Origin of the sequence: Methylobacter sp., from assembly GCF_030680395.1 — a bacterium.
Lineage (GTDB): Bacteria > Pseudomonadota > Gammaproteobacteria > Methylococcales > Methylomonadaceae > Methylobacter_A.
On record NZ_JAUXVR010000041.1, the window covers coordinates 1 to 114,801 of the forward strand.

A 114,801-nucleotide genomic window follows, 5' to 3' on the forward strand; every position below is an offset into this window, starting at 1 on the left:
CATGTTCAATAATGAAGGCATAGACATAAGCCGCCTTCATGTCATCCCCAGCAGTTATGAAATTCATGATTTGGTTGACGGCAAGGCAGATGCCTTTAATTCCTATCTGAGCAACGAACCTTATTTTCTAAAGCAACAAGGAGTTGAATTCACCGTACTCAATCCGCGCAACTACGGTGTCGATTTTTACAGCGATATTCTGTTTACAACGGAAGATGAGCTTAAACAGCATCCCGAACGCGTCAAGGCCTTTCGCCAAGCCAGCCTTGAAGGCTGGTATTACGCAATGGATCATCCGCAGGAAATTATCGATCTATTGCTCAACAAATATCACGTCAACAAATCCAGGGATCATCTTAACTTTGAAGCCGACGCAATACGTTCGTTGATCATGCCGGATGTCATCGATCTGGGACACATGAATCCCTGGCGCTGGCGGCACATGGCGGAAACTTTCATCAAAGCGGGCATGGTTGAAAATGACAAGTTTTTGCAAGGTTTCAGCTACGACCCTGATCCCAAAGCCGACAAAGAAAAACTGCTCCAATATGTCAAGATTGCCGTAATCATCAGCCTATTAACCGGTGTTATTACCTTAACGCTATTGGCTTCCTATCGAACGCTAAGGCAAAAAAATAAAACAGCCGCCCGTAACGAAAAACTCTTACGCTTGGCGCATGAGACGGCTGAAATAGGTTATTACATAACCGATCTGACGACCGGTCGCTGGAAAAGTTCCCCTTTGCTCGATCGGATTTTCGGCATTGACGCGCACTTTGAACGAGATATTCCCAATTGGGTAACATTGATTCACCCTGAATACCGTCAGCATGCGCTTGATCATTATCAAAAAACAATTCGTAATCGCGAACGGTTTTCGATGGAATATGAAATCACCCGCCCAAACGATAACGAAACACGCTGGGTAAGCGCTCATGGCGACATCGAATACGACAAAGCCGGCAATCCCGTGCAACTGGTGGGTACCATCCAGGATATTACCGAGCGCAAGCAAGCGGAACAGCAACTAACCCGCCGACTTCGTCATCTGAAGATAATGGAGCGCATATCCCGAATAAGCTCTACGGCCGACAGCCTTGAAACCATGCTTGATGGAGTACTCAAAGAAATCCAGTTGATTTTTGATGCTGACCGTGCCTGGTTTTTGTACCCCTGCGATCCCCAGGCAAGCTTTTGGTCCGTACCGATAGAGCAAGCCCGTCCCGAATGGCCCGGCGCTTTTGTTCGCGACAGAAAAATCCCGGTCACCGAAGAATTTGCAGAACTGTTTCAAGCGGCGCTTGAAACAGGCGAAACCTTGCAATACGGCCCCACTTTAGCCCTTGCCGTTCCAACGCTAGCCGCCGATGAATTCTCGGTAAAATCTCAATTACTTATTGCACTTCGGCCGCAGATCGGCAGCCCCTGGTTACTTGGCATTCACCATTGTTCTAAAGCGCATATCCACGATTCGGACGATCTATGGATATTCACCCAGATTGCACAAAGAGTTACCGAAGCTTTGAGCAGCCTGATTTCGATCAAAAGCCTGCGGGAGAGCGAGGAACATTTCCGCCTGCTTATTCAAGAATCACCTGTTGCTATAGGTATAGCCAATAAACAGGGCGGAATCGATTTATTGAATGACCGGTTTACCCAGACTTTCGGTTACACACTGGACGATACTCCAAACTTGGATGCGTGGTGGCCGCTTGCTTATCCTGACGAATATTATCGGAATCAGGCAAAAGAAATATGGCTAGGCTCAATGGAAAAAGCCATCCTTGACGGGAAAGAGTTTGAACCTATGGAGTTTAGGGTAACCTGCAAGAACGGAATGATGCGCGATATAATTTTTTATAATGCAATCGTCGGCGAACGGATTCTGGTATTTTTTGATGACATCACCGAACGCAAGGCTGTCGAAAATAAATTACGTACCCGCACCGACGAACTGGCTTTACAGAACCAAATTCTTCAACTTATTAATCAAGGGGGAGATCTATCCACGGTATTGGATGAATTAGCTCGTCAAATTGAGGCACTGCATCCCGATATGCTGTGCTCTATCTTACTGCTGGATGAAAACAACAAACATCTGCGCCATGGCGCAGCGCCCAGTTTACCCGACTTTTATAATCAAGCCGTTGATGGCCTGCCGATTGGAGATGGCGTAGGATCTTGCGGCACGGCGGCGTATCGCGGCGAGAGCGTCATCGTTGAAGATGTGCAACATCACCCCTACTGGGAACCGTTTCGCGATCTTGCCAACCTAGCCGATCTGCAAGCCTGCTGGTCGTACCCGATTAAAAATAATCAGGGACGCGTACTCGGAACTTTCGCCATCTACCATCGACTGCCGACACAACCAACGGATAAGGACATCAGCCTGATTAGCCACTATGCCGGACTGGCGCAATTGGCGATTGAGCGAGGTCAGTCAACGATACAAATAGCGGAATCCCTCTCAGTATTAAAGGCTACCTTGGAATCCACCGGCGAAGCTATTCTGGCTGTAGACCTGAACAATAATTGGCTGCTACATAACCAAAAATTCATTGATTTGTGGCAAATTCCGGATGAAGTCATTGCCGCTAAAACAGGAGCTAAAGACGGTAATGCGGAGCTGTTGTACGGACCCAATCAAATCAAAAACGCAGAGGCTTTCTCAAATAAAGTAACCGAACTATATGCTACGCCCGAAGCCCATTCCTTCGATGTTATTGAATTCAATGATGGAAAAATCGTCGAGCGATACTCTATCCCCAAGATAATTAACAACAAAGTAGTCGGCAGGGTATGGAGTTTTCGCGACGTTACCGAGCAAAAACAGGCCGAGGCAGAACTTCGCATCGCCGCGACCGCCTTTGAATCGCAAGAAGGCATGTCCATTACCGATACCAATCAGATTATCCTGAAAGTCAACAAGGCGTTTACCCGCATTACCGGCTACGGCCCGACAGAAGTCGTTGGAAAAACCCACGCGTTACTTAACTCAGGGCGTCAGGATACTCATTTCTATAGGGTACTGCAACATACCCTGAAACAGGATGGCTACTGGGAGGGGGAAATATGGAACCGACGCAAAAACGGGGAAATCTACCCTCAATGGCTCAGCATTACCACGGTTAGCGACGCGAACAACCGGATCACCAATTACGTTGCCGCTTTCACCGACATCACCAAAGACAAAGAGGCTGAAGAAACTATTCACAACCTGGCTTATTACGACCCGCTCACGGCACTGCCTAATCGTCGTCTGCTATGGGAGCGACTAAAGCATGGTATAGAAATGGAGCGACGTGACGGCAAACAATTGGCATTGCTGATGCTTGATCTGGATCGTTTCAAAGTAGTTAATGACAGCATGGGACACTTGGCAGGCGATGAATTACTGCAACAAGTCGCTACCCGCATCAAAGCAAGGTTACGCGATGTCGATATGGTGGCGCGTTTGGGCGGCGATGAATTTATCGTGCTATTGGAAGACATTACTCATCCGGAAGATGCGGCACGGGTCGCAGAAAATATCGTTGCCGACTTAAGCATGCCGTTTCAATTGCTTAAAAATAACAGCACCTGCCCTGATCCTGAGCTACACCGAAAGGTAAGAATCGGAGCCAGCATAGGCATTAGCTTGTTCCCACAGCACGGCGACAGTCCTGAAACATTGATGGATAACGCTGACATCGCTCTCTATAGAGCTAAAGATGAAGGACGCGGCTGTTTTGCCTATTTTTCCGAAGAGTTTACCATTATCGCTCGCGAGCGTATTGCACTGGAAGCGCGTCTGCGCCGCGCTACTGAACAGCGAGAATTATGCGTCTATTACCAGGCACAAATAGATATCGACAGTGGCCTGATCATCGGCGCAGAAGCGTTGGTACGCTGGCATGATCCCACCGCGGGACTGATTCCACCAGCCAACTTTATTCCCATTGCCGAAGAAACCGGTCTGATTGTAGAGATTGGCGCCTGGGTGCTGCGCGAAACCTGTCGACAAGGCCGACGCTGGATAGACGCGGGTTTACCCTCATTAACTTTAGCGGTCAATGTCTCCCCTCATCAGTTCCGCCGTAGCGATATTAACGCCCTGGTGGCAGAAGTATTGAACGAGACCGGCTTCCCGGCCGAGCTATTAGAATTGGAATTAACTGAAAGCGGCTTAATGGAAAACGAAGAAAAAGCCGTCGAAGTGCTTAATAATTTGCGTGCTCAGGGCGTTCGACTTGCTATTGACGACTTCGGCACCGGTTATTCATCACTGGCCTACCTCAAACGCTTTCCTCTGGATGTACTGAAAATCGACAAAAGCTTTATAGATGATATTCCTTCGGTGCAAGACGACATGGAAATTACCGCGACGATTGTTGCGATGGGCCATATTTTAGGGTTCAAGGTACTGGCCGAAGGCGTAGAAACGCTTGAGCAACTGGCATTCCTGCGCGAAAAAGGCTGTGACACTTATCAAGGTTATATCAAAAGCAAACCCCTGCCACCGGAAGATTTTGCCCGGTTATTGCGTGATCAAATCTAAATGGCAGCAGATGATCTAAACAAGTACGTAATCAGAAAAAGCAAAGCAGCGAAAGATTAGCTCCTGCATTTCAAAATCAAGTTAAAATAGTCTCAAGATTATTAAATCGGGAACAAAGAAAATCCAGCTTTAAAATCAGTTTTTTGCGTTGACCAATATATAAATCATGCAGTGATCATTGTTTAAATATTAATGTGTACTAAATTTCATTTAGTTATTTCAATATAAACCAACCACAAAAAGAGAACACATGCTAGTTATCGTTGGATATATAATCCTCTCTGTATCAATCATGGGTGGATTTATGGGCGGCGGCGGACACCCCGGCGTTCTTTTTCAACCCTTTGAATTTATTATTATCATTGGCGCTGCCGTAGGTGCTTTCATCTGCGGAAACTCGATGTCCGTTATAAAAGCCTCTATCAGTCAGGCCACTGCTACCTTAAAAGGTACCAAGTATAATAAAGACTATTACCTTGATCTGCTGTTGTGCTTTTATGCAATTACCACTAAAACACGCAAGGAAGGCTTGTTATCGCTGGAAAGTATTATCGACGACCCGAAAAGCAGTCCGGTCTTTACGCCCAGAATTCTCGGCGATCATCATTTAATGGAGTTTATTTGCGACAACCTTCGTTTGATCGTTACCGGAGTTGAGGTCTACGCGCTGGAAGAACTGATGGATCAGGAACTGGAAACTCATCATGAAGAAGCCCATGCGCCCATTAAAGCCGTCCAGAATATCGCTGACGGTTTACCCGCCTTTGGGATTGTCGCGGCGGTAATGGGCGTCGTACATACCATGGAGTCGGTCGGTATTCCGCCTTCAGAACTGGGCAAACTGATTGCGGCGGCCCTGGTCGGAACATTTCTCGGTATTTTACTGGCCTATGGTTTTATCGGTCCCGTCGCAGCGGTGATGTCAGAACGCTTTGAAGCATCGGGCAACGTCTATAAGTGCGCCCAAAAAGGATTGCTGTGCTGCGCCAAAGGCGTATCGCCTGCTATGACTGCCGAGTATATGCGCACCATGATTGCCTCCTCCATGCGTCCTGGCTTTTTGGAATTGGAAGAACAGTTGAGAGCCAATAAAGGTTAATTTGAACAATGGCTGACCAACAACCGATCATCATAAAAAAAATAAAAAAAGGCGGCCATGCTCATCATGGAGGCGCCTGGAAATTGGCTTACGCCGATTTCGTTACCGCCATGATGGCTTTTTTTTTACTGATGTGGCTATTGGGGACAACCACTGAACCTGAACGCAAAGGAATTGCCGAATACTTTCAAGATCCTTTTAAGGCATCGACGCAAGAAAAAGGAGCCGATGTCGGTGATCGAACCAGCATTATTGAAGCGGGGGGTGCAGATATTACCTCGCAAGACCAGGGCCAGATCGACAAAGGCATGACAACAGAAATTAAAGACATTTCTCCTGAAGAAATTGAACGGAAAGCCGAAGAAATTGAGCAGGAAAAACTTGAAAATTTAAAGGAAAAAATCCAGGAAAAAATAGACTCGACTTCTGAATTAACCGAGTTCAAAGATCAAATCAAACTGGAAATAACATCAGAAGGCTTACGCGTTCTAATCGTCGATGACCAGAACAGACCCATGTATAAACTGGCCAGCGCAGAACCTGAGCCGCAAATCAAATTGATTTTGAGGGCGTTGGCGCCGGTTATCAACGAGATACCCAATAGAGTCAGTCTCAATGGACACACTGATGCACGGCCTTTTCCGCCCAATCAAAAAAAATATACCAATTGGGAGCTTTCCAGTGACCGAGCCAACGCTGCTCGATACGAACTGACCCAAGCAGGGCTTGCCGAAGGCAAAATTTTAAGAGTGATCGGATTATCGTCCAGTGTTCCCTACAATCCCACTACCGAACCACTCAATCCGATTAACAGGCGAATTTCCATTATTGTTATGAACAAAAAAACCGAACAAGAAATTTTGGAAAGTGTAGGCGATAAAGCGAGTACGGAGACCGCACCACCTCAGGGAACAGAACAAAAACAGCATTAATATTTTTTACTTATCCTATCGTGCTTCTTGAGATAAATGTTTGTTAATGACAGAGGGTAGATTCTTGGGCGCTTTAATGCGTAGTTGTTTGTTGACATTGAACCTGCCAAAAACCACTTCAATATCATTGGCTGCCACCCCAAATTCCTTTGTCAGAAACCGAACCATATGATCGGTTGCTCTGCCACCCACTGGCGCGGCAGTGACACTGATTTTGAGTTGCTTGCCTTTAACCTTGCCGATAGCATCCTGTTTTGCACTGGGTTGGCCGAGAATATTAAGCACAAACGTTTCACCATCCCAAGCACAGAAAGAATTAATTACCAACCCTTTGTTTTTCATAAATTCATGTAGTTGATTGTTTTATGGACATTATCGCGCAGAATCCCGGTTAACCTCAGTATTGGACATAATTGCAGAAAACCGTCCGATGCGGGCAAGATGAGTGAAGCCAAACCTACTATTTACACCCAACGGTTATCACGGGTTTCGCGCAATAAGTATACGGCAAGCAGGCTGATAGCTGCAGCCAAAGAGACATAGCCGCCGACCCAAGCCAGCCCTCCTTCGGCGACCAGCCGTTGCGCGATATAGGGTGCAAACGAAGCGCCCAGTATGCCGCCCAAGTTGTAAGCCGTTCCCGCTCCGGTATAGCGCACCTTGGAAGGAAATAGCTCCGGCAGCAGGGCTCCCATCGGCGCGAAGGTGGCTCCCATCAGGAACAGCTCCAAAGACAGGAAAGCGGTAATCATCAACGGCGAGCCGCTTTCCAGCATCGGCTTTAACAGGAAACCGGACAGGAATGCGGCGCTTCCGGCAATCAGCAATACTGGGCGTCGTCCGAAACGATCGCCTGCCCAGGCCGATAATGGCGTGGCGGCGGCCATAAATAGTACGGCCACACACAACATGCCGAGAAATTGCTGGCGCGGGATTTGCAGCGTGGTGGTGCCGTAGCTCAGCGAAAACACGGTTGAAATATAGAACAGCGCATAACAGACGACCATCGCCATCGCTCCCAGCGCCAGCGGGGCAGCATGAGATTTAAGTATTTCTTTGAGCGGCAAGCCGACCTGTTGGTGCTGCTGCAAAACTTTGGCAAATACCGGGGTTTCGGCCAAAGCCAGCCGCACATACAAACCGACCATGACCAGTACCGAACTGGCAAGAAACGGGAGTCGCCAGCCCCAGTCTTTAAACTCTTGATCACTTAGAAAATGGGCCAACAGCAAAAAACTGCCTGTAGCTAATAAAAATCCCACCGGCGGCCCCAACTGAGGAAACATGCCGTACCAGCCGCGTTTTCCGGCCGGCGCGTTCTCGGTTGCCAGCAGTGCCGCCCCGCCCCACTCTCCGCCCAAGCCGATACCCTGACCGAAACGCAACAGGCACAACAACGCCGGAGCCCATGCGCCGATAGCGTCATAGCCCGGCAACACGCCTATCAAGGTAGTGGAGACGCCCATCACCAGCAGCGATGCGACCAAGGTTGTTTTGCGCCCGATGCGGTCGCCGAAATGTCCGAAAAGCGTCGCGCCCAGAGGCCGGGTCAGAAAAGCGACGGCAAAGGTGAGGAAGGCGCTGAGGGCTTGCGTTGTCGGGTTGTCGCCGGGGAAAAACACCGGGCCGATAACCAATGCCGCCGCCATGCCGTAGATATAAAAATCGTAGAATTCAATAGCGGTGCCGATGAAGCTGGCTAAGGCGATACGGGTAACGGAGGGAGAGGTGGTTTTGCTCATGAATGCCTTGGAGGTCCGATGCGGAATGAAACCACAGCAATTTATTTTAGAAATCGATATAACGAATGCACCCGCTCAAGTTTTGAATCGGCGCGACGGAGCTTCATGTAGGGCGCGCCGTGCGCGCCAATGGCTAACAAGATTATTCGGGTATCCGAAAAGGCGCGCACGGCGCGCCCTACATGCATCAGTCCAATTTAATCCAATCTTCCAGCGCTTCGATAATAGCTTTCGCCTGATCCTTACTGGAAATATTAAACTTCGATTTTTGCTTGTACTCGCCGTTTTGTTTTTGATAGCGGCGAATGGTGTATTTATCGGGACCGTATTCTTCTTTGGCACGATTCCAGTCCTGATAACGGTACATAACCGTAGCCCATGCACCTTTGGTCAGCACTTTTTTGTCCAGTTCCTTGACTGTTTCAATGCCGCCGTCTTCGTACGTTACAGTCAATTCGTCTACAGTTTCAGCCATGTTAACTCCGGGTAATTTATGCGACAGCCATTCAAGCGAACGGGTGCTCAAGGATAATTGTTTCGTCCCTATCGGGACCGGTAGACAAGATAGCAATCTTGACACCTATCAGCTCTTCAATTCTTTTGATATAGGCTTTGGCGTTGTCAGGCAGCGCGTCGAAATCGGTTACACCGGCGGTCGTTCCCGTCCAGCCCGGCATGTATTCAATAATCGCATGACATCCTTCATATTGATCAGCACCTAAAGGAGCCGTTTCAGTAACGACACCGTTAAGTCGATAGGCGGTACAAATGCCGACCTTTTCCAGACCGTCAAGCACATCCAGTTTGGTTAAACAAATACCGCTGAGGCTGTTCATTTTTGCAGACTTGCGCATTGCGACCGCGTCAAACCAGCCGGTGCGGCGCTTGCGCCCGGTAGTGGCGCCAAACTCATGCCCTACTGTACCTAAGTGTTCGCCGTTCGCATCATGCAACTCAGTCGGGAAAGGGCCATTGCCTACGCGTGTCGAGTAAGCTTTGGTGATTCCCAGTACGTAGTCAAGATCAAGAGGGCCGATGCCGGTGCCGGTAGCCGCGCCGCCAGCCGTGGTGCTGGACGAAGTCACATAAGGAAAAGTACCGTGATCTATATCCAGCAGAGCGCCTTGAGCGCCTTCGAATAACAGGTTTTTGCCTTCATCCTGAAGCTTGTACAATTTCTCACTCACGTCAGTCAACATGGGCTTGATTTGCTCGCCCAGACTGAGCGCTTCATCAAGGGTCTCTTGATAATCAACCGCGTCAGTGTGATAGTAATTGGTCAGCATGAAGTTGTGGTATTCGACCAGTTCCTTAAATCTTTCGGCGAAAAGCGTGGGATTTAAAAAGTCTCCGGCCCGCAGGCCTCGTCTGGCCGCCTTATCTTCATACGCAGGTCCTATACCGCGCCCCGTTGTACCAATCGCTTTGCTGCCTCGTGCTATTTCACGGGCCTTGTCAATCGCCACATGAACCGGCAATATCAGTGTGCAGGCTTCACTGATCAGCAACCTGTTTCTAACAGGAATACCGGCTTTTTCCAGAAATTCAATTTCTTCAAGCAAGGCGTTAGGCGATAAAACTACGCCGTTGCCAATCATGCATTGGACACTTTCCCTGAGTATACCGGAGGGAATAAGATGCAAAACGGTCTTTTCTCCCTGTATAACCAACGTGTGTCCCGCATTATGCCCGCCCTGAAATCGGATGACAGCTTCCGCTTGTTCCGTTAACAGATCAACCAGTTTACCTTTTCCTTCGTCACCCCATTGGGTACCGATAACAACAACATTTTTTCCCATAATTATTCCAAGCTTGCTAATGGCCTAACGACCCAATTTTGATGATCTTGTTCCAAGACGGATGTGCATTTAAGTTCCTGTGCAGTCCCGGTTTGCCCCGGTAGTTGCTGAACAACCGCCTGTCCTTCTGCGCGTAAATCCCTGATTTTTTCGTTTAACGCTGCATCGTCCCCATAGGGCGCAAAAATTAAGGCTTGCCGTTCTTTTTGGCAGAATGTTTTGCCTAATGCCGATAATAGCTTCAAGTCTGCACTAAAGCCTGTCGCAGCACGCTCGCGTCCAAAAATAGCGCCGATATTGTCGTAGCGACCGCCTCTGGCAATCTCCCTGCCTACCGATGGCACGAAAGCTGCGAAAACCACACCGGTGTGATAATGGTAACCGCGCAACTCGGCCAAATCGAAACTGACCGGTAATGACGGGAAATTGCTCGTTAATTTATCAGCAATCGCTTCCAAATCCGCTAAAGCCTGTTTGACTTCACCATTAGCCGTCGATAAAACCGCTTGGGCTTTGGCAATGGTGTCCTTGCCGCCATTTAGCTGGGGTAATTTCAGGAACATCGCCTTAAGCTCACTATCGATGCTGTAGCAAGCCATCAACTCATGAAGCTCCGGTCTGGCCTTACGCTGTAACACATCAAACAACTCGGCTTCCTGTGCGTCAGTTAACCCAGCCTGCCTTGACAGCGCCCGATAGATACCGACATGACCCAAATCAAGGTGAACATTTTGCAATCCGGATATTGCCAACATTTCCAGCATTAAGCGTATGACTTCTACATCGCTTTCCTTACTGGCGTGTCCGTAAAGCTCGGCGCCTATCTGCATCGGGCTTCTGGTTTTTTCGAGCGGATCGCCTTTGGTGTGCAAAATAGTACCTGCATAGCAAAGACGTGTCGGCCATTCGGCGTTAAGGTTATGCGCATCGATTCTGGCGACTTGCGGGGTCATATCCGCCCTCACCCCAAGCATTTCACCGCTGATCTGATCGGTCAGTTTGAAGGTTTGCAATTCCAGATCATGTCCTGACCCGGTCAATAAGGAATCCAGATAATCTATGAACGGAGGAATAACTAATTCATATCCCCAGCAGGCAAATGTGTCTAATATCTTACGGCGCAAGCTTTCAAGATGCTTAGCCTCTTCCGGCAAAATCTCTTCTATGCCGTCGGGCAAAAGCCAAGAGTCTTTTTGTTGCATGTTTTGTATGTCCCACTCAAACAAAACGCCCCGCATGCGGAGCGTTGGTTACTGGTTCCCAGGCTAAAACTTGGGAATCGTGTTTAACTATTTCTGCTGTTTAAAGTATCTAAAGAAGTCCGAATCAGGATCAAGCACCATCATGCTTGAACTTGTAAATGTCTTCTTATAGGCATTCAAGCTGCGATAGAAAGTGAAGAACTCCGCGTCAGCGCCATAGGCTTTAGCATAGATTTCAGCAGATTTTGCGTCGCCCTCACCACGAAGCATTTCCGCATCCCGGAACGCGTTGGCCATAGTAACGACCCGTTGTCTGTCGGCATCGGCGCGAATTCTTTCTGCCGCCTCAGCACCTTGCGAACGGAACTCGCGGGCGACACGCTCACGTTCAGCTTCCATTCTACGGAACACGGAACTGCTAACTTCGTCCGGCAAATCGATGCGCATGACTTGAACATCAACAATTTCCATACCCAAATCAGCTGCAAGAGGCTTGGCGTTTTTAATCAATACTTCACGAATGACCTGACGGTCGGTTGACAGCAATTGCTTGATATTCCGCTTGCCGAATTCGCCACGAAAAGCGTCTTTAACAATTTGATCCAGACGTAAATTAGCCTGATCTATATCACCGGCAACAACCGTATAAAACGTAGTTACGTCACCGATGCGCCATTTAACGAAAGAATCAACAATGACGTTCTTCTTTTCAGCCGTTAAAAAACGTTCAGGCTTCGCATCCATAGTTTGAATGCGTTTATCAAACTTTTTTACATTGTTGATAAGCGGCCATTTAAAATGCAATCCAGGCTCGTAATCATTCTTTACAATCTCACCTAAACGAAACTTAATGGCTTTTTCTGTTTCACTGACGGTAAACAAACACATCATGCTGATAAACAACAATGCACCCAGACTTACCAAAATTTTATTCTGTGTCATTAGCGTCCCCTTGCGTCACGACCGCGAGTTGAAGTTCGCACAGCGGGCTGCGCCGCTTCAACCGCTGAATGAGGTGGTTGATCTGCTGTGCTTTGAGGAACATTGGGTTGCTGAATCGAAGGCTGATGCTGGATCATTTTATCTAATGGCAGGTAAAGCATATTATTACTGCCTTTAACATCAACCATCACGGTATTGGTTTCACTCAATACGGATTCCATAGCTTCGATATAAAGACGTTTTCGGGTCACATCCGGCGCTTTAGTATATTCAGCAAGCAATTTTGAAAAACGGTTGGATTCACCTTCTGCCTGAGCAATAACCTGTTCTTTATAGCCCTCGGCTTCCTGCATTTTTCTGGCTGCGGCACCGCGTGCTTTAGGAACAACGTCATTGGAATAGGCTTCCGCCTCATTAATCAAGCGCTGCTCATCTTCACGCGCCTTAATAGCGTCTTCAAATGCGTTTTGTACCTGTTCAGGCGGCTGTGCATCCTGAAGGTTGACACTGGTGATCTGAATACCGGATTTGTAGCTATCCATAACCTCTTGAATTTCCTTTTTAATCTGAGCCACGACTTCACTACGGCCTTCGGTTAAAACAAAGTCCATTTCGCTGCTGCCGATGACTCCGCGCTGCGCACTTTCAGTAACTTGTTTCAAGGTAGCTGCAGGATTGACTATGTTAAAAACAAATTCTTTTGCGTTTTTAACTTGATACTGTACAGCTAGGCGGATATCGACAATATTCTCATCTTTGGTCAGCATTAATGCTTCTTTCGGCACCGAGCCAAGAGTCTGTTCATTGCCTCCGCTACGATAACCTACTTCGATATAACGCTGCTGTTTAACATCAACGATATCAACTCGCTCAATAGGCGCCGGTAAATGCCAGTTCAAACCTGATTGAGTTGTGGCAACATATTTACCGAACCGGGTTTCAACACCATGCGTACCTTCATTAATAATATAAAAGCCGCTTAATCCCCATAACGCTACTGCGCCAGCTGCGAGAAAACCAAGACTTTTCCATGGAGGAGTGCCGGAAGAGCTACCATCGCCTTCTTGTCCGCCGCGAAAAAAACCACTTAACTTTTCTTGCAATGAACGTATTGCTTCGTCTAGATCAGGTGGACCTTTTTGGTCACCACGACCGCTCCAGGGGTCTTTCTTATCGCCGCCAGGCTCATTCCAGGACATAACTTTGCTCCATATAGGTTACTTAAACTTACCAATTCATGTTCGACATTCTATCGTAAATATCGGCGAAAGGCTAAAAACCGACCACTTTCACCTTTCGCCTTTAGCCTTTTTTCAAAATACTTCCTCAATCTCAACCGTTTTCAGCAAACCCAAATATTTTGTATCAATTTCAACAACTAATTCACAGGCACCAAAATCATCAGTTTTCTCACTGATTATCCTTGCGCATGCAAATAACTTAGCCCTTATATCCCCTTGATCAGGCTGCAAATAACACGTTCTTTTGACTTTGGTATTTGAAAATATTTCGGCCAACGCCTGATAAAGCAGATCAACACCGACTCCTGTTTCGGCTGACAACCATACCCGAACAGGATTACCGACATCATCCCGCTCAATCCGCGGTTGGATGTCAGTCAATAAATCTATTTTATTAAAAACTTCAAGTTGCCTGACTTCATTAGCCTTAATATCTTCAAGCACCTGATTGACCTGATAGATCGTCTCAGCCCTGTCATCACTGCTGGCATCAATTACATGCAATAATAAATCCGCTTCGCTGGCTTCCTGCAACGTGGATTTAAACGCCGCCACCAGTTCATGCGGTAAATGTCGTATAAAGCCCACCGTGTCGGCCAAAACAATTTCGCTGCTATTGGGTAGCTTGCAGTTGCGCAAGGTCGGATCGAGGGTGGCAAACAACTGATCTGCCACGTAAATATCGGCACCCGTCAGTTTATTAAACAAGGTTGATTTACCGGCATTGGTATACCCCACCAGAGAAACCGATGGCACTTCGGCTTTTTTTCTTTTGCTGCGTCCCTGATGTCTTTGTTTATCGACTTTATCCAAACGCTGTTGAATTTGTTTAATGCGTAAACCCAATAACCGCCTGTCGGTTTCGAGCTGCGTTTCACCCGGTCCGCGAAGTCCGATACCGCCTTTTTGACGCTCCAAATGCGTCCAACCGCGAACCAGTCGGGTCGATAAATGCTGCAATTGCGCCAACTCAACCTGTAGTTTACCTTCAAAGGTTTGCGCACGCTGGGCAAAAATATCAAGAATCAGCCCATTTCTATCGACTACCCGAACGCCCAAAAAGCCTTCAAGATTTCTTTCCTGACTGGGTGAAAGCGGGTGATTAAATAAAACAATGTCAGCTTCATAGGTTTCGATAATATCTTTAAGCTCTTCAAGCTTACCTTTGCCGACAAAATATTTTGGATCAGGTTTTTTGCGGCTGCCTGTTAATACATAGACAGGATCGGTTCCTGCTGACTTAGCCAGCTCTTTTAATTCTAAAAGATCTTCCTGCATGGAGCGAAGTGTCAGATGAACAAGGACTGCTCGTTCGCCTGATTCGGGACGATCAAACAATTAAATACCCCATAGGCGTGATTATAAAAAAGCTTTTGTTTTCCAGGCACATGTAATCGTGCTGCAGATTTATCGGCAGTAGGGAACGCTCATACAAAGGGTTAATCATTCGTCATTGGGCTCGTTGTCATGCGTCAGCTTTACTGCTTTACTGGGCACAATGGTAGATATAGCATGTTTGTAAACCATCTGACTTGACGTATTTTTCAGCATAACCACGTACTGATCAAATGAGTCTACCTTCCCCTGTAACTTTATCCCGTTAACAAGGAAAATAGAAACAGGTGTATGCTCTTTTCTAAGCGCATTTAAGAAATTATCCTGTAAATTTTGACCTTTTGACATCCGATTTCTCCTTATTATTTTAAAACTATTGATTAAGATAACTGCAATTACAAATCAATACAAATCAATACTCCAGTTTCAGAATATTTTTAGCTAAAACTGCGCATATTTTGAGTTTTCCTGATTTCACCTTGTAATCACAAAATACAATGGGGTACATTTTTATAAATTCAAGCAGGTTTACCTTTAGCCATCGACATAATCTTTGCACTCATTTTTATCTAACGTTTGATGACATCACCGACTGTTGAATCTGCTAGACCGATAAAAAACCGGATTTAATTTTCCTCAATAACTGGAATCCTGCCAATTCTGACTTGCCAGACCTTTGGCGCGATTTGATGTACCGAAACGCCCTCAGTATTTACAGCCACCGTAACCGGCATATCCTCAACAACAAACTCGTGAATGGCTTCCATGCCAAGATCTTCAAAAGCGACAATACGTGATTTACGGATGGCTTTTGACACCAGGTAAGCCGCACCGCCAACCGCCATTAAATAAACGGCTTTATGCTTTTTAATGGCGGCAATTCCCTCCGGCCCCCGCTCGGATTTACCGATCATGCCGAGCAAGCCGGTTTTGTCCAGCATGACTTCGGTGAATTTATCCATGCGTGTTGCCGTAGTGGGACCTGCAGGCCCGACTACCTCATCGCGAACCGGATCGACCGGCCCTACGTAATAAATGAATTTGTTAGTAAAATCGACGCTGTCAGGCAATGCTTCGCCTCGTTCAAAAAGCTCGGCCATGCGCTTGTGCGCCGCATCCCTTCCGGTCAGCAGGGTGCCGCTAAGCAATAAGGTTTCTCCCGGCTTCCAGCTCTCCAGATCCTGCTGAGTCACGGTATCCAAATTAACTCTGCGGGCAGTAGCGCCTGCGTCCCAGGTAATTTCAGGCCAATCTTCGAGACGCGGCGGCTTGAATTCGGCAGCGCCACTACCATCCAGAACAAAATGCACATGCCGGGTGGCGGCGCAATTAGGAATGATCGCAACCGGTTTGTTGGCCGCATGGGTTGGATAATCGTTGATTTTAATATCCAGCACTGTGGTAAGACCGCCCAAACCTTGAGCACCGATACCCAACGCATTGACTTTGTCATACAGCTCCAGACGCAGCTCTTCAAGCGAATTGCAAGGGCCGCGCGCGATTAACTCGTGAATGTCTATCGATCCCATGCATGCCTGCTTTGCCAACAGCATGGCTTTTTCAGCCGTACCGCCTATGCCTATGCCCAAAATGCCGGGCGGACACCAGCCCGCGCCCATGGTAGGAACGACTTTCAACACCCAGTCAACAATACTGTCGGAAGGATTGAGCATCGCAAACTTTGCTTTAGCCTCAGAACCTCCGCCTTTGGCGGCTATTTCGATGTCGAGCGTATCGCCGGGCACGACTTCCATGTGAATCACCGCCGGAGTATTATCTTTGGTGTTGATGCGCTTACCTGCCGGATCGGCCAGTATCGAAGCGCGCAAAACGTTATCAGGATGCCGATAAGCACGTCGAACACCCTCATTAATCATATCGGCGACACTCATATCGGCATCCCATCGAACATCCATGCCGATTTTTAAAAATACTGTAACAATGCCGGTATCCTGACAAATCGGGCGATGGCCTTCCGCACACATCCGGGAGTTGATTAGAATTTGCGCCATCGCATCCCTGGCCGCCGGATTCTCTTCTTTTTGGTAGGCCTCATGCATGGCTTGGATGAAGTCCAGCGGATGATAATACGAAATATACTGCAAAGAATCGGCAATGCTTTGAATAAGATCGTCTTGACGAATGATGCTCATCGGAGGTTCCCTTGCTATATAGTTGCTAATAATTCAGTTGACATATTATATATTATGGATTCAGGGCTACCTGACATTATTCAATGCTGATTGATGCAAATCAATCCAAGGTTCACCCGCACGGGCACTAGAAAAACGGGTTGCTATCCAAGGCAAAGCCCGCGGCATTCCTGTGCCCTCCTCCACCAAAACTTAAGGCCAGATGACCTACGTCGTAATCACCGATTGAGCGAAGCGAGAACGTCCATTGTTGTTTTCTGCCGTCATATTGATACGTCATCCCAAACGTGCCTGACTTTTCGGCCAGCACATGCCCAAGATCGCTTGAAAATAATGACGGAGCATTAACGGCAAGCCCAACCTGACCAGCCACCGAAACGCTATGTGCAGATTTGGCGAGCCTTTGCACCATTCCGGAAAATTGCTCAACCTGTATCCGCCCTACTGCCAACAGTTCCGCCAGGTCAAGCGCACCTATTTCGGCAAAAGCGATCGGCATTCTTTCATACAGTGCCGTTGTTATCTCTCGGGTTCCGTCCAGCTTGAAGCGCCAAAGATCACGGTCTTCGATATGCAACAGAATCTTGGGTGGCTTCAGATCGTGGAAAAAATACTGCCAGGTTAAAACGCAACCACTCCGGGACATATCGAAATTGATCGACAGGTTTTCAGGAGGTGGCTGTACCTTAAAAAAGGCATCGCATTGTTCCATTGCGGTCATATGGTGATCGATCAGTATGACCTGGCCTGCTTTTTCGCTGAAGCATCGATCAATAGCTGTGGCGAGTAGGAATAATCTAATATATAGAGTATCGCTCCCGGTTCAAAATCGGGAATATCGTCGCCATAGCGAGCCGGAATGTAACGAACTTGATTGCCTAACTTGCAAAATGCACTCCATGCTGCGCCTAAACCATCCAAGCAATCGGCATGATAAATAACTAAGATTTCATTGGTTTCTAACATGCTCTTAAAATCCCTGTGTACTTGTATGGGTCAAGGGCTATTGCCCAGCAATTCGATCCTACATTTTACACGACCCGAGCCCTAATCATAAGCGTACACTCTGATTTTCAGGTATTAATGCCAAAAAACCGCTTTACAGCCTAGCCATACTGACAATGAGAAACGAATATACAATCAGTAAGCTGCGCTGAATATTAAGTATCAAGCCATTTGGTTTGACCAGCCCGACGGGCTGAATATTGAATTTTTGCTTGCCTTGCAATGTAACCTGCGGTCCCTTGAACTCTGCCATTCCGGCTATGACGCTTAAGCTTGTTCGATGCGAGGCACAGAGGTTATTTAACTTGATTTTTTCAGCGTATAAGATTAACCGCGCTTGCTTGTTTTACCGCTGTTACTTAGTGGTTATAATGCTTCGTTACGACTTAGCGGTGTAATTTCTACAGACCCTAATCCCCGGATACCCAGTTCTTTTGCAGCTGCATAGGATAAATCCATATCCCTTTTTCCGTAAAAAGAACCTCGGTCATTGATGCGAACAACAACGCTACGATGATTTTTCAGGTTGGTCACTTTAGCGTAAGACAAAAGAGGTAGTGTTTTGTGTGCGGCAGTCATGGCATACATATCATATTTTTGGCCGCTGGCCGTCTTTTTGCCGTGAAACTTAGAGCCATACCAGGAGACTGTACTTCGATGATTATCTGACTGATGTCTGGCTTTATGAGTTGCTGCCGAAGAGTGTTTGGAAGCCTTATGACCGGAGCGATGTTCGGACGCTTCGGCTGTTGATATTGGGTTAACAAAATAACTGCACATAAAAAAAACAGGAACTGCTAGCATGATTTTATTCATAGGGTAGAGCCTTTTTTATTTAAATCTGGCTCGATTTTAACTTAGCGAGTCTTAAGCTTGGCTTAAGCGCGCAAAATCAATGCCTTGTAAAAAAAGCTCTCTGGGCAGCATTCACATTAAAAATTCTTTTGTTAATTAATTTCACAAGTATTGTATTATTCCGGCTTTTTTAAGATTTCAGGAATCCATTATGAACAGCTATGAACAGGGAAAAAAGGCCAGACGCATCGCTTCGGTAGTTTATATCTTAATAATGGCCGTAGTTATGGGCGGAACCTACCTGTCGCAACAGCAAAAAGAAGCTGCTGATAAAACATCGCAAAACTCACCCCGTGATTAGACAATATCGATTTTAAAATACAAGACCGCATCAACCGAACTGACAGCATTAGTTTAAAGAACTGCTTACTATTTCCACTGACAATCGATTGAAAAAAGACCTGCTCTTGACCTATTAATATAGGTTTCGGATGCCGACTTACAGCCAGAAGTTATCATTCGCAAAAGAGTATGGGCTAAAAAATTTAGCCTTAATACAGCCTGAATTGCACCAGCCAGGTGCCTCTGCACCATTTCAACACAAATCAATCCTTTATCTGCCCTGCAATGGTCTGCTCTATAGGCGTTCCGCCTTTCGGTATGAATATTGCTTATTGCCTAATACACAAACTAGCCATTAGTCAATTTTTCATTTCCTGATATTGGAAGGCAGATGTCTTCATCCTTAATCACTAAAAATTTTAGCCCCAACCTGAGAAAATTATTGCAGGACAGAGAGCGTATGCTGAGCACTCTCATGAGCAATCTTAAAGGGATGGTGTATTGCTGCCTGCTGGATGAAAACTGGACCATGGTATTTGTCAGCGATGGCTGTAATAGACTGACCGGCTATGATGCCGAGGATCTGCTTTTTAACCACCGGATCACTTATGAGGTGCTGACGCTGGAAGATGACCGTGCTTGGGTGCGCGATAGAATTGACAGTGCGGTGAAGTCCGGCAAACATTTCGATCTGGAATACCGCATTACGCATGCCAATGGCAGTATCCGCTGGGTGCATGAGAGCGGGGGACCGCTGTTCAACGAAATGGGAGAACTGGAGGCGCTGGAGGGATTCATTCAGGACATCACCCGCCGCAAACAGAGCGAGCAACAGGCGCACGAAGCGGAAGAGCGCTACCGCTCCATTTTTGAAAATGCCATGGAAGGCATCTATCAGACCAGTCCCTCCGGGCAGTATCTCAACTTTAATCCTGCGTTGGCTCGTATCTATGGTTACGATTCGGCAATCGACCTGATGCATGGCATTCGCGATATCCAAAAGCAGCTTTATGTCGATCCCGGCAAGCGCGCCGAATTTATCGCATTGATGAAAGCGCATGGACATGTACATAACTTCGAAGCACAGGCTTACCGTAAAAATGGCGATATTATCTGGATCACCGAGAACGCACGCGAAATCCGCGACGCTGCAGGAGAGCTGCTGTTCTATGAGGGCTCAGTGGAAGATATTTCCGAGCGCAAGGACTACGAGCGCCAGATCGAATACCAAGCGACGCATGACAGCTTGACCGGGTTGCTGAATCGCACCTTGCTGGCAGACAGGCTTCAGCAGTGCATGAGCTTTGCAGACCGAAACGGCACCAAGCTGGCTGTAGCTTTCGTCGATCTTGATCAATTCAAACTAATCAACGACAGCATGGGTCACCACGTCGGGGATGAACTGCTGGTGACTATGGCCAGGCGGTTATCGAACTGCGTACGCGAATCCGATACGGTGGTGCGGCTAGGCGGGGATGAATTCGTGCTACTGCTAACCAGCCTACAAAAAGTCGAGGACATCGCACAGAGCATGCAGCGCATTCTTGCCGCAGTAACAACCCCTTGGCTGATTGAGGGGCGCGACTTCGTCGTTTCCTGCAGTATCGGCATCGGCATATATCCTGACGACGGACCTGACCCCAACACACTGCTCAAGAATGCCGACTCTGCAATGTACAAAGCCAAGCAATCGGGTCGCAACAATTTCCAGTTTTATACCAGCGAGCTCAACAAAGTATTGACGGAGCGGATGGAGATTGAATATCGCCTGCGCCACGCGATGGAAAATGAAGAGTTCTTGCTGTACTACCAGCCCAAGGTCGACTTCGCAACCGGCAAGATATGCGGAGCCGAAGCGCTGATCCGCTGGCAGCCGCCGGGCGAAGCCATGATACCGCCCTTGAATTTCATTCCGATAGCCGAAGAGACCGGACAAATCGAAGAAATTGGCCATTGGGTACTGGTCAACGCCTGTCGCAAGGCCGGCGAGCTAAAAAAGCTTATGGGACGTCCCATCCCTGTCGCCGTCAACGTGTCGCCGAGACAGTTCCGGCAACTTGATCTGGTCAATATGGTGGAGTCTGCGCTCAAAAATACAGAACTCGATCCGCAATGTCTGGAGCTGGAGATTACCGAAAGCAGTCTGGCCCAAGACCCTGTTAATTTCATCAAAACTCTACATGACCTCAAGACACTGGGCGTCAAGCTGTCGATTGACGATTTCGGCACCGGCTATTCCAGCATGGCTTATCTCAAGGACTTTCCGGTTGACCGGCTTAAGATCGACAAGACCTTTGTCGGCGATTTGGAAACCGCGTCGGCCAATATCGCCATCCTTAAAGCCATCGTCGCGCTTGGACACAGCTTGGGCCTGAAGGTGGTGGCGGAAGGCGTGGAAACGGCCTATCAGCAAGCATTTCTGCACGGGATCGGCTGTGATGAATTACAGGGCTACTACTTCAGCAAACCCCTGCCGGCCGAGGCGTTCGTGGAATTGCTGACTAACAATGCTTGACTCGACTTCAGGTTCCGGTCAAAGCTGATCAACGGATTAACTGTTACAAATCATCTCTATCAGCGTAACAGGATGCGGTTCCCGGTGGGAACTGCATCCGGTACACCACTCGAAAAATTCTCGTTATGTTGAGAAGCCCAAAACTATAAATCCCGGTCGAATTCGACGGTAGTTACTTGTTATTTTGAACCTTTAACGCCAATTTACTCAGCGCAGGAAGAATAATAAACGTACAAACCATAATCCAGAATATACCTATGGTAATAATCAGCCCCATGCTGGCAATGCCCTGATGCGTCGAGAATGCCAATCCGGCAAAGCTGGAGGCGGTGGTCAATGCGCCGTAAAACATGGCTCTGGCGGTGCTGGATTGATAGATATTCTGCTCTTCGGAAAGCGAATGGTGCAGCTTTTCAACCATGTGGATGCCGTTATCAACGCCGAGTCCGAGCAACAGCGGCAAAGCGATGATGTTGGCAAAATTAATGGGCGTGTTGGTGATAACCGCACTCGCCATAGTAAACAATCCGGCCAATATCAGCGGTGTCATGACCAGCGCGGTATCGAAAATATTGCGCCTGATAGCAAACAGCAGCAATGCGATAGTGATCAGGGCGATCATAATGGCTTGCTGAAAAGCGGATATGACTTCTTTCATAGATTCCCAGTACATGATCGGCAAATCGGTTGTTTCTGGCGCAACGGACTGTACCTCGGTAATAAATTCCTCCAGGCTGGCCAGGTCGTTCAGGTCTTTTTTAGGAAATATCTGGATGCGGTAGGAACCGTTCTTGCTCAGCCATTTGTCCTTGATGTCGGCAGGCAGGTCGGCCAGAGTAACTTCTCTGGCATTGAAGCTGGCGGATAATTCGTTCATGATGCTCGGTAATGTGCCGAGTAACGTCGTCTGGATCTTTTCAATAAACATGCGCCGACCGGGCTCTTGCCGCGTATCAAGCTCGATCAAAATATCCTGTAATTCTTTTTTAAAATTTGTTAACGCGGTACGCTCATGGGCATCGGTTTTTTGAGGCAGGATAGTGTCGATAGTTTTTATCAACCGATCAATGCCGGGAACCGGGTCGGTATCGGGTTGTAACGCCGGGAAATTCTCGATCTGCGCGCCAAGCATCAGCCCTGTTTCTTCAATCAAAGCCAGTTTTTCGCCCTGGTCGGTAGGCTGAAAATCAAAAAGACTGACGGTTTTATCAACCGAAGCTAACCCCGAAAGCTTTTGCTCCAAGGCTTTGGCGCTGTTTTCATCCTTGGCCAGGACGGTCAAGGTCATCGGCGTGGTTTCCTTGTCTTTCATCAAATTTTTAAACGCAATAACCGATTCGGTATTAGGGTCGCGAAGATTGATCGGATTGAAATCGGTCTTCACGTTAAAAGTCAGCACAATGGAGACAACTGCGAGAATAAAGGTTGCTACGGCAATCGGTTTGGCGTAATGGAGCGGCAAGAATGCCAGTTTTTCCGACAATTTCGTAAGTCCATTATGACTTTCCCCGGTCTGGAACTTTGATGGAACCGGAATAATCCTTAACAACGCCGGTAAGGCGATCAGTGTAATCAACAGACAGATAAACAGACTGGTGCCTGCCAGCAGACCGAGCTCGGATACACCTTTGTAATCGGTCGGGATAAACGCATAAAGCCCAATGGATGTGGTGCCGGCGCACAATAATAACGAGGGCGCTGTGCTTGTCAATGTATTGCGTAGCGCCAGATCTTTATGAATATGATGGGTCAGATTATCCCGGTAACGTAAACAAAAATGGATCGCATATTCCACGCCCAAACCGATATTGGATACCGCAAAAGCCACTGAAATCAGATTTAATTCTTTTACGGAAAAAGCCGCGAACGCCCCGCAAAAAAGCATCCCCAAGGCCAGCGTCATCAATGTCGCTACCGTCAGCAATATGGAGCGGTAGGCAATTAATAAAATAAACAACACCAGCACAATGGAAAAAATACTGGCGGTAAAAGTGCCGGTGCTCATGCCTGATAGTTCGTCATCTTCAAGACCGACTTCGCCGGTGACCCAAACTTTAACCGCAGGCAGATTGGGATCCTGAACTTCGGCAACAGCTTTGCGGATAGACTCAATCGCATTTTCCGCCGGACGGATTTGCGAGAAATCAAACTTGGGCGAGACAATAATAAAACTGTTGCGCTCATGCATTTTCTTATCGCTAATCAACGACTCCCAGGACAGCAAAGTGTTTTCGCCATTGAGCGTTTTATGCAAGGCCGACGCAACCTTGTCAATCAGCGAGGTCAGATCGATAGGCACAATCTGAGTCTTGTCTTCGGACGCCAGCGCATCTTCAAAAATTGAAAAAAAGCCGGTGAGATTAGGTTGCTGGGCAATTCTGCCGATAAACGGCTGGGCCAGCGACAGGTTGTTTGATAAGGTCTGCAACTCGTCGGTATCAAGGTAAAGCAGGCCGTTCTGACGGAAAAATTCGTTATCATTGGGAATATAGGCCGAATTAAAATGATCTTTGTCGGCGGTTATCAGGCGCAGCAATCTTTTAGCGGCCGATTTAGTCAGTTCCGGCGAGTCCGATTCAACCACCAGCAACAGCGTGTGCAAGTCCTGAGAAAAGGCTTTTTCATAATTGCGGCGGTTTTGCTGAAAAGGCGCATCGGGCGCTACCAGTTCGGCGGTGTCGGTATTGATGCTTAAGTGCTCGACTGTGTATTGCAAGGCAAAAACGCTGAGTAGAACCACTATTGACAACACCACAAGCGGCTTGCCTAGAGTGAAGTTTCCCCAACGTAAAAAAAAAGTATAACTACGGGTTTTTAACGACATAACTTAGGACTCAGGCATCAATGTATGGTGAGAGTGGTCAACGTGTTCAGCGCATCACTTCGGGATTCGATCAGTTCAGCACCTTGCAGTTCAATGAACAGTGCGGGGATTTTTGCAGCATTTGCCGCTGTCATGCCGTCTTTTTGGCCCAGACACAGCAGCGCAGTAGACCAGGCATCGGCAATTGACGGATCACCAAGCAAAACGGTGACGGAAACCAGGTTATGAATAACCGGCCTCCCGTTACGGGCATCAAGGATGTGGCTATAACGCTGGCCATGGTCATCGAAATAATGCCGGTAAGTGCCGGAAGTCATCACTGCCATCGGCGCATCCTTGGGCATGGTAACAATTTTATGCATTGTGCGTTCTTCGGGTAACGGCCTTTCCACGGCAATGCGCCAAGGCTGAAGGCCCGGTTTATAGCCGTTGGTTTTCAGTTCGCCGCCGATCTCGACCAGATAATGGGTTATGCCTTTTTGGGTCAGCACCTTGCCGATCCGTTCCACGCTATAGCCTTGAGCAATGGAGGATAAATCGACTTTCAGATCGGCCTGTTTTTTACGCAGATGCGTTTCATCCACGACTTCCAGTTTTTCCATGCCGATTTTTTTCAGTGTATTCAGAAGGGTCGAATCAGTAGGAATCGTCGGGGTATCGCCGCGAAAGCCCCATAAATCGAACAACGGTTTGATGGTTAAATCGTAACAACCCTGGCTGGCCCGATTTACGATTTGTGCGATTTTAACCAGGGATACTATTTCACCGCCGACTTCCTGGCTGCCGGTGTTCTCGACGCTATTGAAAATTTCTATGGTCGAATCGGTGCGATAATTGGACAGCAGTTTATCGATGACCGCAAATTCGTTTTCGATACCGGATTTGATATCTTTAGTATCTACAGGGGATTCCGACCAGTAACTGATATGATAGGTCGTGCCCTGAACCGGGCCTTCAAGCTTTTGAATGGTCGGTTCCGAACAGCCTGTCAGCATGATTAGGGTCATACAGGCGGTGAAACAATGCCGGGGAGTGCTACGCGAAAAAACAGATAATGTCGTTTTTATAGTTCTTGGGTTAGTCATCCATGTCTGCCGTTTCTTTGTCATCACAAGTCATTAATAATAAACTTCATAAAACGCGCTGTGCATCCGAACAAACGTTGGTTTGAAACGATGATTCACTGCGCCATAACTGCGCTCGTTAAATATCGTATTTAAAGCGCCGTTTATTATAATCTGAAAGGCACTAAAGCTTTTTAAAAAATGAGCTATCCCTAACCCGAAACCATGCGTGTAGAGAAGATCCACAAGCCGTTTCAAAATTTATGCAATTTCACGTGCCGGATATCGCCCAATGGCAGTTGAGTACCCTTCTCGTTCCCATGCGCTGCGCGGGAACGCAATATGGGGACGCGCTGCGTCCTAGCGTTGAGATACCTTGCATTTAGGCGCGTTGCCCGCAACTCGCGGCGCAACGCGTGGGAATGAGACCAATCCCGGTCAAACAAACCACTTCATATTTCCGTTAACCAATAAAACTGATAACCCTGCAAAACAATCCGGCGATCATACTGGGCCGGACTTCTGCCGCTGTATAAATCGACGAACTGGCCGTAAAGATTAATGCCCCGGCCGCTGATGACATCCAGATCAAGATACTGGGGGTTGGCGTCGAAATTGGCAATCACCAGGACTCTTTCCGATGGCCGCAAATAATTGAAGCGGGTAAAACACAGTAAGTGCTCATTATCGACGTCAAGTAATTCGCGGTTGTTGAAATCGGCAAATGCAGACGTTTCCTTGCGGATAGCGATCATCTTTTTCAATGCACTGAACAGACTGTATTCCACCGTGCCTTGTTTTTTGCGCAATTCGGCTCGTTCCCAATTGATTTTGGGGCGGTGAATCCAGCGGTTGTCACTGTTTTTACTGTCGTCATCGCGATAACTGTAATCGTTCACGACGCCAAGTGCGTCGCCATTGTAAAGCAGAGGAATGCCGCCGAAAGACAGGATCACACTATGCAGTAACAGGATTTTATTGACTGCGGCAGAAATCAGGTCCGGATCGCCGCTTTCTGCTGCGGCTTCCAAACCCGCCAGGGACGCAAGCGAACCGCAAATGCGCGCGTCTCCGGTTGCATCGTTAAGCATAAACACCATGCCCCTGGCCGGCGAACCTTCGAATTGGCCGCTGAAATAATCGACCAGATACTTCCGGTGTGTGTAGGGCTCGTAACCTGCCGCCAGGACATCGTTATCATCGAAACCGAAGCCAATGTCATCATGACAACGCACATAATTGAGCCAGGTCGCCCGTTCCAGTTTGTCGGGCAGATTTTTCAGCCCTTGGTAGAGCAGTTTGGCGTTTTTGGTGGCAATGCCGTCCCACAGCAACGCCATTAACGTGGCGTTGTAAGCGATTTCGCATTCCTTGGCGATAATGGCGTCTTCGCCAAAATATTTGATGACCTCAACCGGCGCGACGATCGCTTCGGCAATAAACAACACACCGGGAGCGCTCACCTGGCAACAATCTTTCATCAACTGAAGAATCAGGTGCGCATTGCGCTCGTTCTGACAAGAGCTGCCGATTTTCTTCCACAGGAAGGCAACAGCGTCAAGGCGCAGCACATCAACCCCCTGATTTGCCCAAAACAGAATAATATCGATCATTTCAATAAACACTTCGGGATTGCTGTAGTTCAAATCCCACTGGTAGTTATGAAAAACGGTCATTACCCATTTTTGCATGTCCGCATTCCAGGTGAAATTACCCGGTGCGCTTTCGGGAAAAATGTCAGGCATGCTTTGTTCGAACATGTCGGGAATTTCCCGGTTATCGAACATGAAGTAATAATCCTGATAGCGCCGCTCCCCCATGACCGCCTTTTTGGCCCATTCATGCTCGTCCGAGGTATGGTTGAGCACTATGTCCAAGACTAGCAGAATATCGCGTTTCCTGAATTCCTCGGCAACCCGGCGTAAATCATTCAGGTCGCCGAGCCTGTCGTCGATTTTCCGAAAATCGCTGATCGCATAACCGCCGTCGCTTTTGCCGGCGGGACACATCAAAATCGGCATGATATGCACCATGTTAATGCCCAGCTCCTGAAAATAAGGCGTTTTATCGGCCAAATCGTCCAAATTTTCCGCAAAACCGTTGGTGTAAAGCGCCATGCCGACCCATTTTTGCGACAAGAACCAGTTATGATCCAGTTCGCGCTCGATATCGACGCGTTCCAGCTCTGCAGGCCGGTTGATATAGCCTTTAGCCATGGTTTCCACCAAACGCTGCATTTGCGGCTTGAAGTCCTTGCGCTGTCCGTAGAGGTTAAAAAACAGCGAATAAATCGCATAAAAATTAGCGCCTAGCCGGGTATAAAAATGCCGCAAATCCTGTCGGCTGATTTCCGGTTTTAAATCGTCCAGAATGGCATTCAACAGCGAGTGGGAAACTTGTTCGTACATAGCGTTATCCTGATGGTGTAAGTGAGTCCATGTGACTTTTAGGGGAAAAAGCACGAAAAGCACAATATAAATCAGTATGCTTTATTACAAAACCATCCATCTTCCGAGGCGGGATGAGGCTTGGTAGCTCTTTGGCTATTTTCGTGCTTTTCGTGTCTTTCGTGGACGAAAATCTCTAAATCACTCGCCCCATTGTTCGCTGAACGCACGATAAAACGCCCTATCGGCGACGGTTGCGCCGCGTCTGCCGACCAATGCGCAGGCAAACGTTTGTGCCCGTTCCAGGGTCGTTTTTAAAGGCCATTGCCGGCTTAAGCCCATTAGCAACAGCGCGGCGAAAGCGTCGCCCGCGCCCACCGTATCAACCACAGCGGTGCTTTCCGGTGGCTGCACGGTTACAAAGTGCTGTCTGTCGTAAGCGACAGCGCCTTGTTCGCCGCGTGTTACCACCAGCGTTTCCAAATCGAACTTAACGCAAAATGCCTGCATGGCTGTTTCCAGTTCGGATGCTTCGGGGCATAACGCAGCCAGTTCGGCTTCATTGAGCTTGACCCAATCTGCATCATGAAGTAACGACAGCAGCGTTTCCAGATCCCACCAGGGCGGCCGCAAATTGACATCGACAAAAACTTTGCCTTGATGTCGGGCTTTGGCGGCTTGCAGCGCCGTGCGCGAAACCGGGTTCCTGATTGCCAATGAGCCGTGATACAAAATGCCCTGCGTCTGTTGTTCCTCAAGCAATTTGCTGTCGATAAAATCGTAGGCGCAATCGGCGACGATTTCATAATGCGGTTCGCCGTCCCGGATGAGTACCCGGACGCTGCCGGTAGGGTGTTCGTTGTCGGTTTGCACCGCTTCACGGCTCATGTCCCAGTCATCCATTAACGCAGTAATTTCGTATCCGGACGGATCGTTGCCGATCCGGCTGATGAAACGGGGCGATTGTCCGAACGCCTGTAAATGCCAGGCGACGTTAAACGGCGCGCCGCCCAGCACGCGGCTGCCATCGGGAAAATGATCGAACAGCACTTCGCCGAAAATATGAAAAAGGGGATTATTGTTCATGGTTTTGTTCCATCCAAACCTGTGTGTCGGGGTGATAATGAGCGACGCCCTCAAGAATCCCGGCGCTGTAATTGCCGTTCATGCCTAAAAAACTGCCTTGCGCCACATAAAATGCCGCTATCGTTCCCTGTTGTCGCGCTTGAGTTCTGGCTTGCTCGACAACATCAAGGTCGGCGTTGGCAACCAGTACGGACTGAATCGCACTGGCGAGCACCGGCAAATCGTTACCGCTGTCACCGGCGAAAACCGTGTTGGCATAATCGAAGCCCTGATGCTGCATTAAAAATTCCACGGCATGAAGTTTCGTGGCGTGGGCGGGTAATACATCCAACAGGCCCGTCGATGTCGCTTCATCGACACTGTAGATTAAGCCGGCCGCTACCTGCAGGGCTTCAAGCCGCCGCAGCATTTCTTGTTGCAGCGCGTCGACATCCGTTAACAAGGGCAGATAATAGCTGAGCTTATAGCGGTTTTGCTTGGCTTCTTCCTGTAGGCGCAAAGACGATAAATCGGCAAACAAGGGCCGTAAATCATGTGCCGTCAACCCCCGCCAATCGGCGGCGATGTTCTGCTCCCATTCAGACCAATGCCGCCATTCCCCGGTACGCACCTGGTAAATAGTCGTGCCGACATCGCCGACGACCCAATCGGGCAGCGGCAGCCGGTATTCCCGGATAGCCTCTTCAACCAACTCGCGGTGCCGACCGCTGACATAAGCCAGGGTCACCTCCGGGCGCGAAACCAGTAGGCTAAAAGCCGCCCGCGCACCGGGCGATTCGGGTTGTCTGCCGTTCGGCAGCAGGGTGCGGTCGAGATCGGTACAAATCAGAATGCGCTTGATCATGGACTGTGTACTGTATTAGCGATTGAAAAAGTTGTAATGTTCGATAGCCTCCAATATGCCCCAGGCATGCGAGGCCTCGGCGAAATAGACGTACTCGGTATCGCCAAGAATAGACAATTCCTCGCAATGGCGATTGGCAATTACGACGCCAAGCGTGTTACCGCGCAACATATCTTCATCGCCACCGGAACCGCCGGTAGCCAGAATACGCTCTAGCGGAATATGCCATTGCTGGGCAATATAGCGTAACGCCTGTCCTTTGGAGGCTCTGGCCGGGACAAAATCCAAAAACTGTCCGAACGAGAGCGTCGGATTGGCCGACAATTCCTGTTGCCGCAGTAGACTGAGGATTTCTACCATCGGCGGCGCGGTATTGCTGTCGTAATGATATGACAGTTTAAACCGGCTCTGTTCATTTTTAGCTTGCGGGGTCAGACCGGGCAACCCGCCGATCACGCGTCGCAATACCTGCGGTGTCCACAAATGATCGATATGGTACGCCCAAGCGATATCGGCGATCAGTTGCGGGGCATAATAGATTTCAGTGCCGAGGCTGGTAATTAAAATATCCGGCATCGGGATACGGTACTTTTTTAAAACCGCCAGTGCCGAATCCAGTCGCCGTCCGGTAGCGATGCCAAATAGAAGTTCCTTACGTTTTTCGCGGATAAGTTTTACAAATTGCGCCAAGCCTTCGACATCGCCCAACAGGGTATTATCGATAGTGGTGAAAATGGCTTGCTTCCGGTAGCGGCCGGTTTTAGCGAGCGGCGGAGTTTTAGGGAGCCGCTCCCCTTGCTGCGACAGCATCTGAATTTTTCGCAGATAGGCTTGTGCGTGGGCATCCCAGGAATAATACCGGGCGACGTTTTGTAAGCCGTTTGCAGAAAACTCCCGCCAAATTTTCGGATTTTCGATAATGGTCAACAACGCCTCGGCAATCGCCGACTTATCCAAGGGGTCAACCAACAAGCCGTTACAGCAATTGCCAATGATATCCACCGGACCGCCGTTTTCGGTGGCGACCAGCGGCAAACCGCTGGCGGCCGCTTCCAGCAGAGTCAAACCGAACGGCTCGGTTAAGGCAGGATTGATGAAAACACCTCCGGACGCCGCCGCAAGACGATAAATATCGGCGACGTCGTCAGCCGTGTGGTGCTTCGGCAAGGCGACCCGGCCGTATAGATCGTAATAATCGGCAACCAGCAACAACTCCGTCAAAACCCCTTGCGAACCCTCGCTCAATTCCCTGATATCGTCACGATTGCCGGCAACGATCACCAGATTAGCCAATTGCTGCAAACGTGGCGATTCCCCGTAAGCTTCCAAAAGCCCAACGATATTTTTGCGTTCGTCGGGCCGGGATAGCGCCAATATCATCGGTTTATCCGGCTCATGCAGCGACATTTTAAGGTTTTTTGCAAAGGCGATATCTTCGCCGGCAGAAGCGGGCGGATGAAACATGTCGAGATCGGTTCCCGGCGGAATGACCGTCATCTTGTCCGGCGTGTAGAAATCATAGAGTTCGTATTGCTCTTCGATTTCATTGCGGGTGCTGGTAATCACCAAATCGGCGTTGGTCAGCGTATCCTCTTCGGCGTCGATGCGGCGTGACATATGATAACGCTGCTCGATAGCCTCCATCGGCAAGCCCATAGCGAGCAGCCTGCGACATTTGTCGCGTCCCAGAGAATGGCCGGTATGAATCAACGGCAAACCGGTCCAATGCGCAAGGCGCACGCCTACATAGCCGGCGTCGGCATAATGGCTGTGCAGAATATCCGGCCAGCGCGGCTGACGGTGCAGCCAGGTCAGCAAATTATCGGCAAAACTATCCAGATGGTCCCATAGCTCTTCTTTATGGATATACGCGTCGGGACCCGCTTCAATGCGGACTATTTGTGCATTTTCCGACAGCGGTTCGATGAGTTCGGCGTAATCGGGGCCGACTTCGCTGTCGATGATCCTCCGCGTTACCAAATCCACACGCCCGACATTCGGCTGTTTTGCCAGCGCTTTAGCCAGCTCAACGACATATTTGGTTTGGCCGCCAGTATCGGCGTCGCGTCCCAATTCCAGATCGCGACCTCTAATTAAGCCGTGGACGCTGATTAACAGGATATACAGTGGCTCAGTAGTAGTGTTTTCAGTCATGGTAGATATGCTCCCAATTACCGGTGCATTTAAAACGCGCGTCAACGATTATCCAAATAGAAACCGTTAGTACACAGCGGTACTCTGACTCCCGCAACCTGATTGTGCCGATTATAAACTCCAGATTTTTAGCTTGGGTAAGCCCGAGCCATATTCTCCTATCGCTAATCGTCTACAAACCGGTTGCTGTTGCAGAAGATTAGTTCCAGTGGAAACCTGTTGATTATAAAACCAAACACATTAATTCTTTCTTAAAGCACACTGCTCAGCGGTTGTCGAAGCGGGTCGACTCTACCGAGGTCCATAGTTCGTCCACGATCATTACTTTGCAGTGGAACATCGTCGGCCGGTATTCGTAGATTTCGATGCGCCGCCCGCAACAATGCGCCCCATTCGACGCGCGGCGCATGTCGAAGCACTTCAAATTACGGTTATAACGAGTGTGCTAATAATGATTGTCATATATGTAAGCTGTTAAAAACTTTACGGACATAAAAGATAGCCTTATTCAGGCCTACGCCATTGCTCCAATGAGCCTGCTTGTAATATCCACGCCTCAACTTTGTCAGCTTTACTACAAACCCACATCCCATAAACCCTAGTAATTTCAATGCAATACAAAATGGCACAATGGTTGCTTTAGCTTAGATAAACAAAGCTATTGGTTAAGCCGATGAAATCAACTAAAGACATTGCCGCGCTGCTGGACGAACCTGCCTGTGAGCATAACAAGAAGGAAAAGTCCGGTTGCGCCAAACCCAAACCCGGCGCTTCGGCGGGCGGCTGCGCTTTTGACGGCGCGCAGATCGCGCTGCTGCCGATTGCCGATGTCGCGCATATCGTCCACGGACCGATTGCCTGTGCGGGCAGTTCCTGGGACAACCGGGGCACACGCTCTTCCGGGGCGGATTTATACCGCATCGGCATGACGACCGACCTGACCGAGCAGGACATTGTGATGGGGCGCTCGGAAAAACGCTTGTTCCATGCCATCAAACAGGCGATTGATACCTATCATCCGCCCGCCGTGTTTATTTACAACACCTGCGTTCCGGCCTTGGTCGGCGATGATATTAACGCCATCTGTAAATCAGCTCAGGAACGCTGGGGCGTTCCTGTCGTACCGATCGATAGCGCCGGATTTTACGGCACCAAAAATCTGGGCAATCGCATTGCCGGTGATGCGATGGTTAATCATGTGATCGGTACCCGCGATCCCGATCCCTTGCCTTTAACCGTTCAACGCGCGGAAATCAAGATCCATGACGTTAACCTGATCGGCGAATACAACATTGCCGGTGAATTCTGGCATGTGTTGCCGCTGTTCGATGAACTGGGTCTGCGCATCTTGTGCACGCTGTCCGGCGATGCGCGCTTTCGCGAAGTGCAAACCATGCACAAAGCCGAAGTCAATATGATGGTTTGCTCCAAAGCGATGGTCAATGTCGCCCGCAAGTTACAGCAACAATACGGCACGCCTTGGTTTGAAGGCAGTTATTACGGCATAACCGACACCAGCCAATCGTTACGGGATTTTGCCAAAGTACTTAACGATCCGGACTTAACCGAACGCACCGAAGCACTGATATTACGCGAAGAAACCCGGATTCAAAAAGCATTGGAACCGTGGAAAGTGCGCCTGAAAGGCAAGCGGGTATTGCTGTTTACCGGCGGCGTAAAAAGCTGGTCGGTGATTTCCGCGTTGCAGGATTTGGGCATGGTGGTCGTTGCGACCGGCACCAAAAAATCCACCGAAGAAGACAAAGCCAGAATCCGCGAACTGATGGGCGAAGATACGGTAATGATCGACGACGGCAGCCCCAAGGCGTTACTGAAAATCGTCCATGACTACAAGGCCGACATCCTGATTGCCGGCGGCCGCAACATGTATACCGCATTAAAAGCCAAGGTTCCGTTTTTGGATATTAACCAGGAACGCGAATTCGGTTATGAAGGTTATCAGGGCATGCTGGAGCTGGTGCGCCAACTGGCATTGACGATTGAAAGCCCGGTATGGGAGGCGGTTAGAGCGCCCGCACCGTGGAAAAACAGGAAGGTGAACAATGGCTGACATCCTGAAAAGAAACAAAGCGCTATCGGTCAATCCTCTGAAAGCCAGCCAGCCGATAGGCGGTTCCCTGGCTACGCTGGGTTTTAACCGCGCTATGCCGATGTTGCACGGCTCGCAAGGCTGCACCGCATTCGCCAAGGTGTTTTTTGTGCGCCACTTCCGGGAACCCATTCCGTTGCAAAGCACGGCGATGGATCAGGGCAGTTCGGTGATGGGTGCGGACGAAAATGTACGAGAAGGCATTCTTACCATTGCCGAAAAATCCCGCCCTGCCCTGATTACCATTTTGACTACCGGCCTGGCTGAAACGCAAGGCGCCGATGTGCATCGAAATGTCAGGGAATTCAGGGAAGCTAACCCGGAATTTGCCGATGTCGCCGTCGTCGCAGTCAATACCCCCGATTTTACCGGCAGTGTCGAAACGGGCTTTGCACTGACTCTCACCGAAATTATTCGCGCATTGGTACCGGATGCCAAGGAAGCGGGAACCTACCCCGGCAAACGCAAGCGTCAGGTCAATGTATTGGTCAATTACATGCTGACTCCAGGCGACCTGGAAGCGCTTCGGGATATTTTCGAGCAATTCCAACTCAGGCCGGTTTTCGTACCCGACATCTCCGATTCGCTGGATGGCTGTTTGACCGATGAGGATTTCAGCCCTGTCACTATCGGCGGCACCTTGGTATCTGAAATGGCGACGCTCGGCGATGCGCTGGCGACGGTGGTTATCGGCCCGTCGCTGACCAAAGCGGCGGAATTGCTGAAACAAAAAACCGGTGTGCCGACTTATGCTCTCGATCATCTTTACGGCTTAAAAGCCAATGATGCGCTAATGTCAGCATTAGCCGAAATCAGCGGCCATGACGTACCTGAGCGCATTGAGCGGCAGCGTGCGCAGTTACAGGATGCGATGCTGGATACGCATTTCATGCTCGGCCAATTGCGTATCGCCATTGCCGCCGATGCGGATTTACTGAATGCGTTTGTCGATCAGGTTCAGGAAATGGGCGCGGAAGTCGTTGCCGCCGTCACCTCCTGCAACGTGCCGTTGCTGGCGCGAATCCCTGTCGACAGCATCAAAATCGGCGACCTTGAGGATATGGAAATCATCGGCAAGGCCAACAAGGTGCAACTGGTGATCGGCAACTCCCATGCGGTCGATACCGCAGAACGGCTGGGTACGCCCATTTTGAGAGCCGGATTTCCGTTATACGACATTATCGGCGGCTACCAGAAAACCTGGATCGGCTATCGCGGCTCCCGGCAAACGCTGTTCGATCTGGCCAATCTGGTCATCAATTATTCGCATGAAGAGATTCCGGTCTACCGCTCCATTTACAGCCAAAAACCCGCTAGCGAAATAACAGACTACCCGCTGTCATGTCATTAACAAGACGCATGCACATAGTGCAAAGCACTGATGAGAGGAAACTTATGGAAACCGCATTAAAGATAGCGTTTGCCACGACCGACATGGAGACGGTAAACCAACATTTCGGCTCGGCCAAGTCTTTCGCGATTTATGCGGTGGACATGGACGACGCGCAATTGCTGGAAGCCGCCCAGTTTGGCGAGCTCAGCCAGGACGGCAATGAAGATAAGCTGTCGGTCAAGATCGAATTACTGGACGGTTGTGCGGCGGTATATTGCCAGGCCATTGGCGGTTCGGCCATCAACCAGCTGATCGCCAAAAACATACAGCCGGTCAAGGTGCATGAAGGCGGCAAGATTAAAGACCTGATCGTTGACTTGCAAAATGAGATGAAAGCCGGGCCGTCCAGTTGGCTGGCAAAGGCGATTAATCAGCATAAGTCGCCCGATCCTCAGCGTTTTAACAAGATGGAAGATGAGGGTTGGGATGAATAATATATCCGCTCGTTCCCAAGCTCCAGCTTGGGAACGCAGTCTACGAAGCTCCGGCTTCGTGAGACGGGAAGCTAGAGCTTCCTGCACCGGGTTCCCAAGCTGGAGCTTGGGAACCAGAACTACCAAAATTACCACTTAACGGAGAAAAAACATGGCCATTGCTGCATTAGTCGTACAAGAAGACGACACCAATCTAGGTTCCGATATTGTCAAAGACATGATCAAACAATTACGCGCGATTGATACTTACGATACCTATGAAGGTTGGTCGGAAGCAAAAATCATCGACCCTATCGTGCTGACCAAAGAACGCAAAAAGAACATCCCGGTCATCGGCGATCCCGATGAAATCACCATTGCCCGCTTAAAAGCCTATTACAACTCACTGGCGACGCTGATTGAGAAAAAAACCGGCCTGATGGCTGCACCGATGGTTCATATCAGCCACGAAGGCTTCGGTCGCGCGTTAATCATGGTCGGCAAGCTGATTGTGGTCGATAAAATCTTGCGCGATACCCATCGTTTCGGCTTCTCAAGCCTGGAAGACCTGCGCGAAAAAAGCGATCAAACCATCGAAAAAGCGCTGGGCTTAATCGAAAAATACAATGCGGCTGCAACTGATTAAGGAGGCGCGCATGTCTGAAGAATTGAAAAAACTGGAAAAAGAAGTCAAAAAAAACAAACGCTTGGCTAATGAGCAAGCGATGGTATTGCATGACCTCATTGAAGACAGCTTACCCGAAGGATACGGTGATCTGCTGGGTATCGCCCAAGCGACTTACGATGCCTGTAAAGCCTGGGATGAAGCCAACCAAAAATTGACTGCCGCTCAAAGCGATGCGGCCTGAGCAGGAGAATAGCCATGTCTGATTTTGTAACCGGCGTTACCTTTGGCGGCACGGAGTGGACGCCCGCTTACGTCACCGACATCAATCAAAAGACCTGCATCGGTTGCGGCCGCTGCTTTAAAGTCTGCCCGCGCGATGTTTTCGATTTAATAGAAAAATCCGAAGCGCTTGATCCGGATGACTTTGATGATGATTACGGCGATTTTGAAGACGACGATGATAACAGCATGGTCATGAGTTTAAAAAACAAACTCGATTGTATCGGCTGCGAAGCGTGCTCCAAAGTATGCCCGAAAAGCTGTTTTACCCACGAACATAAACAAGCGGCGTAACAAGAAAGACACGAAATAGAATAATTATTCACCACGAAGACACGAAGAACACGAAGATTTTTCTCGTCCCCACGCGCCGCGTGGGGACGCCGTGCAGGACGCGCTCCGTCCCAGACGCTGGTGACTCACCGTGCAGCGCGCCTTACCTGCATTCCCATGTAGCACGTGGGAACGACAGTAGATACGAAATTTTATTTTCTTCGTGTCCTTCGTGTCGCCTAGAGGCGCCTACTTTTGGCTTCGTGGTGAGCATTTCTACGATTTACAATTAAGGAACAAAACCATGCCCAGACCTGAAAAACACGTATTCGTATGCACCCAAAACCGTCCGCAAGGACACCCTAGAGGTTCCTGCGCCAGCAGCGGTTGCGCCGAAATCATGAATGAATTCATGAATGAAATTCAAGCCCGCAACCTGTTCGAAAAAATCGCCCTGACCAACACCGGCTGCATGGGCCCTTGCATGATGGGTCCCAGCGTTCTGGTTTATCCTGAAGGGATTATGTACGGCAAGCTGAAAAAAGATGACGTAAAAACCATCATCGAGCAACATCTGCTCGGCGGCGAGCCGGTTGCCAATTTGATGGTTCCTGCCGAGATCTGGTAATGAGTTCAGTTGCGTTTGTAGAAGAACGGGTGATGTTCAGCCCGAATATGCCCGCCGAAGTTAATAGTCTTCTGCAAGCGGCTGTGGCCGCAAGCTCGGTTGATCAAAGCCGCGCAGAAAATCTGTTTTTACAGGCGCAATCGCTGGATAGCCATTGTTTGCAAACCTATTTTGCGCTGTATAAGTTTTATTTCTTCCAAAAACGTCTCGTTGATGCGGAACGGATTGTTTTGGCAGGTCTGGAGGAGTCGGCAAAACAAGGCGGCTTTCCCAATGATTATCGTAGACTGGTTCAAAGCCGGCCAAAATGGAACTTGTATGCCAATGACAGCACCTTGTTTTATTTGTATACACTGAAAGCCTTAGCATTTATCAAGCTCAGGCAAGGTTTCACCACTGACGCGCAGCTTGTTTTGTCGCACCTGCAACAACTGGACCCCAAAGACCTTTCGGGCGCGTCAGTCATTATGGATTTAGCCGCGGGGATTACCGAGTCATGAATTTATCCGAACACATCGCACTAAACCGTCCGCTGGCTGAATGCGTCTGCCAGCGGCTGACTGAAGAAATCAACGAACTGGGCTTTACTGAAGCGGACATTCGACACTATCCACGCTACGATGACGCCGATTTTGTACTCATCAAAGACCCTTATGCCGGAGCGGATAACCTAGCCTGCTATTGGTACGATGAGCCTAAAAAACAGCGCATCGGCAGGCTCCAGTTTAATAGCGACGGCACCTTTTACGCAGAGTACGATGTTGTCAAGCCGCATCCGACCAAGACCCGACGCTTTGTTGAAGGTGTCACTGCCTGGGGCAAAGCCGAACAGATTAAATCCGAACCCAAGTTGCTGGAAATGCCCGAATAACCGCTATGGAAAATCCGGCGCGAATTTATGAGCTGCTGCTGGATTATGCCGGTAGCGATACGCAAGTCTCTCAATTAAACATCGGCCTGGTTTGGACGGTTTGTGAAGCTCGGCATATCGGCATGGCGATGAGTCCCGGCATCCCGACCCGTACCTTATCGTGGCCGGGTACCTTGGCCGGTAAAACATTGTCGGAATTGGCCGGATGGATTACCGACTGGGAGCCTTACAAGGCGACGGTTGCCATGGCGGCTATTAATTGCAGCTTAAACCGTTATGAACTGCCGTCAGGCATAACCCTGCTGCCTGCGCCCGACAGCGCCAATCTGGCTGTTTTCGATCATTTCCTACCCCGGCTGCAAGGCAAAAAAGTCGTTGTTATCGGCCGTTATCCGGGCATTGAACGCTATGCCGACCAGGTCAATCTCAGCATCATCGAACGGCAGCCCATGCCGGGCGATTATCCCGATCCCGCCTGCGAATTTTTATTGCCCGATGCCGACTGGGTATTTTTAACGGCCAGTTCCATTACCAATAAAACCTTCCCGCGTCTGGCCGAGCTTGCTCAGCACGCCACTACCGTATTGATGGGCCCGACCGTGCCGTGGTTGCCCGAACTGCACGAATTCGCTATCGATTATCTGGCAGGCGTTGAAGTTGTCGATCCGGTAAAACTGTATCAAACTGCGGCGGAAGGCGGCGGCGTACGCATTTTTGACGACGCGGTACGTTACCGGATTGTCGATTTAACGCCCGGTAACAGCATGATGTGGCTGAAGGGCCAGATAGCTCAGGACTATACAGACAGGCAGCTACTAACCCTGGCGATGGAGCGATGGTACAGTACCGGCAACAAAGGACGGTTTCCTGAATTTAACCGGCTCAATCGGATAACAACCAAGCTTTCGCGTATGGATAGCAGTTATAAGCGGCTGTGGGATGTCCATAGCAACGCGCTTCCAAATCAAATTAACGCAAGCTGAAAAAATTTTCACCACGGCTTCGCGGCGCAGCGCGCTCGTCGTTATACACAAGTTTCTACGAGACACCGTCGTTCCGGCAGGGATGCCGGAACCCAGGCACAAGGAGGTGAAACGTCGTATTACTCAAGTATCTGTAGAGCCGCCAAGTACCGTCCATGGTGCTGGATACCGGCATCCATGCCGGTATGACGACTCAGAAACACACTTGTGTATAAAGACGAGCGCAGCGCGCGGGAACGAGGTAACGATTTTAGTGGGCGCTAGTTCCCAAGCTCCGGCTTGGGAATTCGGGGTGGGAAGCTCCAGCTTCCCGTCTCGCGAAGCCAGAGCTGCGCCTTCCGGGTTCCCAATCTGGAGTTTGGGAACCAGCGCAACTCCGCACATTTAATCATCCCGCTAAATGTAAGGTTCCCGACAATTTCTTACAAAATCAATTTGCGTTGTTGAATTAAATATCAATAACCACCCCGATCAAACGGCTAAAAAACGCCCATCCATCTGTTTTAAAAGAAAAACAAAGCAACACTCCAACATGGCATAAACCCTGCTTTATCAAGGTTAATACTAAAATTTACACCTTACCCATCCGGAGAAAAAACAATGCTACTAGAAACCTATCAAGATAAAGGCTTATTAACTGTCACTTTGGTCAACGGTCAAACCGGCACTGCGGGTGTTTATGCTTATCGCGGCGACCTGGTTTTAAAAGAAGGATCTCTGCGCGAAGGCTCAACAACCGACCGCAGACCGCCCGAGGCTCTGTTGATTCATTCAGCCTTTATCGTTGAAAACGACAAGATCAAATTTATCAACGGCCTGTTGCCTACGCTCGATTTACTGCCCGTTCTTGTCGAAAAATATAAAGCCGATCTTGCCGAAGACTGCATCGCTTTAATCTACGTGGAAAATATCGGTAAAGGCTTGCAGGTTGAACTGGAAGGCCTTACCTATAAATTAATGCCTTTCAAACAAGGCCTGGTATGGAATGAATTGCTCGAAGAACTGTATATTGAGAAAAGCGAGCTGAAAGGTCAATCCGCTGAAGATAAGGTCGCCATCGCTTATGCAGCCGCCAAATCGTATAACCCGAAAACGCCGCTCGTTTCATTTGCCGAAGCCGAAGACAACACTATCGAAGTAATTAAAGACGCGGCGGTAGGCGCAATTTAAGATTGTGATTACTGCCCTTCTGAACCCCCTGCTTAAAAGATAATTTTCCGCTTTTCACTGATGCTGACAACACTGCCGGGTTTAAATGCCTGTCAGTGTTGTATAGCTACCCGCTTCATTATTCAACGCATTGATAGAGAGATCCTATGAAACTTCAGATTGAGCGCAAGTATGTCGAAGCCATGGTGAGTGAGTTTCCGGGGCTGGCGGCATTGAATGATCAATTGCGTTTCGGCAATAAAGCCGAGGTGTCATTCAAGCAACTGTCCAACACCGAGCTAAGTTTTTTACAGACGCTTTACAAAAATGCCGGGACTGAAATGCAAGGCCATGTCGCGTTGCTTTCAACGCTGCAAAAAGCGATCAACGACGATACCGTCAAGTTTGAAGAACACGACCTGGAACTGCTGCTACCCGCAATTGCCCGTTATCTTATCAATGACGCGATACGCGGTTGGTTATTCCAGACCAACGTTGCCGGAAAACCGATGGCCTATGTGGTCACCCGGCTGGACTTTACGCCTTCGGGCGAAGAGGAAACCGGACGGGTCACGCTTGAACTCAAAGCCAACGCCAAAGGCAAAGTGGCGACCTCAACCGTTACCATCCGTGCCAGGGACATTGCCGACAAAACGATTACAGAAATTTTCGTCGCCAAAGGCTTTCTTAAAGAAACGCCCGAGCTTATCGCCACTTACGACGATGCCGCCGGACGTTATTTCGAATGGTGCGGCCAGTCCGGCACACAGTTTTTAGGCAAAGGCACTGGATTTTATGCGGAAGACCCGACCGCTTCGCACCGCAGCACCGATTGGGCGCGCAAGGATGTTGTGGTTTTGTCTACCGAAGGCGGAACTGCGCGTCTGGTGAATGATGAAAGCATCCTCAGCGAACGCGCCTTATCGGTAGATGCCAAAGGCGACATTCTTGCCAAGTATTTACGCAAAGCCGCCAAAAGCAACCGCTACGACCTGAAGATCGAAAATGAAGTTGAAGCGTCGGAAAAAGAAATTCCCAAAGGTTTATTTACCGAACTACCGGTACATTGCTACCTGCTGATGTTTCATCTGGAGCTGCATCATCATTTATGGGTGCATGTGAATGACATCAAGCCTTATCGCTATCAACCGGAATTAAAACAAAAACTGATTCTGCGCGAAGAACAGATCGACCTGATCGACATCCTTACCGCCGAAATGGATGTCCTGATGGATGACATTATCGAAGGCAAGTCGGGCGGCACCACGGTGCTGTGCGCCGGGCCTGCCGGAGTGGGTAAAACTTTAACTGCCGAAGTTTATTCCGAAATTATCAAGCGCCCGCTGTACCGGGTGCATTCCGGGCAATTGGGACTCAATGTCGGCGAGATGGAAAAAGCCTTGAAAGACGTGTTAACCCGCGCTCAGCGCTGGGGCGCGGTGATGCTGATCGACGAGGCCGATGTTTACATCAAGCGGCGCGACAATAACATCGCGATGAATGCGGTCGTCGGGGTATTTCTCAGGCTGCTTGAATATTTCAACGGCTTGCTGTTTTTGACCACCAATCGTGTCGATGACATTGACGAAGCCATTGTTTCCCGTTGTATCGCGCTGATTAAGTATTATCCGCCGGACAGCGATGCGCGCCGCCAAATCTGGCAGGTCATGATCGATCAATTCGAGCTGGACGTTGATGCTGCTTTAATTAATCAATTAGTCGACAGTTTCCCGGAAGCGACAGGACGCGACATTAAAGGGCTTTCCAAACTGGTCGCAAAGTTTTGTCAGCACAAAAAAGCAACGCCGACTTTGGATGTATTCAAACGTTGTTCAATATTCCGGGGCATGGATCTGGAAAAATCCGCAGAAAGCGCACTAAATCAGGGCAGTTAAACAACATAAATAGCTGCGTTTGGTGCAAATATTACATTGCTTATTATTTAAATCGAGGCTGTAAATAGTAACCCATTGAAATATAAAATAATTAAATATTGGCACTATTACTGCATAATAATTTACATAGTTAGTTTCGTTTGCATGGCCTTTCCTGAGCGTTGTACCTTCAGCGTCCTATTTTCTCGACTAGGGCGCTTTTTTTTGCCTGAAATATCTCATCACCCTCAGAAATTTCACGCTGTTCAAGATTATGGCAACTAATTTGCTAGAGTAATTTATAGAATATCTATATAGCCCTTAACGCCAGCAAACAGAGCCGCTAACGACATTGAATAGCAACAAAATCTATTTTATTGTTAGTTTTACTACAACCTTCGCATCCCCTGGAGGAATGACTTTCTTAAGTCATTAACACTACCATGAAATACAAAACAATCTCCATTGCCGATTCCGAACAACTGATTAAAGAATCCAAGCCTATGATTCTGGACTGTAGAGACATGAAAGATTACAGGGCCGGACATCTGGAAGACGCTCTGCATGTTCATGAAGGCTTAAAAGAGTCCTTGGTTAAACGCGGCGATAAGCAGCGCAGCCTGTTTATTTATTGCTATTACGGCCATGCCAGCGAGCATTTGGCCGAATTTTTCAGCGATTTCGGCTTTAAGGATGTTTACAGCCTGGAAGGCGGTTATTCCGGCTGGAAAGATAAGCGTCAGGAAGCCGTTAATGAAGCCTGAAATACGGGATTGGTTGCAAAATAACTATTTCTCCGTAGCCCAACCGGTTTTAAAGAACAGTGCCGACATTTACCCTTTGATTTTGGCAAGTCAGCAAGGTCGTAGCGATGTGGTTCGCTTTTTGATCGAACAGAATGCAGTGCTGGATGTAAAGGATCAATACGGCAATAACGCATTGTGGGCAGCTTGTTATGCTGAAAACGGCGACTGTATCGATGCCCTGATTCATGCAGGCATCGACATTAATTACCAAAACGCCGCCTCCGGCGCTACCGCCTTGGTTTTTGCGGCATCCAGCGGCAGGGAAAAGGTTGTTGAACAACTACTGGCGGCCGGCGCTGATCCGGGCCTTAAAACGCACGACGATTTCACCGCGTTGGATTTAGCCTCCACCCGAAAAACACTCAAATTATTATCCAAGCTTGTTAAATCAGGAGATTAAAATGGAAGCATTGCCCCGTGAACTGGCCTTACGCATTGCCTTGGCATCGCGCATCCTGCCCGGTATAGACGTACCCAGGCTACTGGAAATATTACACGAGCGCGTCGGCTCGCCGCTGGATGACGAGAAATTAAAATCCATCACCGTCACCAATCTTAAAACCGGTTTAGGCAGTCTGGACGGCGAAGAGGACGGCGAGGATATCGGCATCGGTCTTGCCAACATCAAACTGGCGGTGCGTTACCTGTGGGGCGACGAAGCCGAAGATGAAGACCTGCCGGAAATAATGTCTTATAAAGACGGCGACATGCCCGATTCCATCCGCGTCGCCATCGGTTCAAACAGCGGCGCGTTAATTAACGGGCATTTCGGCTCCTGCATCCGTTTTCTGGTTTATCAGTTGTCACGACATGATTACCGGCTGGTTGATATACGCTCCACTATCGAAGCCGACAGCAGCGATGACAGAAACCTGTTTCGAGCCAACTTGATTAAAGATTGCCATGTCATGTTCGTGCAATCTATCGGCGGCCCGGCTGCGGCTAAGGTGATACGCGCCGATATTTACCCGATCAAGATTCCCGATGTCACCGAAGCGGTCGATCAGTTAAAGGAGTTTCAAAAAGTATTCGATGCGCCGCCGCCCTGGTTTGCCAAAGCCTTGGGACGTTCGGCTGAAGAACGGGTCAGGTTTACGCATGATGAGGTTTGTTAAGACGCACTGAACTCAAGTAGGGCGGACAAAAAACCGTCCTACCCGCTCCCCTATCCCTCCAATCCATCATAGAGGGCCGCTATGTAATTCGCTTAGGCCCTTAACATGACAGATTGGACTTTAGACCGGGAGGCGCAACTTGCCTATTCCTATGAACGTTTCGCGCAAGCCAAGATCTTTGTGTTTCGTAAATGGTGCGAGCAAGCTGCCGAGCGGCGCGTACTGCCCCCATCCGATCTTTCCGGCTCATGCAAATATGGAAGCCTGTTCATGAATCAGGTTTTCGGCGGGGCGATCTGCGGCCATTATGAACATCAATACAACATCATCGGCGGGCGAATTGTCGATCTCAGCCACGATGCCATCGATGTCGGCAGAATCGCAAATCCCTATCTTCATGAACCCGATTTCTTCGCTATCCCCGAAAAGCAGGCCTCGCTGAATAGCTGCCTGCCGCGCGTAGAACGCTGGGTCGCCCAATTCCTCAAGGAGATCGAAGGCGCTGAAGCCCTATCTTCATCTGGAGTTTTGTAGGTCAGGCAACAGCATTATTCTCGTCTAACTTTACGGTATTAGATGAAGGAGCGAGGCTATGAAAATATTTTTCACCACGAAGACACGAAGAGCACTAAGTTTTATTCTTCGTGCTCTCGGCAATTGCTAAGTTACATGGATGTAATGAATGCAGAAAATGCAGGAGCATTTTTCTGCCCTGCATCGCCTAAAGCGCCTACTGTTGGTGCTCTACCTCCTGCGTAATCCACATGGATGTGGTGAATGCAGATATTGCAGGAGCAAATATCTGTCCATACAGTCGTTCGTGTCTTCGTGGTTATTCTTTAATTTGATCTAAAAATGAATACTGTCACAGCCTCGCACTCTTGTATATCCGGTTTAAATATTACTATTGACCCAGCGCACAATATCCGCAGCGCTCATCGCGCCTGACATACGGGCGGTTTCCCGGCCGGATTTGAATATGACCAGCGTAGGAATGCTGCGAATATTAAATTGCGCGGCAATATCCTGTTCCTGCTCGGTATTAAGTTTGGCTAAGCGTACCTTGGGTTCAAGTGTAGCCGCCGCTTGGGCATAAGCTGGAGCCATCATCTTGCACGGCCCACACCAGGACGCCCAGAAATCGACAACCACAGGAATGTCATTACGGGCAATATGCTGTTGAAAATTTCGGCCGGTTAATTCCAAAGGATGCCCGGTAAACAAAGCTTCTTTACATTGACCGCAACGGGGATGTTGGCTCAAGCGCTCGGAGGCTATACGATTTACCGCATGGCAATGGGGACAAACGATGTGCAATGTAGTCATGGGATGGCCTTGTTGTTGAGTTTGGTTATTGACGATATGAGGCCATCAGCTCTAAAACTCAACTTTTAAATCAATTCGATAATCCCTAAAAGAAGTTGAGCATTCCAAAATTCCGTTCGCCCTTCGACAAGCTCAGGGCGAACGGCTTTCACACTTTTCAACTGGAGTTTTGAGGATAATCACCCGCCAAACCCAGCCAAAAACCGGCTGAATTCATCAGCCAACTGAGGCATTACGCTCAGCATCCGGTGATCGGTATCGTATACATTCAAACGGACGCGATACTTTTGGCAAAACCGCCAGGCATTTTCCGGCGCAACAATATCATCATTCCAGCCATGGAATACCCGAATATCCTCAGCCGTTGGCTTAAACTCCGTTTGCCGGTAGCCGGGCAAATAAAACGCAGGCGCCAGCAGGAAAAGCCCCTTGGGCTTAATCGATTCCGAGGCCACGGTTGCAACATAAGCGCCCATGCTGGAACCGATTAATACGACTTCATCGTAGTCGGATAAATCTATCGCCAGTAATTGTTCGACCCGCTTATCAGGGTCCGGATGTTCCCGGTAATCCGGACTTTCAAACAAATAACCGTAACGCTTGGCAACCTCGGCAAATTGAATGGTCTTTTCGCCCCAAGGAATGCTGTCTTTTCCGTGATTGTAAATAACCATTTTTTTCATAGCGGTAACCTCGGACATTGATTAATTGCTCTCGAATGGTATTACAATCAGCCATTATTGTTACAAAAATCTATCGCCCATGCAGACCAAAACAACATTTAAAGCCGCTTGGTGGTTAAGAAACAGCCACTTGCAGACTATTTATCCGGCCTTATTCAGACATGCGCCCAATCCGCCTGATTATCGCCGCGAACGATTAACCACTCCCGACCATGATTTTATCGATGTCGATTATTGCGGAACCGGCAACCAGCCGTTGATTATCCTGATACATGGCTTAACCGGCAGCTCGCAATCGGATTATATCAAAGGCTTGCAAAGCGTCTTGCTCAAACAAGGCTTTCGCAGTGCGGCGCTTAATTTCCGCGGCTGTAGCGGCCAATCCAATAACAGGGCGCGCAGTTATCATTCAGGCGAAACAGAAGACATTCATTTTCTCTATCAAACCTTGCGCCAACGCGAACCCGAAACGCCTTTAGGCGTCGTCGGTTTTTCATTAGGCGGCAATGTGGTTTTAAAGTGGTTGGGCGAACAAGGCGATCAATTAGATTTGTTTGCCGCTGTCGCGGTTTCGGTGCCGTTGCTGTTGGACATTTGCGCGACAAAACTGGATAACGGCTTTGCCAAGTGCTATCGCGGCAACCTGCTGAAAGAGTTAAAAGTCTATATGCACGTTAAATTACGGCATCTGGAAAATATAGGCCCGTCTCAAGAAGCAGAAAAAATCAAGGAATTGGGCGACTTATCGGCCATCGATTCGTTCTGGCAATATGACGATCGGGTCGTAGCCAAATTGCATGGCTTTAACGATGTACACGACTATTACCGGCGTTCCAGTTCCAGACAGTATCTCAAATCGATCTCGGTGCCGACGCTATTGATTCAGGCGGTTGACGATCCGTTTATGACCAAAGAAGTGCTACCCGAACTGAACGAAATATCGTCCTGTGTACATTTGGAGTTGACCCAACACGGCGGTCATGTCGGCTTCATCTCAGGATTAATCCCTTTTAGACCGGAGTATTGGCTGGAGCAACGGATACCGGAGTTTTTGATGGGATGCATTGTTAAGTTATAAATTTTTATTACGAACGATTGCATCAACAGATATTTGACTTTAATAGTAGGGTACGCATCGCGTACCTTTATTGCTTGATGTGGTGATTGCAAAATGGTATCCGATGCGCACCCTGCTGTACTTTCGTCTATACAGCGCAACACCTGATCAGTGTTGCGCTGCCACAGATACGAGTTTAAGCCTTGTCTACCACCGATATACAAAGATTGGTCACTTTCTTGTTGGGGTCCAGTATCGGTTTCAGCGTGAATGATACAACCGATTCCACGCCCGCATCGCCCAGGTCGGAGACAGGGACTTTTTCGACGGAAATTTTGGTATCGTCGATTTTCCACTTGTAGTTGGCGTCGAAAGCGGTATTCTTGCCGGAATTTTCCAGGTCCACTTCAAAATTGGCCCCCGGGCAGGCTTCAGTCGGCGTTTTCAAGTCCAGAACATGGGTATGAAATCCGGAAGGGGTGGCTTCATGGGAGCTGTCATCGATAGGCAGGTGCGTCGTCAAGACCAGCACGTTATTGCCGCCGTCAGTCAATACCCCATAGCCAAAAGCGCCGGACTTTCCGTCAACCGGTATGTCCTGATTGGTTTTGATTTCCACTTCCAGCATTTTTTTATCGGCTTTTCCCTCCCATTCCACTTCCACTTCCTTGAGCGATAAGTAGCCGGCAGTTTCGGCCACAACTATGCCGCAGGCGAATGTCAAGCCAATGGCTGATGCAAGTAAGGATGTTTTGCTAGTAAATATCATGACTGATCTCCATTAAATTAAGTATTGATTCGATACTATTTATAACCTATACCGATAAACCAAGGCAAGTGCATATTTCATAGTGACACTACTTTATTAGTTCACGGCAAAGGCCATTGCGTTCCACCATCCATAAACTCCAGCGACTGCACTGCTCAGGCGAAACAGCGGCAATGGCCCGCGTAAACTGGCTAAGCAGTACAAAATAAATTCAACAGTAAGGTAGGTAAAGGCGGGACGACTGCAAACGGGTTCGCCCCTGAGGTATCCCCATAAAATAAGTTTATAAAACAACAGGTTTTTGATATTTTGCGCATTCAATATATACAACATAGCCGAAAAGTCGTCATGCTGGCAGGGATGCCAGTATCCAGCCACAAGGATGTGAAACTTTAAAATACCACTCGCTTTTATTAAGCACCTGGAAAGTCACCAAAGTTACCATCCATGGCACTGGATTCCGGCATCCCTGCCGGAACGACGAGCTTGGGAAATTCGTGGGATACCTCAGGGTTCGCCCCGCCCTGCTTTCAGATCCAAAAAGACAGGCGTATCAGCTGTCGATAGTTTCCAGGCAGGCGGTCATCGCATGACGGACTATGAAAAAAGTCATCGCTATCGGGTAAAGCGCGTAATGACGGGTAATCAGCAGGCTAACCAGCACAAACACCACAATCGTACTGATATTAAAATGGCTGTTTTTTTCCAGATAACGCAGGTGCTCGATAGATTCCTGATCGAAATATGGACTCTTGTTGATCAAGGTTAACGTCACGATCGAAGTTAACAACGCGTAATACAGCGGGAAGAAAAAAAACATCGGCGCATCGTCGTTAAACTGCGGCACCCAGTAGGCATACCAGATCAACAGGCAACTTGACGCAAAGCCATCGTGCCAAATGACGGTGGGAACTTTTCTCAAATAGCCCGCCAGCAGGCTGATAGCCATGACTGTCAGGCCGACACCCAGAGCCACAGGAGTGGTTAGGAACGGTAGAAATTCGTTTTGGTTCTGTACCAGAACCGCCAACAAAAAGCTGCAAAGAACAAATCCGATCATGGTCAAATATCGTATGAATTTTCCCAGACTATAACATTGCAGACGAGAGAACAGAAGCCCCAAGAAAGCGTTGGAAAGGTCTGCGGTTAGTTGGCTCCGATGAGGGCGAATTGTTAAAGCAAGTCCTGTTACCGCTACAGTTTTAACCTCCGAGTATCTGATCCTGGTTTTTAAACCAGCCGAGTGCGTGCTCAAAATGCTGCGGGCCAAAATCCGGCCAATATTCATTCCTGACATAAAAGTCAGCATAAACCGGCAGTCATGCCAACTAACTTGAGCATGAAGCAATTAACGGACATATGAGATATTGATATTTTTCACTACGCTCCTTGATAAAATAAAAAGAGTGTCCTGAAACCGCTTCAAATCAAGTTAGTTGGCCCAACTGCGGGGCATCAGGAGATTCGGCCCGATTTATCCGGCTGTCCTGGGTGCCTCATTTCCAATGCTGCAGGCGACACGAAACCGAAATAAGCCGCTGCTAATGATGTCAGTAAATGTAACCAGACGTCATGGCTGAAAAGCGGGACCAGTCCAAAGAGTGTACTTAATCCGGGAATAAGCCCAAACACGGCAAGTGCGCCATAGAGAACGGCGATACTGCGGGTGTAAGTACGGGCGTCGTCAATATCTCTATAAGCCAACATACCCCACACGCCAATACCCAGATGCACGATATTGTGCAGCGTATTTACCGGAAACATGCCGAACAGCAAGCCGTAGGGAGTAGACATGACCGGAGCATCTTGAGGTGGAGCTGTCATTAAGGCGGGCAAAAAACCCAGTATGCCAACAATAAAATAAATAATACCTATAGATAAAGTGAATGTACGTATATTCATCGCTTCCTCCAGTTAATTTAAAATCCGGGATTTAGATATAAATTGGAAAAGCTATTCGACCCTTTCCACCGTGTCCATGTCCATCTCCGCAGCAAGATCATCCTTATGCTTGCTTATCCTTTTGTCCAATACGGCTGTATCCATGTTAGCCCTTTTTTCCTTAACGAAAATCTTGTCTTGTTTATTTTGCACATCAATAATCAGTGCTTGTATTGCGACAACAAGTTCCGATAATCACCCTATCCGAAACGGCGATAACGGACCGCAATTCATCCGATTGACGAAAATAATACGATTACCCGGCTGCAACGTCTGTACGTTGACCCACATAAATCAGCGTTCGTTTGGTTTTATCCAAAGTTTGTAAAATGACAATTTGCCGGATCGACGCCGATTAACACAACAAGAACCGAACGGGCAGATGGTTTTCTACTGTTGTTAGCGCAACTGGAAAAATGAAAATAGCCGACTATTGGACAAGTAATTTTCGGCGTACGGAACGGGTATGGACTGAGTTGAAGCCGGACAGCAGCCATACGGTCGGCGTGTATTCTGAGCGAAGATGCCGCTGTATCCTGTTACTTAATCACTCTTTCGGTTTTCAGCTACCTTCACCCAGACACGAAGTATCTCTGCTACGCTCCATGCCTGAGCGATACAACCTCGCGGGGTGAATAAGCCTTCGGCATCAAAAATTTCGCTGACGGAGCCGATACAGGCTTCATGCAGGTGTCTTTCCAATAATCGATTAAGAAAATCGTGTGCCTCTTCGCGTTGTTCGGGATAAACGCGCAGCCAGGCATCCAGGTAGGGTCCTATCAGCCAGGGCCAAACCGTGCCTTGATGGTAAGCGGCATCGCGGGTACGAAGATCGCCGTGGTAATCGGCTTTATAGTCGGGATGGTCCGGAGACAGTGTGCGCAGGCCCACGGGAGTCAACAGCCGCTCCTTGATGTTCTGAAATACCGATTGCCAATGCTCTTTATCCAGTACCGGATGGGGTAGCGATAGCGCAAGCAATTGATTGGGCCGACACGCCGGGTCGTCTTTGCCGTTTTCGCCGTCAACCAAATCATACAGGTAGCCTGTCCGGGCATTCCAAAACCGTTGATTAAAGCTAAGCCGGGCGGCATCGGCAAGCTCTGCAATCTCGCTCACGCGTGAGCTCTGGTTTTCCTTTATCATCCACTTTTCCATAACGCGCAGTGCGTTGTACCACAACGCATTGATTTCAACCGCTTTGCCTCGACGCGGCGTCACCACCCAATCATCCAGTTTGGCATCCATCCAGGTCAACGCAAAACGCGGATCACCCTGAATAAGCAGACCGTCGCCGGGATCGCAGTGAATGCCGAAACGAGTGCCCTGAAGGTGATGATCAATGATGTCCAACAGCTTGGGCAGCAAATCATTGAATATGTCCCTGTCTCCGGTAATCTCGATATAGCGATCCAGCGCATGAAAAAACCAGAGCGTGGCGTCGGCGGTATAGTACACACCCTCGCTTTCGCCTTCCGGAAACATGTTGGGAATGAGGCCATCACGCAGATGATAGGCAAAAGTACGCAAAATATGTCCCGCTTCGACATGCCGACCGGTAATTAGCGCCAGGCCTTCCAGGCTGATCATGGTGTCCCGTCCCCAATCGGTGAACCAGTGGTAACCGGCAATGACGGTTCGCACATCGCCCCCGGTTGCGCGGATTCGCGTAGTTTCGCCAACCCGCTCGGTCGGCGCGATAATAAACTGATCGGCTGCCAACACCAAATGCCTAGCCAGGCCTTTATGCAATGCCGGATGTGCTGCTGCCAGTAACCGTTGACGCCGTTCCAGTTCAGCCTGAAGTGCCTCTGCGGGAGACAGCGCCAGAATGCTTTCCCAACTTTCAGCAGACGCTATAAGGGTCACATCCTTACCCGCCGCAAGGTCAACGCGGAAATAACCCGGACTCCACAGATCACCCTGAGCGCCATAGCCTCTTTGTTTTTCTATACGGTAAAGAATGTCGGTAAAGCGTTTGGTTTCAATCGTGAACGCCGAACTCTCGCCATCCATGTAAAGACGCAACGGCGGAATTGAAAGCCCATGAATTTCCAAACGTCCGGCGGAGGCTTTAAGGTCGTATGAATCCGCGGGCAGGCCTTCGTCCAAAGGATCGCTATGGCGGCGAAAATGTACGGCTACGCGAATCTTAAGCCGCACCGGTCCTATTCCTGAAACCAGGCGATAGCTTATATGAACCGTATTACTCATATAGGGCATCAGTATTCTTTTTTCAAGCACATGGCCTGCCAGTTCATAGCGCCACACCGGCAACCCGGAGTCCAGGCGAAATTCGCGCAAACTGGACATGCCGTGCAAATCCAAGGCTCCGCCTGCCCATTCGAAACCGCCTATTTTCTGGACGCTTCCATCAGAAAACCGAACCAACTCACTGAGTTGATTAAGCATCACGTAGCGCCCCAGCGGATCAGGATGCGCAACGGTTAAAAAACTGTGGAAACGACGAGTGGGTACACCCGAGATCGTCCCGGACGCATAGCTGCCAAGACCATTCGTTACCAGCCATTCGTGTTTTAATAACGATTCCTGTTCGGCAGGATCTCCGGTCCAATGGGTTCGGATAACAAGATCACTATTCATGATTAACGGCTCCCTTTGGCTGGTTAACGGGATTTAGCACAACAGCAGATTCGCCTTGCAGATACCAATTGCCTTTCGTGGGCCAGGGCGGCATGCCCATACCGCCATAACGCGGATCTTCGCTGGCCCACACCGCATCCCAAACGCAGTTCTTAGGTGGAGCCAATAGCGGTTCCGGAGCCGGAACAAGATGAATGTCCCGGCTCAGGTTAACCAATAAAAGACGGTCATCACCCGGATTTCCTCCGAAAAAACGTATCACCAGTGCATCCGGACTTAACACTGCACCATCAATACCGCCGCTCTGTCGGCTGGCCTGAAACACCGGATCATTACGGCGCAGGCTTAACAAATCGCAATGCAAGGCATATTCTTCTTTATGCAGATGACGGTCGTTCAAGTTGAGTTTTGAATGCGTAAACGTCATCGGGTCGCCGGGATCCGGCAGTCGGGCCTGCATTTCGGGTGTTGCCAGGGAACGGAATTGGGCCAGAAACTCAGAGCGTCCCCGCGCCACCAAATAGGCAATTTCATCTTTATGGTCGGCAAAATAAAAGAACGGACTGGTGGCGGCAAACTCCTGGCCTTGAAACAACATAGGCGTCTGCGGAGCCAATAAGAACAGGGCAGTTAAAGCCCGATAGCGATTAGGGCTGGTCAATAAGTGGACACGCTTGCCGCTGCCGGAATTGGCTAATTGATCGTGATTTTGTATGAAGTTGACGAATTTGGCTGGGGGCATGTCCAACACCGGGGTTCCGCGCGTATTGTTTTGCCATGAGTACCATTGGCCCTGATACAAAAAACCTCGCTTCAAGGTGGAGACAAACTCCTGAGCGACACCCCGGTAATCGCTATAGTAAGCATCTGCGCGCCCTGTTATCGCTACCATTGCGGTATGGTGAAAATCGTCGTTCCATAGTGCGTCTATGCCGAAGCCTTCGTGTTCGGGAGGCAAAAACAATTTTGCGTCTTGCGGCTCATTCTCGCCGATAATAAAGGTAAGGCGCGGTGCTCCTGCACTGCGCACAGCCTGCACGATGGCGGCAATAATATGTTCAGGGGAGCTGTCGAAAATCTGCTGGGTGGCATCAATACGCAAGCCGTCAAGGTGAAACTCTTTAATCCAATACGCGGCATTGGCAAGCACATAAGCGCGCACTGCGCTTGAGTCGGGCCCATCAAAATTCAGAGGGTCGCCCCAATCGCACTGATAGCGGGTAGAAAAGTAAGTGCTTGAGAATTTCCCCAGATAATTGCCGTCCGGCCCCAAATGATTGAACACCACATCCAGAATAACGCCAAGACCCACCGCATGAGCCTGGTTAACAAAATACCGGAATTCGTCCGGCGTTCCGTAAAGTCGCGTCGGCGCAAACAAATTGACGCCGTCATAACCCCAGCCGAACCGCCCCGGAAAATCGGCTACCGGCATGATCTCCAGCACAGTGATACCCAGCGCAGCCAGTTCAGGCAGTTCTTTGGCGGCTGCGACCCAGTTGCCTTCATGAGTAAACGTGCCGATATGCATCTCATAAATGACCTGACCTTGGGCTTCAATTCCCGTCCAGGCAGCATCCGTCCAGTCAAACGTTAAAGCATCGATTACTTGCGAGGGTCCGTGTGGACCCTGAGGTTGAAAACGCGAGGCAGGATCCGGATACGGTTGCGGGTCATCATCGAGCAGGTAGCGATATGATGTCCCTACGCAGACATCCGGCAAAATTACCGAAAAATAACCGTTTCCTTCGCTTTGCAGTTCAACTTCGATGGGCGGATGAAGGGGATCAACATCTTCACCCTGAGAATTCATCACCAGTTTCACTATCTTTTTCTCAGGCGCCCAGACCCGAAAATGCACGCTTTTATCATGCGCGCGCTCTGCCCCAACTGGAAATCGCCGGCCATCGACTAATTCGATAGTGGTCTGTTCGCTCATGATCATTGTTCCAAGTCAGTTACTAAAAGTTAAAAACTAAAATATTGCTACTTCAAATTTTTTACTACAGTTTAGAAACCCAACAAGCCAATTCACCTGCTGATAAACAAATAAAGCCCGGATCTAAAATAACATACTATCGATTGGCTTAAAATCATATTAAGCTCAAATAGAACACACATAAATCATGCCTTAATGCTGTCCGCTTTAAGGATTAATCGTTGATAAAGAGGCGACCCATGTTCTTGCCGAATTCCGGCAACAACCTTCCGACACTATTCAATAACCGGGATAGCATGCCTGATTTTGGAAGTTATCCCGATAAGAAAAGCCTCTACAACCTCTTGCCCCTTTCTACAGGCGCAACGTTATAAAGTCTTAAAGGGTATATGTCTTCGGGACTTCATTGGCGGCTTCATATTCTTACCTACTCATTATCTTGAGGTCAGCAGCACCTGTAACCGTTGCACACCGACAGGTTCTTCCATTAACACGGGCACGATGGCAAGCCGTTTTGCATAATGTTGCCGGACATTTTCGATCTGCTGCTGTTCCTGAACCGCGCGTTGCCGCAACAGCATAGAAGACGGTTGGGCCGCCGCCAGGCTGTTGTTCACAATCCACGCCCAGGGCTCAATCCCGGCCCGGCGCAAATCTTCCTGCAGACTGGCCGCCTCAAGTACTGGGGTGGTTTCCGCCAGTGTAACAATCAGCACTTTGGTCTGTTCAGGGTCCTGAAGACGCATCATCGGCGTCGTAAAATGCAAGGATTTGCCTTCCATGTGCCGGGCAATTTCACGGTGATAGGCGCCTGTTGCATCGAGTAACAACAGGGTATGCCCGGTCGGCGCGGTATCCATTACGATAAAATGCGCCGTAGCCTCGCGAATGATGCGGGAGAATGCCTGAAACACCGCGATTTCCTCGGTGCAGGGAGAGCGTAAATCTTCTTCGAGCAAAGAACGCCCCTGCGCATCCAGATTTTTACCTTTGCTTTCGAGCACGTGCTGACGATAAAGTTCTGTTTCTGCGTGCGGATCAATGCGACTGACCGTCAGATTACCCAACTCGCCAATCAGTGTTTCGGTCAGATGTGCAGCCGGATCGGAGGTTGTCAGATGCACCTGATAACCGCGTTCGGCCAGCGCCACGGCAATGGCAGCGGACATCGTCGTTTTACCTACGCCGCCCTTGCCCATCAGCATAATCAAACCGTGGCCCGGCTTAGCCATCTCATCAACCATCTCTTGCATGGAAGGCAGCAAAGGCGACTGATAGTCACCGGCGGACGCAATGGCACGGCTCTGCTCCCCGCTCAACAGGGAGCGCAATGCCTCCAGACCCACCAGATTGCAAGGCAATAACCGGGTATGATCGGTTACCAATTCGCGTAGAGGCTCAGGCATGGTTTGCAATGCTTGCCGTTCGCGCCGATAAATCGCTGCGGCGAGCGGATCGTCGATCTCGCTCTCGGGCATGCAGCCATTGATCACCAGATACTGATTGTTAAGTCCGATGTCGGCCAACTCGCCGCTGGTTCGCGCCACTTCCTGCAAGGTCGAGTTCTGCGCTCGGGCAACCAGCACCAAGCGCGTGCGCGCCGGGTCCGACAATGCCGTAACGGCCTGATGATAACGCTGCCGCTGTTTTTCGAGACCGGCCAGAGGCCCCAGACAGGAAGCGCCTTCGGGATTCTTTTCGATAAAGCTGTCCCAGGCGCCGGGTAATTGCAGCAGGCGGATGGTATGCCCAGTGGGCGCGGTATCGAAGAGGATATGATCGTATCGGCTGGTCAGTTCGGAATCGGTCAGCAGTGCGGTGAATTCATCAAAGGCTGCGATTTCAGTGGTGCAGGCGCCGGAAAGCTGCTCTTCAATGCTTTTGACGGCTGACTCCGGCAATTTGCCGCGTATCGGGCCGACAATGCGCTCGCGATAAAGTGCGGCTGCTTGCGCCGGATTAATTTCCAATGCATCGAGATTAGTCACTCCGGGAATCGGCGTTATCTGATGACCGATTGCCGCATCGAAAACCTGGCCGACATTGGATGCGGGATCGGTGCTGACCAGTAAAATCCTCTTTCCGGCCTCGGCCAGATAAACCGCAGTTGCACAAGCCAGCGAGGTCTTGCCGACGCCGCCTTTGCCGGTGAAAAATAAAAAACCCGGCGCTTGCTGTAGAAATTTCATGACCGGTACTCAACAACAACCAGGCTTACAGCAACTGCTTTCGGAAGGCGCAGAGTCGGCAGAAACCTCATGAGTACCGCACCAATTTCCCAGTTCATCCCTGGAAGGATAGCGACCGGCCAGGGCGATTTCGCCATCGACCAGAACCAGCGGCAGCCCTTGCTCGCCTGAGCGTTCCAGAAAGGCATGCACGACCGGATTTTCAACAAAAACCATCGGCTGCTGGGAAAGGTTATAGCGGTTGATTGTTCCACCTTGCTGTTTTAACCAGTCCACATCGACAGAAAACGTGACCAGCGCCTGGTCTACATCAGTTCCGCAGACGCCGGTGTTGCAGCACATGGCAGGATCGAATACTTCAATTTTTTTCATAATGCGTTACCTTTTTAATTAAGTGGATTGTGTGAGTTTACGATTATTCAAAATACAAAGATGGGGTTGCGTTAATAATCCGCCTTTGCTTTATGCGACACCCAAAGTCGTAAAATATTTTCGCCTGAAGTAAAGGGCCACTTTGACCAGGCCGATTAGTACAGGAACCTCCACCAGAGGACCAATGACCGCGGCAAATGCTTGCCCTGACTGGAGGCCGAAAACTGCTACGGCCACCGCAATCGCCAATTCAAAGTTGTTACTGGCGGCGGTAAACGAAAGCGTGGCGCTAATGCGATACCCGGCACCGGCCTTGGCTGACATGTAAAACGTAACCAGAAACATGATAATGAAATAGATCACCAGGGGTATGGCAATGCGCACCACATCCAGCGGCAACTGCACGATATATTCACCTTTAAGGGAGAACATCACCAGTATCGTGAACAACAGGGCTATGAGCGTAATGGGGCTGATTTTGGGAATAAATTTTTCTTCATACCAGTCTCGTCCTTTGCGCCGCACCATAAAAAAACGGGTGAGCATGCCGCCAAAAAAAGGGATACCCAGGTAGATCAGCACGCTTTCGGCGACCTGAAGAATGGTAATCGGGACTTCAAGGCCGGAAGCGATCCCTAACCAGTCGGGCAGGACAGTGACGAAAACGTAGGCGTAGATGGAAAAAAACAGCATCTGGAAGATGGAATTGAACGCCACCAAGCCCGCACAATATTCGGTGTCGCCCTGAGCCAAATCATTCCAGACCAGAACCATGGCGATGCAACGGGACAGGCCGATAATGATCAGTCCCACCATATAATCAGGGTAATCCCGGAGAAAAGTGATAGCCAAAACGAACATAAGCACCGGGCCGATTATCCAGTTCTGGATCAAGGAAAGCATAAGAACTTTAGTGTTCCTGAAAACCTTGGGCAGTTCCTCGTAACGGACTTTGGCCAACGGCGGATACATCATAAGAATAAGGCCAATAGCAATGGGAATAGAGGTGGTTCCAACCTGAAAACGGGTTAGCCACTGAGTGAAACTGGGCATGAAATAGCCCAGGGCAACGCCGGTTGCCATGGTTATAAAAATCCATAATGTCAGAAACCGCTCAACAAAACCCAGACGTTTGGGCGTGTCTATAGAAGCCGGAGGGCTGGCAATCTTCCTGGATAATTGTATTTTTATCTTACTCATGGACGTGGTCCTGGTTAATTAGCTATCGAGTTGGCCAATGGCATTGAGTTCTGCGGTCAATTGTTCAGGGGGCATCGTTTCCAGGGGTAATTCAAGCATTTTTTCGACACGCAACTTCAGCGTACTGAATGTCTGCTCGAAAGCAGCAATTTTTTCGTCTTCAGTCCCTTCCACATGCCCCGGATCGGAGACGCCCCAATGCGCCCGAACCGCTTTAGTCAAATAAACCGGGCAGGTTTCACCGGCGGCGTTGTCACAAACGGTAATGACGATATCCATCGGCTGGTCTTCAAACTCTTCCCAGGATTGGCTTTTATAACCTTCCGTCGGCAAATCATGGCGTTTCAAGGTGGCCAATGCGCCTGTGTTAATTCTGCCTATCGGCTGACTGCCGGCAGAAAAGGCTTTGATACGGCCTTGACCCAAATGATTGAATAAGGCTTCTCCCATAACACTGCGGCAGGAGTTACCGGTACAAATAACCAGAATGTTTAACATATTGTCTCTCGAATAACGTTATTGAAGGGGTTGCAAAATTTTCTTGATTTCTTCTTGGCAGTCAGCACGATGGCCGCCGCGTTTATAGATACCGGCAGATAAAAACAGGCAATAAAAACCGCCGTTATCAGGATCAGCGATTTCCGCTCGGCTTTCCAAAATACGCGCATGTTTTTACCCTCCTTTGCAGCAAATTATTAGCGTGTCAGTTATCCGCAACAGGATGAGTCGGCATTTCCGGCAGGTCGGCAAGCGAATGGGTTTTCGCCGTCGGATGGCGCTTTTTTATCGTTAAACGTGGGAACCTCGGACAGCGAATGAAACGACTCCCAGGCAATGCCTTGCGGATCGGTGATCCAGTGTTTGTCGGAACGCATATAACAGCAAGCGGACTGTTCCTGGGTTTCGACAGGTTGTTGCGTGGCGTCCAGGCGCTGTTTGATCGCCTGTAATTCCTGATCGTCCTCCGCCTGAATGCCGAGGTGGTCGAGGCCGAGTTGGGCGCTGCGGTTGGAAATAGCAAAATTAACCCGTGGATCGTCCAGCATCCATTTCGCATAATCGTCATGTTGTACGGTGGGTCCGCAGCCGAACAGCGTGCTGTAAAAATGAATGTTCTGCTCGAGGTTTTCTACCGCCAAGTGGATGTGTAGTCTTTTCATTTTAATACCTATAAAGTGATATGCGAATAAGCGGATATAGTAGCTTTAAAAAATCAGCAGCAGCTTGCCATTTCAGGCCTGTCTTCCATGTTATGCAGGCGTTCCAAATCCTTATGAAAAACACTGCCATTTTCAACCGCCACTAAAGCATTCTCCAGAATCGGAAAGGCCCAGGCAGGCAATTTCGGGTTGATCTGATAAAAAACCCACTGCCCTTCGCGGCTGTCCAGTAATAATCCGCATTGACGCAGCAACGCTAAATGCCGGGAAATTTTAGGCTGAGATAAATCCAGCGCCGCCGTTAATTCGCAGACGCAGAGCTTGCCTTGCTTTTGCAGCAAAGCAACGCACCGTAAACGCGTTTCATCAGACAAACATTTAAAAAATTGAGCCGGAGACATTATTTTCAACCCTGTTATGAACATATGGATAAGCATATATTAAAATATTCAGCCATTCAACTTTTTATTGTTTACGTTTAGTGATTTTGAGTAGGTTTGCAACTTTGCAATAATTTTTAATGTCCAGCCAACCGCAATAAAACGTCCTGCATCGCGTAATCATGCAATAAACCGAGCATTCCGATCTTTTATTGACACACTTCCGAACAAACCATGCTGATTCTTTCAGGCGTTGCCGCCAGCTTTAATGCGGATAGCTGTCCTTGGGTTGGTAATGGATAAATGCCGGGGAAGATGTCGTCTTCAAAATCAGAGTCATCAGCAAAAATGATATTCAAATTGGATGTAAGACGGTCGGGTAACCGGTACCAGGGCACCCAACCTTCGGCTTGCGTTCCTGTCGCGCCGCTGGTATTGAAATCCAGTTTGCCTTGCTCGTTGCAATATTTCATCAGGGTATAGGCATTGGCGATAAAACGCAGCCGCTTCCAACCCCTGAGTTTTGCATGCCAAAGCGATTGGTCTGGCTCCCTGTTTTCGAGTAAAGCCAGATAATTACCCTGAGACAATACCGATTCAACTTCGTAGGCAAACGTTAACGCCTGGCTAAAACTCCATTCAGCAGGGATGCCCGCATGCACCAGGGTAAAGTTGAGTTTGGAATCATGATGAATAAGTGCCCGGCGGCGCAGCCACTTTAATAGCTCGTCCCGATCCGGGGCATTAAGAATTTCATCCAGGGTGTCACCCGCTTCCGATTGTTCAAAGCCTTCCGCTACTGTCAACAAATGCAACTCCTGATTGCCCAGCACCGTAACTGCTTTTTTGCCCAAGCCCTTGACAAATCTGAGTACAGCCAGAGACTCCGGCCCTTCATTGACTAAATTACCGGTAAACCATAAGCAGTCGTTTTCCGGATCAAACTGTATTTTCTCCAATAACTTTAATAGTAACTGATAATTGCCTTTTACATTGCCGATGGCGTAGGTGGTCATAATATTTAGCTCCCAAATCGATAGTGCTTATGAAGCATCAATTATGATGCCATTCAGGGAGAGCGTGGCTTGACAAGGAGAAAAACCGACAACAAATAATTATAATACATTGATAATTAAGCGTTCTTAAGGCGTCCGCAAATTAAACGATCAAGTTTAATCGTGTCTGACTGAACTTAGGCATCACGCTTATGCGTCGTTATTTTGTAACAAAGCTACCCACTTTCCGGCCATATTGTTACTAAGATGACCAGAAAAAAGCATAACTAATCTGAAGTATGTTGTTTCTGAAGCGGACTACCGGTCACTTCTGCGAAATAATCAGAAGAAAGCGGGTGTTGGTTTAAATATTGCTGTGCAGTTAGTGGACGATTAACTTGGATTTAATTATGAACAAGATCGGAATATTTTACGGCACTGAGACCGGCATGACAGAAGCGATGGCCCAGATTATGTACCGGGTTTTAGGCGATGAAATCGCCAGCGAACCGGCTAATGTTAATCAGGCCAAGGTATCGGAATTATTGCAGTATAAAGCCCTGATTCTGGGCGCGCCCAGTTACGGGGTCGGAGAATTGCCCGGCAGAACGACAGGCAGTGAGCAGGGAAACTGGGAAGAGTTTTTATTCCGCCTCGATGATGCCGACTTATCCGGAAAACGGGTCGCCCTGTTCGGTTTGGGCAACCAACAGAAATATTACGATCGCTTTGCCAGTTCCCTGATTCATTTGTATCAGCACTTTGTTGCTTACGGCGCAGAGGTTATAGGGGCCTGGAGCACCGAAGGCTATCACTTCACCCGCTCGCACTCGGTTATCGACAATCAGTTTGTCGGCCTGGTGCTGGATCATCATAGCCAACCCGAAATGACCACAACCCGGATTATCGGCTGGCTGGACCAGATTAAGCCGGCGTTGTTGGAGAAATTGAATTAATGCTTTCGTCGTATTTAACCGAAGGACATTTATGGTTCCCACGCTCTGCGTCGCTGCCATTAAGTTAAGAGATACGCTGGTTCCCAAGCTCCCGCTTGGGAACCCAGTGAGCAAAGCTCCAGCTTTGCGAGCCGGGAAGCTAGAGCTTCCCGTACCGAATTCCCAAGCAGGAGCTTGGGAACTAGCGCAGCCGGCGTTGTTGGAGAAATTGAATTAATGCTTTCGTCGTATTTAACCGAAGGACATTTATGGTTCCCACGCAGAGCGTGGGAACGATGAGTTTATGTTTCGGGAAGTTATTACCGACCATATCCTAAGGACATAAATGATGAACAACGCCGACAGCATTGCTCAATTGTGCCGCTATATCGCCGAACGAAAGCCGGTGTTGAAAAAACAATATGAGCAGTTACTCGCCCAAGATCTTTCGCGGCAACAATGGGACGGCTGTTTTCAACGCAATGTGTTGATCGTTTTGGAACAGGCTTATGACGAGGCGCTGGCATTTGTGAAAACGCTGCCGTTCGATAGCGCCGCAAGTTCCGTTAATCAAGGGTTATCGAATGTAACCCAGCAAGCGCTGGGCGCTTTCGACGGATTCGTTGACGATTTCTTAGTGTTTGTCGTCGATAAACATCGCACCTCCTGCGCGTTATCCAATTTTCCCGACGAACATAAACCGGACAAAACCTACGTTAACGCGGTGATGCGGGACATCGCCGGGCTTTGGCAGAGCTTTGCTTTAACTATTAATGCTTATTTTCTGGAATGCAGGTAACGCAGTCCGTTCAAAACACACAGGAAAATCGAATGAAATTGTATTTAACGCCCGGCTCCTGCTCGACAGGCATCCATATTTTAATGGAAGAGATCGACTTGGTTTTCGAAGCGCATCTCGTGAATTTATTGGCTGGGGATCAAAATACGCCGGATTATCTTGCCGTAAACCCGAAAGCCACCATCCCGACGCTGGTGCGCAACGACGGCACTGCACTGACCGAATTTCAAGCGATCGCCTATTGGTTGGCGCGAAGCTATCCCAAAGCCAAACTGTTGCCCGGCGACCCGGACGGCGACGCGCACGTCATTGAGCTGATGGATTACGTGGTCGGCACTGTTCACGGACAGGGTTTCGCCAGAATTTTTACGACCGACCGGTTCGCGCTCAATGAAGCCGATTTTGAGGCCGTCAGAGCTCAAGGCATGGATATCGTTAGACGAGGGTTTGCGGTCATTAATGACGGTTTGCCGCCTGAAGGCTATGTCATGGGTTCTTTCAGCATCGCCGATGCGGCTTTGTTTTATGTCGAGTTTTGGGCCTACAAAACCGGGATTGTACTGCCGGAAAATTGCTTGAAACATTATCGATTGATGCTTGAGCGCCCGGTAGTCAGGCGCGTCTTGGCCGAAGAAGGCTATCGTTTGGATTAGCCTAAAAACCATAGTTGAGCATTCTGCGGCTGGACGGGGCATGCGCTATGCACACCTTCCAGGTTTTAAAAACCTGGAAGGCGTGGCTGGACGGGGTTTGCAACCCCGTCCGAAACGTTTGGCGGATGAAGATATGACAGTAGTTATCGAAAACGCTGGGGACGAGGGTGCAAACCCCGTCCCGCTCGGGGTCATAACTCGCGGCGTGTGGGAACCAGCGCTGTGGCTGGACGGGGTTTGCAACCCCGTCCGAAACGTTTGGCGGATAAAGATATGACAGTAGTTATCGAAAACGCTAGGGACGGAGGTGCAACCCCCGTCCCGCTCGGGGTCATAACTCGCGGCGTGTGGGAACCAGCGCTCACTAAAATTATTAACTTAATGGCAGTGACATAGCACCTAAAAATGAGGAAAACACAAAATGACAATAATTGAAAAAACCGACGCACTTATCGTCGGCTATACGCTGATCGATAACGATCATGATGAGTTTATCAGCCTGTTAAACAAACTGGAGTCTGCCGATAACGCGACTTTCCCAGCCTTGTTCCAGCAATTGTACGAACAGACCGAACAGCATTTTGATCGGGAAAACCAGTTGATGCAGCAATTTTCCTTTCCTGGAGAGACCGAACACAAAGGCGAACATCAACGGGTTCTCGGAGAATTCAAGCAATTTAAATCGCGGGTTGATAAAGGACTGATTGCTTTTGGCCGTTCGTTTGTCAAAGACCGCCTCCCGCAATGGTTCGGGCTTCACGTAACGACGATGGACAGCGCGTTGGCGGCGCACATTAAAGTACAGTCCCAAGCGTAGGTCGATGGTGCGCTACCCCGAACTGGAGATCATTGAAGACTTTTACGATGCCGCCGAATGCGAACGCATCTATCGGCGTTTACTGCATGAACAAAATTGGCCCGATAATCGATATGCCGTCGCCGGACGGCAATTTACCCTGCCCAGATTACAAACCTGGCACGCCGATCCGGGTATTCGCTACAGCTATAGTAACAACCTGCTGCAAACCCGGTCATGGACGCCTTTGCTGTCCGAGATCAGAGCCAAAATCGAGTCAGCCTTAAATTTCTCCTTTAACTCGGTATTGGTTAATCTGTATCGAAACGGCAATGATTATGTCGGTTGGCATTCGGATAACGAGCCGGAACTGGGCGAACAACCCTTTATCGCGTCATTGACGTTCGGCGCGGAACGCCACTTCGAGTTCAGGCATAAACAATCGTCGGAAAATGGCCGGGTATTATTGTGTAGCGGCACCTTGCTGGTTATGCAGCCGACTTTTCAGCACCATTGGCTGCACAGCATTCCACTCGATCAAAACGTCACGGAGGGGCGCATCAACTTAACGTTCCGTAAGGTTATCCCTGTAAGCAAGCGTTTTTCAAATTAGATCATTGTGCCGCGACACTCCATCTCGCCCGACTCATTAAAGTAAATCTCGCGCACTTCATCGTCCTCGGTTATTTGCGCATGCTTTAAAACGCCGTCATCGTAATATTGATACTGATGTTCGGATTCAACCTCGCCGTAAACCACTTTCTGGCAAAGCAGCATTCTGCCCTGGTCATCAAAACGACTGCGGTAATACGTGTTTCGATTGTTTAAGCTGTCTCCGGTTATTTCGTTGACCAGCTTTAACGGCAGCTTGACGCCGCTATAACTGACAAAATAACGAAATTCGGATTGTTGTTCTTGATTCATAATAGGCAAGCGTTAAAAAAGATGAGTGGAAAGTGTCTCTATGATTTGGTCCAAGGTCAGGTTTTCATTTTCGCCGACAATGTTATGCATGGAAATCGGGTATTTCAGGTCTATGCCGTAACGTCCTGAATTCTGGCCGAAGGTGTAGATATAGGCGGAAATATCCGGTTCGTTAACCGTGCAGAGTTCGATAGCTTGAAAATGCTGCTCCTGATTGTTCAACGCCAGGGTGTTTTCACCGTAACGATGAACCAACTCCAATAACAGGAGCTTAAGCGGAACATCTTTATCAATGGCCCAGACATTCATACCGGCATCGAAGGTTAAACCTTCCGAACTACGACAGGCCGGGCATAATAATTCAGTATCAACAGACTTTGCGCTTTATTGATTAACCATAACGAAACTGTAAAGCTCAGTACGGCGCTGCCGGCAATCCATAAATCCGCGTAATGGGCATCAACCGGCAACAGCCACTCGGCCATGCCTGCGCCGGTAAACAAGGCTATTAACGGCACCAGATACAATAACAGGGACGCGCGCAGCAGCAGATTTTCATCGATCGCAACCATGACTTCGTCGCCGGTTTTCAGTTGAATATCGCTATCGACCGGTACCGACTTTTTCTTAAGAACGCTGCCGATTGCGTTGGCGGTACACGAGGTTTTTTGCAGACAACCGCCGCATGCGCTGTTTGCTCCGCTTTCGACCCAGACCTGATGGTTTTCTATTTTCACCACGACCGCTAATTCTTCTATCATCGCTACCACCATTCAATCGATAAGGGTCAGATGCTTTTCGGCAAAATAGAGGCTGCCGTCAACCTCTTTCAAACGCAGCGATTGCAAGCGCTGACCGAAACAAACCGGGCTTTGGCACTCTCCGGTTGTGGGATCGAAGATAAAGCCGTGCATCGAACAACGCAGATATAAGCCGGTTTCGTCAAAGATAGCGTCCTGCTCGCAATTTAGCGGTCTGTGCATGTGCATGCAATGGTTGACATATGCATAAGCAATGCCTTCAAACGCGAAAATAATGGCCGAAACCGGCTGTTTTTTAAAACAGACGTTTCGCGTTAAATAGCTGACCTCATCCAATTCATCGCGCCTGCAGGCCGGTTTTGCATTGTCATTTGCCATTGATAATCCTGACTTTAACTCCAAGCCTTCGCCAACATTTTCAACCATGCGTCCAGTCTTTCCGGCGTAAGCTCTTTTTGGTTTTCCTGATCCAATGCCAAACCTACAAAGCGATTATCGACGACGGCTTTGGATTTTTGAAAGTTGTAACCTTCGGTATCCCATGCGCCAATCATGGTTGCGCCGCATTGTTTAAACTGCTCATACAAATAGATCATTGCATCGACAAATTCCACCGGATAACTTTTTTGATTGCCCAACCCGTAAATCGCCACTTTTTTACCGCTGAAATCCTGCCCGGCCAGCGTCGGCAAAAACTCCTCCCAACTGGTTGTCGCATTGCCGGTTGATAAGCCGGGCAATTGGCCTTCGCCATACGTGGGCGTACCCAGAATCAAGGTGTCATACGCCTGCAAATCCGCCACTGCGGCATTGCGGATATTCACCGGCTTGGCGGCAATGGCCGAACCCAATGCCGTTGTTATGTCTTTTGCAATCCGCCGCGTATTGCCTGTATCCGTACCGAAAAAAACGCCTACTTTAGCCATGATGTCCTCGCTTAACGGGTGAGCTACTCGTTAGTAAGTAAATAAAAACTTTTCACCACGAAGGCACGAAGAGCACGAAGAAACCGAAAGTAAAACTTCGTGCTCTTCGTGTCTCGGCAATTGCTCCTGCATTGCTCTCGATTGCTGTTCCAGACGCAATTCTACCTCCCCCGTCCTTGGACGTCGTACCTTCTACATAACCCACAGGGAAGTGGGGAATGCAGATATTGCACGACTGTATGGATACAGGAGGTAGAGTAATGCAGGAGCAATTACCGAGGAGCAAATATCTGTCCATGCAGTCGTTCGTGGTGAGAATTTCTTATCTATTGTTTATATCAATAGTTCAATGCTGAATTTGTAGCAGTCCGCCAGCCTGTTGTTTATCCTGCCATTCATCCGGAGTAAACGCTTTAACGCTGACCGCATGAAGCTTGCCGGAGGCCAAAGGTTCTTTTAGCGTTGCCAGAACCAACTGCTGTTTTTTTACTATCGTTAAATCGTTAAATTGCGAACTGACCACGGTGATCGTTAAATCGCAGCCCTCGCCTTCGATCATCACTTTGGCATCGTCAATGCCCTGCTGCACCAGTTGCGTAACCTCGCTAACGCTTAGTGCATCGCTTTCAGCTTCCGCTTTTTTCGGCGCGGCGGCTGTCAATAAGGGTAATAAGCTGCCGTTGTTGGACATTTCTTCAATAATGTCGCAACCGCCTACCAGCTCGCCGTTAACAAATAATTGCGGATAAGTCGGCCAATGGGAAATGCTCGGCAACTTCTCACGGATAAACGGCGCTTCCAGCACATTGACATAAGCGTAAGGAATATGGGTCGTATTGAGTATGCCGACCGTTTTGGCGGAAAACCCGCATTGCGGATTAGTCGGTACGCCTTTCATGTACAGGATGACCGGATTGTCTGCCAACTGCTTGAGGATTTTGTCTTCGGTTTTCATAAGCTTCCCGTTTTTTGTTTTCTCGTTCCCACGCGTTGCGTGGGAATGCCATGGAGGGACGCGCTGCGTCCCCTGTTACTGTGTACTGCGCGTGATTCGTGGCTCAGCGCGCCTTAACTGCATTCCCACGCAGCGCGTGGGAACGAGGTATTAACCCCTACCCGACCTGCTGCCGGAGTTTGGTTTCAGCCTTTTTGATCAACCTGATCTGGCCTTCCCCTTTAACCACATCCGCATCGACAATGCATTGCTCAACGTCATCCGCAGATGGAATATCGAACATTGTTTTGCGTAAGATCTGCTCCATAATGCTGCGTAAACCGCGCGCCCCGGTTTCACGTTCGATGGCTTTTTTGGCGATTTCGATCAAGGCATCATGTTCGAATTTCAACTCCACGCCTTCGTAAGCAAACAGTTGTTGATATTGGCGCACCAGCGCATTTTTGGGTTCGGTCAAAACCCGAATCAAGGCGTCAACATCAAGCGCTTCTAAAGGAGCCAATACCGGAAAACGACCGATAAACTCGGGGATTAAGCCGAATTTTCGCAAATCGCTCGGTTGTGTCGCATTCAGCATATCGTCCAATGACGGTTTTTCAGCCGTTTTATTCACTTCGGCATGAAAGCCGATAGCGGAATTGGTCGGCACTAAACGTTTTTCGACATGTTTTTCAAGGCCCGGAAATGAACCGCCGGCGATAAACAGAATATTGCGCGTATCCATGGTTATGTCGCCGTCTTTATTACGCCCTTTGGCCGGAATCTTAACGTGCGAGCCTTCAACCAGTCTTAACAATGCCTGTTGCACGCCTTCGCCGGACACATCGCGGGTTCCGGTTTGCTGCTCCGGACTGCGGGCGATTTTGTCGATTTCATCCAGATAGACGATACCCCATTCTGCGTTGACCATATTGCCTTCGGCGACATCCAACAATCTGACCAGGATGTTTTCCACGTCATCGCCGACATAACCCGCCTGGGTCAGTGTTGTCGCATCGGCAATAACAAACGGTACCCCGACAATTTTTGCCAAAGTGCTGGCTAACAGCGTCTTCCCGGTACCGGACGGCCCGATTAACAGAATATTGGATTTACCGATTTCCACATCTTTATCGAATTCGCCCAAACCCGCGTCTCCGCTTTCGTGCTTCAGGCGCTTGTAATGGTTATAAACAGCAACCGCCAATATTTCTTTGGCCAGATGCTGTCCGATAATATATTGATCAAGATGGTCTTTGATTTTTGCAGGAATAGGCAATGCGCCCTGCATTTCGGAAAGCTCTTTTTTCCGGCTCCAGTTACTGACAACCTGATGGGCTAATGACACGCAAGCCCCGCAAATATAACCTTCGCTACCGGCAATCAAAGGTACCGAAGCGGATTGCTCTATGCCGCAAAAAGAACAGTGTTTGATTTCTTTATCGCTCATTTGCTTTCCTCGGATTCAGGAGTGGCTAAACCGGCTAACCAGGCGCGCTGGCAGGTACGCCGGGCGCGTTCTTTCATTAGCTGGCGTATTTTGGGTGTGGCTTTTGCCAAAGACAAGGTTTCAGCCTTTTGTATGCTCTTGCACAACAGCACATGAAAACCGATTTCCGATTTGACCGCATCGCTGACTTCACCCGGTTTCAAGTTGAACAGCACCGCATCCAATTCAGGATAAAGCGTGCCGCGCGGCACGATACCCAGAACCCCGCCTTGCAACGCGGTCGGGCATTCGGAATGCCTTAAGGCCAGATCGGCAAACTTGTGCGGCTTTTTATGCAGTTTTTCGGCAAGTTCCTGAGCGCGACTTAACGCCGCTTCAGGGGTATTCTCAGCATAATCCGGATTAATGCTGATGAAGATATGACTGACTTCACGCCGTTCAGGACGATTAAATTGCTCGGCATGGAGATGGTAATAGATGCCAATGTCGATATCGCTGATAGCGGGCGCATGACTGGCAATCGACTCCAGCACCGTATTGACCTTGCACTGACGGTGCAAGGCCGCCTGCAAGCTGGCTTTGCTGAGCCGGTTTTTTTCCAGATCACTGAAAAAAGCGTCCTCATCGTCATAGCGGTCGCGAATTTCCTGATATGCCTGCTGTAATTCATGATCGGTAATGATGACTGCCGCCGCTTCAGGCGTATTCAGCACCCTGCTCTCAATCCTGAACTCATTTAAAGCCTGGATTTGCGCCTGCTGTAACTCAGCCTCCGTCAATTCATTGGGCGATTTTTTGAATAAGGCTAAAGCCGCCCTCAGTAAATTGTAAGTTTCCAGCTGGACAGGTTTTTCAATTACAGTCATATCAAACCTCTGGTTCATTAAATGACTCAGGGTGTGCGGGAGCCAAAGCTGTCTCAGGCACTTGCAGTATTCTACCCTGAAAAGAGACATGGTATTGAATCAGCTCGTTATCTCTAATCACCTTAAAAACCTCGCCTTCCGTCCCTTTGGTAAACAGAATATTACCCTGGATGCCTAAATCGATAGTGCAAACCACCCTGTCCCTGAACTCGAAGCGACTGGGATTCCAAGGTTCATCTCCACCGATCAGTTCTTCCAGCCGACAGCCCACCATTCGGTCAACAGCCAGGAAATGGACGGTAAAAATAACCTGGTCCTGTAGAAAAGTGCCCACATTAAGGATATTGCCGACACTGCCCCGGCGAACTAACAAAGTGCCTACGTCCATACCCGGATAAGTGCCGTCATTGCGGACGTTCCTGGTGACCCGAACCGATTCGCCAAAATCAAACCGGCCTTCGTCGTAGCGATCGGGTTTCATGTTTTTATATCGCTTAAAGAAACAAATGCGGTTTGCGACAACTCGCCCATTGCAAACACTTTAAACACTTTTTCGGTTTGAGCATCGGACTCGACAAAATCCTGATAGGCCCGCATCAGCAATTTACTGTAGATTGCCCGCTTTGCCGGTTCATGTTCAGGCATTTCATCAGCGGCTTTTTGTAAATAATCATGAAACCGCTGCAAAATATGCAGACGGTTGACATGCACCACGCTGGGTATGTAATCCAGTTGAAAATATTGCAAAAAATCTTCTGCGGATTCCAACTCTTCCATTTCTTCTTCAAAACTCATGGGTTTTCTCCGGTAATTAAAGAGGGCCGACTAAAGAGGCATCCTGAGTTAAAAGGTAAAGTGCCAGAATAACAAATGCCACTATAGGCATAATGGTCAGTAATGAATCAGTTAAGTTTTTTTTCAACATGATCTTGCTCCAGTTAATAAATTTGGATTAGCGCAGCATAATCCAACAATCGAGGTTCAAAAATATTAGCTTATGCTGCGCCAGCCCACCCTACATCCGTTTTACGCTTGACCACCAATTCCAATAATCCCTGTGCACCGATTCTGTCCCTACTATCAAGCTCGACCAGCTTTTCAAAAATAGCCTGACTCAAATCCAGATTCTCCAAACGCATATTCAAAAAACCGACGGCTTTCAGGGTAAACAAATACAGCCTGATGTTGATTAATAAACCGGCCGGTGCATCGCTAACATGGTTAGGTTGCAGCTCCCGCCAATCCTCGGGAAAAGCTATGGTCGGCCGGATCACAACCAGGGCTTTGGTGGTTGCCGTTAAAGCTTCTTCCAGTCGATGCTGGTAATAATAAAAACGGTTTAATGCCACCAGTACGTTCAACGATTCAGGTGCCAAAAAATAAGCTTTCAGCAAAGGCAGTTCGGCATCGCCATTCGCATAATTTTCCGCGGCGGCCGCTATCATCTCTTTAACGCCCGCAACATCCGCTTGTTCAAAATACAAACCTTGTGCTTCAAAATCCAACAGATCCATTTAACCCCTCGCCGCCAGTTTTACCGGACTTTCTTTTTTGGGAGTGCAGACGCTTTCCGCATCGCAATGATCACAACTTTCTTCGGCCATTATTTTGGGCGATTCCGTTTGTTTGGCTTCCAGTTCGTCAATCCGCTCAATTAAACAGGCGATGGCCTTGCCAACCGGATCGGGAATCAAATGGTGATCCAGATCGATACCGTGCCGGTTTTGAATTTGGGTACCTTTGCTTTGAATAACACGGCCGGGAATACCCACCACCGTACAGCAAGGCGGTACATCTTTAATCACCACCGAATTAGCGCCAACACGGACGTTGTTGCCTAAGGTAATCGCCCCGAGAATCTTGGCTCCGGAACCCACCAGCACATTATTGCCCAAGGTCGGATGACGCTTTTCCTTGTTCCAGGTGGTGCCGCCCAAGGTCACGCCATGATACAAAGTGACATCGTTGCCGATCTCTGTCGTCTCGCCGATCACCACGCCTAATGCGTGGTCGATAAATAATCGCCTGCCGATGGTAGCGCCGGGATGAATTTCAACATTGGTCAGCATTCTGGCAGACGCGGCTAAAATCCTGGCGGCCAGTTTCCAGTTGGCTTTCCATAAACGGTGACTGATCCGGTGCATTAGCACCGCATGAACCCCCGAATAGGTCAGCAGTATTTCCCAGACACTATGCGCGGCAGGATCGCGGCCAAAAACACAGTAGACATCTTCATGCCATTGAGACAGAAAACCCAACGGCGCCTGTGTTTTGCTTTTAATGTTATCTGATATGGCCATAACCATTTTTAGCTCCTATTGAGTACGGAGGGTAAACACCCTCGTTCCCACGCGCTGCGTGGGAATGCCGTGCCGGACGCGCTGCGTCCCGTAGCCTGCTGTTTCCCAAGCTGGAGCTTGGGAAACAGCAGGCTACGGGAATAAAATTAATTTAAACTCCAACCGGTCTTACCCAACGTAGGCGGACCGGGTATCCTGAAAAAAGAACCGGGATAATGATCGTCCTGATCCGGTACTTCCAACGTTTCTTTAACTTCCAGCTCACTTGACGGCAGTTCTTTATGTTCGTTCATGGTGATCACCCTCTAAAGATTTTGATGAAAAAGATTAAGCTCTTCGGTTTTAGGTGATCTTTTGGTATCACTGACAAAGCGCCTAACCTGGGTTAATAAGGCTTGTGCCTGTATTCGACTGACCGCTATACCTATTTGCTTATAAGCGTGAATCACGCCTTGAGTACCCGAATGTTTACCAAGAACCAGTTGATGACTGCGGCCGACAATGGCCGGGTCGACGCCTTGATAATTATTCGGGTCCTTTAACAGCCCATCGACATGAATGCCGGCTTCATGGCTGAATACGTTTTTGCCGATCAGGCTTTTCCTGCTGCCGATTGCATCGCCCGATGCTCTTGCAACCTGCTCGGATAGAGCGGGGAAATTGTGTAGATTAATCCCCGTTTCAATGCCATATAATTGCTTTAAGCCAACCACCACTTCTTCCAATGCGGCATTGCCGGCACGTTCGCCCAAACCATTAACCGTGGTGTTGACATGAGTCGCACCTGCCAACGCCGCTGCCAACGTGTTGGCGGTAGCAAGCCCCAAATCGTCATGGGCATGCATTTCAATTTCCAGATCGGTCACTGCTCTTAACTTTTTGATCGTCTCGAATACGCCGAACGGTTCCATAATGCCAACCGTATCGGCAAAGCGAATCCTGCTTGCTCCGGCCAATTGTGCGGTTTCGGCCATGCGTATCAAGAAATCCACATCCGCTCGCGAGGCATCCTCCATACCGACGCACACCTCCATGTTCAAACTTCGCGCTTCCTGAACGCAGCAGGTAATGGTGTTTAAAACCCATTGCCGACTTTGTTTAAGCTTGTGCTGAATGTGTTGGTCCGAAGCCGATATCGATAAATCGACCTTATCCACATTCAAATCCAAACAAGCATGCAAATCATCGCGGCGCATTCTCGACCAGACCAACAGCTTCGAGGGTAAGCCTAAAGCTGCAATAGCCTTGATTTCGTCCCGCTCCACCGCGCCCATTGCCGGAATGCCGATTTCCAGCTCCGGCACGCCCAACTCCGCCAACTGCGTTGCAATCGCCAGCTTTTCGTCCAGCGAAAAAGCAACACCGGCCGATTGCTCGCCATCCCTGAGCGTGGTGTCGTCGATGATAATAGTGCGGGTCTGTGGTTTCATGGCTAAACTCAAGCTAACTGGCGTAATGCCTTTAATCTTCATAGAGCAAAATACTTGCCAACTGTTTATCCAGCGGAAATAGCGGGATGTAAACCTTGATTAGCGCAATACCGACAGAACAATGCAACGTAAAAACAAAGAAATTGTCGTAAAGCCGACAAAGTAGAGTGATTACAAAAAACCAAGTAATAGGTCTTGCCCCCCTATAAGCCATTGGCTTACACTAATAATTATGTTGACCACAATTGCCGAATTACCCGAATACATCCGCCGCGCCAACGAGCTGCTCTCTGAGGCAGAGCGTAAGGCCGTCATTGACTATTTGGCGGCACATTCGCTAAACGGTGACATCATGGAAGGTACCGGCGGTATTCGTAAACTTCGTTGGGCGACCGGAGGTAAAGGGAAAAGCGGAGGGAGGTGTCCGAATCATTTACTATTCCCATGATCCGCGCATTCCACTGTATTTGCTCACCGTTTTCGGGAAAAATGAAAAATAAAACGTCACAAAATCCGAACGTAACGAGCTTGCCAAGCTGGTTAAACTACTCGTACATAGCGCATTAGAGAGGAAACATGACTAACGCATTTGCAAGCATTGCTCAAGGTTTAGACGAGGCAATCGCCCTTAACGAAGGCAAAGACATTGCCGCGAAAACACATCGCCCGGAAGAAATTGACGTGGCGCAATTACGCCACAACTTGGGTCTGACACAAGCTGATTTTGCCGCTAAATTTTGCATCAGTATCGGCACGCTTCGCCATTGGGAACGCGGCGACCGCAAACCTCACGGCTCCGCATTGGCGTTGCTGCATGTCGTGGCGAAAGAACCGCAAGCTGTGCTGCGGGCTTTGGGATAGTGGGTAACCACCGTAAATACGACTTGATTAACATGGAGACAATCGATGATTATCAAGCCCATCCGTAACGATGACGAATTAAAAGCCGCGCTCCAGCGTCTGGAAATGGTTTTTCAAACGGAACCTGACACACCCGAAGCCGACGAAATGGAAGTGCTGGTCACCTTAATTGAAGCCTACGAAAACAAACACTATGCGATAACGCCGCCCGACCCGATTGAAGCCATTAAATTCAGAATGGAACAACAGAACCTAAATAACCGTTGTCTGTAGGCCTACATCGACACTAGCGGATGTGGGATGAAAATGAGTTTCTAACCTACAGAATATTGATCTAAGGAGATTAAATTTTGCTTCATATAATTTCAGGAAAGTTCTTTACAGGATTCTCTAAATGATCGCGTCATTTCTCAAGAGCAGTTGGAAAAATGGATCACCTCACTTTGTTTTTCAGAAAAACTCAAAAAACCGGAGCAATTATGAAATTACAAGTTGTAGTCCACCCTGCTGAAGAAGGCGGGTTTTGGGCAGAAATTCCTGCTTTTGTAGGCTGTGTTTCGGAAGGTGAAACAGTTGAAGAAACGCTAATCAATATTAAAGAAGCGGCAGAAGGTTGGTTAGAAGTTGCCTCTATGCGAATCAAAAAGCAACTTGATTAGTAAAAATGCTTCAGCTAACACCGTCATACTGGCATGGATGCCAGTATCCAGTCACATGGATGTGAATATATGACTAGGCATAATGCCAAAATCGGATACGGGTGCCATTAATAATAGTTACCATCCATGGCTCTGGATTCCGGCATCCATGCCGGAATGACGGAGTTTTTTGCACTCTTTATAATCAGGTAATTTAATCAAGGTGTCGTCATGGAAAAGCAACCGTGTGTTTATCTTCTTGCGAATGGTCGTAATGGGACGCTCTATGTCGGAGTAACTTCTGATTTGATTAAAAGGATTTTTCAGCATAGAAATAATTTGGCCGATGGATTTACCAAGCGGTATAACGTTCACAATCTCGTGTGGTATGAAGTACATGAACGTATGGAAAGTGCGATATTGCGGGAAAAACAAATCAAGAAGTGGCGGCGAATGGCAAAAATTGGTTTAATCGAGCAAGGCAATCCAGATTGGCTCGATTTATGGCATGAATTGCTACCTTCTTAACAAGGTATCTACAAATCGTAACGCCGTCTTTCCGGCATGGATGCCGAAAAGACGGGGCATGGGGATTTATCCAAAACTTGTCAAAAAACAGCAGAAAAACTTAACTCCAACTCCCTTACGCATAGGTCGGCTTAAACGCCTGCTCAGGATTTGCCACCGGCCCATCTCCAGACCAATACGGCGACAACTTTCGCAAGGTCGCCACAATGCCGGGCATCACCTCCAGAACTTTATCCACTTCCGCCATGGTGTTATAGCGCGAGAACGAAAACCGGATCGTGCCGTGCGCGGCGGTGTAAGGAATATCCATAGCCCGCATCACATGCGACGGTTCCAATGAGCCGGAAGTACACGCCGAACCGCTCGACGCCGCGATACCGTATTTATTCAATAACATCAGAATCGACTCGCCTTCGATATATTCAAAGGCTATGTCGGTGGTGTTAGGCAGGCGGTTGTACATATCGCCGGTTACAAAACAATGCCCAATCTGTTCGGTAATGCCTTGTTCCAGACGGTCGCGCATGGCTTTGACTTTGGTGTTTTCATACTCGATATACTCTAACGCCAGTTCGCAGGCTTTTCCCAGGCCGACAATGGACGCGCTGTTTTCAGTCCCTGCCCTTCTGCCCCGTTCCTGATGACCGCCGCGCAGCAAGGGGCGATAACGGGTGCCGCGGCGTAGATACAAAACACCGATGCCTTTGGGTGCATGCAGCTTATGTCCCGATAATGACAACATATCGATTTTGGTATCCTGCAACATCATCGGAATCTTGCCCACCGCCTGAACTGCGTCGGTATGAAACATCACGCCTGCGGCGTTTGCCATCTCTGCCATTTCCGCGACCGGAAAAATCGTACCGGTTTCGTTATTGGCCCACATCACCGAGACAATCGCCACCTGATCGGATAACAATTTCTTATAGGATTCCAGATTCAAGCGCCCGGCTTTATCGACCGGCAATCTATGGATGGTGTAACCTTCTTTTTCAAGATAATCGCACAGGCTTAAAATCGCCGGATGCTCTACCGTGGTGGTAATGATTTCTTTCTTGTTCGGTTGCGCCTTGATCGCGGAAAGAATCGCCGTGGAGTTTGATTCGGTGCCGCACGAGGTAAAAATGATTTCGGAATCATGTTCGCAGCCGATCAAGGCCTGAACCTGCTGCCGGGCCTGTTTAAGCCCGCGCGCCACGCCGTCGGCGAATTTATGGATGGATGACGGATTGCCGTATTGCTCAAGAAAATAAGGAATCATCACATCGACCACCGCAGGATCAACCTTGGTGGTGGCATTGTTATCAAGATAAATGTCAGTCATCACGCCACCTCTATATTCACTAATTTCGCCATTTCGGAAGCAGGGACCACTTTAATGAATTCGCCCATCACTTCCATCAAGCGCTGTTGAATTCCGGCAATCGTCATCGCCGCCATCTGGCAACCGTTACACGCGCCGGTCATGTTGACGTAAGCGGTGTTGCCGATGACTTCGACCAATTCCACGTCGCCGCCGTCCGCCATCAGTGCCGGTCTTAACGACTCCAGCACTTCCTCAATCTTTTTGATGCGCTGTAAATTGGTCAACGGCGCTTTAACGGCTGCGATTTTTTCCGGAGCTGCTACCGGTGCGGCAGTAGGATCGAATTTCTCGCCTTTTTCGGCCAACACTTTTTCCAGAATTGCTTCAATGTCTTCATGGCAAGCCGCACAGCCGCCGCCGGCTTTGGTAAAGTTGGTGACATCTTCAACGGTGCGCAATTTATTGGCCCAAACCATTTCCTCGATCATCACCGCATCAATCGCGAAACATTTACAGATCAGCGCACCTTCTTCATGGTCGTCTTTCCACTCTTCACCGCGATAATTCGCTATCGCCGCTTGCAGGGCTTCGCGGCCCATGACCGAACAGTGCATTTTTTCCGGCGGCAAGCCTTCGAGTTGATCGGCAATATCCTGGTTCGTTACTTTTAATGCTTCGTCCAGCGTCATGCCTTTAATGATTTCTGTCAGCACCGATGACGACGCAATCGCCGAACCGCAACCAAAAGTTTGAAAGCCTGCTTCAAGGATGATTTCACTGTCATCGTCAACCTTCAGGGTCAGCCGTAAGGCATCGCCGCAGCTGATTGAACCCACTTCGCCTGTCGCATTGGCATCAACCACCGCGCCCGCATTTTTGGGATTAAAAAAATGTTCTTTAACTTTATCTGAATAGTCCCACATGGTTTCATCCTCGGAAATAGGTTGTAGGATGGGTAGAGCAAAGCGAAACCCATCGCGTCGGTCTGTGATTAGGATGGGTTTCGGCTATGCCTCTGCCCATCCTACGGTTTTATTAGTTATGAGCAGGTCTTAGTTCCTGCGCCTTCGGCACTGGTGTTAAACGAAGTACCGCAAGCGCAACTTTTAGCCGCGTTAGGGTTGGTAAACTTGAATCCCGATCCTTCAATACTGTCGAGAAAGTCGATGGACATGCCGTCGAGCATCGGCATACTGACCGGATCGATAAACACCTTCACCTCGCCGCAATCAATAACAGTGTCTTCCGGCGTTTGGCTACCTTCGAGCTTCAATCCATATTGATAACCTGAACAACCGCCATCGGTAACTTCTATCCGTAAACCTGCTGTCGGCGTTTCCGATCCGGCAATAAAACGGCCGACGGCGCTAATGGCCTTTTCTGTTAATGTAATCATCTAAAGTCTCCTGAATGGTTGGCATCGTTCTTGTTAATAACTAAAGCAACCTGTATGCCATTTCGTTATTTATTTATTAATAGATTGTTTAATAAGGTTTTAATAAAACAGCCGCACAATAAATAACGTGTTATCACACAGGTTTCACTCACACAACCAGCTGACAATGTAAGGTTTGCTACAAAATGAAAGGGGATACGAAATGAACGTAGAAGATTTAGAGTTAGGTGATGTCGTTTATGCCGCCAAGACGATTACCGATGATGGTTCAATACCTGATGGCACCGAAGGCGAGGTATTAGCCGAAGCCGGAACTCGTGGAGTCATTACGCTGATCGGACATGTCGAAGAAGAGCCGGATCGCAGTGTTTTTCTGGTACGCTTTGAAGATAGAGACATGAATCTCGGCAATCCGATCGGCTGCTGGGTTGAAGATTTGACTATGGAACCTAAGCGGATTAATTGACAATAGATAAAAGCTTTCGCCACGAAGGACACGAAGAAAATTCAATAAGCTGGATGGGCATGTGTCTATACACTTCAATTTAAAGAAAAACACCGTCATCCCGGCAGGGGCTCACGTCAGGCTATCCTGCCTGATGTGAGCCCCTGCCGGGATGACGCGTTATATGAAGACTAATGCCTTTCAAAACAAGTGCTTTTCTCCTTGGACTTAATCCATATGAACAAACAAACCGAAACCGTCCTAACCTACCACAACCGCACCAAACACAGCCTGGAGCGCTACGCCAAAGCGCCGGCATCAATCGACTGGGAAGACCAACCCGATCAATTCCGGTATTTTTCCGGTTGCGAAATTATCACGCTACCCAGACCCGGAACCGAACTCGAACCGTTGTTCGCCGACCTGGATAACCCGGAAACAATATCCGCCCAACCGTTAAACCTGACGAATGCCGGTTTATTGCTGGAATTAGCTTTCGGCCTGTCGGCATGGAAACAATACGGCCTCAGCCGCTGGGCATTGCGCTGCAATCCTTCCAGCGGCAACCTGCACCCGACTGAAGCTTATCTGATCAGCATCGGCGATAGCTTTATCAAATCAGGCGTTTACCACTATGTCAGCCATGATCACAGCCTTGAGCAGCGTTGTCGGTTTGCAGGCATATTGCCCGATTCCGGCCTATTGATCGGCCTATCTTCAGTCCATTGGCGCGAAGCCTGGAAATACGGCGAAAGAGCTTTCCGTTACTGCCAACATGACTTGGGCCATGCCTTGGCCGCATTGCGATACGCCGCGGCGACATTGGGTTGGTCGGTTGAATTACAGGCTGAATGCTCGGATGACAACATCGCCAAGCTATTGGGACTCGATCGGGATGATTTTAAAAAACAGGAACATGAATCCCCCGATATTATTTGCCGGATTAATACGCAGCACGACACTATGCCATTAGACATCAAGCTTCTGCTGGAAGCGGCACAATCAGGAGCTTGGTTCGGTAAAGCCGACAGCCTCCGTGCCTATCATATGTATCAATGGCCGATTATTGATGAAGTCTCAACTGCCGCAAGCAAACCGCAAACGGAAGAACCTGATTGGCAAGCTAACAGGCAGCAACTTATAGAATCATCCTGCACAAAAACGGCAACCCAAATCATCCGCCAACGCCGCAGCGCGCAACAGTTTGACGGTAAAATGCCGCCGATACAGCAGACCGATTTTTACCGGATGCTGGCCGCCGTCTTGCCGACCACAGCCGCATTCGAACACTGGCGCTGGCCGCCGAAAATCCACCTGTTTATTTTTGTGCATCGCGTTGAAGGTTTAGCCCCCGGTATCTATGCGCTGCCGAGACATAACGATGCCCTTGAACCCTTGCAGGCCGCAACCCTAGCTGATTTCGACTGGCAGAAAGTATCCGACGCAATACCGCTTTATCATTTGTATTCAGGAGATTGCAGGCAGGTTGCCAAAACGCTGTCCTGCCATCAACCTATCGCCAGCGACAGCGCCTTCAGCCTGGGAATGATAGCGGAATTTGGCGAAACAATCGAAGCAGCGCCGTGGCTTTACCGCCGTTTATTCTGGGAATGCGGTTTGATAGGCCAAGTACTGTATCTGGAAGCCGAAGCGGCGGGTATTCGCGGCACCGGCATCGGCTGTTATTTTGATGACAGCGTGCATGAAATTTTGGGTATTAAGGACGATAAGTTTCAAAGTCTTTATCATTTTACGGTGGGTAAGCCGCTGGAAGATAATCGGCTGGAAACGTTACCGGCTTATGGGCATTTGGACGATGTAGTGTAGGGTGAGAAGAAAGTCTCGCACGACATTTGCCGCGCGATGTTGTTGGGTTACGGCGCAAAAGACGCGCCTAACCCAACCGATGAAGCTGCTGTCTGACGACCTACCCGACTAGGATCGAATCTCTCTTTCCATTTTTTTACATTGTCCCGCATCCAGCCATCGCTCGCACCATACATTCAAGGCGGTTGCGCTGCCTTTCATTAAATCAAATTCGCGCTTTGCTTCGCCCGGCTGTTCGGATGGCCACCAGCTATGCGCTGCAAACTGTTTGGCAATGTAGTTGCAGGCTTTGGACAATTCGGACTCTGTCAGGCTTATTTTTTTTGAATTCATAAGGTTCACCATTGCAATAAAAAGTGGACGAAGGCAAAAATCAATATCATACGCTGATCGTAATTTTCGTCGATAGCGACACCCAAGTATTTACCAATAATAAACGCACTAAATAGAAATGTTGAGCAACGAAAAGCTATCGCCTACAGCGCCTACCTTTGGTGCCCCGCCTACACGACTATTACAATATTTTTACAGATCAGGGCTGTCGGTCAAAGCGGTTGATGGCACTCGAAGAAATGCTTTAATCATTTCCGCTGACGTTGTTAATACTTTGTTAAAAATCAATTAAAGAATGCTTAAAAAATGATGCAAGCTGAGCAATGAGCGTTACCGTACAGAACTCATCTGTTTTTAAGCGTACAGTCGAAGCTAATGAGACAAAATAGTTTATCTATTAAACACAGACCTGTTAGGAGGACGTATGGATATTGAAGTCGGCGGTTTTCTTGGTTTTATCGTGCTTGTTCTGGACATCTGGGCCATTATTAGCACCGTAAAAAGTGGCGCTACAACTGGATCGCAAGTTTTATGGGTGCTTTTGATTTTACTGCTGCCTGTTGTTGGTCTGATAATTTGGTGGTTTGCGGGACCGAAAGGCGCTTAATCGGCTTGTCAAAATGGGGATAGAAATTATTAAAGTTGTAAGACGGATTTGCGCTAATCAAATGGCGGTTTGCTCGGCAACTGCTAAGTTACATGGATGTACTGAATGCAGAAAATGCAGGAGCATTTTTCTGCCCTGCGTTGCTCTGGATTGCTGTTCCAGACACGATTCTACCTCCCCATCCGTGGGGACGTAGCGCAGAACTGCCTTACAACTAATACAACTATGGAATTTTTTAAAGATAACTTTTACATTTGCGATTGCAAATAATTTTCCAAACCCACTTTTTCAATCAATTCAAGCTGCGTTTCCAGCCAGTCGATATGCTCTTCTTCGGACTCCAGAATATGGGCAAAAATTTCGCGCGAAACAAAATCGCTCACTTTCTCGCAATAAGCAATCGCTTCTCTGAGCAAAGGCACGGCAATTTGCTCAAGTTTTAAATCGCAACCGAGCATTTCCTTTGGGTTCTCGCCGATCATCACTTTACCGATATTTTGCACGTTAGGCAGACCTTCAAGAAAAAGAATCCGCTCGATAATTTGATCGGCATGTTTCATTTCATCAATGGACTCGTGATATTCCTTTTCGTTAAGTTTTTGAAAGCCCCAGTTTTTGTACATCCTGGCATGGAGAAAATACTGATTGATCGCTGTCAGTTCATTTTCCAGTGCTTTATTGAGGAACTCGATAACTTTTGTGTCGCCTTTCATGGTGGTTTCCCTTTATATAATCGTTATGGGTTGGTTTGTTGCAGAGGGTAATGGTTGATTTTGTTCAAGCAAAGCGCTGATTTCTTTATTGCATTTTCCGCAATCTTTTCCTATTCCAAAACAATGGGTGAGTTTTTTTCGCGTACACACGCCATTTTCAATTGCGGTTAAAATCTGCGAGTCGGTGACCGCTTTACAAACGCATATATACATGGCCGTTGCCTAGCGTCTTCGCCGTTGCACCGTCTGCGGATCGACAGTGATTTGACGATAAATTTCCACCCTGTCCCCATCCTTTACCGCGGCATCCAGCGGGGCAATTTTGCCGAATATGCCCACTTTTTGACTGGACAGGTTTATCTCGGGATAAAGTTTTAATACACCGGACAGGTTAATGGTTTCTTCTATGGTACTGTTATCCGGCACTTCCAGCCGCATCCATAGTTGTCTATCGACTTCTGCGTAGCAAACTCCGACGTTCATGATTCCTCCTCAGCAATAACTGGCGTTAATACGGTTATCGATACTTTTCTTTCGGCGATTTTTTGGTCTATCAGGCGTTTACCGACAATCAAAAAAGCCAGCATGATGAATCCGCCGGGCGGCAGCGCCATCAATAAAAAGCCTTTGTAGTTGGGAATAACGGTGACTTCCAGAAACCTGAACGACTCGCCCAGCAACACTGACGCATTGGCGAATAATGTGCCCGACGCGCTGATTTCTCTTGCCGCACCGAGCGCGACCAGGACGAGGAGGAAACCCAGGCCCATCATCAAGCCGTCCCACAGCGCATGTTTTACCGGCTGCTTGGAGGCAAAGGCTTCGGCACGGCCCAGCAAGGCGCAGTTGGTAACGATTAACGCAATGAACAAACCCAGCACTTTATAGAGTTCGTGCGCCCAGGCGTTCATTAAAATATCAACCAAGGTCACCAGCGCGGCAATCAACAGCACGAAAATCGGGATACGGATTTCGCTGGGGATTAAATGTCGGGTTACTGAAATGAGGCCGTTGGACGCGATGATAACCACCAGTGTGGCGAGGCCCATGCCCAAGCCGTTGGTGGCTGTTCCGGTTACCGCCAATAACGGGCAAAGCGCCAGGTTTTGGCCGAACACGATGTTATTGTTCCAAATGCCGTCGGCGGCGATTTTACGATAGGTTTCCGATAAAAACATGGCGATGCCCTCAAGGATTAATCAGTTGTTCCTGATGCGCTTTGAATAACTGCAAACCGCGATAAATGGCTTGTACCGACTTACGCGGGGTAATGGTCGCACCGGCGAATTGGTCGAATTCACCGCCATCTTTTTTAACCGCCCATTTTGCAGGGGCTAAATTGTCCAGAGAGCGACCGACAAAGTTCAATATCCAATCCGACTTGGCGACTTCGATTTTATCGCCAAGGCCGGGGGTTTCTTTGTGGCTCAGCACGCGCACGCCCAGGATATTGCCGTCGCGGTCTATGCCCATAATCATATTGATGGCGCCGGAATAGCCGTCGGGCGCGGTGAATTTAAAGCACACGGCGGTGACTTGGCCGGACTTAAGGGCGATATAAACCGTGGTTTCGTTCGCGCCGATATTGTATTCGGCAGACGGAATGCTTACCGTATCCAGCAGCATGTCATTATCGTAAAGAGCGGGAGGTACGACCTCTTCCAACGATTTTTTTAAATCTTCATCGAGCCGCCGCTGAATAGTGCCTTCGGTACTGCAATTGGTAACGCCCAGCAACACACTGGCAATCAAAGCGAATCCCGCTAATACGCCGGTTTGAAATTCCAGTTTGGGTCTAAGTTGCGCCAAATTCGACGGTTCCAACCAGTTTCTCAGGAATTCCCGGTAAACGGCGATTTTTTGTTTTAAGCGTTCGATGGTGGCTGGGTCAAGTTTCATGGTGTATTCCTATATTTTGTCTCGTTCCCACGCGCTGCGTGGGAATGCAGTCAAGGCGCGCTGCGCCGCGAACGGTGAGTGCCGACAATGCGTCAAACATAAACTTTCCAATTACAGGACGCAGCGCGTCCTGCAATGCATTCCCACGCAACGCGTGGGAACGAGCTCATCAAACCTATCTTACAAGGCCGGAATAAGGCTTTTCGAGCGTTAGCGAGAATAAGCGTTTCCGGCAGACATGCGCACTGCTATGCAGGAAACACCGGTTTTCGCTAACGCTGCAACCGGCTTATTCCGGCCTACGATATTTACGATTTCGGTATTTCAAGCGGCTTGCCTTTACGGTCGCGTCCATAAATTCGTGGCCGAATATAATGATCGATCAGCGGCGTCGCCGAGTTCATCAACAGCACCGCAAAACCCGCTCCCTCGGGATACGCGCCCCAGGTACGGATAACGAAAATCAGCAGTCCGCAGCCCGCACCGAACAGCAGCTGCCCTGTCGGCGTATTCGGCGAGGTGACATAGTCGGTAGCGATGAAGAAAGCCACGCACATCATCGCGCCTGAATTCAAATGCAGCATTGGACTAATATAATGCTCGCTGTCCATGACATGAAAAACACCGGCTAACAGCGCAACTGTCAGCAATAAGGACACCGGAATCTGCCATTGAATGATGTTCTGGCGAATTAACCACAAGCCGCCCAAGCCCAGCAACAACGTTGATGTCTCACCCAAACTGCCCCGCGTCCCTCCGATAAAGTTAAGAAAACCGGAGGTGTCTTTAAGAATGTCGCTCAGTAAACGGTTCTGGGAAAATTCGGTTTTGATAAATCCCAATGTCGTCGCCCCGGTGCTGGCATCGATAGTGTCCAATCCGGAAAAAGTAATATGCCAACTTTCGATAAAGCCCGGCGACTGTGAAAAAAACAACGGCGACACATTCGCCCACGTCGTCATTTCGATAGGAAAAGAAATCAGCAATGCAACCCGTGCCAACATCGCAGGATTGAACAGGTTCTGCCCCAAACCGCCATAAACGTGTTTGCCCAAAATAATCGCCAGCCCGGAACCGACTACGCCTATCCACCACGGCGCCCAAGGCGGTAGCGTCATGGCCAGCAGCCAGCCGGTCAGTACGGCGGAGCCGTCCATAATGACCGGTTTAGCTACCCTGCCCTTGAGCCGCAGACATAAGACTTCAAAAACAACCGCTGATAGCACGGTGATAATAAACAGATTCAACGCGGGCCAACCGAAACACAACAGCCCGAACGCAGTCGCCGGCGATATTGCCAGCATGACTTGCCCCATGATACGGCTGACGCTGCTGTTAGCGCCGACATGCGCGCCGCTGCTCGGCTTCATATGTAACATCATACCAATGCCTCTTGTTCGGCTTTTAACCGTTCCCGCTCCGCTTTAGCCGCTAGCCGGGCCAATTCTTCTTCGCGTTGTTGCCGGGCTATGCGTTCCATGCGGTCATTACGCGCATCAATCAAACGTTTGGTTTGCTCGGATTTATGCTGCGCTTGCTGTCTGGCCATCACTTCACCCGAGGCATATTTAAAATACTGGACAAGCGGAATATTGGACGGGCAGATATAGGAGCAGCAACCGCAACTGATGCAGTCTTTCAAGCCTAAATCCACCGCCGCATCCAACTGATTAATGCGGATGTTGTTCGCCATATCCAAAGGCCGGAGTCCCGCAGGACAAACGCTGACACAACTGGCGCAACGGATACAGGGTTGCTCATCGGTGTTTTTGAGTTCGCTTTGGGTTAAGGCCAAAATGCCGCTGGTGGCTTTAACGGTAGGCAAAGCGACATGCGGCAAGGAATCACCCATCATCGGGCCGCCCATAATGATGCGAGCGGTTTCATCCGAACTTACTTCGCAAAAACTGAACAGTTCGGAGATTAAAGTACCGAAAGGCACTTCGACATTCATCGGGCGTTTCACCGCGCCGCCCGCTACGGTGACAATACGGCTAAGCAAAGGCTGCCCATAGCGAATGGCTTTATGGACGGCATAAGCAGTGCCGACATTATGAATGGTCACGCCGATTTCAGATGACCGACAGCCGACCGGGACTTCTTTACCGGTTACATAGCGGATTAATTGCCGGTCCCAACCCATCGGGTAGCGGGTAGGAATTTGTATGACGTTAACCTGCGCATAGGGTTCGGCTGCGGCTCGCATCGCAACAAAGGCAAGCGGTTTGTTGTCTTCGATCGCCACTACCGCGTTTTCAGTTTCCATGCCGTGCAACATCAAGCGCACACCGTCGATGATCTGCTCGGCGCGCTCCTGCATCAGCCTGTCATCGCAGCACAAATAAGGCTCGCATTCCGAGCCGTTGATAATCAGCGTATCGACACGGTTTTCACGGCCCATATTGAGCTTGACCGCGGTCGGGAAGGTTGCGCCGCCCAAACCGACAATGCCCGCCGCACCGACACGAAAACTGATTTCTTCAGGATTTAGCTGGAACGGGTCATCAATAACCTGCGTTTCGAGCCATTCATCTTTGCCATCGGTTTCCAGCACGATAGTGCGAATGGGCAATGCGGACGGATGCGGTGCGGGATAATCGTTAACATCGACAATAATGCCCGAACTCGGTGCATGTACCGGTGCGGAAATCAGGCCCTGACTGTAGGCTAACAACTGCCCTTTCAGCACTTTTTCACCGACTTTAATCACCGGCTCTGCGGGTTTGCCGACGTGCTGTTGCAGTGGAATATACAATTTTTTCGGTAACGGAAAGTTGCTTGCGATGGGCAATGCAGCGGTCGCGGTTTTATGCTCCTCTGCATGGACGCCGCCACGAAAACGCGGTTTTTTAAAAAGACTTAACATACGGCATTACTCCCTGTTCCCATCGGTTGTACGGAAACATTCAGAGGTTTGGCCCAGCGCCAGTTACGCAAAGTCACTTCGATCGGGTGCATTTGCAGGCATTCGGTCGGACAGACTTCGACACATTTTTTGCAGGCGATGCAGGCATCGGCAACGACCGCGTGAATTTGCTTGGGCGCACCGACAATAGCGTCGGTAGGACAGACTTTAAAACAGCGGGTACAACCGGTGCAGGTGGCTTCACTGACTCTGGCAACCAGTAGTTCGGGTTCTTTTACGTCGCTTAAATCGAGATCCAAGCCCAATAAAGCGGCGATTTGTTCAGCCAGGGCGCTACCGCCCGGAGGACACATCGTTGCAGACGCATTGCCCTCGGCCAATGCTTCGGCGGCAGGTCTGCAACCCGGAAAGCCGCATTGACCGCATTGCGAACCGGGCAATAAAGCTTCCAGTTCATCGACAACCGGGCTGCTTTCAACTTTTAAATATCGGGCGGCAATACCCAGCAGCAAGCCCAGAAACAGCCCTAATAAGGTTAAACTTACAATGGCGGATAAAACATACATAGTTTATTTCCTGTAAATTATTTACTGTAGAGTCCTGCAAAACCCATAAATGCCAGCGATAAGATACCGGCGGTAATAAACGCAATCGGCGTGCCTGCAAACAACGGAGGAACCGCCATTAACGCCAAGCGTTCCCGCAAGCCCGCAAAAAGCACCATCACCAGCGTAAAGCCGAGCGCAGAACCGAAACCGAAAATCATGCTTTGCATAAAGCCGTATTGCTCTTGCACATTTAACAGCGCCACGCCCAAGACCGCGCAATTGGTAGTAATCAGCGGCAGGAAAATACCCAGTATCTGATACAGCACCGGACTGGTTTTATGCACCACCATTTCGGTGAACTGCACCACAGCGGCAATCACCAGGATAAAGGCGAGTATGCGTAAAAACTGGATATTAAAAGGCGCTAAAATAAAATGTTCCAGCATCCAGCTGGTCATCGCAGCTAAGGTCAATACAAAGGTGGTTGCCAAACCCATGCTCAATGCCGAATCCAGTTTTTTGGAAACCCCCATAAACGGACACAGCCCGAGAAATTTAACCAGAACCACGTTGTTGACCAGAGCCGTGCCTAATAAAAGTAGAAGATATTCACTCACTGTTTTTTCCAGGCTGTTTTAAGGGCTATTCTGTTTATCAGATCAAAGCATCAATTATGCCAATTCGATAATTGTGCCGACACAGCAAGTTTGTCGCCCTAGCTCTCTGCGCAAAACCTCCCAAATCAGTGCATAAAAACTGTTACAAGTAATACATACCGACATCGATAAAAATATTTTGTCGTAAACCTTACAATGTCTTATGATCCATTAACCCGCTTACTTCGTAGTCTTGCATTACAAACAAGGTTGGAGCATGACAGATTGAGTTATCAGCAAGACACTTGTATTAATGTTGGCTTTATATTTGCTAGGTAATTTTATAAAGCTACCTTAAAGCACTCTCACCTCCGGCCATAACACATGAAAAAAACTTCATTGCGATTTTTACAGACGCATACCAACATGGCGAACGTCATCGGAGAACTTGCACCTGATTTATTCGGTGAAGGTTATGGCGACAAGATGCTGTACAGCTTGTTTGCCGAAACGGTTGAACAGGTGCCGATAGCCATTTCCATTACCGATAAAAAAGCCAAAATTCTTTATGTTAATCAAGAATTTTGCAGAGTCACCGGTTACCGGCCTGAAGATATTCTGGGCGAAAACGAATCGTTATTATCGGACAAACATACCCCTAAAGAGGTGTACCACGATTTATGGCGCACCATCAGCAGCAAGAAAATATGGCGCGGCACCTTATGTAACCGGCATAAATCCGGCCAGCGTTATCTCTCTGATTTGACCATTGCCCCGATGTTAAATGAAACCGGGGCCATCACTCATTACATCGGCATGCATCGGGATATTACCCAAGCGTACGAATCCGAAAAAAAGGTCATCAACCAAAAACTCTTGATCGAGTCGGTCATTAATTCATCGCCTATCGCCATGGTTGTACTTGACGATCAGGACAGGGTTATTTTAGATAACCATAACTATAAAGCACTGGTCAGCGATCTTGATAAAGGCGAGCCTGCAACTTACTTTTTACGCTTGCTGCGGGAGGAAATGGGCGATTTATGGTCGCAGTTGCAAAGCAGGGAACAGGGCTTTAATAACCGTGAGTTTAAAGTAGAAAGCAAGGGCAGCCAGAGAACCCGTTGGTTTTCGTGCGCCGGAAACTGGTTTATCGAAAATGAAGTCAATGCCGACGCCTTTTTTGAGAATGCATCCAAACAGTACCTGATACTGACCTTAACAGACATCACCCGGCAACGCAGGCAAATGGAAGAGCTGCATATTCAGACCTTAAAAACCATTATGGCTGAAGATGAACGGGTGCGCGGCATCAGGGAAACCTTGCTGGGTGCGATGCACCAAATTCAAATGCCGATGAATCAAATCAGGGCAGCCGAGCAAATTTTAAAACACAAGCGCGACGATCAACACGCCGGTCTGTTGCAAATCCTGCAGCAGATTCAGCAGTCCGGGGAAGAAGCGGTCGCGACCATGCAAAAATGCATTCCCGAGATTCTGCAAACAGCCGTTATTCCGGTTAACATTAATCAGATTCTGCATGAAGTGCTGTTACTCAATAACCAACGAATCTGTAGTAACGACATAGAGGTCCATTGGCAACCCTTGTCAAAATTGCCGACCATGCTGGGCTCCGAAAACCGCCTGCGCATCTTATTCAAGCAATTAATAGACAATGCGATTGAAGCCATCTGCGAGTCGAATAGTGCGGAACAACGGCTTAAGATCACTACCGATACCGATGCCGATTTGATTTATGTCAGCATTGAAGACAGCGGCGCAGGCATTCCGGTTGAAAAACGCGCCAAAGTATTCGAACCTTTCTATACCACGCGCGCCATGGGCGGCAACCAGGCCGGTATGGGACTGGTGATGGCAAAGGAGATTGTCAACCAGCATCAGGGCTTTATTGAAATAGATCCGGATTACGATCAAGGATGCCGGTTCAAAATCAGTTTTCCTCTGCACAGACAGGTATTTAAGGGGGTGGAGAATGGCTGAGCGTATACAACTGATCGAAGCTGAACTTGATACTTTGTATATCATCAGTCAGGTATTAAACAGCACCCACGATTTGCACGCCAAATTACAGGCGGTTTTGGAGATACTGCACAAACGGTCGGGCATGCGCTCCGGCATGATAACGCTGCGGGAAATTGAAAGTAACAGCATGATTGTCAGCGTCGTCCACACCAACGGCGCAGGTAAATTTACCGAGCCGGTCAGGTACAATCCGGGCGAAGGCTTGATGGGAGCCATACTGGACGAAGGCAGCACCATCGTCATTGAAAAAGTGTCTGAAGAACCGCGTTTTTTAGGCCGCCTGGGTTTGTACGATCCCGAACTGCCGTTTATCGGCTCGCCCATCTACATAGAAGAAGGCGACACCATCGGCGTGCTGGCCGCCCAACCGGATAACAGCCTGTTTCTGGGCGAGCGCGCCCGCTTTATGGAGATGATTGCCAACCTGATCGCGCAAAGCGTCAAAATGCTGCGGGTCATCGAACGCAAACAGCGTCATTTGCTCAGCGAACGCGATCAACTCAAACAAGCGCTGATCAAGAACTACAGCTTCGAGAACATCATCGGCCACTCGCCGCCGATGTTAAAAGTGTTCGATTTAATCCGCCAGGTTGCAAAATGGAATACCACGGTATTAATCCGCGGCGAATCGGGCACCGGTAAAGAAGTCGTCGCCAATGCAATTCACTTTAACTCGGGCTGCGCCAGCGGACCTTTTTTAAAGCTCAATTGCGCCGCCCTGCCCGATACCTTATTGGAATCCGAATTATTCGGCCACGAAAAAGGCGCGTTCAGCGGCGCGGTCAGCCAACGCAAAGGCCGTTTTGAACTGGCCGATAACGGCACCCTGTTTCTCGATGAAATCGGTGAAATTTCCGCGTCGTTCCAGGCCAAACTGCTGCGCGTATTGCAGGAAGGTGAATTTGAACGGGTCGGCGGCACCCAAACCATCAAGGTTAATGTCCGCATCATTGCAGCAACCAATCGCAATCTTGAAGAAGAAGTGACGGAAGGCGCGTTCAGGGAAGATTTGTATTATCGCCTTAATGTCATGCCGGTCTTCATGCCCGCATTACGCGACAGGACCGAGGACATTCCGGAGTTATCCGAATTCCTGCTCGGCAGAATCTCGCAACAGCAAGGCGGCCGACCCTTGGAAATCAAGGAAAGCGCGATACGCATATTAATGAAGCACAACTGGCCCGGCAACGTCCGCGAACTGGCAAACCGGCTGGAGCGCGCCGCGATTATGAGTCAAAACGGCATCATCGATCGCGACGTGATGGTCAGCACCGGTCTTGAAGACGAAATCGGCACGGCTATCAGTCATAAACCGCAAAAAGCACCCGCGATTGATTTTAATGATGAAAACATGGACGACCGGGAACGGGTCATTGCCGCGTTGGAGCAAAGCGGCTGGGTACAAGCCAAAGCCGCCCGCCTGCTGAATATGACGCCCCGGCAAATCGCTTACCGGATTTTGACCTTGGATATTACTATGAAGCAAATTTAAAGAGTTTGGAGCCGCAATGACTATTTTATATGTGCAACACGATTATGCCGTCTTCGGCTTTGGTGAAACCAGGCATGCAGCCATCGTTATGGCAGCCGAATGGCTAAAAGATGAAACCGGCAAACAAGGCTGTTCAGTCGATTATGCGGAAAGCTTATTGGTAACCTCGCCCAAACCCGGACAAATGACGCTCTACCAAACCGATGAACACATCCCCGGCGATGCGGAAAACTGGGGAGGGGAAGAGCTTTTGGATTGGTATTATGATGTAGCTTGAGGTGGGTTGTTATCCCATTTATTAATCAACGGGATATAATGTAATTCAACCGAACCCCAAGTGAGTACAAAGCCATGAGCATTGATTATCACAACATGATTACCATTGAACCCGGCAAACGTAGCGGCAAGCCATGCATCAGAGGTTTACGGATTACCGTTTATGATGTGCTTTCCTGGCTCGCCGATGGCATGAGCCGTGCTGAAATTGTCGAAGACTTCCCGGAATTAACGGATGACGATATTACCGCCTGTCTGCAATTTGCCGCCGATAGGGAGCGGCAATCTGTAATCATCAAAGCGTTATGAAGCTATTGCTTGATGAAAACCTATCGCGGCGAATCGTACCATTCATCCAAGACAGCTACCCCGGTTCAACTCAGGTGACTTTGATCGGTCTGGAGCATGTCAATGATAATGTCATTCGCCAATATGCCATTGATAACGACTACATCATCGCTACTCAGGATGCAGATTTTTATGAAATGGGCCTGATTCATGGGCAACCTCCCAAGATTGTCAGGCTCAAGATGGGCAATCATTCGAAAACGACGACTATCAAAACCTTGCTAGACAATAAGCAAGCCATTGAACAAGCTTTAATTATCGACAATAAAGGCTGTATTGAGATTGTATAGTCTTGTTGGCTGGACAACAGCTCTTTGTTGCCCAACTTTCCGATGTCCGATGACGTCACTGGGGTGGGTAAACCCGAAATTCATTCCCATATTAAAGCTTCGAAATGTTGGGCATAAAAAGCATGCCCAACCTACAGGGCTAAAGGGCTTCAGGGCCAATGCGGACAAGCCGGTTTTGTCTTCGCTGATCGAGTAGATCACCAAGAACCAAACCGTCAACACCAGATGATTGCTCTGAAACAAAGTGCCGGAAATCAGCGAGGCTTGCAACCGACAGTCCTGGCATTGAAATGTCTTGCGGGCTCCAACATGAAGTAGATAATGCTTCGCCTGACCGCAGGGACAGGGTAAGTCCTGAGGCCAGCGAGCCTGTTCCGGCGCATCCTCGCATTGCGCCTCGGTACCAAACCGTTGCAGAAATATAAGCCTGGCTGGTATTGAATCCGATTCATCACCATAATAGGGTACTCCTCGGTGGGTTGGCGACCATTTTACGCTTTATAATTAAGCCTGTTGGTTACCATTAAAACTGGTTGGAGAAGCTTTCTCAGCAGGAAAACTTTTACCAAAGCGCAAGGAACCCCTCATGAATAGGCAAAAAACCACCTTTACTAAACTTACATTATTAACATTCACCATAGCGGGCATGACGCTAACGGGTTGTGCCACCACTACACTTAAGGAGGCTGACCAAGACGATCCTTGGCAAGGATGGAATAAAAGCACGCAGTCTTTTAACGATAGCTTCGACAAACACGTATTAAAGCCGCTTGCTGTAGGCTATTTGAACGTTACCAATGACACCGTTGATGATAGTGTAACTAATTTTTTCAGCAATGTTAATGACATAGGTGTCACCATCAATGATATTTTGCAGTTTAAATTGCTGCAAGGTGGCATGGACATCAGCCGATTTATTATCAATACCACTGCCGGGGTCGGAGGTATTTTTGACTGGGCCAGCAAAATTGATCTACCCAAACACAATGAAGACTTTGGTCAAACCTTAGGCTTTTGGGGGGTGCCGTCCGGCCCTTATTTGGTACTGCCATTTATGGGTCCCAGTTCGCCCAGAGATACCGTAGGGTTAATTGGTGATGTCTTTATGGACCCTATAACCTATGTTTCCATCTTCGGCGGTTTTGCAGGTACTGCCGCATCAGGGGGTACCAGTGTCCTGGATGCAACGGATTATCGTGCCGGCGTAATGACATCGGAAAAAGTGGTTGATGAAGCAACCAATGGCGATCGCTACTATTTTTTAAAAAGCTCCTATCAGCAACATCGTGAATATCTGATTCACGACGGTAATGTGCCGCATGAAGTAGACCCTTTAGATTCTGACGAAAGCGGTATGGATGACTCTGAAAACACTGGCAACGGTTCGAAAACCGAGGATAAAAAAGGCAGTGGTACAGCCAGATAGGATGAGTTGTAAGCGGTGGGCAACTCTTTTCTGCCCGCCCTACTCGGCTGATTAACGTACATATTACCTACGACAAGGTCACGTATTATGTACGATAGCCTTTAAGGTTCGACAACGTCTTTTCGTTGCCTAACAAAATTGGGTGGGCCACTTACTTTCTCCTGAATCACCTAAACAGCAATCCCTTAATCTTGGTAAAGTGCTGATCCTTTGTATAAACCGGCATGCCTTGTTGAAAGGCGACAGCAGCAATCCAGATGTCATTGGTAGGGATCGGCGTTCCGTTATTTTTTAATTGGTCAAGAATCAAACAGTAATACTCAGCTGTCTGTTCATCAATACCGTATAACGCGACTCTGGGTGAATCAAGAAACTGGTTGAGTTCCTGTCGGTTGATTTTTTTTATTCCCGCCTTAAAACCGGAAAGCAGCTCGCCTATTGAGATTGCGGTAATGCCAATATGGGCGACTTGCCGAAGAGTCTCGATTATTTCGGTATCGCCCCGCATTGCATGAGAGTAGATATTGGTGTCAATCAATAGAGCGTTCATTGCCAAAGCTCATCGTCAATTTGGGATTCACTGTCAATTTTGCCCTGAATTTTTTGAAATTCGCTATCCGTCCACTTTCCAAAAAGAAAATCCAAGTCGTGGTATTCCTGAGTGAAATGCTTTTTTTTATGCAGCCCTGTATGCTCTTTCAATACATCAAGCACCAGTTGATTAACACTCTTTCCGCTTGCTTGCGCTTGTTGTTTAAGGGTTGTTGCCAGATCGGGATCTATTCCGCGTATAGACAGGTTGCTCATGTTTGCTCCTTGTTATAAGTGAATGCAGCTTGCCAGCATATTATGAATGCGCTGGTAGTTTGTCAACAAGGCATAAAATTACAGTTATTTTTCCATCACCCAAGCTATTGTGCCATTCATAACAAAACCTAAAAATATGGCTGTTGCGTTTGCAACAATACTGCCTACCAGCTAAAACAATAACCATATAAATCAACGCCATCAAATAAAATACCGTCGTTGGCATAGCCTGTGCATTTGCTTTAGTAAGCTAGTAAACACAACTTACGAGGTCAATGCGATGCAATTACCAGTATTAAACGATGCCCCTGAGGCTAAAGGCGGCTGTGCAGCCAGTTCATGCGGTACAACCGACAATCAAATGGATTCATTGCCTGATTCGATACGGGAGAAGGTACAGAATCATCCGTGTTATTCGGAAGATGCCCATCATTACTTCGCCAGAATGCATGTTGCTGTTGCTCCGGCTTGTAATATCCAGTGCCATTACTGTAACCGTAAATACGATTGCAGTAATGAATCGCGTCCCGGCGTGGTTTCCGAAGTGCTGACGCCGGATCAGGCGGTTAAAAAAACCATGGCGGTGGCGGCTACTATTCCGCAAATGACCGTTCTAGGTATCGCCGGCCCCGGCGATCCGTTAGCCAATCCCGAACGTACGTTTGAAACGTTCCGCCGTTTAAGCGAAGAAGCGCCGGACATCAAATTATGCGTATCAACGAACGGTCTTGCGCTGCCCGATTCGGTAGAGGAATTATCCAAGCACAATATCGATCACGTCACTATCACGATTAATTGCGTTGACCCTGAAATCGGCGCGAAGATTTATCCGTGGATTTACTGGAACAATAAACGCATTACCGGCGTAAAAGCCGCAAAAATCCTGATTCAACAACAGCAAAAAGGCTTGGAAATGCTGATTGCCAAAGGCATTTTGGTTAAGGTCAATTCGGTGATGATTCCCGGTATAAACGATCAGCATTTGGCGGAAGTAAGTCGCGTGGTTAAATCCAAAGGCGCATTTTTGCACAACGTGATGCCGCTGATTGCCGAAGCCGAACATGGCACTTTCTATGGCGTGATGGGGCAACGCGGCCCTACCCCCGATGAACTGCAAGACCTGCAAGATAGCTGTTCCGGCGATATGAATATGATGCGCCATTGCCGTCAATGCCGCGCCGATGCGGTGGGCTTGTTGGGCGAAGATCGGGGCGACGAGTTTACGCTGGACAAGATTGAAGAGATGGACATCGACTATCAGGCGGCAATGGAAAAACGCAAAGTGATTCATGTCGCTATACAGGCTGAGATGGACAGTAAACGTCTGGAAAAAGCCCAAAAGGCACAGCAACTTAAAGAAGAACCCAAGCTCACTACGCGCCCGGTATTGATGGCCGTAGCCACCAGTGGGCAAGGCGTGATTAACATGCACTTTGGTCATGCCAAAGAATTCCTGATTTATGAAGCCTCGCCGGACGGTGTGCGCTTTATCAGTCATCGTAAAGCCGATCAATATTGCGGCGGCGACAGCACCTGCGGCGACGGCGAAACCACTTTACAGCTGACTATCCGCGCTTTGGCAGGATGCGAAGCGGTATTGTGTTCCAAAGTCGGTTATGAGCCTTGGGAGCAACTTGAAGCGGCCGGAATTGCACCGAACGGCGAACATGCAATGGAACCCATCGAAGAAGCCGTGCTGGCTGTTTACAAAGAGATGGCGGCTGCGGGCAAGTTGGATGAGGCTAAAGATTCAGTTAGGGCCAGTGCGTAGGATAACTTAATCCCATAAGCATCAACTTAAAAACATATCACCACGAAGGCACGAAGTACACGAAGAAAAAACTAAGTTAAAAACTTCGTGTCTTCGTGGTGAATTAATCTGTCTAGTCGATGTGCATGTTGTTACCGCAGTCCACGGTTCACATTCCCACACGATAGTATTTTAGGAGCCTGTCATGGCAGTAAAAATTATTGAATCCTGCGTTAATTGCTATGCTTGCGAACCGGTTTGTCCAAGTAAAGCCATTTATGAGGCTAAACCGCATTTTTTGGTTAACAGCAAAAAATGCACCGAATGCGAGGGCGACTTCCCCGTTTATCAATGTGCCAGTATTTGCCCTATTGAAGGTGCGATATTGAATTCATTAGGCGAGCCCATTAACTTACCAGGCTCTTTAACGGGTATTCCGCCGGAAAGAATGGCGGAAGCAATGGCCGAGTTGCAGGGCCACTGATTGAGGACATCCTGATGGCTACTGTCACTTTCTACGAAAAACCCGGTTGCATCAACAATACCCGGCAAAAGAAATTGTTAGCCGCAGCGGGCCATGAAGTTGTGGCGCTGAATTTATTGACTGAAGCCTGGCAGCCTGAGCGCTTGCGCACTTTTTTCGGTAAATTGGCGGTACGCAATTGGTTTAATTACAGCGCCCCGGCCATCAAACAGGGCGAGATTGAACCTGACAACCTGACAGAGCATGAAGCCTTAGCGCTGATGGTGAAAAATCCGTTGTTAATTCGTCGCCCCTTAATGCAAGTCGGCGATAGAGTAATGGCCGGATTCGATCAGTACGCGGTCGATAACTGGATCGGCTTAAAAGAAATCCAGCCTCATCAGGATATAGAAAGCTGCCCTCGCCCGCTTGTACAAGCAAGCTGCGGTCATGAGTAAACCTCCGGTCTTAACGCTTGATGGCGTACCGCAAGCCGTCACGCTATCCGAACGCGTTCACTGGATAGGCGCGCTCGATCCGTCGCTGCGCACCTTTGACATCATCTTAAAAACCGCCAACGGCACCAGCTACAACGCTTACGTAGTCAGAGGCAGCGAAGGCGTTGCCATTATCGATACCGTCAAGGAAAATTTTGCCGATGATTTTTTTGCCCGTTTGGAATCGGTAGCGCGTTATGACGAGATTAAAGTCATCGTCCTGAATCATCTTGAGCCCGATCATACCGGCGCATTGCCCGAGCTGATGCGCCGCGCACCGCAAGCTCAACTTTACATTTCCCAGAAAGCGCAATCCATGCTCAAGGCACTGCTAAAACAGGATGCGTTCGATTTTACGCCGGTCTTTACCGGTGATCAGGTATCGCTGGGCGATCGCACTTTAACGTTTTTTCATACCCCTTATTTGCATTGGCCGGATACGCAATGCACTTATTTAATAGAAGAAAAAACCCTGTTTTCAGGCGATGTGTTCGGCTGCCATTTTTGCGATGCGCGGCTGTTTAACGATGAAGTCGGCGATTTCCGCTTTTCGTTTGAATATTACTACGCCCACATCATGCGGCCGTTTAAAGACTATGTAAATCGGGCGCTGGTCCTGATTGAACCTTTGCTGCCGCTCAATAAAATCCTGCCTGCGCATGGCCCGCTGTTACGCGACCAGCCGCAACGCTATGTCCAGCGCTATCGGGAATTATCAAAACCTGCTTTGGAAAGCGAAATCAGCGCAGGCGAAAAAACCCTGTTGATCTTTTATATCAGTTCCTACGGCAACACGCGGCGCATGGCCGAAGCCATTTATGAAGGCGCGATGGCGGTGGAGCATGTGCGCGTCTCTCTATACGATCTGGAAGGCAGTGAAATAGCGCCGTTTGTCGATTTAATAGAAGGTGCGGACGGCATCCTGTTCGGCACGCCGACCATTAACGGCGATGCGGTTAAACCGGTGTGGGATTTATTGTCCTCGCTGGCTGTCATCAATCTCAAATCGAAACTGGGCGGTGTTTTCGGCTCGTACGGCTGGACCGGGGAAGGCGTGAAAATGGTTGAAGATCGCTTACGCGGTCTCAAATTGCGTGTGCCCATTCCGGGCATACGCATTAAGTTAATTCCGACCGAAGAAGAAATCGAAATCTGTCGTGAATTCGGGCTTGAAATGGCACAGGATCTGATGGGTTTAAGACAACCCAAAGTGATCGATATGGCCGATCTTGCTTAGTATTTTTTTAACACATCAGGAGAGTAGCAATGGCGAAAGCGTCAATTACCTTTGAAGATATTAATGTCACCGTTTCGGCCCCTGCGGGCACCCGGGTGATCGAGATTTCCGAAAAGGTCGGTTCAGGTATTACTTACGGCTGCCGCGAAGGCGATTGCGGCACCTGCATTATGAAAGTATCCGAAGGCTGGAACAATCTGGCCGAGCCGTCTGTACTTGAAGATAAAGTCCTGCGCGAAAATATGGCCGGTAAACATAACCGGCTGGCTTGTCAGGCACAAGTGCTGGGCGGAACCATTAAGGTCCGGCCGGTTTAAAAAACATGTTTCTCGTTTCCATGCTTTTGCGTAATGCCGTTACGTAGGAGTGGGCCGCGCCCGCGACATTCCGGCAACGACTGCTGGATGGTCATGCATTGATCGCGGGCATGGCCTACTCCTACAAAACTTAACATAGATGGTGGCGCTTTCGCATGGTAATGCAGATAAGAATAACGTCGATGATTTCCCACGCGGAAACATGCGACAACACATCACACTCATAAGGGGTAAATCATGGCTTTAGTTACTTTTTCAAATCCCGAATACCGGGATAAAACCGTCTACGCCGTAGCCGGCAGTCATACCGAAACACTGCTGAAACTGGCCCGGGAAAACAAAATCCCGATCAATTACGAATGCGAAGATGGCGAATGCGGCACCTGCCTGGTAAAAGTCAGCAGTGTCGATCAAAAGCACCAACGCATGGGCGGCCCTTTAACCGAAAAAGAAAAAGAAGTGCTGCGCGTTAGCGGCAAAATCAGCAAAGATGAAATGGAGCAAATGATTGTCGACGATATACCGTCACCCTGGCGCTTGGCTTGCCAGATGATAGTCAGGGATGAAGATATTCTGGTCGAATATTAATCATGTCTGCCGTTCTCCAACTCCAGGATGACCGGGAGCAGATCTATGCCCGGCTAAAGCCCAAGTCCATGATCAGTCCTAATCATGAATGGCTGGCCTGCATGACGGCCAGTTGGTGTGCCGGGCAAGGCGTTTTGCCCGACACGATGGGGTTGGAGTCCGGCCAGTTTAATGAGCTAAAAAACCGTCTTTTTCCCGGCAGCAGCATTCCGGACCATGCGCCCTCGGGTAGCAAGCTGGACTTTAGCCGAATGCTGGAAAAAGATGATCTGGTTAACCTGCTCAAGCATTTCAGCAAGCCCGATATTATCGAAATAGACTGGATCATAGGCGTTATCGTAGCCGGCAGTCTGGGCAGCGATCATTTATGGCAGGATTTAGGCCTCTGGTCGCGTTCTCAACTGAGCGCCATGCTGCAATACAACTTTCCCGAATTGGCCGCAAAAAACGACAAGGACATGAAATGGAAAAAGTTCATATACAAGCAGCTTTGCGAAGCGGAAGGCTTGTACCTGTGTCGCGTACCTTCTTGCGAGGTCTGCATCGACTACCCCAAATGTTACGGCTCCGAAGAATAGCGCTTAATTTACAAATCAATATTCACGCTGATCCTGCACGGATGAGCACATTAAACATTTTACTTCATTGAAGCGGTCAACCAGTTCTCTGGCGACCCTTCTAATCGCTTGGGTTGGGCGACGAATACATCCTGCTACTTGATATTAGCGTGGTCGCCTTGGGTCATCAGTGCATCCGAAGATTCGGCATAGCCGGCACGTAACAATCCCAATCATAAATAAAAATAGGCGTGCATCATGTTAAATAAGATGAAAAATTCCGGTCTGTTAACGATCAAAATGCGTTTTACGATCATTTTGAGCACCTTGGTTATCGGTTTTTCGCTGTTCGGTTTCGCAACATTCAAAGCCATGAGCACACTTAATGTTAATGGCCCCCTTTATCAGCGCATCGTTCAGGGCAAAGATATTATTGCCGATGTCCTGCCGCCGCCTGAATACATCATCGAGTCCTATCTGGTAACGCTGCAATTAACCCAAGCCGCCGAACCTGCTGAAATCAGCGCTTTAGCGACGCGTTTTAAAATACTGAAAACCGAATACGAGTCCCGCCACAGTTATTGGTTAGGCCAAGCTTTGGAACAGGAGCTGCGTACTCCCCTGCTTGAAGCCTCTTACCGGGCGGCGCAAGACTTTTATGCCGAAGCCGACCATCATTTTCTGCCTGCCGTTCAGACAGGAGACCGCAGCGCAGCACTGACCAGTCTCCAAAAAATGCGCAACGCCTATGAACAACACCGCATCGCTATTGATAACGTGGTGCAGCTTACGACGGCTCGCAATGCAACGGATGAGACGCAAGCTCGAAACACGATCCACAGTTACGGTATCATCCTGATCGGCATTTTCGCTTTCAGCGTTGCCGCGGCCGTAGCACTAACAGCATTAATCAGTCGCGGCATTATTCGTCAATTGGGCGGCGAACCTGGCGATGTTGCCGATTTAGCCAGAAATATCGCCACCGGCAAACTCGATAATGCCATAGCGATTAAAGCAAACGATAACGGCAGTTTGCTGGCAACCATGAAAAATATGCAGCAACAACTGCTTGCGCGCATAACCGCGGATCGACGAATAGCCAACGACGCCCTGCGCATCAAGACGGCCCTGGACAGCATCAGCGCAAACGTGATGATCGCCGATAATGAGCGCACGATCATCTACATGAACCCGGCTGTGCATAACATGCTGCGACTGGCCGAAACCGACATTCGCAAGTCCATGCCGCATTTTGACTTCGACAAACTGCTGGGGGCGAGCATCGACTCTTTTCACAAAAATCCGGCGCATCAGCAAGAATTGCTGGCGCAGTTCAGTTCGACCTTACGAAGCGAGATTACTATTGCCGGACGCACTTTTTATCTGGTTGCCAGTCCCATCAATGACGAACGCGGCGAGAAACTCGGGGTGGTGGTGGAATGGAAAGATCGAACGGCCGAAGTCGGCATTGAGCAGGAAATCGCCAACGTAGTGGATGCTGCCGTGCAAGGCGACTTTACCCAACGCTTCGACTTACAGGGCAAGGAAGGTTTCTTCTGCGAACTGAGCGTCGGCATCAACCAACTGATGCAAACCAGCGAATCCGGTCTCACCGAAGTGGTGCGCGTACTTGAAGCCCTGTCCCGAGGCGATCTGACCGAAACGATTACCAACGACTATTCCGGCACCTTTGGACAACTCAAGGATGACTCCAATACAACCGTAGAAAAGCTTAAAGCGATTATTAACCAGATCAAAACCACCTCCGACAGCATTAACACCGCGTCTAAAGAAATCGCCGCAGGCAACAATGACTTGTCTCATCGCACCGAGGAGCAAGCCGCCAGCCTGCAACAAACCGCCGCCAGCATGGAAGAACTGACCTCCGCCGTACAGCATAATGCCGCAAACGCCCAACAGGCCAACCGGCTCGCCGTTGACGCGTCCGACATCGCGGGCAAAGGCGTAGAAGTGGTCGGCCAAGTGGTTACGACCATGAACGACATCAACCAGTCTTCACATAAAATCGGGGAAATTATCTCGGTGATTGACGACATCGCTTTTCAGACCAATATTCTTGCCCTCAACGCTGCGGTGGAAGCCGCCCGTGCCGGAGATCAAGGCCGGGGCTTTGCCGTGGTCGCCGTGGAAGTGCGCAATCTTGCGCAACGCGCCGCAACGGCCGCAGGGGAAATTAAAGACCTGATTCATGATTCGGTCGACAAAGTCTCGGGCGGCAGTAAGCTGGTTGCCCAAGCGGGACTGACAATGGAAGAAATCGTCAGCTCGGTGCGCGGCGTTACCGACATGATGGCCGAAATCACCGCCGCCTCCGCAGAACAAAGCTCCGGCATCGAACAGGTCAATCAAGCCATCGCTCAAATGGATAACGTAACCCAACAAAATGCGGCCCTGGTAGAACAAGCCGCAGCGGCAGCGGAATCGTTGGAAGAGCAGGCGCAAGGTTTGGCGGCCATAATGAGCAGCTTTAAAGTAGACGGCAACTCACGTAGTTCTGCCGGCTCTTTTTATGCGCTTCCCGCACGAAGAGAAATAACAGCGGCGGGGACAAATACGGCTAAAAACTCACCCGTCAAACAGAAACTACAACTTGCTGATAATCACGATTGGGAAGAGTTTTAATGCCATTTATTTGTAATAACTCCGGACTTGATGTGACAGTTTCTCAAATGAGTCTAAGCTGCATCAGGCATTGACTGTCTCGGTTCGACCCAAACCATCACGCGCCCAGATTTACAAATGCCAGCATACTCACGGAAAGCGGACAGCCGATTCTAGCGGATCAACTGGCACTACTAAAACTGACAGTCATAATGTTTTGGTGTTATAAAATCACTGTAAGCTAATAAAATATATGGTATTTTCATAATTGTATCGATGAAATACATTCTGTCGGCTCAGCGGATAAAAAACATCATGGTTTAGAACGCGCCTCATTAAGGCACCACAACGTGGTGCTCTCACCGATAATCCCCAAGAGCCGCGTCGATAGCCATTAAGGTTATTTGTATCCATCGAAATGATGATTCAACCAGATGCAAGGATCTCTGTTACCAATCCCAGATGATCTCGCAGATAGCCCTGAACATTAGACAAAACGATACCATCTGTCTAATCTCTGGCCTGATAATACTCTGGAAACAAATTAAACCGCCATTGCTGGCGGTTTTTTTATAGGCTTTTGAAAACTAGACAGACCTTATCGAAGGTTCAATACTTAGTAAGCAATTAATTTTAAAGCACAAATCCATCACGCAGCATGTCTATTCCCGCTTGAACTTTACACGCAATAACAATTAAGCGGCCTGGTATTAGTTACCCCCCTGACCGTGATTACCCACAAACTGGATACATTGCCCCTGATTTTTGAAATTGAATTTTGTGTGGCCGTCATTCTTGCATTGGTCTTTGGTAGTCGCGACCTCAGCCTTGTAAATACCGGATGAGCCATCGGAGAAATGGGCAAGGAATGCTAACTTATTGTAGTTTAATCCCTCGTGCCCCAAGGACAACTCTGTGATAGTTTTGCCGTCAAGTACGTCGCTCGTACCGATAACTTTTAGCAACGGATTATGTTTGACGTCTTCTCGATCGACATATATACCTCCTCCGTTATTGCTGTCAAAGCCATAGAAGGCAACCCAGTTGCCGCTGAGCGACGGATCCCCAAAGTTTGTAAATTTACCGGTGCCACCAGGAATGGGGGTGTTGGCATCAGCGATGACGTTGAGTACCTCCCCTATTCCTCCAGTATAGATACCGGACAGATCATTGCTATCGGAACCCCGGAAAGCGACTTTATCGCCATAGAGCGAAGGCCTGCCGAAGTTTGCAAAGTTTCCGGTACCGTCGGGAACGGGGGTGTTGATATCGACGGCAACGCTAAGGAGCTGGTCCATGGAATTAATGCCCGTCGTGTAGATGCCTTTCTCACTATTGCTGCTTGTACCCGCGAAGGCAACCAAGCTGCCGCTGAGCGACGGATCCCCGAAACTGATAAATTTACCGGTACTACCTGGAACCAAGTCGTCGGGGGTCACGACAGCGACTGGCGACGATCCGGCTACGTTATTGTTATAAATATAGATGCCCGCACTCTCAATAACACTCGAGTTAGTGTTAAACGCGACAAATCCCTCACTAACGGAAGGATTACCAATTGAGGTTGTGTGCAGTACGCGGGGTTACCTATGGGCGCTGGGGGACTGCAACTGTAGCTAAAGGCAGTGTTGAGTACCCCATTCGATCCTACTAGGAGACTAGATGAACGATAGTAACCATAAGAACTAGTATTTAGAAAAAATGCGACAGTCTCGTCGCTCAGTGAGACGTCGCCGCCGATACGAGTGCAAGAGCCTGGAGTAAAGCAAACGCCTCGTTTGATGTTGCTGATTGAACCATCTAAACTAGTGAAAATGCCAGATACCCCCGTTGGATATTGAAAAGCAATGAATGCGACCTCGTCATTACTGATAGCGGGTGTTTGAAAACTATAGAAACAATTGGTAGAAGTACAACTATCAGGATTGGCCAAAATTTCTGTTTCAGCGATTTTGGTAAAACTGACACCGATTGGAGCGGCCCAAACCTGGCCGGAAATGCCGAGGGTAAGACCCAGAGCTATTACGCTAGTAAGTAGTCCGTTCCTCAGGCATGAATACACTTCTTTACTTGGCAACGTGGTATTAAAAATGGAAGACTCGTATTTTCTTGATTTTTCGATTAACATGATTTTAATCCTCTAATTTAGTTGGGTTAATTTTTGAACATAGTTACTTGTTTTAAAAAGATAACCACCATCAATTGTGATTAAAAAATGTTACAACAGAACGCTTCTGTTATTTTGTTTCTATCTTCTTTTGGCCGATACCAGCCGCGTAGAGATCAGACAAGCTGTTTATGCCCGACATTAACGAGCATCAAAATGTCAGGCGACGAAAAGCGGTTATCTGATCTACGGGGCTTATTGAGCCAGTAGGTTGGGCTTCCTTGAGTCAGCTCAACCTACACACTGCGTATGCAAGATGCTTTGCTAAAGTCCTAGCTGGGCTTGGGGCGTGCAATAACAGTTGGCCTGATAATATTACTTACCTCCCTGATCGTATTTCCCACTCTGATCATGTTTACCTCCCCTGGTCGTGCGGCACGGTAACAGTAACGTTTCCTGTTACTTCCGAGCCTGAAAGCAAACAACTCACATTAATGGTGTAGACTCGGCCTCCTCCTTTTCCCAACCGCTTGGCCCTCAGATCCACCGTCAAAGCACCAGTTATCTGATAATCCTCAGTTGTTATCAGTTCATTGCTATTGACCGAAGTGATTTGGCAGCTTAGGAGGTCTGCTTCTATAGGACTCACCGTTACAGGGACAAGCTTATTGTTTGGTGGCCAAAGAACGTTTGGGGTGGCTGTAAAGGCAATGAAACTAGGACCGCTAGTAAAGACGCGACCGTTGTTACAGCACTGCTGAGGTCCTTCTGGTGGATTGTAGTAGAGATATCCCGCGCTGGCCAATGACTGGTCTGGTATGTTAGTAAACAAAAATGTGTGCCATCCGTTAGGGGAATCATATACAGTGTCGTATCTACCTCCGAGAACTCCGGGTGGGGCAAATATAAATTCGTTATTCACAACACGGAACTTCAGTGGGACATTTTCGAACACCTGGTAGGTCCCGTCGGTTGTACTCCCAATCGGTGCTCCGACGGATAAGTGTCCAGCATCGCTTCTTGTTACAGAAAATTCGGTGACGGTATATATAGTGTTTGGATCAAAAATGTTGCCATCAGTCGTGACGAAAGTTCCTTGTTGCACAGAATTATCATCTCCAGAATAATGCCAGTCCCACCGAAGTGCCGCATTAGCACTTAGCGGCAACAAGAAAAGCAACAGAATACCCGCACCGAATACATTTATTACAATATTCTTGAATGTTTTAAAATGAAAAAAACTTTGTTTACTGCGTTTCAAAAAAGCTTTCATGATATTTCCTCCGAAAAAACAATCACATTGGTAGAAACCCAAAAAAGCCGAACTCTTTCACATGACTTTATTTCTGGCTACACTCGATAGTTCGAATTTGCTGAGTCAGGATTTACAACTTTCTGTACTTTCATTGGCATAAGATTAGTTTTATCTTGTGCCAATGAAAGTGTATTCCCTGATTAATGATATGTTAATAAGCTTTTAAGCGTAGTTCTGCTTGAAATGCCGACAAATAGCGACATTTAACTAAACTTTAATTTAAAATAAATGAAGATATGAGATTCAAATACGACTTTAGGAAATGAAATCTGCACTCGCTACAAGATATTGCGCGCTATGTTTTATATCCCCTAAGCAACACAATAGCAATGTGTTACTTAGAAGCTGACGGAATAGTTCAACACAGACAGGGTCAAAACGGCCCTGTCTGTTCAGATGTAATCGGTAAATGTTTAAACAAAGACTACGCAGCGTAATTCAACAAGCTGATACCCACCCAGCCAAAGCCTATCGTTGTGATGATAAAGCTGATAGCCGAATAGACTTTCCAGATGGTTTTTTCCCAAAAGCTCGGATCAAACGCCGCAATGACAAACACACAAGGATTGGTAATGCCGCCGATCACCACCAACCAGCAAGCTGTAACCGATAACGGCACTTTAACGGCATAAAACCCCAGGCAAAATAAAGCCATTAAGGCAAAGTCGATATGCGCCCTGATCAGGGTTTTGTAGTCGGTAAGGAATTCGCCATCAATGCCTTTGACAGGAAACCATCTTGCAAAAGTCATCAGCCACGCTGAAGCCAGAACAGCAAAAATCATCAGTACAGCGCCGATTAATAATATTTCCATCGAATTATCTCGTTTCTTATTGGTTATAAAAGATATACTGACTGGTCGGTATATTGACATTAAAGTATACCGATCGGTATAGTTACAATCAACCTGTTTTCTATTGCCTAACCTATGTCCTTAAATCTGCAAGAAAAAATCCTGCAAGCCGCATCAGAGCTGTTTTACAGCCAAGGTATCCGGGCGACCGGCGTCGATGCCATTGTCAAAGCGGCAAGTACTACCAAAATGAGCCTCTACAAATACTTTTCTTCCAAAGACGATTTGGTGATTGCTTTTCTGCGCAAACGGGACGAGGACTTTCGAGTCTGGTTTGTCGATCAGGTTAACGGTAAGGCCGATACGCCCAAGGCTAAGTTACTGGCGATTTTTGACGTGATTGGCGAATGGATGGCTGTTCCCGAATTTCGCGGCTGCGCATTTATCAATGCCGCCGCTGAATTTCCGCTTGAAGGCAACCCGGTGCATCAGGTGTCTGCCGAGTTTTACGACCATTTCCGAAACTATATTGCCGATCTGGCCGAACAATACGGCTCTAAATCCCCGAAAAATCTGGCGCTGCAATTAAGCTTGCTGATCGAAGGCGCCATCGTTTCGGAACAGATGAAGCGTCATTCAGGTTCTGCCGAACAGGCCAAGCAGGCTGCCCTGGTTCTTATCGAGGGAAGCTTGAGCGATATGCCAGATACATCTTTATTAACCGATAACTCCGAGGAGGAGCAATGAGTGATTTTTTCCATGAAGGTAGCCGACAGCTGCAAGACCGTTTCGAGACCCGGCCCATGGCAGACCGTCTGGTCGATGCGATTGTCAGCGGTCAAATCAGCCCGGAAGACAAGATATTTATCGAAGAACAAAACATGTTTTTCTTCGCCACCGTCGATCGGGAAGGACGCCCCAACTGTTCCTACAAAGGCGGCAGCGTCGGCTTGGTCAAGGTTATCGATGAACAAACCCTGGCTTTTCCGCTCTACGATGGCAGCGGCATGTACTTGTCGGCGGGGAATGTGTTGGTTAACGAACATGTCAGTCTGTTGTTCGTCGACTTTCAGCGCCAAGCCCGTCTTCGCTTAAACGGCAGCGCTTTCATACAGGACGATGATCCTTTGCAAAATCACTGGCCCGAAGCGCAAATAGTGTTGCGGGTAAGACTGCGGGAAATGTTCCCGAACTGTCCGCGTTATATCCACAAAATGACGTTGGTCGAAGAATCGGCGTTCGTGCCCAAACAACATTGCGAAACACCGGCACCGGCCTGGAAGCGCCTGGAAGTCGTCGCCGACGTATTGCCGCCCCGCGACGCACATCTGGCCGGTAACGAGCAGGATGCCGCCGCCGCGCTAAACCGTAACTAGAGCCTGTAATTATCTTGAGTTTTTCTTGCATACGTAGGGCGCGCTGTGCGCGCCTTAGAATTTGGTCAGTAATAAATTCTTCTGCGTCACTGCCGTTAAATTAAGCACAATGACGCCGTAGGAGCGGGCCGTGCCCGCGATGAAGCAAGCTACAGTTCTGCAATCGCTGCCCAAATGTCGCGGGCGCGGCCCGCTCCTACAACACTTAACTTAATGGCGGTGATGCAGAGCATGGGAACCCCATTATTTTTAGCGAAATTCTTAGCTCCTAAGGCGCGCAACACGCTCGACACGGATGTCCTTAAATCAGAAATACTTCAAGTTCTTACATCTGGCGGTGCATTTTTGCCATACTCAAGTTTTCCTCGGCAGCTTTTTCATAGACATCAGCCAGCTTTTGGCAATGCGCTTTAAAATCTTCAGCCTGCCTGCCGTAGAGATAGCTTTTTGACTGGTACTGACGCAGCAGCTTCTTGTGCTCCTCGGCCTTAACCCGCATTTCTTCAGCCGCTTCCTCATAGTGTTTCGCCAACGCTTCATGATCGGCTTTGGATGACGCATTTTGCACGGCCAGATCCATGTTCATCGGATGCGGGTCCATCTCGGCACATGCGGCTAGCAAACCAAGAGCCAAAAACAGGGTAATCAGTAGCTTTGTTTTCATGGGTTTTCTCCGGAGAAATTCAAGGTGACGTCGTTTTTCAGGTTATCGATAAACAGAATAGAGAGTTCAACGCCTTCAAACAATAAGCGCTGTTACCTATTAGCCGAACCCTCTATTGCACTGAATGCCTCACATCGCCAAAGTGTCCTGGCTGGTTTTATAACTCGTGGCTTGATAGACCCGGCCAGACCTTACGCGTTTCCTGAAACTGCAAGGCCAGACTGTAGATAACCGGAAACACCAAAAGACTTAATATCAGCACCGTCAGCATCCCACCCATCGCAGGAGCGGCAATGCGCTGGGTGACATCGGCACCGGCGCCGGCGGCCCACATAATCGGAATCAAGCCCACGATATTGGCAAGCGAGGTAATCGCTACAGGCCGCACCCGCAAAGCGGTGGCGGCTTCTGTAGCCGCCCTGATTTCGTCGCCGGTCAACGGAGCCTGTTTTTGCTGCCGCAGCTTATCAACTTCAATATCGATAAAACTCAACACCATAACGCCGGTTTCGGCAGCCGTACCGGCGAGAGCGATCAAGCCGACATACACCGCAACCGATAAATTGAATCCCATCCAATACACCAGCCAGATGCCGCCAATCAGACTAAACGGGATGGCCAGCATGACGATGGCCGGTTCGGTGATATTGCGGAACGCACAATACAACAGCACAAAAATCAGCACTAATGTGAGCGGCACAACCATACGCAAGCGCTCTGCCGCGCGTTCCATGTATTCGAACTGTCCTGACCAGGCGACGGTGTAGCCTGCGGGTATGGTGACGCGCTCCGCCAGTTTTTGTTTCGCCAGCGTGACAAAGCCGCCTATATCGGAGGTTTTGATATCCACATAGATCCAGGCATTGGGTCTTGCATCTTCGGTTTTAATCACATCCGTGCCGCGGGTGAATTTAATGTCCGCCACCAGTGTCAACGGTATCTGGCTGCCGGTCGGCGTCGGGATTAATACCCGTCGCAAGGCTTCCAGGTTGTCGCGCAGATCGCGCGGATAGCGCACATTGACCGGATAACGCTCCAGGCCTTCAACGGTTTCGGTGACATTCATGCCGCCGATAGCGCTTTGAATGACATCCTGCACGTCGCCGGTGGTCAAGCCGTATCGCGCCGCCGCTTCCCGGTTAATGTCGAAATCCAGAAAATAGCCGCCAACCGCCCGATCGCCGTAGGCCGACAGCGTTTCCGGCAAGGTCTTCATCGCCTGTTCGATTTGCAGCGACAGCGACTGCAAGACATTCAAATCGGGGCCGGACACCTTGATGCCTACCGGCGTTTTGATGCCGGTAGACAGCATATCGATACGGTTCTTAATCGGCATGGTCCAGGTATTGGCCAAGCCCGGAAAATGAATGGCCTTGTCCATTTCATTCATCAGCTGCCGGGTGGTTTTGTCGGGATCGGGCCACTGCTCCTGGGGTTTCAGTTGTATGGTGGTTTCCACCATCATTAGCGGGGCGGCGTCGGTTGCCGTTTCCGCCCTGCCGATCTTGCCGAACACCTGCTGCACTTCCGGAAATGTTTTCAGCATCTTGTCGGTCTGTTGCAACAGCTCCTTGGCTTTGGTGATCGAGATACCGGGGAACGTGGTCGGCATGTATAAAATATCGCCTTCATACAAAGGCGGCATGAACTCGCTGCCGATTTTCGACAACGGGTACAGCGTCGATGCCATCAGCAGCGCGGCTATGATCACCGTCATCGCCCGCCAACGCATCGCCAGCTTTAGAACGGGTGCGTGGATAAAATGTAAACAACGGTTGATCGGGTTAAGCTGTTCAGGAATGATCTTGCCGCGTATGAAATAGCCCATTAACACCGGCACCAGCGTGACCGTCAATATCGCCGACGCCGCCATCGCATAGGATTTGGTAAAAGCCAGCGGACTGAACAATCGGCCTTCCTGCGCCTGCATGGTGATGATGGGCAGGAACGAGACGGTAATAACCAGTAGCGAGAAAAACAGGCCGGAGCCCACTTCTTTAGAGGCATTGCCTATCGCTTGCCAGCGCTCCTTTTGAGTCAGTTCGGCCTGTTTTTTCCCGGCCGCTTCGGCAAGGTGTTTGTGGGCATTTTCGACCATCACCACCGCGCCATCAACCATATCGCCAATCGCAAGCGCAATGCCGCCCAGCGACATGATATTGGCGTTTATGCCCTGCCATTTCATAACAATAAAAGCCATCAGAACGCCCAGCGGCAAGGTGACAATAATCACCAGGGACGACCGCAGATGCAGCAGAAACAAGGCGACCAAGGCGCAAACGATGACCAGTTCCTCAATCAGCGCGGTATTCAGCGTGTCCACCGCACGTTCGATCAAATTGCCCCGGTCATAAACGGTGACGATCTCCACCCCTTCCGGCAAGCCCCTTTTTAATTCGTCCAGTTTTTTGCGCACGTCCTTAATGGTCTCTTGGGCGTTTTCGCCAAAGCGCATAATCACCACGCCACCGGCCACCTCACCTTCGCCGTTCAGCTCGGTCACGCCGCGGCGCAGTTCCGGGCCGATCTGGATAGAGCTAACATCCTGCAAGCGTATCGGCGTGCCGTTGACATCGACGCCAACCGGAATGGTTTTAAGATCGGCGATGGATTTGATATAGCCCAAGCCCCTGACCATATATTCGGTTTCTCCCATTTCGAACAGACGGCCGCCGACATCGTTATTGGAACGCTTGATTGCGGTGATAACGGCGGATAAAGGGATTTGATAGGCTTGCAACGCGTTGGGATCGACTTCCACCTGATATTGCTTGACGTAGCCGCCCACCGAAGCCACTTCGGACACGCCGGAAACGGTTTGCAATGGATAGCGCAAATACCAGTCCTGGATGGAGCGCAGCTGCGCCAGATCGTGCTTGCCGCTTTTATCCACCAGTGCGTATTCGTAAATCCAGCCTACGCCGGTGGCGTCGGGGCCCAAGGTCGGCGTGACGCCTTGCGGCAAGCGGCCTTTAACGTAGTTGAGATATTCCAGCACCCGCGATCTCGCCCAGTACATATCGGTACCGTCTTCGAAAATGACATAGACGAACGACAGGCCGAAGAAGGAATAGCCGCGCACCACTTTGGCATGAGGCACGGCCAGCATGGCGGTGGTTAACGGATAGGTGACCTGATTTTCAACCACCTGCGGCGACTGGTCCGCATAATCGGTGAACACGATGACCTGCACATCGGACAAATCCGGTATCGCATCCAGCGGCATGTTTTTAAAAGACCAAAGCCCTGCCAACGCAATAATGACGGCGGCCAGCAACACCATGAACCGGTCTTTTAGTGAGCTATCAATAATCGCGCTAATCATGTTGATGCTTCCCCTGCTCCATGATCAATCGGTTCGGTTCCGACTGTTGAGGCGTAGAAGGTTCCATCATTTTTGCGGTGGCTTCGCGCAACTTCGATTCGGAATCGATCAGAAATTGCGCGGAGGTGACGACTTCTTCGCCTTCTTTCAGTCCGTCAATTATCTCAATCTCGTTATTGGACAATAAGCCGGTAGTAATCTGGCGAGGTTCGAATTTACCCCCGCCGCGTACTACAAAAACCTGGGTTTTCGCACCGGAACGTATAACCGCTTCGGAGGGAATCACCAACGCATCGACTTGTTTACCCGCATAGATGGTCACGTCGGCGAACAGTTCGGGCTTTAATAACAACTCGGCATTATCGAATACCAGCCGCACCTTGATGGTTCGGGTTTTCGCTTCGGCATACGGATAAATAAAAGCCAGATGCCCGTTGAAAATACGCCCCGGAACGCCGGCCAGTTGCATTTCAACCGGGTCGCCCACTTTGACCCAGGGCAGTTCGTATTCGTAAATGTCGGCATACACCCAGACTTTGGACAAATCGGCGATCATGTACAGTTCGGTTTCGGGCGTCACAAACTGCCCTTCGCGGGCACCTATATTGATCACGATACCGTCCGCCGGGGTATGAATATGCAGACTTTTTTTGATGTTATGGTTACGCGTCAGATCATGCAATTGATGCGCTGGGACATCCAGCAGTTTTAAGCGTTCACGCGAGCTGTTGACCAGTTCTTCCGCGCCGCGGCGGATGTCTTCGATCGGACTTTTTTCCAACACTTTAAGATTGTTTAACGCCAGAATATATTCCTGTTGACTGACAACCAGTTGCGGCGAATAAATACTCAGCAAATCTTCATCCTTCTTGACCCGCTCACCGGTTTTATCCACACGCAGAGTTTCAATCCAGCCTTCGGTTTTGGGATGTAATCGTACGATGCGTTCTTCGTCATAAGCCACACGTCCAACGGCTCGAACGATATGCGAAAGTATGCTCTTTTTTGCCGTAGTGGTGCGTACGCCCATGTTTTGCACGGTAACGGCATCGATTTTAACGCTCCCTGCCAAGTCATCAGACCTCGCATTATCCTTTTTATAAACCGGCACATAGTCCATGCCCATGGCATCTTTAGTCGGCACAGGCGAGGTCACTTCGGGGTTCATCGGATTACGGTAAAACAGGACCTCGCCTTCTAGAGAACTACCCTCTTCTGCAAATACAGGCACATAATCCATACCCATCGCGTCTTTTGCCGGAACCGGCGAAGTGACGGACGGATTCATCGGGCTGCGATAAAACAATGGCTTTTTCTCTTCCGGCAAGGCGATGTGAGCTTGTTCCTTACCCGCTTTGGATGCAATCAGATAGCCTGCGCCGACACCCAAAGCCAGCATTAGCATAGCGGTAATGATTAACTGCTTATTCATAAATTTCCTCCTTGCCGACAGCCGCGCTTAATTGCGCCAGCGACTGATTGGCTTCGGTAAAGGCTTTCCAATACTGGGTTTCGTATTCAAATAAAGTAATCTGACTGCGCACCAAATTCAGAAAATCGACCTTGTTAACCTGATAACCGGCCAGCATCGAAGCGACGGTTTGTCTTGCCTGCGGCACGATGCCGGTCTCGAACAACACCACCTGATCTTTAGCGCGCCGGTAATCGTTGAAACCTTGCGAAATTTGCGACCGAACTTTGTTCCACTGATCCTGCAAGGCGTATTTTTCCTGCATTAATTCGCTGGTACGCTGGTCAACCGCTTTGGCCTGTTTTTGGGCGGCGAAAATCGGTACATTCATGCTCAGGTTCAAGCTTAACAAATCGGCTCGTCTGTCGCCGGAAGGCATGTCGTCTCTGGCGCCATACGAAGCGCCCAAATTAAAATCAGGCAGCACCTCTTTTTTGGCCAGATCCAGGCGCGATTGCGCGGCATTAATGCCTTGCCGGTTGCCTTCCAGTACCGCTCTCGATGTTTCGGCCTGTTGATAAAGCAGGGTTTCCTGCTTAATGGTCGGCAATTGCAAATCAACCTT

119 protein-coding genes and 1 pseudogene (1 of these 120 only partly in view) are annotated in these 114,801 nt (G+C 49.0%); 50 read left to right on the forward strand and 70 right to left on the reverse strand.

All coding sequences use genetic code 11. The annotated features are described in order from the left end of the window. The 3 genes from Q8L79_RS15780 to motB form a co-directional block, all read left to right on the forward strand. Positions 1–4,537, forward strand: a 4,537-nt coding sequence (locus Q8L79_RS15780) for an EAL domain-containing protein (protein WP_305273148.1), incomplete at its 5' end; no start/stop codon positions are given. A gap of 250 nt (positions 4,538–4,787) precedes the next feature. Beyond that, positions 4,788–5,636 (forward strand): flagellar motor stator protein MotA, encoded by an 849-nt coding sequence (motA, locus tag Q8L79_RS15785; protein ID WP_305273151.1) that lies wholly within the window; start codon positions 4,788–4,790, stop codon positions 5,634–5,636. 8 nt (positions 5,637–5,644) lie between these two features. After that, positions 5,645–6,568 carry a flagellar motor protein MotB gene (gene motB / locus Q8L79_RS15790; RefSeq protein WP_305273155.1) on the forward strand — a complete coding sequence of 308 codons (924 nt, stop codon included), beginning with the start codon at positions 5,645–5,647 and terminating at the stop codon, positions 6,566–6,568. A 15-nt stretch (positions 6,569–6,583) separates the two neighbouring features. Here motB and Q8L79_RS15795 read toward each other — a convergent pair whose 3' ends face one another. From Q8L79_RS15795 to Q8L79_RS15855, 13 genes are all read right to left on the reverse strand, one after another. Beyond that, positions 6,584–6,910, reverse strand: coding sequence for a DUF167 family protein (locus tag Q8L79_RS15795; RefSeq protein WP_305273159.1), 327 nt, complete (start codon positions 6,908–6,910; stop codon positions 6,584–6,586). Between the two features lie 122 nt (positions 6,911–7,032). Then, positions 7,033–8,310, reverse strand: coding sequence for an MFS transporter (locus Q8L79_RS15800; RefSeq protein ID WP_305273162.1), 1,278 nt, complete (start codon positions 8,308–8,310; stop codon positions 7,033–7,035). A 187-nt stretch (positions 8,311–8,497) separates the two neighbouring features. Further along, positions 8,498–8,785 (reverse strand): hypothetical protein, encoded by a 288-nt coding sequence (locus tag Q8L79_RS15805; RefSeq protein ID WP_006894063.1) that lies wholly within the window; start codon positions 8,783–8,785, stop codon positions 8,498–8,500. Positions 8,786–8,816: 31 nt separating this feature from the next. Continuing rightward, positions 8,817–10,109, reverse strand: a complete 1,293-nt coding sequence (locus Q8L79_RS15810) for an adenylosuccinate synthase (protein WP_370870007.1) — start codon at positions 10,107–10,109, stop codon at positions 8,817–8,819. A 2-nt stretch (positions 10,110–10,111) separates the two neighbouring features. Then, on the reverse strand, positions 10,112–11,311 hold the full coding sequence (locus Q8L79_RS15815) for an ATP phosphoribosyltransferase regulatory subunit (protein WP_305273168.1): 1,200 nt from the start codon (positions 11,309–11,311) through the stop codon (positions 10,112–10,114). Between the two features lie 87 nt (positions 11,312–11,398). Further along, positions 11,399–12,253: a protease modulator HflC gene (hflC, locus tag Q8L79_RS15820; RefSeq protein ID WP_305273170.1), complete on the reverse strand. Its 855-nt coding sequence runs from the start codon at positions 12,251–12,253 to the stop codon at positions 11,399–11,401. Beyond that, entirely contained in the window at positions 12,253–13,452 is a 1,200-nt protein-coding gene (gene hflK, locus Q8L79_RS15825; protein ID WP_305273173.1) for an FtsH protease activity modulator HflK, read from the reverse strand. Before hflK ends, hflC begins: the two co-directional genes overlap by 1 nt. 114 nt (positions 13,453–13,566) lie before the next feature. Beyond that, on the reverse strand, positions 13,567–14,832 hold the full coding sequence (gene hflX, locus Q8L79_RS15830; protein WP_305273176.1) for a ribosome rescue GTPase HflX: 1,266 nt from the start codon (positions 14,830–14,832) through the stop codon (positions 13,567–13,569). A 105-nt stretch (positions 14,833–14,937) separates the two neighbouring features. Further along, on the reverse strand, positions 14,938–15,177 hold the full coding sequence (gene hfq, locus Q8L79_RS15835; RefSeq protein WP_305273178.1) for an RNA chaperone Hfq: 240 nt from the start codon (positions 15,175–15,177) through the stop codon (positions 14,938–14,940). Positions 15,178–15,455: 278 nt separating this feature from the next. Then, the gene (locus Q8L79_RS15840) at positions 15,456–16,982 is read right to left on the reverse strand and encodes a fumarate hydratase (protein WP_305273180.1); all 1,527 of its coding nucleotides are present in this window, start codon (positions 16,980–16,982) and stop codon (positions 15,456–15,458) included. Between the two features lie 127 nt (positions 16,983–17,109). Continuing rightward, positions 17,110–17,703, reverse strand: a complete 594-nt coding sequence (locus Q8L79_RS15845; protein ID WP_305273183.1) for a DHH family phosphoesterase — start codon at positions 17,701–17,703, stop codon at positions 17,110–17,112. 11 nt (positions 17,704–17,714) lie between these two features. Beyond that, a complete protein-coding gene (locus tag Q8L79_RS15850; RefSeq protein WP_305273186.1) occupies positions 17,715–17,948 on the reverse strand; it encodes a hypothetical protein in 234 nt (77 codons plus the stop codon). Between the two features lie 405 nt (positions 17,949–18,353). Further along, entirely contained in the window at positions 18,354–18,803 is a 450-nt protein-coding gene (locus tag Q8L79_RS15855) for a septal ring lytic transglycosylase RlpA family protein (RefSeq protein WP_305273189.1), read from the reverse strand. A gap of 190 nt (positions 18,804–18,993) precedes the next feature. Between Q8L79_RS15855 and Q8L79_RS15860 the strand changes: the two genes are divergently transcribed. Both Q8L79_RS15860 and Q8L79_RS15865 read left to right on the forward strand, forming a co-directional pair. Next, complete coding sequence (locus Q8L79_RS15860) at positions 18,994–19,143, forward strand: hypothetical protein (RefSeq protein ID WP_305273191.1); 150 nt, start codon at positions 18,994–18,996, stop codon at positions 19,141–19,143. Positions 19,144–19,584: 441 nt separating this feature from the next. Continuing rightward, complete coding sequence (locus Q8L79_RS15865) at positions 19,585–21,639, forward strand: bifunctional diguanylate cyclase/phosphodiesterase (protein WP_305273654.1); 2,055 nt, start codon at positions 19,585–19,587, stop codon at positions 21,637–21,639. 172 nt (positions 21,640–21,811) lie between these two features. Here the strand turns inward: Q8L79_RS15865 and Q8L79_RS15870 are convergent, their stop codons facing one another. The 6 genes from Q8L79_RS15870 to Q8L79_RS15895 all read right to left on the reverse strand — a co-directional run bounded on the left by Q8L79_RS15870 (position 21,812) and on the right by Q8L79_RS15895 (position 31,998). Then, entirely contained in the window at positions 21,812–24,463 is a 2,652-nt protein-coding gene (locus Q8L79_RS15870; protein WP_305273193.1) for an MMPL family transporter, read from the reverse strand. Between the two features lie 17 nt (positions 24,464–24,480). Next, positions 24,481–25,548, reverse strand: a complete 1,068-nt coding sequence (locus Q8L79_RS15875; RefSeq protein WP_305273195.1) for an FAD:protein FMN transferase — start codon at positions 25,546–25,548, stop codon at positions 24,481–24,483. Between the two features lie 431 nt (positions 25,549–25,979). Beyond that, positions 25,980–27,935 carry an alpha-amylase family glycosyl hydrolase gene (locus tag Q8L79_RS15880; RefSeq protein WP_305273198.1) on the reverse strand — a complete coding sequence of 652 codons (1,956 nt, stop codon included), beginning with the start codon at positions 27,933–27,935 and terminating at the stop codon, positions 25,980–25,982. Between the two features lie 180 nt (positions 27,936–28,115). Further along, complete coding sequence (locus Q8L79_RS15885; protein WP_305273201.1) at positions 28,116–29,000, reverse strand: carbohydrate kinase; 885 nt, start codon at positions 28,998–29,000, stop codon at positions 28,116–28,118. Further along, positions 28,990–29,844, reverse strand: coding sequence for an HAD-IIB family hydrolase (locus tag Q8L79_RS15890; protein WP_305273203.1), 855 nt, complete (start codon positions 29,842–29,844; stop codon positions 28,990–28,992). Before Q8L79_RS15890 ends, Q8L79_RS15885 begins: the two co-directional genes overlap by 11 nt. A gap of 15 nt (positions 29,845–29,859) precedes the next feature. Then, entirely contained in the window at positions 29,860–31,998 is a 2,139-nt protein-coding gene (locus tag Q8L79_RS15895) for an HAD-IIB family hydrolase (protein ID WP_305273206.1), read from the reverse strand. Between the two features lie 673 nt (positions 31,999–32,671). On the opposite strand from Q8L79_RS15895, the gene nifE reads away from it, so the two are divergent. From nifE to Q8L79_RS15975, 16 genes are all read left to right on the forward strand, one after another. Next, complete coding sequence (nifE, locus tag Q8L79_RS15900; RefSeq protein ID WP_305273209.1) at positions 32,672–34,069, forward strand: nitrogenase iron-molybdenum cofactor biosynthesis protein NifE; 1,398 nt, start codon at positions 32,672–32,674, stop codon at positions 34,067–34,069. Continuing rightward, positions 34,062–35,459, forward strand: a complete 1,398-nt coding sequence (gene nifN / locus Q8L79_RS15905; RefSeq protein WP_305273211.1) for a nitrogenase iron-molybdenum cofactor biosynthesis protein NifN — start codon at positions 34,062–34,064, stop codon at positions 35,457–35,459. The genes nifE and nifN overlap by 8 nt, the downstream gene beginning before the upstream one ends. A 44-nt stretch (positions 35,460–35,503) precedes the next feature. After that, a complete protein-coding gene (gene nifX, locus Q8L79_RS15910; RefSeq protein ID WP_305273214.1) occupies positions 35,504–35,935 on the forward strand; it encodes a nitrogen fixation protein NifX in 432 nt (143 codons plus the stop codon). 151 nt (positions 35,936–36,086) lie between these two features. Then, positions 36,087–36,560, forward strand: a complete 474-nt coding sequence (locus tag Q8L79_RS15915; RefSeq protein ID WP_104430113.1) for a NifX-associated nitrogen fixation protein — start codon at positions 36,087–36,089, stop codon at positions 36,558–36,560. Between the two features lie 10 nt (positions 36,561–36,570). Then, a complete protein-coding gene (locus Q8L79_RS15920; RefSeq protein WP_305273218.1) occupies positions 36,571–36,783 on the forward strand; it encodes a CCE_0567 family metalloprotein in 213 nt (70 codons plus the stop codon). Positions 36,784–36,797: 14 nt separating this feature from the next. Further along, positions 36,798–37,115 carry a ferredoxin III, nif-specific gene (gene fdxB, locus Q8L79_RS15925; RefSeq protein WP_104430112.1) on the forward strand — a complete coding sequence of 106 codons (318 nt, stop codon included), beginning with the start codon at positions 36,798–36,800 and terminating at the stop codon, positions 37,113–37,115. Positions 37,116–37,398: 283 nt separating this feature from the next. Next, entirely contained in the window at positions 37,399–37,722 is a 324-nt protein-coding gene (locus Q8L79_RS15930) for a ferredoxin (RefSeq protein ID WP_305273221.1), read from the forward strand. Continuing rightward, positions 37,722–38,222 carry a hypothetical protein gene (locus tag Q8L79_RS15935; protein WP_305273224.1) on the forward strand — a complete coding sequence of 167 codons (501 nt, stop codon included), beginning with the start codon at positions 37,722–37,724 and terminating at the stop codon, positions 38,220–38,222. Before Q8L79_RS15930 ends, Q8L79_RS15935 begins: the two co-directional genes overlap by 1 nt. After that, positions 38,219–38,593: a hypothetical protein gene (locus Q8L79_RS15940; protein ID WP_305273226.1), complete on the forward strand. Its 375-nt coding sequence runs from the start codon at positions 38,219–38,221 to the stop codon at positions 38,591–38,593. Before Q8L79_RS15935 ends, Q8L79_RS15940 begins: the two co-directional genes overlap by 4 nt. Positions 38,594–38,598: 5 nt before the next feature. Continuing rightward, positions 38,599–39,576 (forward strand): DUF364 domain-containing protein, encoded by a 978-nt coding sequence (locus Q8L79_RS15945; protein ID WP_305273228.1) that lies wholly within the window; start codon positions 38,599–38,601, stop codon positions 39,574–39,576. Positions 39,577–40,176: 600 nt separating this feature from the next. After that, positions 40,177–40,746 (forward strand): hypothetical protein, encoded by a 570-nt coding sequence (locus Q8L79_RS15950; protein ID WP_305273232.1) that lies wholly within the window; start codon positions 40,177–40,179, stop codon positions 40,744–40,746. 146 nt (positions 40,747–40,892) lie between these two features. Further along, positions 40,893–42,620: an ATP-binding protein gene (locus Q8L79_RS15955; protein ID WP_305273234.1), complete on the forward strand. Its 1,728-nt coding sequence runs from the start codon at positions 40,893–40,895 to the stop codon at positions 42,618–42,620. A gap of 422 nt (positions 42,621–43,042) precedes the next feature. Beyond that, on the forward strand, positions 43,043–43,363 hold the full coding sequence (locus Q8L79_RS15960) for a rhodanese-like domain-containing protein (RefSeq protein WP_305273238.1): 321 nt from the start codon (positions 43,043–43,045) through the stop codon (positions 43,361–43,363). Beyond that, positions 43,353–43,805: an ankyrin repeat domain-containing protein gene (locus Q8L79_RS15965; protein WP_305273241.1), complete on the forward strand. Its 453-nt coding sequence runs from the start codon at positions 43,353–43,355 to the stop codon at positions 43,803–43,805. Before Q8L79_RS15960 ends, Q8L79_RS15965 begins: the two co-directional genes overlap by 11 nt. A gap of 1 nt (position 43,806) precedes the next feature. Continuing rightward, positions 43,807–44,520: a dinitrogenase iron-molybdenum cofactor biosynthesis protein gene (locus Q8L79_RS15970; protein WP_305273244.1), complete on the forward strand. Its 714-nt coding sequence runs from the start codon at positions 43,807–43,809 to the stop codon at positions 44,518–44,520. A gap of 105 nt (positions 44,521–44,625) precedes the next feature. Next, positions 44,626–45,054, forward strand: a complete 429-nt coding sequence (locus Q8L79_RS15975) for a transcriptional regulator (protein WP_305273246.1) — start codon at positions 44,626–44,628, stop codon at positions 45,052–45,054. Positions 45,055–45,414: 360 nt separating this feature from the next. Here Q8L79_RS15975 and trxC read toward each other — a convergent pair whose 3' ends face one another. Together trxC and Q8L79_RS15985 are read right to left on the reverse strand one after the other, a co-directional pair. Then, complete coding sequence (gene trxC, locus Q8L79_RS15980; protein WP_305273248.1) at positions 45,415–45,846, reverse strand: thioredoxin TrxC; 432 nt, start codon at positions 45,844–45,846, stop codon at positions 45,415–45,417. A 179-nt stretch (positions 45,847–46,025) separates the two neighbouring features. After that, the gene (locus Q8L79_RS15985; protein WP_305273252.1) at positions 46,026–46,529 is read right to left on the reverse strand and encodes an alpha/beta hydrolase; all 504 of its coding nucleotides are present in this window, start codon (positions 46,527–46,529) and stop codon (positions 46,026–46,028) included. A gap of 79 nt (positions 46,530–46,608) precedes the next feature. Here Q8L79_RS15985 and Q8L79_RS15990 point away from each other — a divergent pair, with 79 nt between their 5' ends. Next, positions 46,609–47,607 (forward strand): hydrolase, encoded by a 999-nt coding sequence (locus Q8L79_RS15990; protein WP_305273255.1) that lies wholly within the window; start codon positions 46,609–46,611, stop codon positions 47,605–47,607. A gap of 175 nt (positions 47,608–47,782) precedes the next feature. Here Q8L79_RS15990 and Q8L79_RS15995 read toward each other — a convergent pair whose 3' ends face one another. The 12 genes from Q8L79_RS15995 to Q8L79_RS16050 all read right to left on the reverse strand — a co-directional run bounded on the left by Q8L79_RS15995 (position 47,783) and on the right by Q8L79_RS16050 (position 61,156). Further along, entirely contained in the window at positions 47,783–48,355 is a 573-nt protein-coding gene (locus Q8L79_RS15995) for a hypothetical protein (RefSeq protein WP_305273258.1), read from the reverse strand. A gap of 553 nt (positions 48,356–48,908) precedes the next feature. Further along, complete coding sequence (locus tag Q8L79_RS16000) at positions 48,909–49,415, reverse strand: hypothetical protein (RefSeq protein ID WP_305273262.1); 507 nt, start codon at positions 49,413–49,415, stop codon at positions 48,909–48,911. A 395-nt stretch (positions 49,416–49,810) separates the two neighbouring features. After that, on the reverse strand, positions 49,811–50,257 hold the full coding sequence (locus tag Q8L79_RS16005) for a DUF4383 domain-containing protein (RefSeq protein ID WP_305273265.1): 447 nt from the start codon (positions 50,255–50,257) through the stop codon (positions 49,811–49,813). Between the two features lie 582 nt (positions 50,258–50,839). After that, a complete protein-coding gene (locus tag Q8L79_RS16010; protein ID WP_305273268.1) occupies positions 50,840–52,900 on the reverse strand; it encodes an amylo-alpha-1,6-glucosidase in 2,061 nt (686 codons plus the stop codon). After that, on the reverse strand, positions 52,893–54,839 hold the full coding sequence (treZ, locus tag Q8L79_RS16015) for a malto-oligosyltrehalose trehalohydrolase (RefSeq protein ID WP_305273271.1): 1,947 nt from the start codon (positions 54,837–54,839) through the stop codon (positions 52,893–52,895). Before treZ ends, Q8L79_RS16010 begins: the two co-directional genes overlap by 8 nt. A 434-nt stretch (positions 54,840–55,273) precedes the next feature. Continuing rightward, a complete protein-coding gene (arsA, locus tag Q8L79_RS16020) occupies positions 55,274–57,028 on the reverse strand; it encodes an arsenical pump-driving ATPase (protein ID WP_305273274.1) in 1,755 nt (584 codons plus the stop codon). Between the two features lie 9 nt (positions 57,029–57,037). Further along, complete coding sequence (gene arsD / locus Q8L79_RS16025; RefSeq protein ID WP_305273278.1) at positions 57,038–57,400, reverse strand: arsenite efflux transporter metallochaperone ArsD; 363 nt, start codon at positions 57,398–57,400, stop codon at positions 57,038–57,040. A gap of 90 nt (positions 57,401–57,490) precedes the next feature. Beyond that, the gene (gene arsB / locus Q8L79_RS16030) at positions 57,491–58,600 is read right to left on the reverse strand and encodes an ACR3 family arsenite efflux transporter (RefSeq protein WP_305273279.1); all 1,110 of its coding nucleotides are present in this window, start codon (positions 58,598–58,600) and stop codon (positions 57,491–57,493) included. Positions 58,601–58,618: 18 nt separating this feature from the next. After that, entirely contained in the window at positions 58,619–59,098 is a 480-nt protein-coding gene (locus tag Q8L79_RS16035; protein WP_305273281.1) for an arsenate reductase ArsC, read from the reverse strand. Between the two features lie 209 nt (positions 59,099–59,307). Continuing rightward, complete coding sequence (locus tag Q8L79_RS16040; RefSeq protein WP_305273283.1) at positions 59,308–59,760, reverse strand: ArsI/CadI family heavy metal resistance metalloenzyme; 453 nt, start codon at positions 59,758–59,760, stop codon at positions 59,308–59,310. Positions 59,761–59,813: 53 nt separating this feature from the next. Then, positions 59,814–60,161: a metalloregulator ArsR/SmtB family transcription factor gene (locus Q8L79_RS16045; protein WP_370870013.1), complete on the reverse strand. Its 348-nt coding sequence runs from the start codon at positions 60,159–60,161 to the stop codon at positions 59,814–59,816. Positions 60,162–60,349: 188 nt separating this feature from the next. Continuing rightward, positions 60,350–61,156 (reverse strand): symmetrical bis(5'-nucleosyl)-tetraphosphatase, encoded by an 807-nt coding sequence (locus tag Q8L79_RS16050; RefSeq protein ID WP_305273288.1) that lies wholly within the window; start codon positions 61,154–61,156, stop codon positions 60,350–60,352. Positions 61,157–61,545: 389 nt separating this feature from the next. On the opposite strand from Q8L79_RS16050, the gene Q8L79_RS16055 reads away from it, so the two are divergent. The 5 genes from Q8L79_RS16055 (at position 61,546) to Q8L79_RS16075 (ending at position 64,931) form a co-directional block, all read left to right on the forward strand. Beyond that, positions 61,546–62,091 (forward strand): flavodoxin, encoded by a 546-nt coding sequence (locus Q8L79_RS16055; protein ID WP_305273292.1) that lies wholly within the window; start codon positions 61,546–61,548, stop codon positions 62,089–62,091. A gap of 325 nt (positions 62,092–62,416) precedes the next feature. Next, positions 62,417–62,869 (forward strand): amine oxidase, encoded by a 453-nt coding sequence (locus Q8L79_RS16060; RefSeq protein WP_305273294.1) that lies wholly within the window; start codon positions 62,417–62,419, stop codon positions 62,867–62,869. Between the two features lie 32 nt (positions 62,870–62,901). After that, complete coding sequence (locus Q8L79_RS16065; protein WP_305273296.1) at positions 62,902–63,522, forward strand: glutathione S-transferase family protein; 621 nt, start codon at positions 62,902–62,904, stop codon at positions 63,520–63,522. 421 nt (positions 63,523–63,943) lie between these two features. Further along, positions 63,944–64,339: a bacteriohemerythrin gene (locus tag Q8L79_RS16070; protein WP_305273299.1), complete on the forward strand. Its 396-nt coding sequence runs from the start codon at positions 63,944–63,946 to the stop codon at positions 64,337–64,339. 4 nt (positions 64,340–64,343) lie between these two features. Continuing rightward, entirely contained in the window at positions 64,344–64,931 is a 588-nt protein-coding gene (locus Q8L79_RS16075; RefSeq protein WP_305273301.1) for an alpha-ketoglutarate-dependent dioxygenase AlkB, read from the forward strand. Here Q8L79_RS16075 and Q8L79_RS16080 read toward each other — a convergent pair. The 14 genes from Q8L79_RS16080 to nifV all read right to left on the reverse strand — a co-directional run bounded on the left by Q8L79_RS16080 (position 64,928) and on the right by nifV (position 73,909). Then, on the reverse strand, positions 64,928–65,242 hold the full coding sequence (locus Q8L79_RS16080) for a DUF6156 family protein (protein WP_305273304.1): 315 nt from the start codon (positions 65,240–65,242) through the stop codon (positions 64,928–64,930). The two genes, Q8L79_RS16075 and Q8L79_RS16080, sit on opposite strands and share 4 nt — an antisense overlap. Positions 65,243–65,254: 12 nt before the next feature. Continuing rightward, positions 65,255–65,551 carry a hypothetical protein gene (locus Q8L79_RS16085; protein ID WP_305273306.1) on the reverse strand — a complete coding sequence of 99 codons (297 nt, stop codon included), beginning with the start codon at positions 65,549–65,551 and terminating at the stop codon, positions 65,255–65,257. Positions 65,552–65,565: 14 nt separating this feature from the next. Then, complete coding sequence (locus tag Q8L79_RS16090) at positions 65,566–66,003, reverse strand: SoxR reducing system RseC family protein (RefSeq protein ID WP_305273307.1); 438 nt, start codon at positions 66,001–66,003, stop codon at positions 65,566–65,568. Positions 66,004–66,015: 12 nt separating this feature from the next. Then, the gene (locus Q8L79_RS16095) at positions 66,016–66,429 is read right to left on the reverse strand and encodes a Rieske 2Fe-2S domain-containing protein (RefSeq protein WP_305273310.1); all 414 of its coding nucleotides are present in this window, start codon (positions 66,427–66,429) and stop codon (positions 66,016–66,018) included. Beyond that, the gene (locus tag Q8L79_RS16100; RefSeq protein ID WP_305273312.1) at positions 66,396–66,929 is read right to left on the reverse strand and encodes a flavodoxin; all 534 of its coding nucleotides are present in this window, start codon (positions 66,927–66,929) and stop codon (positions 66,396–66,398) included. Before Q8L79_RS16100 ends, Q8L79_RS16095 begins: the two co-directional genes overlap by 34 nt. A 346-nt stretch (positions 66,930–67,275) precedes the next feature. Beyond that, positions 67,276–67,884, reverse strand: a complete 609-nt coding sequence (gene grxD, locus Q8L79_RS16105) for a Grx4 family monothiol glutaredoxin (RefSeq protein WP_305273315.1) — start codon at positions 67,882–67,884, stop codon at positions 67,276–67,278. 157 nt (positions 67,885–68,041) lie between these two features. Next, positions 68,042–69,313, reverse strand: a complete 1,272-nt coding sequence (gene clpX / locus Q8L79_RS16110) for an ATP-dependent Clp protease ATP-binding subunit ClpX (protein ID WP_305273318.1) — start codon at positions 69,311–69,313, stop codon at positions 68,042–68,044. Next, positions 69,310–70,179, reverse strand: a complete 870-nt coding sequence (gene nifM / locus Q8L79_RS16115; RefSeq protein ID WP_305273321.1) for a nitrogen fixation protein NifM — start codon at positions 70,177–70,179, stop codon at positions 69,310–69,312. The genes clpX and nifM overlap by 4 nt, the downstream gene beginning before the upstream one ends. A gap of 1 nt (position 70,180) precedes the next feature. Then, a complete protein-coding gene (locus Q8L79_RS16120; protein WP_305273324.1) occupies positions 70,181–70,660 on the reverse strand; it encodes a nitrogen fixation protein NifZ in 480 nt (159 codons plus the stop codon). Then, positions 70,657–70,974, reverse strand: a complete 318-nt coding sequence (gene nifW, locus Q8L79_RS16125; protein WP_305273326.1) for a nitrogenase-stabilizing/protective protein NifW — start codon at positions 70,972–70,974, stop codon at positions 70,657–70,659. The genes Q8L79_RS16120 and nifW overlap by 4 nt, the downstream gene beginning before the upstream one ends. A 200-nt stretch (positions 70,975–71,174) precedes the next feature. After that, entirely contained in the window at positions 71,175–71,693 is a 519-nt protein-coding gene (locus Q8L79_RS16130; RefSeq protein ID WP_305273329.1) for a hypothetical protein, read from the reverse strand. Further along, positions 71,694–72,485: a serine O-acetyltransferase gene (gene cysE, locus Q8L79_RS16135; protein ID WP_370870015.1), complete on the reverse strand. Its 792-nt coding sequence runs from the start codon at positions 72,483–72,485 to the stop codon at positions 71,694–71,696. A gap of 140 nt (positions 72,486–72,625) precedes the next feature. Further along, complete coding sequence (locus Q8L79_RS16140) at positions 72,626–72,772, reverse strand: hypothetical protein (protein ID WP_305273335.1); 147 nt, start codon at positions 72,770–72,772, stop codon at positions 72,626–72,628. A 12-nt stretch (positions 72,773–72,784) separates the two neighbouring features. After that, the gene (gene nifV, locus Q8L79_RS16145; protein WP_305273337.1) at positions 72,785–73,909 is read right to left on the reverse strand and encodes a homocitrate synthase; all 1,125 of its coding nucleotides are present in this window, start codon (positions 73,907–73,909) and stop codon (positions 72,785–72,787) included. A 576-nt stretch (positions 73,910–74,485) separates the two neighbouring features. On the opposite strand from nifV, the gene Q8L79_RS16150 reads away from it, so the two are divergent. The 4 genes from Q8L79_RS16150 (at position 74,486) to Q8L79_RS16165 (ending at position 75,936) form a co-directional block, all read left to right on the forward strand. Further along, positions 74,486–74,770, forward strand: coding sequence for a DNA-binding transcriptional regulator (locus tag Q8L79_RS16150; RefSeq protein WP_305273339.1), 285 nt, complete (start codon positions 74,486–74,488; stop codon positions 74,768–74,770). A 45-nt stretch (positions 74,771–74,815) separates the two neighbouring features. Beyond that, positions 74,816–75,043 carry a type II toxin-antitoxin system HigA family antitoxin gene (locus Q8L79_RS16155; protein ID WP_305273341.1) on the forward strand — a complete coding sequence of 76 codons (228 nt, stop codon included), beginning with the start codon at positions 74,816–74,818 and terminating at the stop codon, positions 75,041–75,043. A 155-nt stretch (positions 75,044–75,198) separates the two neighbouring features. After that, the gene (locus tag Q8L79_RS16160; RefSeq protein WP_305273343.1) at positions 75,199–75,429 is read left to right on the forward strand and encodes a type II toxin-antitoxin system HicB family antitoxin; all 231 of its coding nucleotides are present in this window, start codon (positions 75,199–75,201) and stop codon (positions 75,427–75,429) included. Between the two features lie 210 nt (positions 75,430–75,639). Further along, positions 75,640–75,936, forward strand: coding sequence for a GIY-YIG nuclease family protein (locus Q8L79_RS16165; protein WP_305273345.1), 297 nt, complete (start codon positions 75,640–75,642; stop codon positions 75,934–75,936). A gap of 115 nt (positions 75,937–76,051) precedes the next feature. On the opposite strand, the gene nifS is transcribed toward Q8L79_RS16165, so the two are convergent. The 3 genes from nifS to Q8L79_RS16180 all read right to left on the reverse strand — a co-directional run bounded on the left by nifS (position 76,052) and on the right by Q8L79_RS16180 (position 78,638). After that, positions 76,052–77,260, reverse strand: a complete 1,209-nt coding sequence (nifS, locus tag Q8L79_RS16170; protein ID WP_305273347.1) for a cysteine desulfurase NifS — start codon at positions 77,258–77,260, stop codon at positions 76,052–76,054. After that, positions 77,260–78,165 (reverse strand): Fe-S cluster assembly protein NifU, encoded by a 906-nt coding sequence (gene nifU, locus Q8L79_RS16175; RefSeq protein WP_305273349.1) that lies wholly within the window; start codon positions 78,163–78,165, stop codon positions 77,260–77,262. The genes nifS and nifU overlap by 1 nt, the downstream gene beginning before the upstream one ends. Positions 78,166–78,281: 116 nt before the next feature. Next, positions 78,282–78,638 (reverse strand): iron-sulfur cluster assembly accessory protein, encoded by a 357-nt coding sequence (locus Q8L79_RS16180; RefSeq protein WP_305273351.1) that lies wholly within the window; start codon positions 78,636–78,638, stop codon positions 78,282–78,284. A gap of 202 nt (positions 78,639–78,840) precedes the next feature. Here Q8L79_RS16180 and Q8L79_RS16185 point away from each other — a divergent pair, with 202 nt between their 5' ends. Beyond that, positions 78,841–79,104 (forward strand): nitrogen fixation protein NifZ, encoded by a 264-nt coding sequence (locus Q8L79_RS16185; RefSeq protein ID WP_305273354.1) that lies wholly within the window; start codon positions 78,841–78,843, stop codon positions 79,102–79,104. 216 nt (positions 79,105–79,320) lie between these two features. After that, a complete protein-coding gene (locus Q8L79_RS16190; RefSeq protein WP_305273356.1) occupies positions 79,321–80,910 on the forward strand; it encodes a SagB/ThcOx family dehydrogenase in 1,590 nt (529 codons plus the stop codon). A 108-nt stretch (positions 80,911–81,018) separates the two neighbouring features. Here the strand turns inward: Q8L79_RS16190 and Q8L79_RS16195 are convergent, their stop codons facing one another. Beyond that, positions 81,019–81,243: a hypothetical protein gene (locus Q8L79_RS16195; RefSeq protein WP_305273359.1), complete on the reverse strand. Its 225-nt coding sequence runs from the start codon at positions 81,241–81,243 to the stop codon at positions 81,019–81,021. Positions 81,244–81,667: 424 nt separating this feature from the next. Between Q8L79_RS16195 and Q8L79_RS16200 the strand changes: the two genes are divergently transcribed. Further along, positions 81,668–81,850, forward strand: a complete 183-nt coding sequence (locus Q8L79_RS16200; RefSeq protein ID WP_305273362.1) for a PLDc N-terminal domain-containing protein — start codon at positions 81,668–81,670, stop codon at positions 81,848–81,850. A 248-nt stretch (positions 81,851–82,098) separates the two neighbouring features. Here Q8L79_RS16200 and bfr read toward each other — a convergent pair whose 3' ends face one another. The 9 genes from bfr to rsxA form a co-directional block, all read right to left on the reverse strand. Next, a complete protein-coding gene (bfr, locus tag Q8L79_RS16205; RefSeq protein ID WP_305273365.1) occupies positions 82,099–82,563 on the reverse strand; it encodes a bacterioferritin in 465 nt (154 codons plus the stop codon). 12 nt (positions 82,564–82,575) lie between these two features. Beyond that, complete coding sequence (locus Q8L79_RS16210) at positions 82,576–82,776, reverse strand: bacterioferritin-associated ferredoxin (RefSeq protein ID WP_305273367.1); 201 nt, start codon at positions 82,774–82,776, stop codon at positions 82,576–82,578. 9 nt (positions 82,777–82,785) lie between these two features. Beyond that, positions 82,786–83,046: an RnfH family protein gene (locus Q8L79_RS16215; RefSeq protein ID WP_305273370.1), complete on the reverse strand. Its 261-nt coding sequence runs from the start codon at positions 83,044–83,046 to the stop codon at positions 82,786–82,788. Next, on the reverse strand, positions 83,043–83,741 hold the full coding sequence (locus Q8L79_RS16220; protein ID WP_305273373.1) for an electron transport complex subunit E: 699 nt from the start codon (positions 83,739–83,741) through the stop codon (positions 83,043–83,045). The genes Q8L79_RS16215 and Q8L79_RS16220 overlap by 4 nt, the downstream gene beginning before the upstream one ends. A gap of 10 nt (positions 83,742–83,751) precedes the next feature. Then, positions 83,752–84,462, reverse strand: a complete 711-nt coding sequence (gene rsxG, locus Q8L79_RS16225) for an electron transport complex subunit RsxG (protein WP_305273376.1) — start codon at positions 84,460–84,462, stop codon at positions 83,752–83,754. Between the two features lie 308 nt (positions 84,463–84,770). Next, the gene (locus Q8L79_RS16230; protein ID WP_305273378.1) at positions 84,771–85,844 is read right to left on the reverse strand and encodes an RnfABCDGE type electron transport complex subunit D; all 1,074 of its coding nucleotides are present in this window, start codon (positions 85,842–85,844) and stop codon (positions 84,771–84,773) included. After that, on the reverse strand, positions 85,841–87,328 hold the full coding sequence (gene rsxC, locus Q8L79_RS16235; RefSeq protein ID WP_305273381.1) for an electron transport complex subunit RsxC: 1,488 nt from the start codon (positions 87,326–87,328) through the stop codon (positions 85,841–85,843). The genes Q8L79_RS16230 and rsxC overlap by 4 nt, the downstream gene beginning before the upstream one ends. Further along, complete coding sequence (gene rsxB / locus Q8L79_RS16240; protein WP_305273383.1) at positions 87,322–87,894, reverse strand: electron transport complex subunit RsxB; 573 nt, start codon at positions 87,892–87,894, stop codon at positions 87,322–87,324. Before rsxB ends, rsxC begins: the two co-directional genes overlap by 7 nt. 17 nt (positions 87,895–87,911) lie before the next feature. Then, a complete protein-coding gene (gene rsxA, locus Q8L79_RS16245) occupies positions 87,912–88,493 on the reverse strand; it encodes an electron transport complex subunit RsxA (protein WP_305273386.1) in 582 nt (193 codons plus the stop codon). Positions 88,494–88,856: 363 nt separating this feature from the next. Here rsxA and nifL point away from each other — a divergent pair, with 363 nt between their 5' ends. From nifL to Q8L79_RS16270, 5 genes are all read left to right on the forward strand, one after another. Continuing rightward, entirely contained in the window at positions 88,857–90,473 is a 1,617-nt protein-coding gene (gene nifL, locus Q8L79_RS16250; RefSeq protein ID WP_305273388.1) for a nitrogen fixation negative regulator NifL, read from the forward strand. Further along, complete coding sequence (gene nifA / locus Q8L79_RS16255; RefSeq protein WP_305273390.1) at positions 90,466–92,007, forward strand: nif-specific transcriptional activator NifA; 1,542 nt, start codon at positions 90,466–90,468, stop codon at positions 92,005–92,007. Before nifL ends, nifA begins: the two co-directional genes overlap by 8 nt. A gap of 16 nt (positions 92,008–92,023) precedes the next feature. Next, positions 92,024–92,284 carry a hypothetical protein gene (locus tag Q8L79_RS16260; protein ID WP_305273393.1) on the forward strand — a complete coding sequence of 87 codons (261 nt, stop codon included), beginning with the start codon at positions 92,024–92,026 and terminating at the stop codon, positions 92,282–92,284. Between the two features lie 74 nt (positions 92,285–92,358). Continuing rightward, positions 92,359–92,592: a DUF433 domain-containing protein gene (locus Q8L79_RS16265; protein ID WP_305273395.1), complete on the forward strand. Its 234-nt coding sequence runs from the start codon at positions 92,359–92,361 to the stop codon at positions 92,590–92,592. After that, complete coding sequence (locus Q8L79_RS16270) at positions 92,589–92,921, forward strand: DUF5615 family PIN-like protein (protein WP_305273397.1); 333 nt, start codon at positions 92,589–92,591, stop codon at positions 92,919–92,921. Before Q8L79_RS16265 ends, Q8L79_RS16270 begins: the two co-directional genes overlap by 4 nt. Positions 92,922–93,068: 147 nt before the next feature. Here the strand turns inward: Q8L79_RS16270 and Q8L79_RS16275 are convergent. Further along, positions 93,069–93,379: pseudogene (locus tag Q8L79_RS16275) on the reverse strand (transposase); the annotation flags it as partial. Between the two features lie 128 nt (positions 93,380–93,507). On the opposite strand from Q8L79_RS16275, the gene Q8L79_RS16280 reads away from it, so the two are divergent. After that, a complete protein-coding gene (locus Q8L79_RS16280) occupies positions 93,508–94,347 on the forward strand; it encodes a VacJ family lipoprotein (protein WP_305273399.1) in 840 nt (279 codons plus the stop codon). Between the two features lie 166 nt (positions 94,348–94,513). On the opposite strand, the gene Q8L79_RS16285 is transcribed toward Q8L79_RS16280, so the two are convergent. After that, complete coding sequence (locus tag Q8L79_RS16285; protein ID WP_305273401.1) at positions 94,514–94,897, reverse strand: type II toxin-antitoxin system VapC family toxin; 384 nt, start codon at positions 94,895–94,897, stop codon at positions 94,514–94,516. Further along, entirely contained in the window at positions 94,894–95,154 is a 261-nt protein-coding gene (locus Q8L79_RS16290) for a hypothetical protein (RefSeq protein WP_305273404.1), read from the reverse strand. The genes Q8L79_RS16285 and Q8L79_RS16290 overlap by 4 nt, the downstream gene beginning before the upstream one ends. 280 nt (positions 95,155–95,434) lie before the next feature. On the opposite strand from Q8L79_RS16290, the gene nifB reads away from it, so the two are divergent. The 8 genes from nifB to Q8L79_RS16330 all read left to right on the forward strand — a co-directional run bounded on the left by nifB (position 95,435) and on the right by Q8L79_RS16330 (position 103,206). Further along, on the forward strand, positions 95,435–96,925 hold the full coding sequence (gene nifB / locus Q8L79_RS16295; protein ID WP_305273407.1) for a nitrogenase cofactor biosynthesis protein NifB: 1,491 nt from the start codon (positions 95,435–95,437) through the stop codon (positions 96,923–96,925). 184 nt (positions 96,926–97,109) lie between these two features. After that, positions 97,110–97,388 (forward strand): 4Fe-4S dicluster domain-containing protein, encoded by a 279-nt coding sequence (locus Q8L79_RS16300; protein WP_006892577.1) that lies wholly within the window; start codon positions 97,110–97,112, stop codon positions 97,386–97,388. Positions 97,389–97,402: 14 nt separating this feature from the next. Next, positions 97,403–97,825 (forward strand): ArsC/Spx/MgsR family protein, encoded by a 423-nt coding sequence (locus tag Q8L79_RS16305; RefSeq protein WP_305273410.1) that lies wholly within the window; start codon positions 97,403–97,405, stop codon positions 97,823–97,825. Beyond that, entirely contained in the window at positions 97,818–99,101 is a 1,284-nt protein-coding gene (locus tag Q8L79_RS16310) for an FprA family A-type flavoprotein (RefSeq protein WP_305273413.1), read from the forward strand. The genes Q8L79_RS16305 and Q8L79_RS16310 overlap by 8 nt, the downstream gene beginning before the upstream one ends. A 29-nt stretch (positions 99,102–99,130) precedes the next feature. Further along, positions 99,131–99,418, forward strand: a complete 288-nt coding sequence (locus Q8L79_RS16315) for a 2Fe-2S iron-sulfur cluster binding domain-containing protein (protein ID WP_305273415.1) — start codon at positions 99,131–99,133, stop codon at positions 99,416–99,418. 237 nt (positions 99,419–99,655) lie between these two features. Then, positions 99,656–100,006, forward strand: a complete 351-nt coding sequence (locus Q8L79_RS16320; RefSeq protein ID WP_300484183.1) for a 2Fe-2S iron-sulfur cluster binding domain-containing protein — start codon at positions 99,656–99,658, stop codon at positions 100,004–100,006. A gap of 2 nt (positions 100,007–100,008) precedes the next feature. Beyond that, on the forward strand, positions 100,009–100,584 hold the full coding sequence (locus tag Q8L79_RS16325) for a nitrogen fixation protein NifQ (protein WP_305273420.1): 576 nt from the start codon (positions 100,009–100,011) through the stop codon (positions 100,582–100,584). A 237-nt stretch (positions 100,585–100,821) separates the two neighbouring features. Further along, positions 100,822–103,206, forward strand: coding sequence for a methyl-accepting chemotaxis protein (locus Q8L79_RS16330; RefSeq protein WP_305273422.1), 2,385 nt, complete (start codon positions 100,822–100,824; stop codon positions 103,204–103,206). A 689-nt stretch (positions 103,207–103,895) separates the two neighbouring features. On the opposite strand, the gene Q8L79_RS16335 is transcribed toward Q8L79_RS16330, so the two are convergent. The 3 genes from Q8L79_RS16335 to Q8L79_RS16345 form a co-directional block, all read right to left on the reverse strand. Further along, complete coding sequence (locus Q8L79_RS16335; protein WP_305273424.1) at positions 103,896–104,624, reverse strand: hypothetical protein; 729 nt, start codon at positions 104,622–104,624, stop codon at positions 103,896–103,898. A gap of 1,083 nt (positions 104,625–105,707) precedes the next feature. Beyond that, a complete protein-coding gene (locus Q8L79_RS16340) occupies positions 105,708–106,565 on the reverse strand; it encodes a hypothetical protein (protein ID WP_305273425.1) in 858 nt (285 codons plus the stop codon). Between the two features lie 466 nt (positions 106,566–107,031). Continuing rightward, positions 107,032–107,421, reverse strand: coding sequence for a hypothetical protein (locus Q8L79_RS16345; protein ID WP_305273426.1), 390 nt, complete (start codon positions 107,419–107,421; stop codon positions 107,032–107,034). A gap of 114 nt (positions 107,422–107,535) precedes the next feature. Between Q8L79_RS16345 and Q8L79_RS16350 the strand changes: the two genes are divergently transcribed. Beyond that, the gene (locus tag Q8L79_RS16350) at positions 107,536–108,147 is read left to right on the forward strand and encodes a TetR/AcrR family transcriptional regulator (protein ID WP_305273428.1); all 612 of its coding nucleotides are present in this window, start codon (positions 107,536–107,538) and stop codon (positions 108,145–108,147) included. Further along, positions 108,144–108,776, forward strand: coding sequence for a pyridoxamine 5'-phosphate oxidase family protein (locus Q8L79_RS16355; RefSeq protein WP_305273429.1), 633 nt, complete (start codon positions 108,144–108,146; stop codon positions 108,774–108,776). Before Q8L79_RS16350 ends, Q8L79_RS16355 begins: the two co-directional genes overlap by 4 nt. A gap of 325 nt (positions 108,777–109,101) precedes the next feature. Here the strand turns inward: Q8L79_RS16355 and Q8L79_RS16360 are convergent, their stop codons facing one another. The 4 genes from Q8L79_RS16360 to Q8L79_RS16375 form a co-directional block, all read right to left on the reverse strand. Further along, positions 109,102–109,440, reverse strand: coding sequence for a hypothetical protein (locus Q8L79_RS16360; RefSeq protein ID WP_305273430.1), 339 nt, complete (start codon positions 109,438–109,440; stop codon positions 109,102–109,104). Positions 109,441–109,597: 157 nt separating this feature from the next. Then, positions 109,598–112,765 carry an efflux RND transporter permease subunit gene (locus Q8L79_RS16365; RefSeq protein ID WP_305273432.1) on the reverse strand — a complete coding sequence of 1,056 codons (3,168 nt, stop codon included), beginning with the start codon at positions 112,763–112,765 and terminating at the stop codon, positions 109,598–109,600. Further along, a complete protein-coding gene (locus tag Q8L79_RS16370) occupies positions 112,758–114,197 on the reverse strand; it encodes an efflux RND transporter periplasmic adaptor subunit (RefSeq protein ID WP_305273433.1) in 1,440 nt (479 codons plus the stop codon). Before Q8L79_RS16370 ends, Q8L79_RS16365 begins: the two co-directional genes overlap by 8 nt. Next, on the reverse strand, positions 114,190–114,801 hold the 3' end of the coding sequence (locus Q8L79_RS16375) for a TolC family protein (protein ID WP_305273435.1). Its footprint extends 765 nt past the window's final position; 612 of the gene's 1,377 nt are visible here — the last part of the coding sequence; the start codon falls outside the window, past its right edge; the stop codon is at positions 114,190–114,192. Before Q8L79_RS16375 ends, Q8L79_RS16370 begins: the two co-directional genes overlap by 8 nt.

Bases quoted from the DNA above. Each gene is read 5' to 3' on its own strand.
- hflK (WP_305273173.1), bottom strand. From the start codon at position 13,452: ATGTCCTGGAATGAGCCTGGCGGCGATAAGAAAGACCCCTGGAGCGGT.
- Q8L79_RS16195 (WP_305273359.1), bottom strand. From the start codon at position 81,243: ATGAATTCAAAAAAAATAAGCCTGACAGAGTCCGAATTGTCCAAAGCC.
- Q8L79_RS16035 (WP_305273281.1), bottom strand. From the start codon at position 59,098: ATGTTAAACATTCTGGTTATTTGTACCGGTAACTCCTGCCGCAGTGTT.
- Q8L79_RS16210 (WP_305273367.1), bottom strand. From the start codon at position 82,776: ATGTATATATGCGTTTGTAAAGCGGTCACCGACTCGCAGATTTTAACC.
- Q8L79_RS15915 (WP_104430113.1), top strand. From the start codon at position 36,087: ATGGCCATTGCTGCATTAGTCGTACAAGAAGACGACACCAATCTAGGT.
- Q8L79_RS16285 (WP_305273401.1), bottom strand. From the start codon at position 94,897: ATGAACGCTCTATTGATTGACACCAATATCTACTCTCATGCAATGCGG.
- hfq (WP_305273178.1), bottom strand. From the start codon at position 15,177: ATGTCAAAAGGTCAAAATTTACAGGATAATTTCTTAAATGCGCTTAGA.
- Q8L79_RS15960 (WP_305273238.1), top strand. From the start codon at position 43,043: ATGAAATACAAAACAATCTCCATTGCCGATTCCGAACAACTGATTAAA.
- arsB (WP_305273279.1), bottom strand. From the start codon at position 58,600: ATGAGTAAGATAAAAATACAATTATCCAGGAAGATTGCCAGCCCTCCG.
- Q8L79_RS15810 (WP_370870007.1), bottom strand. From the start codon at position 10,109: ATGGGAAAAAATGTTGTTGTTATCGGTACCCAATGGGGTGACGAAGGA.
- Q8L79_RS16085 (WP_305273306.1), bottom strand. From the start codon at position 65,551: ATGAATGTCTGGGCCATTGATAAAGATGTTCCGCTTAAGCTCCTGTTA.
- Q8L79_RS15865 (WP_305273654.1), top strand. From the start codon at position 19,585: ATGCTGAGCACTCTCATGAGCAATCTTAAAGGGATGGTGTATTGCTGC.
- Q8L79_RS16050 (WP_305273288.1), bottom strand. From the start codon at position 61,156: ATGACCACCTACGCCATCGGCAATGTAAAAGGCAATTATCAGTTACTA.
- Q8L79_RS15845 (WP_305273183.1), bottom strand. From the start codon at position 17,703: ATGACCGCAATGGAACAATGCGATGCCTTTTTTAAGGTACAGCCACCT.
- grxD (WP_305273315.1), bottom strand. From the start codon at position 67,884: ATGAAAACCGAAGACAAAATCCTCAAGCAGTTGGCAGACAATCCGGTC.
- Q8L79_RS16290 (WP_305273404.1), bottom strand. From the start codon at position 95,154: ATGAGCAACCTGTCTATACGCGGAATAGATCCCGATCTGGCAACAACC.
- Q8L79_RS16130 (WP_305273329.1), bottom strand. From the start codon at position 71,693: ATGGATCTGTTGGATTTTGAAGCACAAGGTTTGTATTTTGAACAAGCG.
- Q8L79_RS16330 (WP_305273422.1), top strand. From the start codon at position 100,822: ATGTTAAATAAGATGAAAAATTCCGGTCTGTTAACGATCAAAATGCGT.
- nifE (WP_305273209.1), top strand. From the start codon at position 32,672: ATGAAATCAACTAAAGACATTGCCGCGCTGCTGGACGAACCTGCCTGT.
- nifX (WP_305273214.1), top strand. From the start codon at position 35,504: ATGGAAACCGCATTAAAGATAGCGTTTGCCACGACCGACATGGAGACG.
- Q8L79_RS15965 (WP_305273241.1), top strand. From the start codon at position 43,353: ATGAAGCCTGAAATACGGGATTGGTTGCAAAATAACTATTTCTCCGTA.
- Q8L79_RS15935 (WP_305273224.1), top strand. From the start codon at position 37,722: ATGAGTTCAGTTGCGTTTGTAGAAGAACGGGTGATGTTCAGCCCGAAT.
- Q8L79_RS16160 (WP_305273343.1), top strand. From the start codon at position 75,199: ATGGATCACCTCACTTTGTTTTTCAGAAAAACTCAAAAAACCGGAGCA.
- nifN (WP_305273211.1), top strand. From the start codon at position 34,062: ATGGCTGACATCCTGAAAAGAAACAAAGCGCTATCGGTCAATCCTCTG.
- Q8L79_RS16340 (WP_305273425.1), bottom strand. From the start codon at position 106,565: ATGAAAGCTTTTTTGAAACGCAGTAAACAAAGTTTTTTTCATTTTAAA.
- Q8L79_RS16360 (WP_305273430.1), bottom strand. From the start codon at position 109,440: ATGAAAACAAAGCTACTGATTACCCTGTTTTTGGCTCTTGGTTTGCTA.
- Q8L79_RS15955 (WP_305273234.1), top strand. From the start codon at position 40,893: ATGAAACTTCAGATTGAGCGCAAGTATGTCGAAGCCATGGTGAGTGAG.
- treZ (WP_305273271.1), bottom strand. From the start codon at position 54,839: ATGAGCGAACAGACCACTATCGAATTAGTCGATGGCCGGCGATTTCCA.
- Q8L79_RS16315 (WP_305273415.1), top strand. From the start codon at position 99,131: ATGGCGAAAGCGTCAATTACCTTTGAAGATATTAATGTCACCGTTTCG.
- nifS (WP_305273347.1), bottom strand. From the start codon at position 77,260: ATGACTGACATTTATCTTGATAACAATGCCACCACCAAGGTTGATCCT.
- rsxC (WP_305273381.1), bottom strand. From the start codon at position 87,328: ATGTTAAGTCTTTTTAAAAAACCGCGTTTTCGTGGCGGCGTCCATGCA.
- fdxB (WP_104430112.1), top strand. From the start codon at position 36,798: ATGTCTGATTTTGTAACCGGCGTTACCTTTGGCGGCACGGAGTGGACG.
- Q8L79_RS16080 (WP_305273304.1), bottom strand. From the start codon at position 65,242: ATGAATCAAGAACAACAATCCGAATTTCGTTATTTTGTCAGTTATAGC.
- arsA (WP_305273274.1), bottom strand. From the start codon at position 57,028: ATGAAATTTCTACAGCAAGCGCCGGGTTTTTTATTTTTCACCGGCAAA.
- Q8L79_RS15895 (WP_305273206.1), bottom strand. From the start codon at position 31,998: ATGACTGAAAACACTACTACTGAGCCACTGTATATCCTGTTAATCAGC.
- motA (WP_305273151.1), top strand. From the start codon at position 4,788: ATGCTAGTTATCGTTGGATATATAATCCTCTCTGTATCAATCATGGGT.
- Q8L79_RS15815 (WP_305273168.1), bottom strand. From the start codon at position 11,311: ATGCAACAAAAAGACTCTTGGCTTTTGCCCGACGGCATAGAAGAGATT.
- Q8L79_RS16155 (WP_305273341.1), top strand. From the start codon at position 74,816: ATGATTATCAAGCCCATCCGTAACGATGACGAATTAAAAGCCGCGCTC.
- Q8L79_RS15795 (WP_305273159.1), bottom strand. From the start codon at position 6,910: ATGAAAAACAAAGGGTTGGTAATTAATTCTTTCTGTGCTTGGGATGGT.
- Q8L79_RS15985 (WP_305273252.1), bottom strand. From the start codon at position 46,529: ATGAAAAAAATGGTTATTTACAATCACGGAAAAGACAGCATTCCTTGG.
- clpX (WP_305273318.1), bottom strand. From the start codon at position 69,313: ATGAGCGATAAAGAAATCAAACACTGTTCTTTTTGCGGCATAGAGCAA.
- nifA (WP_305273390.1), top strand. From the start codon at position 90,466: ATGGCTGAGCGTATACAACTGATCGAAGCTGAACTTGATACTTTGTAT.
- Q8L79_RS16345 (WP_305273426.1), bottom strand. From the start codon at position 107,421: ATGGAAATATTATTAATCGGCGCTGTACTGATGATTTTTGCTGTTCTG.
- Q8L79_RS15945 (WP_305273228.1), top strand. From the start codon at position 38,599: ATGGAAAATCCGGCGCGAATTTATGAGCTGCTGCTGGATTATGCCGGT.
- Q8L79_RS16165 (WP_305273345.1), top strand. From the start codon at position 75,640: ATGGAAAAGCAACCGTGTGTTTATCTTCTTGCGAATGGTCGTAATGGG.
- Q8L79_RS16365 (WP_305273432.1), bottom strand. From the start codon at position 112,765: ATGATTAGCGCGATTATTGATAGCTCACTAAAAGACCGGTTCATGGTG.
- Q8L79_RS15870 (WP_305273193.1), bottom strand. From the start codon at position 24,463: ATGTCGTTAAAAACCCGTAGTTATACTTTTTTTTTACGTTGGGGAAAC.
- Q8L79_RS15880 (WP_305273198.1), bottom strand. From the start codon at position 27,935: ATGTACGAACAAGTTTCCCACTCGCTGTTGAATGCCATTCTGGACGAT.
- Q8L79_RS16265 (WP_305273395.1), top strand. From the start codon at position 92,359: ATGAGCATTGATTATCACAACATGATTACCATTGAACCCGGCAAACGT.
- nifM (WP_305273321.1), bottom strand. From the start codon at position 70,179: ATGACTGTAATTGAAAAACCTGTCCAGCTGGAAACTTACAATTTACTG.
- nifW (WP_305273326.1), bottom strand. From the start codon at position 70,974: ATGAGTTTTGAAGAAGAAATGGAAGAGTTGGAATCCGCAGAAGATTTT.
- rsxB (WP_305273383.1), bottom strand. From the start codon at position 87,894: ATGTATGTTTTATCCGCCATTGTAAGTTTAACCTTATTAGGGCTGTTT.
- trxC (WP_305273248.1), bottom strand. From the start codon at position 45,846: ATGACTACATTGCACATCGTTTGTCCCCATTGCCATGCGGTAAATCGT.
- Q8L79_RS16185 (WP_305273354.1), top strand. From the start codon at position 78,841: ATGAACGTAGAAGATTTAGAGTTAGGTGATGTCGTTTATGCCGCCAAG.
- Q8L79_RS16200 (WP_305273362.1), top strand. From the start codon at position 81,668: ATGGATATTGAAGTCGGCGGTTTTCTTGGTTTTATCGTGCTTGTTCTG.
- Q8L79_RS15990 (WP_305273255.1), top strand. From the start codon at position 46,609: ATGCAGACCAAAACAACATTTAAAGCCGCTTGGTGGTTAAGAAACAGC.
- Q8L79_RS15875 (WP_305273195.1), bottom strand. From the start codon at position 25,548: ATGACTAACCCAAGAACTATAAAAACGACATTATCTGTTTTTTCGCGT.
- Q8L79_RS15840 (WP_305273180.1), bottom strand. From the start codon at position 16,982: ATGAGCATCATTCGTCAAGACGATCTTATTCAAAGCATTGCCGATTCT.
- Q8L79_RS16010 (WP_305273268.1), bottom strand. From the start codon at position 52,900: ATGAATAGTGATCTTGTTATCCGAACCCATTGGACCGGAGATCCTGCC.
- Q8L79_RS16325 (WP_305273420.1), top strand. From the start codon at position 100,009: ATGTCTGCCGTTCTCCAACTCCAGGATGACCGGGAGCAGATCTATGCC.
- Q8L79_RS15800 (WP_305273162.1), bottom strand. From the start codon at position 8,310: ATGAGCAAAACCACCTCTCCCTCCGTTACCCGTATCGCCTTAGCCAGC.
- Q8L79_RS16355 (WP_305273429.1), top strand. From the start codon at position 108,144: ATGAGTGATTTTTTCCATGAAGGTAGCCGACAGCTGCAAGACCGTTTC.
- Q8L79_RS16305 (WP_305273410.1), top strand. From the start codon at position 97,403: ATGGCTACTGTCACTTTCTACGAAAAACCCGGTTGCATCAACAATACC.
- Q8L79_RS16065 (WP_305273296.1), top strand. From the start codon at position 62,902: ATGAAATTGTATTTAACGCCCGGCTCCTGCTCGACAGGCATCCATATT.
- Q8L79_RS16190 (WP_305273356.1), top strand. From the start codon at position 79,321: ATGAACAAACAAACCGAAACCGTCCTAACCTACCACAACCGCACCAAA.
- Q8L79_RS15930 (WP_305273221.1), top strand. From the start codon at position 37,399: ATGCCCAGACCTGAAAAACACGTATTCGTATGCACCCAAAACCGTCCG.
- Q8L79_RS15890 (WP_305273203.1), bottom strand. From the start codon at position 29,844: ATGATCAAGCGCATTCTGATTTGTACCGATCTCGACCGCACCCTGCTG.
- Q8L79_RS16280 (WP_305273399.1), top strand. From the start codon at position 93,508: ATGAATAGGCAAAAAACCACCTTTACTAAACTTACATTATTAACATTC.
- nifV (WP_305273337.1), bottom strand. From the start codon at position 73,909: ATGAAACCACAGACCCGCACTATTATCATCGACGACACCACGCTCAGG.
- Q8L79_RS16310 (WP_305273413.1), top strand. From the start codon at position 97,818: ATGAGTAAACCTCCGGTCTTAACGCTTGATGGCGTACCGCAAGCCGTC.
- Q8L79_RS15940 (WP_305273226.1), top strand. From the start codon at position 38,219: ATGAATTTATCCGAACACATCGCACTAAACCGTCCGCTGGCTGAATGC.
- motB (WP_305273155.1), top strand. From the start codon at position 5,645: ATGGCTGACCAACAACCGATCATCATAAAAAAAATAAAAAAAGGCGGC.
- Q8L79_RS16215 (WP_305273370.1), bottom strand. From the start codon at position 83,046: ATGAACGTCGGAGTTTGCTACGCAGAAGTCGATAGACAACTATGGATG.
- Q8L79_RS16045 (WP_370870013.1), bottom strand. From the start codon at position 60,161: ATGTCTCCGGCTCAATTTTTTAAATGTTTGTCTGATGAAACGCGTTTA.
- Q8L79_RS15950 (WP_305273232.1), top strand. From the start codon at position 40,177: ATGCTACTAGAAACCTATCAAGATAAAGGCTTATTAACTGTCACTTTG.
- Q8L79_RS16070 (WP_305273299.1), top strand. From the start codon at position 63,944: ATGACAATAATTGAAAAAACCGACGCACTTATCGTCGGCTATACGCTG.
- Q8L79_RS16090 (WP_305273307.1), bottom strand. From the start codon at position 66,003: ATGATAGAAGAATTAGCGGTCGTGGTGAAAATAGAAAACCATCAGGTC.
- Q8L79_RS16260 (WP_305273393.1), top strand. From the start codon at position 92,024: ATGACTATTTTATATGTGCAACACGATTATGCCGTCTTCGGCTTTGGT.
- Q8L79_RS15805 (WP_006894063.1), bottom strand. From the start codon at position 8,785: ATGGCTGAAACTGTAGACGAATTGACTGTAACGTACGAAGACGGCGGC.
- Q8L79_RS16370 (WP_305273433.1), bottom strand. From the start codon at position 114,197: ATGAATAAGCAGTTAATCATTACCGCTATGCTAATGCTGGCTTTGGGT.
- nifU (WP_305273349.1), bottom strand. From the start codon at position 78,165: ATGTGGGACTATTCAGATAAAGTTAAAGAACATTTTTTTAATCCCAAA.
- Q8L79_RS16040 (WP_305273283.1), bottom strand. From the start codon at position 59,760: ATGAAAAGACTACACATCCACTTGGCGGTAGAAAACCTCGAGCAGAAC.
- Q8L79_RS16120 (WP_305273324.1), bottom strand. From the start codon at position 70,660: ATGAAACCCGATCGCTACGACGAAGGCCGGTTTGATTTTGGCGAATCG.
- Q8L79_RS16100 (WP_305273312.1), bottom strand. From the start codon at position 66,929: ATGGCTAAAGTAGGCGTTTTTTTCGGTACGGATACAGGCAATACGCGG.
- Q8L79_RS15995 (WP_305273258.1), bottom strand. From the start codon at position 48,355: ATGATATTTACTAGCAAAACATCCTTACTTGCATCAGCCATTGGCTTG.
- Q8L79_RS15885 (WP_305273201.1), bottom strand. From the start codon at position 29,000: ATGAACAATAATCCCCTTTTTCATATTTTCGGCGAAGTGCTGTTCGAT.
- Q8L79_RS15855 (WP_305273189.1), bottom strand. From the start codon at position 18,803: ATGAATAAAATCATGCTAGCAGTTCCTGTTTTTTTTATGTGCAGTTAT.
- arsD (WP_305273278.1), bottom strand. From the start codon at position 57,400: ATGAAAAAAATTGAAGTATTCGATCCTGCCATGTGCTGCAACACCGGC.
- Q8L79_RS16000 (WP_305273262.1), bottom strand. From the start codon at position 49,415: ATGATCGGATTTGTTCTTTGCAGCTTTTTGTTGGCGGTTCTGGTACAG.
- Q8L79_RS16055 (WP_305273292.1), top strand. From the start codon at position 61,546: ATGAACAAGATCGGAATATTTTACGGCACTGAGACCGGCATGACAGAA.
- hflC (WP_305273170.1), bottom strand. From the start codon at position 12,253: ATGACACAGAATAAAATTTTGGTAAGTCTGGGTGCATTGTTGTTTATC.
- Q8L79_RS16005 (WP_305273265.1), bottom strand. From the start codon at position 50,257: ATGAATATACGTACATTCACTTTATCTATAGGTATTATTTATTTTATT.
- Q8L79_RS16230 (WP_305273378.1), bottom strand. From the start codon at position 85,844: ATGATGTTACATATGAAGCCGAGCAGCGGCGCGCATGTCGGCGCTAAC.
- nifL (WP_305273388.1), top strand. From the start codon at position 88,857: ATGAAAAAAACTTCATTGCGATTTTTACAGACGCATACCAACATGGCG.
- Q8L79_RS16320 (WP_300484183.1), top strand. From the start codon at position 99,656: ATGGCTTTAGTTACTTTTTCAAATCCCGAATACCGGGATAAAACCGTC.
- nifB (WP_305273407.1), top strand. From the start codon at position 95,435: ATGCAATTACCAGTATTAAACGATGCCCCTGAGGCTAAAGGCGGCTGT.
- Q8L79_RS16180 (WP_305273351.1), bottom strand. From the start codon at position 78,638: ATGATTACATTAACAGAAAAGGCCATTAGCGCCGTCGGCCGTTTTATT.
- Q8L79_RS16350 (WP_305273428.1), top strand. From the start codon at position 107,536: ATGTCCTTAAATCTGCAAGAAAAAATCCTGCAAGCCGCATCAGAGCTG.
- Q8L79_RS16075 (WP_305273301.1), top strand. From the start codon at position 64,344: ATGGTGCGCTACCCCGAACTGGAGATCATTGAAGACTTTTACGATGCC.
- Q8L79_RS15975 (WP_305273246.1), top strand. From the start codon at position 44,626: ATGACAGATTGGACTTTAGACCGGGAGGCGCAACTTGCCTATTCCTAT.
- Q8L79_RS16060 (WP_305273294.1), top strand. From the start codon at position 62,417: ATGATGAACAACGCCGACAGCATTGCTCAATTGTGCCGCTATATCGCC.
- Q8L79_RS16140 (WP_305273335.1), bottom strand. From the start codon at position 72,772: ATGAACGAACATAAAGAACTGCCGTCAAGTGAGCTGGAAGTTAAAGAA.
- Q8L79_RS15970 (WP_305273244.1), top strand. From the start codon at position 43,807: ATGGAAGCATTGCCCCGTGAACTGGCCTTACGCATTGCCTTGGCATCG.
- Q8L79_RS16270 (WP_305273397.1), top strand. From the start codon at position 92,589: ATGAAGCTATTGCTTGATGAAAACCTATCGCGGCGAATCGTACCATTC.
- Q8L79_RS15920 (WP_305273218.1), top strand. From the start codon at position 36,571: ATGTCTGAAGAATTGAAAAAACTGGAAAAAGAAGTCAAAAAAAACAAA.
- Q8L79_RS16300 (WP_006892577.1), top strand. From the start codon at position 97,110: ATGGCAGTAAAAATTATTGAATCCTGCGTTAATTGCTATGCTTGCGAA.
- Q8L79_RS15850 (WP_305273186.1), bottom strand. From the start codon at position 17,948: ATGTTAGAAACCAATGAAATCTTAGTTATTTATCATGCCGATTGCTTG.
- cysE (WP_370870015.1), bottom strand. From the start codon at position 72,485: ATGGTTATGGCCATATCAGATAACATTAAAAGCAAAACACAGGCGCCG.
- Q8L79_RS16095 (WP_305273310.1), bottom strand. From the start codon at position 66,429: ATGGTTGAAAATGTTGGCGAAGGCTTGGAGTTAAAGTCAGGATTATCA.
- Q8L79_RS16220 (WP_305273373.1), bottom strand. From the start codon at position 83,741: ATGTTTTTATCGGAAACCTATCGTAAAATCGCCGCCGACGGCATTTGG.
- rsxG (WP_305273376.1), bottom strand. From the start codon at position 84,462: ATGAAACTTGACCCAGCCACCATCGAACGCTTAAAACAAAAAATCGCC.
- Q8L79_RS16150 (WP_305273339.1), top strand. From the start codon at position 74,486: ATGACTAACGCATTTGCAAGCATTGCTCAAGGTTTAGACGAGGCAATC.
- Q8L79_RS15860 (WP_305273191.1), top strand. From the start codon at position 18,994: ATGAACAGCTATGAACAGGGAAAAAAGGCCAGACGCATCGCTTCGGTA.
- bfr (WP_305273365.1), bottom strand. From the start codon at position 82,563: ATGAAAGGCGACACAAAAGTTATCGAGTTCCTCAATAAAGCACTGGAA.